Annotated in this window: 93 protein-coding genes and 1 riboswitch (1 of these 94 running past the window's edge); of the genes, 65 read left to right on the top strand and 28 right to left on the bottom strand. The window is 49.9% G+C overall.

The genetic code is table 11. The annotated features are described in order from the left end of the window. Positions 1–535: the end of a hypothetical protein gene (locus tag VLX68_00465; protein ID HUI90694.1), read on the top strand. The gene continues 2,255 nt to the left of window position 1, outside the view; the window shows 535 of its 2,790 coding nt (coding positions 2,256–2,790); its start codon lies off the left edge, out of view; the stop codon is at positions 533–535. A gap of 91 nt (positions 536–626) precedes the next feature. Here the strand turns inward: VLX68_00465 and VLX68_00460 are convergent, their stop codons facing one another. After that, positions 627–2,144, bottom strand: a complete 1,518-nt coding sequence (locus VLX68_00460; GenBank protein ID HUI90693.1) for a TraB/GumN family protein — start codon at positions 2,142–2,144, stop codon at positions 627–629. 87 nt (positions 2,145–2,231) lie between these two features. On the opposite strand from VLX68_00460, the gene VLX68_00455 reads away from it, so the two are divergent. Next, the gene (locus VLX68_00455) at positions 2,232–3,770 is read left to right on the top strand and encodes a serine hydrolase domain-containing protein (protein ID HUI90692.1); all 1,539 of its coding nucleotides are present in this window, start codon (positions 2,232–2,234) and stop codon (positions 3,768–3,770) included. 278 nt (positions 3,771–4,048) lie between these two features. Here VLX68_00455 and VLX68_00450 read toward each other — a convergent pair whose 3' ends face one another. The 3 genes from VLX68_00450 to VLX68_00440 all read right to left on the bottom strand — a co-directional run bounded on the left by VLX68_00450 (position 4,049) and on the right by VLX68_00440 (position 9,462). Then, entirely contained in the window at positions 4,049–4,513 is a 465-nt protein-coding gene (locus tag VLX68_00450) for a hypothetical protein (GenBank protein ID HUI90691.1), read from the bottom strand. 124 nt (positions 4,514–4,637) lie between these two features. After that, positions 4,638–7,163: a C39 family peptidase gene (locus VLX68_00445; GenBank protein ID HUI90690.1), complete on the bottom strand. Its 2,526-nt coding sequence runs from the start codon at positions 7,161–7,163 to the stop codon at positions 4,638–4,640. Then, positions 7,144–9,462, bottom strand: coding sequence for a hypothetical protein (locus tag VLX68_00440; protein HUI90689.1), 2,319 nt, complete (start codon positions 9,460–9,462; stop codon positions 7,144–7,146). The genes VLX68_00445 and VLX68_00440 overlap by 20 nt, the downstream gene beginning before the upstream one ends. 724 nt (positions 9,463–10,186) lie before the next feature. On the opposite strand from VLX68_00440, the gene VLX68_00435 reads away from it, so the two are divergent. Further along, positions 10,187–11,587: a hypothetical protein gene (locus VLX68_00435; protein ID HUI90688.1), complete on the top strand. Its 1,401-nt coding sequence runs from the start codon at positions 10,187–10,189 to the stop codon at positions 11,585–11,587. A 69-nt stretch (positions 11,588–11,656) separates the two neighbouring features. After that, on the top strand, positions 11,657–13,078 hold the full coding sequence (locus VLX68_00430) for a T9SS type A sorting domain-containing protein (protein HUI90687.1): 1,422 nt from the start codon (positions 11,657–11,659) through the stop codon (positions 13,076–13,078). A 355-nt stretch (positions 13,079–13,433) separates the two neighbouring features. Here the strand turns inward: VLX68_00430 and VLX68_00425 are convergent, their stop codons facing one another. Beyond that, the gene (locus tag VLX68_00425) at positions 13,434–13,952 is read right to left on the bottom strand and encodes a hypothetical protein (GenBank protein HUI90686.1); all 519 of its coding nucleotides are present in this window, start codon (positions 13,950–13,952) and stop codon (positions 13,434–13,436) included. Between the two features lie 304 nt (positions 13,953–14,256). On the opposite strand from VLX68_00425, the gene VLX68_00420 reads away from it, so the two are divergent. Then, on the top strand, positions 14,257–15,573 hold the full coding sequence (locus VLX68_00420; GenBank protein HUI90685.1) for a PhoH family protein: 1,317 nt from the start codon (positions 14,257–14,259) through the stop codon (positions 15,571–15,573). 74 nt (positions 15,574–15,647) lie between these two features. Here the strand turns inward: VLX68_00420 and VLX68_00415 are convergent, their stop codons facing one another. From VLX68_00415 to VLX68_00400, 4 genes are all read right to left on the bottom strand, one after another. Next, entirely contained in the window at positions 15,648–16,121 is a 474-nt protein-coding gene (locus VLX68_00415) for a hypothetical protein (GenBank protein HUI90684.1), read from the bottom strand. Between the two features lie 16 nt (positions 16,122–16,137). Continuing rightward, on the bottom strand, positions 16,138–17,598 hold the full coding sequence (locus VLX68_00410) for a pitrilysin family protein (GenBank protein ID HUI90683.1): 1,461 nt from the start codon (positions 17,596–17,598) through the stop codon (positions 16,138–16,140). A gap of 22 nt (positions 17,599–17,620) precedes the next feature. After that, positions 17,621–19,126: a pitrilysin family protein gene (locus VLX68_00405; GenBank protein HUI90682.1), complete on the bottom strand. Its 1,506-nt coding sequence runs from the start codon at positions 19,124–19,126 to the stop codon at positions 17,621–17,623. 77 nt (positions 19,127–19,203) lie between these two features. Then, positions 19,204–20,538 carry a chorismate synthase gene (locus tag VLX68_00400; GenBank protein ID HUI90681.1) on the bottom strand — a complete coding sequence of 445 codons (1,335 nt, stop codon included), beginning with the start codon at positions 20,536–20,538 and terminating at the stop codon, positions 19,204–19,206. A 212-nt stretch (positions 20,539–20,750) separates the two neighbouring features. Here VLX68_00400 and VLX68_00395 point away from each other — a divergent pair, with 212 nt between their 5' ends. The 10 genes from VLX68_00395 (at position 20,751) to VLX68_00350 (ending at position 32,036) form a co-directional block, all read left to right on the top strand. Beyond that, entirely contained in the window at positions 20,751–21,305 is a 555-nt protein-coding gene (locus VLX68_00395; protein HUI90680.1) for a sigma-70 family RNA polymerase sigma factor, read from the top strand. A 228-nt stretch (positions 21,306–21,533) separates the two neighbouring features. Beyond that, positions 21,534–22,307: a signal peptidase I gene (gene lepB / locus VLX68_00390; GenBank protein HUI90679.1), complete on the top strand. Its 774-nt coding sequence runs from the start codon at positions 21,534–21,536 to the stop codon at positions 22,305–22,307. A 254-nt stretch (positions 22,308–22,561) separates the two neighbouring features. Then, positions 22,562–24,169 (top strand): bifunctional phosphoribosylaminoimidazolecarboxamide formyltransferase/IMP cyclohydrolase, encoded by a 1,608-nt coding sequence (gene purH / locus VLX68_00385; GenBank protein HUI90678.1) that lies wholly within the window; start codon positions 22,562–22,564, stop codon positions 24,167–24,169. 49 nt (positions 24,170–24,218) lie between these two features. Then, a complete protein-coding gene (gene topA, locus VLX68_00380) occupies positions 24,219–26,480 on the top strand; it encodes a type I DNA topoisomerase (GenBank protein HUI90677.1) in 2,262 nt (753 codons plus the stop codon). A gap of 179 nt (positions 26,481–26,659) precedes the next feature. Beyond that, a complete protein-coding gene (gene trmFO / locus VLX68_00375; GenBank protein ID HUI90676.1) occupies positions 26,660–27,985 on the top strand; it encodes a methylenetetrahydrofolate--tRNA-(uracil(54)-C(5))-methyltransferase (FADH(2)-oxidizing) TrmFO in 1,326 nt (441 codons plus the stop codon). A gap of 109 nt (positions 27,986–28,094) precedes the next feature. Next, a complete protein-coding gene (locus tag VLX68_00370; protein ID HUI90675.1) occupies positions 28,095–28,823 on the top strand; it encodes a MotA/TolQ/ExbB proton channel family protein in 729 nt (242 codons plus the stop codon). 16 nt (positions 28,824–28,839) lie between these two features. After that, positions 28,840–29,256 (top strand): biopolymer transporter ExbD, encoded by a 417-nt coding sequence (locus VLX68_00365; protein HUI90674.1) that lies wholly within the window; start codon positions 28,840–28,842, stop codon positions 29,254–29,256. Continuing rightward, positions 29,256–29,924: an energy transducer TonB gene (locus VLX68_00360; protein HUI90673.1), complete on the top strand. Its 669-nt coding sequence runs from the start codon at positions 29,256–29,258 to the stop codon at positions 29,922–29,924. Before VLX68_00365 ends, VLX68_00360 begins: the two co-directional genes overlap by 1 nt. Positions 29,925–29,951: 27 nt before the next feature. Continuing rightward, positions 29,952–31,196, top strand: coding sequence for a hypothetical protein (locus VLX68_00355; GenBank protein ID HUI90672.1), 1,245 nt, complete (start codon positions 29,952–29,954; stop codon positions 31,194–31,196). A 93-nt stretch (positions 31,197–31,289) separates the two neighbouring features. Then, on the top strand, positions 31,290–32,036 hold the full coding sequence (locus VLX68_00350) for a tetratricopeptide repeat protein (GenBank protein ID HUI90671.1): 747 nt from the start codon (positions 31,290–31,292) through the stop codon (positions 32,034–32,036). A 65-nt stretch (positions 32,037–32,101) separates the two neighbouring features. Here the strand turns inward: VLX68_00350 and VLX68_00345 are convergent, their stop codons facing one another. Next, positions 32,102–34,471: a hypothetical protein gene (locus VLX68_00345; protein ID HUI90670.1), complete on the bottom strand. Its 2,370-nt coding sequence runs from the start codon at positions 34,469–34,471 to the stop codon at positions 32,102–32,104. A gap of 336 nt (positions 34,472–34,807) precedes the next feature. Between VLX68_00345 and VLX68_00340 the strand changes: the two genes are divergently transcribed. Together VLX68_00340 and VLX68_00335 are read left to right on the top strand one after the other, a co-directional pair. Next, complete coding sequence (locus VLX68_00340) at positions 34,808–35,821, top strand: hypothetical protein (GenBank protein HUI90669.1); 1,014 nt, start codon at positions 34,808–34,810, stop codon at positions 35,819–35,821. Between the two features lie 55 nt (positions 35,822–35,876). After that, positions 35,877–37,523, top strand: a complete 1,647-nt coding sequence (locus VLX68_00335; GenBank protein ID HUI90668.1) for a hypothetical protein — start codon at positions 35,877–35,879, stop codon at positions 37,521–37,523. Between the two features lie 7 nt (positions 37,524–37,530). Here VLX68_00335 and VLX68_00330 read toward each other — a convergent pair whose 3' ends face one another. Continuing rightward, the gene (locus VLX68_00330) at positions 37,531–37,932 is read right to left on the bottom strand and encodes a hypothetical protein (GenBank protein HUI90667.1); all 402 of its coding nucleotides are present in this window, start codon (positions 37,930–37,932) and stop codon (positions 37,531–37,533) included. 140 nt (positions 37,933–38,072) lie between these two features. On the opposite strand from VLX68_00330, the gene rsmA reads away from it, so the two are divergent. Genes rsmA through VLX68_00310 form a run of 4 tightly spaced genes read left to right on the top strand, consistent with a single transcriptional unit; the run spans position 38,073 to position 42,002 of the window. After that, the gene (rsmA, locus tag VLX68_00325; GenBank protein ID HUI90666.1) at positions 38,073–38,855 is read left to right on the top strand and encodes a 16S rRNA (adenine(1518)-N(6)/adenine(1519)-N(6))-dimethyltransferase RsmA; all 783 of its coding nucleotides are present in this window, start codon (positions 38,073–38,075) and stop codon (positions 38,853–38,855) included. Continuing rightward, a complete protein-coding gene (locus VLX68_00320) occupies positions 38,843–40,813 on the top strand; it encodes a hypothetical protein (GenBank protein ID HUI90665.1) in 1,971 nt (656 codons plus the stop codon). The genes rsmA and VLX68_00320 overlap by 13 nt, the downstream gene beginning before the upstream one ends. Before the next feature lie 2 nt (positions 40,814–40,815). Beyond that, positions 40,816–41,337, top strand: coding sequence for a hypothetical protein (locus VLX68_00315; protein ID HUI90664.1), 522 nt, complete (start codon positions 40,816–40,818; stop codon positions 41,335–41,337). A gap of 17 nt (positions 41,338–41,354) precedes the next feature. Further along, positions 41,355–42,002: a hypothetical protein gene (locus VLX68_00310; protein ID HUI90663.1), complete on the top strand. Its 648-nt coding sequence runs from the start codon at positions 41,355–41,357 to the stop codon at positions 42,000–42,002. A gap of 82 nt (positions 42,003–42,084) precedes the next feature. On the opposite strand, the gene amrS is transcribed toward VLX68_00310, so the two are convergent. The 5 genes from amrS to VLX68_00285 all read right to left on the bottom strand — a co-directional run bounded on the left by amrS (position 42,085) and on the right by VLX68_00285 (position 46,332). Further along, on the bottom strand, positions 42,085–43,107 hold the full coding sequence (gene amrS / locus VLX68_00305) for an AmmeMemoRadiSam system radical SAM enzyme (GenBank protein HUI90662.1): 1,023 nt from the start codon (positions 43,105–43,107) through the stop codon (positions 42,085–42,087). Positions 43,108–43,128: 21 nt separating this feature from the next. Then, complete coding sequence (locus tag VLX68_00300) at positions 43,129–43,809, bottom strand: hypothetical protein (GenBank protein ID HUI90661.1); 681 nt, start codon at positions 43,807–43,809, stop codon at positions 43,129–43,131. A 65-nt stretch (positions 43,810–43,874) separates the two neighbouring features. Continuing rightward, on the bottom strand, positions 43,875–44,561 hold the full coding sequence (gene nth / locus VLX68_00295; protein ID HUI90660.1) for an endonuclease III: 687 nt from the start codon (positions 44,559–44,561) through the stop codon (positions 43,875–43,877). A 20-nt stretch (positions 44,562–44,581) separates the two neighbouring features. After that, a complete protein-coding gene (locus VLX68_00290) occupies positions 44,582–45,511 on the bottom strand; it encodes a P-loop NTPase (protein ID HUI90659.1) in 930 nt (309 codons plus the stop codon). 116 nt (positions 45,512–45,627) lie between these two features. Then, the gene (locus VLX68_00285) at positions 45,628–46,332 is read right to left on the bottom strand and encodes a WbqC family protein (protein HUI90658.1); all 705 of its coding nucleotides are present in this window, start codon (positions 46,330–46,332) and stop codon (positions 45,628–45,630) included. Positions 46,333–46,441: 109 nt separating this feature from the next. Between VLX68_00285 and VLX68_00280 the strand changes: the two genes are divergently transcribed. Beyond that, positions 46,442–47,518 carry an acyltransferase family protein gene (locus tag VLX68_00280; protein HUI90657.1) on the top strand — a complete coding sequence of 359 codons (1,077 nt, stop codon included), beginning with the start codon at positions 46,442–46,444 and terminating at the stop codon, positions 47,516–47,518. A 29-nt stretch (positions 47,519–47,547) separates the two neighbouring features. On the opposite strand, the gene VLX68_00275 is transcribed toward VLX68_00280, so the two are convergent. From VLX68_00275 to VLX68_00255, 5 genes are all read right to left on the bottom strand, one after another. Further along, a complete protein-coding gene (locus VLX68_00275) occupies positions 47,548–48,363 on the bottom strand; it encodes a hypothetical protein (protein ID HUI90656.1) in 816 nt (271 codons plus the stop codon). Between the two features lie 228 nt (positions 48,364–48,591). Beyond that, positions 48,592–49,281 (bottom strand): tRNA (adenosine(37)-N6)-threonylcarbamoyltransferase complex dimerization subunit type 1 TsaB, encoded by a 690-nt coding sequence (gene tsaB, locus VLX68_00270; GenBank protein ID HUI90655.1) that lies wholly within the window; start codon positions 49,279–49,281, stop codon positions 48,592–48,594. Next, entirely contained in the window at positions 49,281–50,324 is a 1,044-nt protein-coding gene (locus tag VLX68_00265; GenBank protein ID HUI90654.1) for a D-alanine--D-alanine ligase, read from the bottom strand. Before VLX68_00265 ends, tsaB begins: the two co-directional genes overlap by 1 nt. Further along, positions 50,309–51,643 (bottom strand): glycine--tRNA ligase, encoded by a 1,335-nt coding sequence (locus tag VLX68_00260; protein ID HUI90653.1) that lies wholly within the window; start codon positions 51,641–51,643, stop codon positions 50,309–50,311. Before VLX68_00260 ends, VLX68_00265 begins: the two co-directional genes overlap by 16 nt. 36 nt (positions 51,644–51,679) lie before the next feature. After that, positions 51,680–52,651: a phosphoribosylaminoimidazolesuccinocarboxamide synthase gene (locus tag VLX68_00255; protein HUI90652.1), complete on the bottom strand. Its 972-nt coding sequence runs from the start codon at positions 52,649–52,651 to the stop codon at positions 51,680–51,682. A gap of 262 nt (positions 52,652–52,913) precedes the next feature. Between VLX68_00255 and VLX68_00250 the strand changes: the two genes are divergently transcribed. Continuing rightward, on the top strand, positions 52,914–57,242 hold the full coding sequence (locus tag VLX68_00250) for an acyl-CoA dehydratase activase (protein HUI90651.1): 4,329 nt from the start codon (positions 52,914–52,916) through the stop codon (positions 57,240–57,242). Between the two features lie 7 nt (positions 57,243–57,249). After that, the gene (locus VLX68_00245; GenBank protein HUI90650.1) at positions 57,250–58,710 is read left to right on the top strand and encodes a PAS domain-containing sensor histidine kinase; all 1,461 of its coding nucleotides are present in this window, start codon (positions 57,250–57,252) and stop codon (positions 58,708–58,710) included. Positions 58,711–58,733: 23 nt separating this feature from the next. Here VLX68_00245 and VLX68_00240 read toward each other — a convergent pair whose 3' ends face one another. The 3 genes from VLX68_00240 to VLX68_00230 all read right to left on the bottom strand — a co-directional run bounded on the left by VLX68_00240 (position 58,734) and on the right by VLX68_00230 (position 60,603). Next, positions 58,734–59,549 (bottom strand): HD domain-containing phosphohydrolase, encoded by an 816-nt coding sequence (locus VLX68_00240; GenBank protein ID HUI90649.1) that lies wholly within the window; start codon positions 59,547–59,549, stop codon positions 58,734–58,736. A gap of 43 nt (positions 59,550–59,592) precedes the next feature. Continuing rightward, positions 59,593–59,973, bottom strand: a complete 381-nt coding sequence (locus tag VLX68_00235; protein ID HUI90648.1) for a response regulator — start codon at positions 59,971–59,973, stop codon at positions 59,593–59,595. A 270-nt stretch (positions 59,974–60,243) separates the two neighbouring features. Beyond that, positions 60,244–60,603 carry an STAS domain-containing protein gene (locus VLX68_00230; protein HUI90647.1) on the bottom strand — a complete coding sequence of 120 codons (360 nt, stop codon included), beginning with the start codon at positions 60,601–60,603 and terminating at the stop codon, positions 60,244–60,246. Between the two features lie 208 nt (positions 60,604–60,811). Between VLX68_00230 and VLX68_00225 the strand changes: the two genes are divergently transcribed. The 5 genes from VLX68_00225 (at position 60,812) to VLX68_00205 (ending at position 65,898) form a co-directional block, all read left to right on the top strand. Beyond that, positions 60,812–61,912, top strand: a complete 1,101-nt coding sequence (locus VLX68_00225; GenBank protein HUI90646.1) for a response regulator — start codon at positions 60,812–60,814, stop codon at positions 61,910–61,912. 1 nt (position 61,913) lies between these two features. Next, positions 61,914–62,933, top strand: coding sequence for an SRPBCC family protein (locus VLX68_00220; protein HUI90645.1), 1,020 nt, complete (start codon positions 61,914–61,916; stop codon positions 62,931–62,933). A 322-nt stretch (positions 62,934–63,255) separates the two neighbouring features. Then, on the top strand, positions 63,256–64,119 hold the full coding sequence (locus VLX68_00215; protein HUI90644.1) for a hypothetical protein: 864 nt from the start codon (positions 63,256–63,258) through the stop codon (positions 64,117–64,119). Positions 64,120–64,224: 105 nt separating this feature from the next. Then, positions 64,225–64,482: an acyl carrier protein gene (locus tag VLX68_00210; GenBank protein HUI90643.1), complete on the top strand. Its 258-nt coding sequence runs from the start codon at positions 64,225–64,227 to the stop codon at positions 64,480–64,482. Between the two features lie 54 nt (positions 64,483–64,536). Further along, positions 64,537–65,898: an AMP-binding protein gene (locus VLX68_00205; GenBank protein HUI90642.1), complete on the top strand. Its 1,362-nt coding sequence runs from the start codon at positions 64,537–64,539 to the stop codon at positions 65,896–65,898. 7 nt (positions 65,899–65,905) lie between these two features. Here VLX68_00205 and VLX68_00200 read toward each other — a convergent pair whose 3' ends face one another. Next, the gene (locus VLX68_00200; protein ID HUI90641.1) at positions 65,906–67,207 is read right to left on the bottom strand and encodes a radical SAM protein; all 1,302 of its coding nucleotides are present in this window, start codon (positions 67,205–67,207) and stop codon (positions 65,906–65,908) included. A 62-nt stretch (positions 67,208–67,269) separates the two neighbouring features. On the opposite strand from VLX68_00200, the gene VLX68_00195 reads away from it, so the two are divergent. From VLX68_00195 to VLX68_00185, 3 genes are all read left to right on the top strand, one after another. Then, positions 67,270–69,042, top strand: coding sequence for a thiamine pyrophosphate-binding protein (locus tag VLX68_00195; protein HUI90640.1), 1,773 nt, complete (start codon positions 67,270–67,272; stop codon positions 69,040–69,042). Positions 69,043–69,239: 197 nt separating this feature from the next. Beyond that, positions 69,240–74,378: an AAA family ATPase gene (locus VLX68_00190; GenBank protein HUI90639.1), complete on the top strand. Its 5,139-nt coding sequence runs from the start codon at positions 69,240–69,242 to the stop codon at positions 74,376–74,378. A gap of 75 nt (positions 74,379–74,453) precedes the next feature. Continuing rightward, the gene (locus VLX68_00185) at positions 74,454–74,795 is read left to right on the top strand and encodes a DMT family protein (protein HUI90638.1); all 342 of its coding nucleotides are present in this window, start codon (positions 74,454–74,456) and stop codon (positions 74,793–74,795) included. A gap of 12 nt (positions 74,796–74,807) precedes the next feature. Here VLX68_00185 and VLX68_00180 read toward each other — a convergent pair whose 3' ends face one another. Continuing rightward, on the bottom strand, positions 74,808–76,367 hold the full coding sequence (locus tag VLX68_00180) for a radical SAM protein (protein HUI90637.1): 1,560 nt from the start codon (positions 76,365–76,367) through the stop codon (positions 74,808–74,810). 218 nt (positions 76,368–76,585) lie between these two features. Between VLX68_00180 and VLX68_00175 the strand changes: the two genes are divergently transcribed. Beyond that, on the top strand, positions 76,586–77,086 hold the full coding sequence (locus tag VLX68_00175) for a hypothetical protein (protein HUI90636.1): 501 nt from the start codon (positions 76,586–76,588) through the stop codon (positions 77,084–77,086). 10 nt (positions 77,087–77,096) lie between these two features. Here the strand turns inward: VLX68_00175 and VLX68_00170 are convergent, their stop codons facing one another. Further along, positions 77,097–79,121 (bottom strand): TonB-dependent receptor, encoded by a 2,025-nt coding sequence (locus VLX68_00170; protein HUI90635.1) that lies wholly within the window; start codon positions 79,119–79,121, stop codon positions 77,097–77,099. Positions 79,122–79,486: 365 nt separating this feature from the next. Between VLX68_00170 and gmk the strand changes: the two genes are divergently transcribed. The 5 genes from gmk to VLX68_00145 all read left to right on the top strand — a co-directional run bounded on the left by gmk (position 79,487) and on the right by VLX68_00145 (position 84,755). Continuing rightward, complete coding sequence (gene gmk, locus VLX68_00165) at positions 79,487–80,095, top strand: guanylate kinase (GenBank protein HUI90634.1); 609 nt, start codon at positions 79,487–79,489, stop codon at positions 80,093–80,095. A gap of 8 nt (positions 80,096–80,103) precedes the next feature. Further along, positions 80,104–82,281 (top strand): FHA domain-containing protein, encoded by a 2,178-nt coding sequence (locus tag VLX68_00160; protein ID HUI90633.1) that lies wholly within the window; start codon positions 80,104–80,106, stop codon positions 82,279–82,281. 18 nt (positions 82,282–82,299) lie between these two features. Further along, complete coding sequence (locus VLX68_00155) at positions 82,300–83,406, top strand: serine/threonine-protein kinase (protein ID HUI90632.1); 1,107 nt, start codon at positions 82,300–82,302, stop codon at positions 83,404–83,406. 16 nt (positions 83,407–83,422) lie between these two features. Then, on the top strand, positions 83,423–83,785 hold the full coding sequence (locus tag VLX68_00150; protein ID HUI90631.1) for a YraN family protein: 363 nt from the start codon (positions 83,423–83,425) through the stop codon (positions 83,783–83,785). Positions 83,786–84,479: 694 nt separating this feature from the next. Beyond that, the gene (locus VLX68_00145) at positions 84,480–84,755 is read left to right on the top strand and encodes a hypothetical protein (protein ID HUI90630.1); all 276 of its coding nucleotides are present in this window, start codon (positions 84,480–84,482) and stop codon (positions 84,753–84,755) included. Between the two features lie 854 nt (positions 84,756–85,609). On the opposite strand, the gene VLX68_00140 is transcribed toward VLX68_00145, so the two are convergent. Beyond that, entirely contained in the window at positions 85,610–85,738 is a 129-nt protein-coding gene (locus tag VLX68_00140; GenBank protein ID HUI90629.1) for a hypothetical protein, read from the bottom strand. Positions 85,739–85,856: 118 nt separating this feature from the next. Here VLX68_00140 and VLX68_00135 point away from each other — a divergent pair, with 118 nt between their 5' ends. The 27 genes from VLX68_00135 (at position 85,857) to VLX68_00005 (ending at position 115,332) form a co-directional block, all read left to right on the top strand. Then, the gene (locus tag VLX68_00135) at positions 85,857–86,024 is read left to right on the top strand and encodes a hypothetical protein (protein ID HUI90628.1); all 168 of its coding nucleotides are present in this window, start codon (positions 85,857–85,859) and stop codon (positions 86,022–86,024) included. Positions 86,025–86,306: 282 nt separating this feature from the next. Beyond that, positions 86,307–86,678, top strand: coding sequence for a response regulator (locus VLX68_00130; GenBank protein ID HUI90627.1), 372 nt, complete (start codon positions 86,307–86,309; stop codon positions 86,676–86,678). Positions 86,679–86,850: 172 nt separating this feature from the next. Further along, positions 86,851–88,998 carry a hypothetical protein gene (locus VLX68_00125; protein ID HUI90626.1) on the top strand — a complete coding sequence of 716 codons (2,148 nt, stop codon included), beginning with the start codon at positions 86,851–86,853 and terminating at the stop codon, positions 88,996–88,998. 377 nt (positions 88,999–89,375) lie between these two features. Continuing rightward, positions 89,376–89,951: a DUF4145 domain-containing protein gene (locus tag VLX68_00120; GenBank protein ID HUI90625.1), complete on the top strand. Its 576-nt coding sequence runs from the start codon at positions 89,376–89,378 to the stop codon at positions 89,949–89,951. A gap of 92 nt (positions 89,952–90,043) precedes the next feature. After that, positions 90,044–90,601, top strand: coding sequence for a TIR domain-containing protein (locus tag VLX68_00115; protein HUI90624.1), 558 nt, complete (start codon positions 90,044–90,046; stop codon positions 90,599–90,601). A gap of 27 nt (positions 90,602–90,628) precedes the next feature. Further along, positions 90,629–91,033: a TIR domain-containing protein gene (locus VLX68_00110; protein HUI90623.1), complete on the top strand. Its 405-nt coding sequence runs from the start codon at positions 90,629–90,631 to the stop codon at positions 91,031–91,033. Positions 91,034–91,036: 3 nt separating this feature from the next. Further along, on the top strand, positions 91,037–91,489 hold the full coding sequence (locus tag VLX68_00105; protein ID HUI90622.1) for a DUF4231 domain-containing protein: 453 nt from the start codon (positions 91,037–91,039) through the stop codon (positions 91,487–91,489). Between the two features lie 92 nt (positions 91,490–91,581). Then, positions 91,582–91,980: a TIR domain-containing protein gene (locus VLX68_00100; GenBank protein ID HUI90621.1), complete on the top strand. Its 399-nt coding sequence runs from the start codon at positions 91,582–91,584 to the stop codon at positions 91,978–91,980. A 9-nt stretch (positions 91,981–91,989) separates the two neighbouring features. Next, positions 91,990–93,225: a tetratricopeptide repeat-containing protein gene (locus tag VLX68_00095; GenBank protein ID HUI90620.1), complete on the top strand. Its 1,236-nt coding sequence runs from the start codon at positions 91,990–91,992 to the stop codon at positions 93,223–93,225. Positions 93,226–93,512: 287 nt separating this feature from the next. After that, the gene (locus VLX68_00090) at positions 93,513–94,556 is read left to right on the top strand and encodes an adenine-specific methyltransferase EcoRI family protein (GenBank protein HUI90619.1); all 1,044 of its coding nucleotides are present in this window, start codon (positions 93,513–93,515) and stop codon (positions 94,554–94,556) included. Continuing rightward, on the top strand, positions 94,553–95,635 hold the full coding sequence (locus tag VLX68_00085) for a DUF262 domain-containing protein (GenBank protein HUI90618.1): 1,083 nt from the start codon (positions 94,553–94,555) through the stop codon (positions 95,633–95,635). The genes VLX68_00090 and VLX68_00085 overlap by 4 nt, the downstream gene beginning before the upstream one ends. 35 nt (positions 95,636–95,670) lie before the next feature. Further along, complete coding sequence (locus VLX68_00080; protein ID HUI90617.1) at positions 95,671–96,732, top strand: DUF262 domain-containing protein; 1,062 nt, start codon at positions 95,671–95,673, stop codon at positions 96,730–96,732. Positions 96,733–96,737: 5 nt separating this feature from the next. Next, a complete protein-coding gene (locus VLX68_00075; protein HUI90616.1) occupies positions 96,738–97,346 on the top strand; it encodes a hypothetical protein in 609 nt (202 codons plus the stop codon). Positions 97,347–97,698: 352 nt separating this feature from the next. After that, positions 97,699–100,431, top strand: coding sequence for an AAA domain-containing protein (locus tag VLX68_00070; GenBank protein ID HUI90615.1), 2,733 nt, complete (start codon positions 97,699–97,701; stop codon positions 100,429–100,431). Between the two features lie 258 nt (positions 100,432–100,689). After that, positions 100,690–101,223, top strand: coding sequence for a hypothetical protein (locus VLX68_00065; GenBank protein ID HUI90614.1), 534 nt, complete (start codon positions 100,690–100,692; stop codon positions 101,221–101,223). Positions 101,224–101,644: 421 nt separating this feature from the next. Beyond that, the gene (locus VLX68_00060) at positions 101,645–102,412 is read left to right on the top strand and encodes a hypothetical protein (GenBank protein HUI90613.1); all 768 of its coding nucleotides are present in this window, start codon (positions 101,645–101,647) and stop codon (positions 102,410–102,412) included. A 712-nt stretch (positions 102,413–103,124) separates the two neighbouring features. Beyond that, positions 103,125–103,499, top strand: a complete 375-nt coding sequence (locus VLX68_00055) for a hypothetical protein (GenBank protein ID HUI90612.1) — start codon at positions 103,125–103,127, stop codon at positions 103,497–103,499. A 534-nt stretch (positions 103,500–104,033) separates the two neighbouring features. Continuing rightward, positions 104,034–105,017 (top strand): endonuclease/exonuclease/phosphatase family protein, encoded by a 984-nt coding sequence (locus VLX68_00050; GenBank protein HUI90611.1) that lies wholly within the window; start codon positions 104,034–104,036, stop codon positions 105,015–105,017. Between the two features lie 262 nt (positions 105,018–105,279). Continuing rightward, complete coding sequence (locus VLX68_00045; protein HUI90610.1) at positions 105,280–106,224, top strand: hypothetical protein; 945 nt, start codon at positions 105,280–105,282, stop codon at positions 106,222–106,224. Between the two features lie 5 nt (positions 106,225–106,229). After that, on the top strand, positions 106,230–106,703 hold the full coding sequence (locus VLX68_00040) for a type II toxin-antitoxin system VapC family toxin (protein HUI90609.1): 474 nt from the start codon (positions 106,230–106,232) through the stop codon (positions 106,701–106,703). A gap of 126 nt (positions 106,704–106,829) precedes the next feature. Then, positions 106,830–107,025, top strand: a riboswitch (cobalamin riboswitch). 47 nt (positions 107,026–107,072) lie between these two features. Then, the gene (locus VLX68_00035) at positions 107,073–109,163 is read left to right on the top strand and encodes a TonB-dependent receptor (protein HUI90608.1); all 2,091 of its coding nucleotides are present in this window, start codon (positions 107,073–107,075) and stop codon (positions 109,161–109,163) included. Positions 109,164–109,300: 137 nt separating this feature from the next. After that, positions 109,301–110,419, top strand: a complete 1,119-nt coding sequence (locus tag VLX68_00030) for a hypothetical protein (GenBank protein ID HUI90607.1) — start codon at positions 109,301–109,303, stop codon at positions 110,417–110,419. Between the two features lie 7 nt (positions 110,420–110,426). Further along, a complete protein-coding gene (locus tag VLX68_00025; GenBank protein ID HUI90606.1) occupies positions 110,427–111,320 on the top strand; it encodes a helical backbone metal receptor in 894 nt (297 codons plus the stop codon). A 12-nt stretch (positions 111,321–111,332) separates the two neighbouring features. Then, the gene (locus VLX68_00020) at positions 111,333–112,127 is read left to right on the top strand and encodes an ABC transporter ATP-binding protein (GenBank protein HUI90605.1); all 795 of its coding nucleotides are present in this window, start codon (positions 111,333–111,335) and stop codon (positions 112,125–112,127) included. Then, positions 112,124–113,122 carry an iron ABC transporter permease gene (locus VLX68_00015; protein HUI90604.1) on the top strand — a complete coding sequence of 333 codons (999 nt, stop codon included), beginning with the start codon at positions 112,124–112,126 and terminating at the stop codon, positions 113,120–113,122. Before VLX68_00020 ends, VLX68_00015 begins: the two co-directional genes overlap by 4 nt. A 33-nt stretch (positions 113,123–113,155) precedes the next feature. Beyond that, positions 113,156–114,304 (top strand): cysteine desulfurase family protein, encoded by a 1,149-nt coding sequence (locus VLX68_00010; GenBank protein HUI90603.1) that lies wholly within the window; start codon positions 113,156–113,158, stop codon positions 114,302–114,304. Positions 114,305–114,345: 41 nt separating this feature from the next. Continuing rightward, a complete protein-coding gene (locus VLX68_00005; protein HUI90602.1) occupies positions 114,346–115,332 on the top strand; it encodes a hypothetical protein in 987 nt (328 codons plus the stop codon). Positions 115,333–115,343: the final 11 nt, after the last annotated feature.

The following is a 115,343-nucleotide window of genomic DNA, read 5'->3' as shown; positions in this document are numbered from 1 at the left end:
GCCGGCAGCCGGCACCTACATTTCACACCAGGGCGAGGAAGAGCTGAACAAGCAATCGCTTGCCAAGCAGCAGGAAACGGCCAAGGCGGTGAGAGACTACCTGCAGTCCATGAGGGACAACCAGAAAAAGGCGCAGGACGAGGTGATGGAACTTTATAATCTCATGGACCAGAACCAGAACGCGGCTGCTCTGGCGAAATTCAAGGACAACAGAAAGTTCATTGCCCAATATGTTGATGTTCAGGTCTTTAACACCCTGGAGCAGAGCATTGCGCAGGCCGCCATGGATGCGCAGCCCAAACCGGGATCCGCGGCCGCTGCCGCACCGGCCACAAAGGCGCCGGTTTCGCGCGAAGAAGAAGACATCGAGCAGATCAACAGCTTCATGAGGGACAACAAAATCGAAGCAGCCTATGCGGAGTTCAAGCGCGTGGAAGGGGCGCTGAAGCATTACATGAAGGGCGACGATTTCAAGCAGCTCAGGGAAATGGTGGAAAACGCGTATAAGATCCGGAAAAAAGGTGGGGCGCAGTAGAAAAAATATCAGCTTGACTTTATTGACAAAGAGTACCTTGAGAGCAAATGTCCCGGGGGGTGATTGTCTGTAAGGTTATACCGTCTGTGCGCTACTCCTGCTCCACCTTATACCCCGCCTGTTGCAGCAAATCAACCACGCTTTTCTTTCCGATCAGATGTCCTGCCCCAACCACTACAAAGCATTTTTTGCCTTCCTTAAGATAGCCGGCGATTTTTGCCGCCATCGCCTTGTTTCTCGAAAAGAAAAAGTTCTCGAGGATATCTGAAAATTCCGCGCTGTTCCGGCCGACAAGGTCCTTAAAAAGCATGTCCTCCAGCGCGGCGATGTTGCCGCACGACCATGCCTTGATCATGCGGTTAATGTTTTTTTCCGATGAATCAAGGTCGGCGAGGGTATAACTGAGGAACGATTCGCCGTTGAGCGAGACGAGCAGTTTTTCCTGCTGCTCGAAGGTCTCGAGCTCCAGGACGCGTTTCGAGCCGGACTTGTCGAGAAAGTGCATGTCGATGCCGTTCTCCGGCGACAGCCCCAGCGATTTCATCTGGAGGTCGGTGAGGAAAAGCACGACAAACCACGGCTTGAACCGGGCGACCAGCGTGACGGGAATTCCTTTTTCGGCGCAATACGCTTCGAGTCTCTTTTCCAAAGCGGGGGAAAGGTGGTCCTTGAGCTGGGTGCCGTCGCGGTACACCGCCCCCTGCACGAGCCCTTTCGCCTTCTCCTGGAATTCCGGCGACGCTGCGTTCACCTCGACCGTAAGACAGCCGCTCGAATCGAACGCGCGCTCCACAACCGGGTTGAGCGGGTACATTTCCGGTTTTGCAAGGTGAATCGAGCCGAGCAGGTAGCATACCGATGAGGGACCGGTCACCTTCCACAAACACAAATGCGGCGGACCAGTGCACGGATCATCGGACAAATTTGAAGCGTCAAGTTCCTTCTTGTCACAGGCATAGGGGAGCGGCCTGCTTTCACGGGCGCTGTCTTTGGCGATCCATGCCCTGGTGCATCCTGCCGCGGTATCGTCCGCGCTGTCGCCTGCGGTGTCGAAGACGCAGATGGAGCGCGCCACGTCATCAAACGTTTGCCGGAAGTCATCGGTGAGCCCTGGCAGGGTCCAGAAGCTCAAACGGCATTTCAATCCGCCCAGATCGAAAACATATTCGATCATCTTGAAGGACATCCTGCCGTTTCTCACCAGGTAGCTCCAGATAATGAGTTCCCTGCCCGCGCCCCGGTAATAATCGGCGCGTAGCGGCGTGAGCTCGTTTTTGCCGGCCTCGACCAACAGCTTGAAATACGATTCCAGCGATGAATCACACGCTTCCGCAAGGCAGCGCACAAAGGCGCGCTGGCCCTCGCTCGAGCCGAGGAGCAGCGCTTCTGTGGAATTGGTCTGGAGCGTCTTGAACAGGGTTTTGAATTCCTTCGGAGCGGATTTGGGGTCGGTCCCCACGTTCCATTCAGGCGGCAGGGTGAGCATGAATCCGGCATTCTCGTTAATATAGAGGCGGTTTTCGGCATTGATGCGACCGGGCAGCTGCGCCTTGTAAAATGCGCAGGACACAAACAGGACCGCCGATACAAGGAACAGCAGGCGCCTCATGGACAATGCTCCGTTGTTAAATACGCTGTAAAGAAGCCGGTTCTTTTACTATTTTGTAATGGTGCGTGTAACGACAAAAGATAAATCATGGATGGTACCCTGATGCGGAAGCTTCTGCTGCCGGTCCTTGTCCTCTGCTGCCAGGCTTCCTTTGCCTCCCCGCTGCCGTTTTCGCTGGATTCCTGCGTCAAGGCGTGCATGGAGGAGTGGAAGGTCCCCGGTGTTGCAATAGCTATTGTCAAGGACGATTCAGTCGTGACGTGCCGTGGATACGGCGTGTGCCGGGAGGGGGAGAGCCGGCCGGTCAACGGGGTCACGGTGTTCGCCATCGGCTCGGCCACCAAGGCGTTCACGGCCGCAGTCATCGGGACCCTTGTCAAAGAGGGGAAACTTTCGTGGGACGACACGGTGTCGAAGCTGCTGCCCGCGTTCAAGCTTTATGACGAGTGCGCCACGCGCGGCGTCACGGTGCGCGACCTGCTGTGCCACCGCTGCGGCTTTGGACAATGGAACGGCGACCTATTATGGTACGGCTCGCAGTACGGCGACGACACCATCATCGCGAGGCTGCGGTTTCTCAGGCCCGCGTGGCCGCTGCGCAGTACCTTCGGATATTCAAATCTCATGTACCTGGTTGCGGGCAAGGTAGCTTCGACCGTCACGCAGACGCCGTGGAGCGTGCTGGTGAAAAAACGGTTTTTCGAACCGCTGGGCATGTCGCACGCGAAGACGTCGGTGCGGGAGCTTTCGGGGCTGTACAATGTCGCGGATCCGCACACCGTGTTCGATTCGCGGGTTTCCCCGATCACCTACCGGATGCTCGACAACATCGGCGCCGCCGGCGCCATCATCGCGTCCGCGGACGACCTCGCACGGTGGCTGCTGATGCAGCTCAACCACGGCCGTCGCAGCGGAGCAGTGGTCGTTGACTCAACCGTAATCCTGGAAACCAGAACGCCGCAGATGCTCATGCCGCGCACGGGACGGGACAAGGACCTTTTCGCAGGCACGAATTTCACGGCCTACGGACTCGGCTGGATGCTCGAGGATTATTACGGGCGGCTGCTCGTGTACCACGGCGGCGGGGTGGACGGCATGCTGTGCCGCATCGGCTTCGTCCCCGACGAGCGGCTCGGCATCGTCGTGCTTTCGAACCTTGACAACCACAAGCTCCATGATGCGCTCTTCTACGAAATCCTCGACGGTTATCTGAACATACCGTCGCGCGACTGGAGCTCGATCCTCCATGAGCAATGGAAAGCCGAGCAGCGCCCGGAACGATCGAAAGGCCACCCGATCACCATGATTGCGAAACCGGAACGCCTTTACGGGAGCTATTACAACGACCTGTACGGCGCGGCCGCGATTTTCAAGTCGGGACGCGAATGCATCATGCACCTGAAGGCGCACCTGGGCCTTCAGGGCCCGCTCATGTGCCTCAGGGCCGACACCATGGTGTGCACCTGGCGCGACCGGTATTTCGGCAAGAGCTATCCGGTTTTTGAGTTTGACAGCGGCGGAAATGCAAGGGCGTTTACTGTTAAGGTAAGGGAAGATTGTGTTGATCCGCTGGAATATAGGTTTGTGAGGACCTGGGACGTGCCGGCAAAATCCGGTTCTCGTTAAATAATTTTAAATTTATTGGGCGTTACCTCCGATTGCGTTGAAACGCAACCGGAGGTCGGCCTCCTTCCGGGCTCGGCTGTCCGCCTCGTTGCCGGGCCGCTCGATGGCCTTCGGCCAGGGTCGGCCGACAATGCGCTCTATCGCACCACTCCAGTCCGCCTAACGCGGCGGCGAAATTCCAGTTAGTCAACGAGCGTTTGTGGCGCCGATCGGACATTGAATCGGAACGTGCAAATGCATGAGTTGCCAATGGAAGGGACAATAAAAGTGGATTTTTGTTAACCTTTACTTGTTGTCTTCCAGAGCATTCTTACAAAAATCTCTTGCGGTATTTCTGAAATGACGGGTGGAAAAAAAAGGTATTCAAGAAAGGAAAGTTCGGTGGAATATCTGCGCCTTTTCACATAAGCATCGCCTGTTTGTACGCTGGAATCAGCAAAAATAAGAGGTAAAGACAAAGTTTTGTCGTGCCAAGTAATGAGAAGTTCGGTTGAGCCACTTGCTATTTTATGAAAAGTCAAAATACGATATCTGTAGAAACCTGTACGTTTTGCCCTATTATTGTCTGCAAGCATTGAGTCATTTAAAATTATGGCCTTCAATGGGCCTTTTAATGAAACCCGCACATCAAGGTTATAATGGCTTCCTCTATCTGCAACTAATTTTGTTCCTTGCGAAGATAATAAGGTCGCTTCATCGCCAAGGCTATAGCTACCCCAATATCTATTGCACTGGAAAAGCAAAGGCATTATTGACAAAAGGCATAATCTTGAATAGAAAAGGGAATTCATCTATGGTTGAAATGATTTCCAGGGAGAGAGCCTTCCCTTGCATGAAAAAAAATATGAAATAAAAAAAATAGGTAGGTTACTTTTTTCTGTATTGCAATAGCCTCTTCACCATCAAATCCCTCTTCTCCACCAGGTTCGCATAAACATACGGCTCGTCTTTTTTCGCCAGCTTTGCGATGTGCCTGTTGTAAACACCGACGAGCATTGAGGTCACCGCGGTATCGTAGGGCATGTCGCGCGTCCACGATTCCCAGGTTTTTACCAGGTTTTCTCCGATGGAGGCGGGGTCGGCAAGCTCGCACAAGCGGTCGCTCGCGATGAAAATGGCAGGGTAGCCGAGATCGTCAACGTTGTTTTCCTTGTTGGTATAATTGTAGCCACTGTAGTCGTATTCGGCGTCCTCCTCGAAATCAGTGCTGAATGATTCCTGCACCGCGAGCCGGTAATATTTCAACGACTCGGTTTTTTTACGGAGTTTTTCGCAGGCAAGGCCGTGGTACAGGCAGTAGGCGGGACTGTTGCTCCGTTCGAGGCTCTCGATTCCGGCGGCGATTTTTCCTTGTGCGAACTCGGCGATCGCGGCCGTTGAGCGCATCATGGCGCTCACGGTACCCTTGTTTTCTATTGCCGTGACGAGGCTCTCGGCATTGGCATACATGTTATGCGCGAGAAGGTAGCGGACGCCGTAGCGGAACGCCCAGTCGGGCATTGCCCAATTCTCTTCGTGGATATGCCCCCACAAGTGAACCCCCTCGTCGTAGTCGCGGCTGAAAAAATTATAAATGTTCGATGCGACGACGCTCGAATCGAACCAATGAGACAGGGAATCGCGCAGCCCGGGATAATCGATGTACAAGGTGGCGGCGGGGAGAAAAAACTCGCCTTTTTTTCCCGCAGCCGCACGTAGGTGCGCAATGGTATGGGGCGGCTGGAGCGTGTCGAAGAACTGCACCTGGTAATGGATGTATTCGCCGCTCGCCCGCCGGCATCGCTCCCGGATGTCAACCGGCAGTTTGGCGGACGCCTCCGGGGGATAGATGAGCACGAGCGTGGAAGCCTGGCGTTTCCAGGAGCGAACGAAATCGCGCTGGATGTAGTCGGTCCAGATTTCGTTGGTGGCCACGTCGTAGGTGACGAACGTCGAGAGCGCATCATCGTAGCCGAACAGCACCAGCGCGTGGGAAGGAACATACACGAGCACCGGGAACCCCGCGTCGATGCAGCGTTTGATGTCGTCGAGCGTCGCGAGGGGCAGAAAATCGTGCCGCATGCCGAGGTCGTAGGCGAACCATGCCTGATCGACCGGATAGGTGCCGGAGCTCAGGCCGGTGATGGCGGTGCCGATGCGCCGCGCGCTGATCTTTTTACCCCAATAGCGCATGACAAGCGCCATGGAATTGGGTACGCAGTACGTGCCGCGGTACAGCGTGCGCGTTTCCACCCCCGGGAGCACGACGCGTTTTTTCTGCGGGAATTCGTCGAGCCGCTTGACAAAGTAGCCGGCCTGCTTAACGAGCTCGGGGTCTTCGTGATACGTGGCGACGACGCGCCTGAACCCTTCCTGGGCGCGGTTGATGTCGCCGCTTTTACGGTACAGCAGCGCCACGCGGTACTGGAGCCATGACGCGGCCTGCTTGTCGGGTTTTTTAGTGAGCCCGCGCTCATAGCAGGCGAGGGCAAGCTTGACGGCCGCGTGTCGCTCAAAGGATATGCCCAAGGCAAGAAAAAGGTCGGCCGAAAACCCCCACGAAAGGCAGATGATGAGCGCGGTCAGCATGTGCAGGACAAACACCTGCGCCCACCGTGCGGCCTGGGCAAGGCCGCAGTGCGGCCCGGTCATGTACACCGTGACGATGATGGACAGCCAGGAACCTAGCAGCCATTGCAGAAGCGTGATGGTCCCCACGCCCGAAGCGCCGCTGTGTCCCTGCGTGGCGGCGGCCTGGAACGAGGGAACGGCGATGAACAGCTCAAGCCAGAACCAGAACGTCATGAACGAAAAAAGAAACGAGGCAAGGCCGATGAACATCTGGCGTATGGACATGGAGGGCTTTACCCGTATGTAAATGAACCCGCCGGCTGCGCCCGAGAGCATGGCGGAACCGATAAGAAAAAAGACCCAGGTCAGCATGTCTGAATTGTCAATGCCAATGGGCAAGTATTCGGCAAAAAGCCGGTCGGCGAGCAGCAAGTACATGGCCACGACGGCGGGCGCAACGGCGCCCACGATTACCAGGCCGCCGAGTGCGCCGATAAACTCCTTTTGCAGACCGGGCCTGGCAAAGGGATGCATTTTTACTCCGGCTGATGCTTCCTTAGACCAAGCGCGCACCAGGCCCAGAAGGGCAAGGCCGGTGCAGGCGTGCACGGCATACACCGTGATCGCGGCCCAATACCATTTCACGCTCCAGAAAAGGATGAAGCCGAGGAACACGGCCTCAAAAAGGAACGATGCCAGCGCGACGGAAATTGCTTTTTTCTTCAACGAGTATCTGATCAGAAAAAGCGATGCCGCCCCTCCTGCGCAGGCGGTGCCGGCAAGGAGTGAAAGCGGGATGAGCCATCCCCGGCTGAACAGCGTGTTATTTTCCTGTTTGCTCATCCGGTTCCTCAGCTGCGGGCGACTGCGCGGCCGCGGGAGATATGATTTCCGCCCAGGCAAGGTCTTTTTTGGCTTCCTCGGCCTTGCCGAGTTTGGTAAAAACGCGGGCATGCGCGATGAAATTCTGCGCGTCGTAACGCCGCATGTCGCAGCAGGTCTTGTACAGGCGTTCCGCTTCCTTGAATGATCCCTTGTGCTCGGCAACGGCGCCGAGGCAGAAGAGGTAATCGGGGTTTGCGATGACCGAATCGGCTCCTATGGAGACGATGACCTTGTCCGCCTTGTCAATGTCTCCGAGCCGCACCAGGAGCCTTGCGAGTGTAAGGCGCATTTGCACATTGTCGGGATCGAGGTTTACAAAGCTGCTGCACGCTTTCACCTGCAGGGCGCTGTCGCCCTCCCATGCGGCAGCTTCGTTGAGCCAGCTCCACCGCGCCGTATTCCCGGGGTTCAGCGCGAGTTCGCGCTGGACCCATGCGATCCCCGCACGGCGCTCGGGGCCGGAACTGAGGTGGATGGTTTCAAGATAGCGTCCGCTGATAGGGCCGGGAAGATATCCGCCGATGCGCGTTTTTTCAAAAAGCACACCGCACGAATCAAGATGCCGCTTCATCCTTGAAGAGGAAAAAGCATCGTTGTATCTCGCGAGCGGTGCGAAATATTTGTCGAGCCTGAGGTTTCCGAGGACGGCTGCGCGCTGATCTTTCCACTGCAAATAGCAAAGATATTCTCCGAAGCGGGCAAACGGTCCCGGGTCATAAGAGCGCGCGCGGCCGAACCATGACAGCGCCTTTTGGGGATTGTCTTTGTCGAGATAATCGAGCCCGATGAGGATTGAGCGGAAACCTTCGCTGATTGAATCGAGCCTTTCCGGCCTCATTCCGCAGCAGCGCGCGAGCGCATCGTGAAGAGAATCCGGATGGATGACCATGGCCACCGGTTCCGAATAACCGTTGACAAGCGAATCAAGCTGGCGCAGGTTCCTGTCGTTCCTGCATTCGAGCGCCACCCGGAGAAGGCGCTGGGAACGATTTGCTTTAAGCGAATCGGGAGCCATGATGTCGCCGGCGCTGGGCTCTTTCAAGCGCGACTGCCGGGAAAGCCGCGAGAATCCGTAGGTATAAAGCCGGGAGCGCCGCTCCTCGTAACCGAAACAGAGGGCAGGCACGGAAAACACCGGGTATAGCAAGGGAAATTTCTCGCGGATCACTGCTTTCACTGACATTGACGATACGGGAATATATGAAACCCGGTATCCCCATGATCGCGCAATATCGTCAAGCACTGCCGATGAAGGGCTTTTTGCAAGGGAGATGGAATTGTCTTTTTCGGAAAAGGGCTTGAGCCTCAGCTTTGTTTTCGATTCGCCCAGCGTCGAATGCTCCCAGTACTGGATGATGTTCATGAACGCCATCCAGGTTTCATCCAGGTATTCTTCGTAGCCGATGAGCGGAACGCTGATGACGAATGAATCAGCCGGCGCGCTGCCGGCAGTGCCGGCAAGAGCTTCTGCCGCAAGACAAACCTGTTTCGCGTCTTTACCCTTTGGATTTCCTTTTGCGATTATTTTTTGCCACATCTCCCTTGCCCGGTCCAAACGGCCGGCTTCATACCACAAATCCGCATTGCGCAGGGCAAGAGCGCACCAATGTGAATGCCCTGGATAAACGGAGAGGAATCGTCCAAGCGCCCGGTTTGCCTCCACCCGAACTTTTTTATCCGGATTTGACAAGTCCGAAACAATCCGTTTCTGAAGCTGTGGAGAAAACGACGGCTCTGCATAAAATGTCGGAAAGAGCCAGAAAAGGCTTATGAAAACAATCCCAAGCCGCTTAAAAAACTGGCTAAAAGATGCGATGCCGCAAAAGAAGAGCGCAAGAACCACGATAAGGCACCACAGTTCTATGGTATCGTACTCCAGCAGCCATCGCATGGGAGAAATATCGCCGCGGGGAATGATCTGTTCCAGGCTTATTCCGGCGGGGACAAAGTCGCCCGACACAAGGGCGTTGAAACCATATACTGCCAGAAAAATGACGCCAAAGGAACAGGCGCAGCCTGCGATTGCCGTTATAAGATCCAACGGCCGCAATTTCTTGCCCATGCCGGCCACGCCGAACACGGCAATGATGCCGAACGGTATTGCCAGAAGAACGCCATGAAACGCCCCCCAGAGAATTGAAATCCTGTCGAATCCTTTTTCGGCAAGAACTGCGGATTCGCTGAACATGGTGAACAGAGAAACCGTGAATCCGATGCAACAAACCATGAGCAGGGCAACCCATAGTGAAATGACCATGTGCCCGAAAAAATGGCGTGAAGCGAGGTGCTTGAAGAACGGAGCTGCAGGCCCTAATGTCCATCGCTGAAAGAGTGCGGCTGCCAAAGACCATGTAATATTCAGCAGAATGAGAAAAACAGCCAGATCACACCAAGGTAATGCAGCGTACCTGCAAAACAGATAAATAAGTGCTGACGCGGCAAGATTGAGAAGTACAGCAGCGGAAAAAGCCTTTGTCCGGGTGTTTTGCCATAGGGAATAAGCTACCAGTATCCATGGCACGTATGGACTTAAAAGAAAACCTAGTACGCAGAGCACATACCAGGGATATAATCGCGGCAGCGAAGGCTTTTGAAGCATGGATATAGTATATAATCTCCTGCCTGCAACCACAAACAATAATTAATTAGTTACAATCAACAGGTGTAAAAAAAGTAAATTAATTTGCGCAAATTACGGCTGTCTTCGCAGATTTCATAATATACCCTTTTTGATATTCCAAGGGCAATTCCGCTGCACATTCATTCTGCCTTTTGCGGTAGTTTAATTGTAATCTTATTGAGTATCTACTGTATAGTATCTCTCTCCTGCTATAACAGGAATTTCTGCCAGAAAACACTTTTTTCCAGAAGGCTTGTAATTGAGGCTGGAAGGGTGTATAATAAGGATAAAGCCAAATTATAAAATGCCGATCTATGGTTTGAATATGCGGGAAAAAGTATCCTTTAACAAGGAAAATGCTATGAAACCTTTTATTATTTCCGGTTTTATAGGTGCAATAAATATTACCCTGTTTCTTTTCGCTGCGCCGGGCTTTTCGGCGATTCTTCATGTGGGCCCCCAGCAGCGATACAAGTCGCTGCAATCTGCTGTGAATATTGCGGCTTTAGGCGACACTATTTTTGTTACCGATAGCATAGCCGAGTCAACCTATGTTGCCAATAAAAGCCTCAATATCTTTGGCGAGGGGGGCGCAACACAGGCAAAAATAAAGGGCGTTATCCTTGCAAAGAATTCCACCCTTGTGCTGAGAGATTTACAGGTGATAGGAAAACTGGATGCCACTCCTTATTGCTGGGATTCCATTCCTTTTTCAGATTCGTATTGTATTAATGTGGATACAAATAAAGCTGGCACGCCAATTTTAACCTTTTGTAGTCATATAGATATAATAAAAAGCGTTATTTATGGCGGAAGACATCGTTATTGCATTAATCCTGTATGTGGTGAGATTACATGGTACACATCCAGCGGTTACTCTTGTGTGAACCCTTTCATTTTTACTTCATATGGTTATGGCGGAGACGGGATTTATGCAAATTACAGTATATTGAAAATTGATTCATCCAATATAATAGAAGGTGCTGGCTTGAGGGATTCCTGTTATTTTGGACGCCCCCCAGGCAATCCCGCCACCGGCATCTTCCTCGAATCAAGCTCATTGGACACGCATTCCGTTGTCATTTCATCCATCACCGATATCAGCGCACATTCATGCATCGGAAATCCGTCCGGTTGCGCTGTCATTACCCCGCGTTTTTGCAGTATTACCTCGACGGCCTATTCTTATAAAGGTTACAACCAACCCTGTCCCGCACAATACATTCCCATCACTGTGACGCTGGGCGATTCCTTTAGGTATAAATTTCCCATCTGCAATCCCAGCGGCGTGGCGGACGTCTTTGTCGTTTCCGACACAGCAAACCCTTCCTGGGTCAATGTTATACGTCCCGACAGCGTGTTCGGTATGCCGGTTGAAGCCGGTGTGGATACGCTGGCCTTCAGGCTTGCAAAAGACACCGCTGCCTCGGACACGAGGTATCTTGTGGTTACCGTGCAACCGGTTGTGGGGATTTCAGCACGCGGCCTGGCCCTTGACAACCGCACCCCGATCTTTTTGACTCTTTCGAAAGCCGGTGTGCTTTTCAACGTGTATCTGGACAAATCTGACGGATATTTTGTGAAAATCATCGACAACTCAGGCCGGACCATTTGGGAGCACAGGGACATGTCCGCGTCTTCGGGCAGGCACCAGTTGCAATGGAACTGCGGCGCGGGAAAAGAGATTTCCAGCGGGAATTACTTTGCAGTGTTGTCAATAGGCAGGGAACAATATTACAAGAAGGTTTTGATAATGAAATGATTCGCTGGCTCATGTTTCCTGGACGTTGAACAAAGATCTTAAGAAACTTTTCACGAAAAGTGATTTACCATGGATTACAAATCTTTGAAAACCAAGGGTCATTTTCCCGATCTCCGTCTTGCAGAAGTCTTAGGCATTGCTCTTTGTTTTGTTTTTACCGCGTTTGCACAAACAAACTACTTTGAGCAGACCGGAGGGCCCAAAATCGGCGGGCTATACGTTAAGACAAACAGGATTGCCGTAAACAAGCAGGACCAGATATTCGCCGCAACGGACAGCGGCATGTTCAGGTCGGATGACAGCGGGGATAATTGGGTGAGGATAAACAACGGCATTACAGATTCGTTGAAGATTCTTTCACTGGCAATAAATTCAAAGGGGCATATTTTCATTAGTAGCGTTAAAGGAGGCATATTTTCCAATGTTAAAACAAATGTTTTCAGATCTACTGACAACGGAGAAAACTGGCAAAATATTACCAACAATATGAATGATACCGATCAGGTATTTAATATCGCGATAAATTCTTATGATACGGTGTTTGCGGGGAAATACAGGTCTGGGAATAACGGCGATACATGGAAAAAAATAACAGATTTTCAAGTAGGGGGTTTTTACTATGAAGGGATTACTCCACGATGGAATATAGCAACAGGACCAGCCAATGAAGTTATTATTGGGAGTTGGGCAGAAACATATCGTTCCATAGATGCAGGCGATACATGGCAAAAATTATCAATAGTTCCTAACAAGTGGAGGATTGGACCGATAATAATTACAAAACAGGATTACGTATTAGCTCTTGTCTGTGATACACAAAAAGTAACATGTTATACGGGTTACCCCTGCATTTATGATGGTTCTGGCATGAAAGACTACATTATCCGTTCGCAAGACAACGGAAGCACATGGAATAGTATTTTTTCTTTTGCAGACCCTAATGGGATGTTTTTTGGTACAAGTGCAGAGCCTTTAAGAGAAAGCCCTTCTAGAGATATTTATTTTATTAAAGGCAATGGTTGGGATTCGGTATTTATTAATTGGAACAAAATTAATAATTACAGAATGCCGACAGCGGTTTTTCCATTTGACCTTGCCTTTAATTCAAATAGTCGTGTCTTTATCGCGGCAGGGGAATTCTATTCTCTATCCGATTCAGGAGGAGTTTACAGAAGCGCCACTACCTCAAATGCCTCGAATTCTCCAATTCTCTTGCACTACGGCATTAATAAATCTTGCCTTCTTCAGGTAGTATCGCTCTCAAATAATCATGAATTAAGGATTGATTTTTCCTTGCCGACCGCTTCCTATACTACCTTGTGTCTCTATAATGCACAAGGTAAAAAAATCAATACCATTCTTTCCTCTTTCCTGCAAAAAGGCAGGCATTCCTTTTCTAAAAGTATAAGAGAAATACCCTCAGGCGTGTATTTCGTCCGGCTTAATGCTGTCGATAAGAGCATAAATCAACGGTTTACAATAATCCGGTAATTTCCCTCGTTAATCTTGTCCGTTTTTTCAAAGGAAATGTTGTATTTAATAGCGTGCCAAGATTTGTCTGATTTGATTTTAAGGTCATTATTCAATTTATTACATGGTAATTTTTTTTGTGCTCCAGTGTCTTCGAAGTAAGCATTTTTTTGTCTTAGTTTCCACACGGAAACGAAAAGAAGAAACTGGATCCCTGTTTGCAAATTCTTGACACCGTGCTAACAGCAAACATCATGTGGCGTACGTTGTAAACTTGCAAATAAAGGGATATGGAAAACCACAAAATGAAAGTGCCGCCTTCCATGGAAAGGCGGCACCTTGTTCGAACGGTTCTTTTAGCAGAAGTAAATACGGATCAGAAGGGTAAAGCGCTTGTTGAAGCGGCGTGTTCCGCCACAGGCGGCTTTTCCGTCTGGTTGGACATGCCGTTAACGCTGTGCACCGTTGCCCAAAGGGCTTTTCTGGCCTTCTGGGCATGGTCTTCCGATTTGTACCTGAGCCAGATTTCCTGGCTTTTTTCCTCTGCCGTGTCCATCGTCAGAACAAGCCCGTGCGTGTACGGGCCAACAGGCTTTTTAAACTGGATCACATTGCTGAAACAAACAATGTGTGAAGGGTCAATGAATTCCCCTCCATGTTTAAAGGCCTTTGGCTTGACCGTATCCAGCATCGCAGCCAACGCACCGCGGGATTTCCTGGCAAACTCCTCGTTTTTGTAGTAGGAGAAAACGGTGCCGAGGCCCGTGATCATTTTGAACGAATGCGTGGTGCCGTTTTGACGGCGGTTTTCCGGAACTTCGGAAACAGAACCTGCATACATGATGTTGGCAACCTGATATGCATTGTTACCGTTAGTGAAAATTGCTGAACCCATGACTAACTCCTTTTGTTTTGAATGTGGTTGAAAGAACAGTTTATCAGGTGTGAGCAGCGTAAAGCTTTTTTCCCGGGTATCTGCTCGCAATTACTTTAATTCAAACGTTATGCCAATCCTGAAAAAATATTTTGTTTGGTATTTTTCATAAAAAACACATTTCTGTTTGAATCAAACGAGAAGCGCCGGTTGCAATATCACGACTTGATCGTTCGGCGTTTGCAATAGAACGACTTTTTTTCTTATAAGAATCATTTATTTTAATAGTCGACGCCATTTTCACACATTTGATCGGATAAATTCCATGAAAAACTTTATTCTCGACACAACCATTCTTTTGTATGATGCTCAGGCGCTTTTCAAGTTCGAAGAAAACAACGTCATCATCCCGATCACGGTGATCGAGGACATTGACCATTTTAAAAAGGACCTCAGCGAGACCGGCCGCAACGCCCGCCAGACGTCGCGCTATCTTGACGCGCTCAGGAACAAAGGCTCACTTACCAAAGGAGTGAAACTCGATGGCGGGGGGACGTTGTTTGTGAAACTTTCCGTCGGTGACGCAGTAAGGAGGATCCCGCACGAGTTCCAGGAAAAACCGCGCGACAGCATGATCCTTGCCATCCTCTTCGATGTAAAGGAAAAGGCAGGCGCCATGCCCACGGTATTCGTGAGCAAGGACATCAACCTGCGCATCAAGGCCGACGCGCTGGGCGTGGTGGTAGAGGATTATGAATCAGACAAGGTTGATATTGAGGAGCTGTATTCCGGTTACATTGAAAAAAAGACGGACAAGGCGGCTGTTGACGCGTTCAAGGAAAAAGGCATTCTTGATATGGACGAGCCGTGGTTTCCCAACCAGTATGTGACGCTCGTTGACGGCACCGATCCATTGCATTTTGCCCTTGGCCGCTACGACAGCAAAGAAAAAAGGATGGTGCGCCTGATTTCCGAAGGCAGGGAAGGCATGTTCAGGATTAAGCCGCGGAACCGGGAGCAGCTTTTCACCATGGACGCGCTCCTCAACGACGCCATCCAGCTCGTGACCCTTGTGGGAAAGGCCGGTACGGGCAAAACGCTCCTTGCGGTTGCCGCGAGCTTGAACAAGACGGTCGACGAAAACCTTTTTTCGCGCATCCTGGTGTCGAGGCCGACGCTGCCCATGGGCAAGGACATCGGCTTTTTGCCGGGCACCGTGGAGGAAAAGCTCACGCCGTGGATGTATCCCATTGTTGACAATGTGGACTTGCTGCTGCGCTCCGAGGCCAAGGCGCGGCGGCATATCCGCGGATTCAAGGAACTCATGGACACAGGCATCCTCGTGATCGAGCCGCTCACCTATATCCGCGGCCGTTCGATCCACAACCAGTACCTTATCGTGGACGAGGCGCAGAACCTCACGCCGCACGAGATAAAAACCATCATCACGAGGGTGGGCGACGGCACCAAGATCGTGCTCACCGGCGATCCCTACCAGATCGACAACCCCTACATCGATTCGTCAAGCAACGGACTCACGTATGTGGTGGAAAAGTTCAAGACGCAGGAGATCGCGGCGCATATTACATTGACAAAAGGTGAACGGTCGGTGCTGTCGGAGCTAGCGGCGAATATTCTATAAAAAAGTTCTCGCAAAGAACGCCAGGATTGATATTTCTCTTGTGCAATCCAAAAACAATCGCAATAAAAGTAGAATCATCCCAACACTTTTTTACAAATTCTATCCACCGCTGCATCCAACCTCTTCTTGCTGCACCAGATTCCCCAGAACAACGACTCGCCCTCGATGACCGTCGCGTCTGAATCCTCGAGCAGCGCCCTGACTTTTTTATGCGCTCGGCTCCAGCCTGAAATGAGTTGGGGAAATCCTGAGGTGAGGAAGAACATCGCTTTTTTCCCTTTGAGGCCGGTGACTTGGTGCAGCAGCGAAATGATCACCGGCGAGGCATTCCATGCCCATACGGGACCGGCAAACATCACGAGGTCATAGCCTTCCAATTCGGGAACATTTTTTAATTCGACATGCCGCATTCCCGGGTTTACCTTTCCCACCGGCCGAAGCAGCTCCACGTCAACCTCATGGCCTTTTTCACGAAGCGCGTGAGTGACCGCAAGCGCAAGGCGCGCGGTGTTTCCCGATTGTGAATGAACGAAGATGCCGATTTTCATTGGAAATCCTCCTTGCTCATTTCATTTCCGGGAGCGAATCCGGATTATTCACCGCAACAATCGGCTTCTGCGAACGGAAAGAAAAGCCCGATATCGTGTCGTTTTTAAAAATCACCGCGGTATCGCCCACGACGGTATACGTGATTGCCGCAGGGTCAAGATACTTCTTTGCCGCCGCCGCGATATCCGCCTGGGTAAGCGCGTTTATTTTGTCGGGGTATGCGGTAAAATGATCGGGAGGCTGTTTAAGGTATTCATTGCCTGCGTAATTGTCAACGATGTCATCGGCCGTTCGGAACATCGAGGGCAACGCATCAATGAGCACTTTCTTTGCGTGTGAAAGTTCTTCGGCAGTGACGCCCGACGTCCGTATGCGGGTGACCTCATTGTATGAAAGCGCCATGGCCTTGGCCGCCGTCTCGTTTTTTGTGTGGAATTCTATGAAAAAGGTTGAGGGGTAGAAATAATTCGAGCCCGCGCTCGAGTAGACGACATAGGCGAGTCCCTCGTCCGAGCGCACCTTGCTGCCGAGGCGCGAGGTGAATCCTTCGCCGCCGAGAATGAGGTTGAGCACCTGCACCGCATAGTAATCGTCATGCGGCCGCTTGAACAGCGGAAGCCCCATGCGGATGTAACTCTGCGTGATGGCTTTGTTGACGATAACGGATTTCGCCGTCGGCTTGACGCTGATGTGCGGAAAAAGAGAATCCACGGCCGCGGCTCCGGCCTTCGGAAACAGCGCGCACAGTTTCTGTTCCATTGCTTTTTTGGAAAAATCCCCCGATACCGCGATGATCATATTTTCGGTTTTGAAGATGTTTTTGTGCAGGGCGACAATGTCCTTTTTGCTGATCCGCGCCACGCTTGCCGCGGTCGGAAGCCTGCTGTTCTGTCCGTCATTATACATTGCCTTTTCGTACGCGGCGTCCAGAATCGGGTCGGGATTGTCAAACCGGTGCGCAATGGATTCGAGGAAAAGGGATGTCTGTTTTTTTATTTTTTTGTCCTCAAACGACGGATGGAACAGGATCTGCGAAAGCATGAACAGGCAGGTGTCCGCGTATTCCGAAAGGCTTGCGCAGGAAAAATTCACCTGCGTTTCAGAGACGGAGACGGAAATCCTGAGCGCATACTGGTCGATGAGATAGTCGAGCGTGTCCGATTGGTAGGTTTGCGTCCCGCCGGTGCGCATGAGGGTCGCCATCAGCGATGAGATGCCTTCCTTGCCCGCCGGATCGCAAATGGACCCGTACCGCACATAACCCGAAAGCTTGAAATAGGGAAGCGAGTGTTCCTCGGCGATATATGCGACAAGCCCATTACTGAGCACTTGCCGGTACGGCGTACCGAGCGGCACTTTCCAGTCGAGCGCCGGGTAGACGATTTTCCTTGGAGAATCAGGGACCTGGGCAGACAGGTTTGACACCAGAAGAAATGTGGACACTGCGAAAATCAGGAGTTTAGTGAAATCTTCCATACTGTTTACGGTTTCTCTCTTTTTACTTTGTCGCTTTGTCTTTTTGTTTCTTTGCATCGTTGTCGCTTTTCTCCAACAGAAGCCCGATAGTGGCCTTGTCAAAATCAAAATATTTTTCAACGATCGCAGGCACATCTTCCGATTTTACCGCCGCGATTTTGTCGGGATAGGTAAGAAGGTCTTTCCATGAGCCCAACCGCTGGAACCATGCGAGCCGGTCGGACAGCCCTTCAAGACTTTTGAGGTTCCACACAAAATTCATCCGTATTGAGTTTTTAATTCTTTCCATCTCGCGGGGCGAGGGGGGCTTTTTGACCAAAGTGCCCACTTCCTCCCTGATAATGCGTTCAACTTTTAAAGGATCGACTCCTCTTTTAAGGGTCGCCGTGATCTCGAAGTATCCGTTGTCGAGCCTGAACGCATTGCTGGCCTCGGCATTGGTGCAGAGCTCCTCGCGGTTGACCAGCCGGTCGTAGAGGCGTCCGCTGCGGCCCGAGAAAATTGATTCCACTATGTCAAGTTTATAGAGATCGTCATTACTGTAGCCGGGGGTGTGAAACAGGATGTCGATCATCGGTTCAGCCTCGTCGCGCACGGTGAATCTCGTTTCGCCGATGGGCTGCGGTTCTCGGGTGACAACTTCCTGTTTGGGCACCGCGGCACGCGGAATGCCGCCGAAATATCTCCTGATATCGGAAACCGCCTTACCCGGGTCGATGTTTCCGACGAGCACGATCAAAGCGTTGTCGGGCGTATAGAACCGTTTGACGTGGTTGGCAAGATCCTGGATCGTGTAGTTCTGGATGTCCGATTTCCAGCCGATGGTGGGAAGCCGGTACGGGTGGGCCATATAGAACAAAGCATTGAGATATTCATCAAAACGGTTGGCCGGCTGGTTTTCATAGCGCATCCGCCGTTCCTCGAGCACCACCTCGCGCTCGCTGTAGAATTCCCTGAACACGGGGTTGGCCATGCGGTCGGATTCTATCCAGTAAAACAGTTCCACCTTGTTTTTGGGAAGCGTTACGATGTAGCCGGTCATGTCATCCGCGGTCCACGCGTTCAGATGCGTGCCGCCGGCGCCCATATATAATTCCCATATCTCATCTTTTTTGACGTATTCACGTTCTTTGTCCATGTACCCGACGATTTCCCTCCGCAAGCTCGTCCGCTCGGCCGAGGTATCGGGTATTCCCCGGTTCTTCAGGGCGTAGATGATTTTATCGACCGAATCTATTTTCGCAAGCCACACCGATTCCTTGGCAAAATTCTTTGTATTCAGCCGCCGCGTTCCCTTGAACATCATGTGCTCGTACATGTGGGACAGGCCCGACCTGCTGAACTGCTCGTACATGGACCCCACGAAATAATAGAGCCTGCACGAGACGACCGCGACGTTGGAATCGGGGACCACGATGATTTTAAGTCCGTTTTGGAGCGTGTCGTAGTGGACGGGCACTTTGATATCGAAAGCACCGGCGGAAAGCGTGATAAGCAGGATCGAATACATCGAGAAAAGATATTTCATTAAAAAACCCCGGTATGAATCAAAAAGGCATTCTTTGGTTGGTGGGACGTGTCAAATCAATCATTATTATTTCTTCTCTATTTATTGTCAATTATTTCCCGCAATTTCTGATAGCCGTAATGCATCAGCAAATTGTCAAGCAACACCATCGCCGTGTAATTTTCCGCCACCGGCCACACGCGGGCCACAATGGTCGGGTCGCGCCTGGTTATCGCGGCAAGCTCCTTGTTCTCGAGGGTATATTTGTCGATGGTGTGCTGCTGCTTTGCGATCGTGGGCGTTGGCTTGACCGCGAGCCGCACCACGAGCGGCGCGCCGTTGGCAAGGCCGCCCGTGACGCCGCCTGCCTGGTTGGTGTCGAAAACGACCTTCCCTTTTTCCGAGTGCATCTGGTCGTTGCTCTGGATGCCGGTCATGTCCTTTACGCCGAACCCCGCGCCGACCTCGACGCCCTTGACCGCGCCGATGCCGAGCATTTTCCCGAGCTCAGCGTCGAGCTTGCCGAACACCGGCTCGCCGAGCCCCACGGGCAGGCCGGTCGCCACGATTTCAACCACGCCGCCGCTTGAATCGCCATTTGCGGTGATTTTGCTGACGGCGTCGACCATGGCCTGCGCCGCATCGAGGTCGGGACAGTTGATGACCGGGTGTGCGTCGTAGGTTTTGCGCACCTCGCCCGGCTCGGCAACGCGCCCGCGCTCGCGTATCGCGTCGATTTCGTTTTCTATCTCGGCAAACACGGCGGCTTTTTCCAGAAAGCGCATGTCGGGCGTAATGCGCCGCTTGCGATACACCTCCTGGTAAAACGGGTCGAAATCGCGACGCATTTTCTTGTATGAGTTCGTGCGGCGATCGATGGTCGCGATGTCGAGATCGGGGCAGCGGACGCCGGCGGCTTCTTTGACATATGCGAATATCTTTATGCCGCATTTCGCCAGCACCTTTTTGGCGATGCTGCCCGCGGCAACAATGGTCGCGGTGTAACGGCCGGAAAAAATGCCGGCGCCCACCGCGTCGTCGTCCGGACCGTATTTGATGAAGGAGGCATACGACGCATGGCCCGGACGCGGCGTGCGGTTGGTGTCCTGATACTGCTTGACATGGACAAAATGCCGGTCGAGGTTGGGAATGAGCACGGTAACGGGCGTTCCGTTGGTATGGTTTTTGTTTCCCGCGTTCTCAATGGTGTCGGCGGGATTCACGCCTGTAAAGATGATGGGCAGATCAGGTTCCTTGCGCGGCGACGACAGCTCGTCCGCGCCGGGCTTGCGCAGAAGAAGGTCCGCGTAGATTTCCTCTTCGGAAAGGAGAAGTCCGGGCGGAACGCCTTGCACCACGGCGGTCAGCCCTTCCTGATACGAGCCGCCCGCAACGGTTGCCTGAAAGAAGCGTCCGAAATGACATCCCACCATACATCAACCATCCTTGAAGAAAAAATATCATCAATTGCCGTAATTGCAATAAAATACATGAAATAAGTGCGGCATCAAACCTGAAACGACGTGGAAAAAAAATAATTAATGGGCTTTTGCCGGATAAAAACACTATTTACGGGAACCATTTCCGGCATATTGCGTATTTTATGGTGTTAACGAACAGGTAAAAGAGGTCATTGGATTGCACCGTGGAAGATCTCGAAATTATCAAGCTTGTAAAAAACGGAGATGCCGGCTCCTTCTCTGTTTTAGTGGAGCGGTATCACCGGAATTTGCTCAATTTCATTTACCATACCGTGCATGAAAAAGGAATTGTTGAGGACATCGGGCAGGAAGTTTTTCTCAGCGTGTATCAGTCAATTGGAAATTTTGATGAAAAGCGGGGTGTGCCTTTTTCAGTGTGGCTGTTTACGATTGCGCGTAACCGGTGCATTTCTGAAATAAGGAAAATGAAAAAGCGAAAAGAAATATCTCTGCCTGAGGATGAAACAATAACGGGACATGAAGGAAATCCCGGCATCCTGCTGGAACAGAAGGAACGAAGAAAGTCGCTTGAAGCGGCGCTTGCCGTGTTGGATGAGCCGTTCAGGTCGACAATTTTGAGCAGTATTGAAGGAATGAGTATAGATGAAATATCCAGTAGAGGGAAACTGCCGCGAAATACGGTAAAAACAAGACTGTTCAGGGCCCGTGAGAAATTAAAAGCCATTTTAAATACGCATGGCGGAGGTGGTTTGCTATGAATAATTTCGTACCTTCTGACCGGTTTGTCGAAAGGACGATGGAAGCGGTCCTCGCTTATGAGGCGCGCAAGGCAAGGCGTTCCGTAATATCAATCAAAGGTCTTGCGGCGGCCTTTCTGCAGACGGGTGCGGTTCTCGCCGGCTGCGGAATCGCGATTATCAATTTTATCCGATTATATTACACCGTATTTGCTCCAGTGCTGTCACGATAATAAACGGAGGTGCTGCATGGATTCGGCTGCGCAGATCAAGGACAGGAAAAAAATTAGCGCGCTTGTAGCCGGGCTCATTCTGCCGGGCCTGGGGCAGATGTACAACGGAGAATTGACAAAAGGGCTCTGCTTTTTCGGCCTGTTCCTCATGACCGTAATCGCGGGACTCCGGATCGTGATGATGTTTCCCAATGCGTCTCTGATGCTCGGTATAGGCATGGTGGCGCTGCTCAGCCTGGCCATTTACATCGTTTTCAGCATTGAGGCGTGGCTTGCGGCATCACGCAGGGGAAAAGGGTTCATGGTGAAGTGGTTTAACCGGTGGTATTTCTACACCGCAATGTGGATGCTGTGCTCGGTTTTCATTTCCTCGGCAGCGTTTTCGTACGTGTCGGACGGCATCGTGCAATTCTGCAGGATCGTCACCGCATCAATGACGCCGGCGGTGGTTCCGGGGGATTATGTGATTGTGGACAAAACGTATTACAAGCATCATGCGCCGAAAAAAGGCGATGTCATTCTCTTCCGCTATCCTGACGACAGGAGCAAATTATTCATAAAAAGGATAGGCGGATTGCCCGGTGACACGCTCAAGCTCGAGGGAAATGTAATTATTGTTCCGCATGGACATGTATTCGCGCTTGGCGATAATGCCGGCCACTCCGATGATTCGCGTCATTATGGACCCATACCGCTCACCGAATTGCTTGGCAAGGCAAGGCAGGTTTATTTTTCGTTTTCGATTGAAAATGGAATTCGACCGGAGAGGATAGGCCTTGTCTTGCCATAGAAAAATATGCTGATGGATTAATAGGCTCTTATGGTGATACGCAATCCGGGAGCAATTCTTTCCCTCAATCTTGCCATGTCAAGATAATTTCTTTCCTTATAATATGGAAATTTTGAATCATTTTCCTTATTAAATTTGCCAGAATATAAATATGATGATTTTTTTGTTTTTCAAACAATTTTGCATTTTCCAGTAGAATCAACCATTTTCTATGGTCTTTCAATTAAAAACCGTTCATTTCCGGGAGCAGGTGTATGACGGACAAGCTAAAGATCGCCAGGGCCCTCATCAGTGTTTCGGATAAAACAGGGATCGTGGAGCTTGCCCGCACCCTTGCCCAAAACGGCGTGGAGATACTGTCAACCGGCGGGACCGCCCGGATCCTTTCCGAAAACAACGTGCCGGTGAAGACCGTTGATTCCCATACGGGTTTCCCGGAAATAATGGACGGCAGGGTGAAAACCCTGCACCCGAAGATCCATGGCGGCCTTCTGGCGGTGCGCGACAATCCCGGACACCTCGAACAGATGAAAAAGAACGGGATCGTGCCCATTGACCTTGTCGTGGTGAACCTGTATCCCTTCAAGGTGACCATTGAAAAACCCGGCGTCACCGTGGAGGAGGCGATCGAGAACATCGACATCGGCGGGCCGGCAATGATACGCAGCGCCGCGAAAAACCACGCGTATGTGACCGTGGTGGTCGATCCCGCGGACTACGCCGCGGTCGCCGGCGCGATACAGGGCGGCGGCGTTCCCCATGACCTGCGGAAGTTCCTTGCCGTAAAGGCCTTTGGCCATACCGCGGATTACGATTCCGCAATCGACGTTTACTTTTCGAGAAAATACCTTAATGAGGAAGTGCTGCGGCTTAATTTCAGGAACGGCACCGAACTGCGCTACGGCGAAAATCCGCACCAATCAGCAGTGTTTTATAAGTCAAGGGAATGCACCGAGCCGAGCATGGCAACCGCCGTCCAGCTTCACGGCAAGGAACTTTCGTATAACAACATCGTTGACGGTGACGCGGCTCTGGAGGCCGTAAAGGAACTTGCCGATGTTCCCGCGGCAGCAGTGATCAAACACACCAATCCGTGCGGTTATGCTACGGGAAAAACACTTGCGGAGGCGCTTTCGGCCGCATGGTCGGGTGATCCGATATCTGCGTACGGAAGCGTCATTGCGGTTTCTCAGCCCGTGGATCTGGCCGCGGCAAAGGTTCTTGCAGGACGATTCGTGGAAATACTTATAGCCCCTGATTTTTCTCCTGAAGCGCTTGTCTATTTAAAAGATAAAAGTTCACAGCTCCGCATTCTCAAGGTTGGGGAGCTCAATGATAAAAAAGAGGAGCGGTTTGTCTATAAACATGTCATCGGCGCAATGCTGAAGCAGGACCGCGACGTGGTGGAATGCGAGAAATGGGACACGGTGACCAAGGCGCAGTTCCCCGAAAGCAAGGCGCCGCTCGCCAAGTTCGCGTGGAAGGCATGCAAGCACACGAAGTCAAACGCCATCGTGCTGGCGCAGGAATACGGTCTTGGCGTATACCGCGTGGTGGGCATGGGCGCTGGCCAGCCCAACCGCGTCGATTCGCTGAGAAAGCTTTCAATCACCAAGGCAAGGGAGAATTTCGCCGCTGAGCAGAAGACAATCGCGGGCGATTTCACAAAGGAATTTTCTGAGCTGGTGCTCGCCTCAGACGCTTATTTTCCGTTTCCCGACAACATCGAAGAGGCAAACAAGGCCGGCATCCGTTATATTGTCGAGCCGGGCGGCTCCAAGCGGGACAATGAAGTGATTGAGGCGTGCAACAAGTTCGGGATCGCGATGGTGTTCACCGGAACCAGGCATTTCAGACATTGATAATTGAACATAGGCAGCAACATTTACAAATAAAGGAACACGTTAAAGTATGCCCAAGCATCTGGTTATTGTTGAGTCTCCTGCAAAATGCAAAACCATTTCCAAGTACCTCGGCAAGAATTATTCCGTTCGGGCGACCATGGGTCATATCATCGACCTGCCGGGAAAGGAATTCGGCGTTGATATAGCGAACGATTTCAAGCCCAAATACACCGTTGCCAAGGGAAAGAACCGCATCCTGAAAACCCTCAAGGACGACGCGGCGCACTCCGACGTCGTATATCTGGCGCCCGACCCGGACCGCGAAGGGGAGGCAATCGCCTGGCATGTCGCACAGTACATCGCAAAATCGAATGCGAACGTGAAGCGCGTGCTCTTCAACGAAATAACAAAGCCCGCCGTGCTTTCGGCCATTGAAAAGCCGGGTGAAATAGACATGAACAAGGTCAACGCGCAGCAGGCGCGCCGGATACTCGACCGCATCGTGGGATATCAGGTGTCGCCGATTCTGTGGCGAACGGTGTTCCGCGGCCTTTCGGCGGGGCGCGTGCAGTCGGTGGCGCTGCGCCTCATCTGTGAGCGTGAAGAAGAAATAAAAAAATTCGTAAAGGAAGAATTCTGGTCTTTACACGCGCAACTTGAACATTCAGGCACCGGGTTCTGGGCGAAGCTCGCCGCCGTCGACGGTGCAAAACCCGTTCTTCCCAACGAGGCTTCCGTAAAAACAATCATGGATCGGGTGCAGGACAAGCCGTTTGTGGTGAACGACGTGCAACGCGTTGAAAAAATGAGAAAGCCCTATGCGCCATTCATTACCAGCACGCTCCAGCAGGAGGCGGCGCGAAAACTCAACTATTCGGCAACAAAAACCATGATCATCGCGCAGCAATTGTATGAAGGTCTCGAACTGGGTTCGCTCGGCAGTATGGGGCTCATCACCTACATGCGCACCGATTCGACCCGCATTGCCCAGGAAGCCATTGTAAGTGCGCGTTCCCTTATCGGTTCGCAGTTCGGCGCCAAATACCTGCCCGAGGGCCCGCGCACCTATGCGAAAAACAAGAACGCCCAAGATGCGCACGAAGCCATCAGGCCATCGCAGGTGTCAATGGATTTTTCCCCTGATAAGATGAGGCAGTTTTTAAGCAAGGACCAGCACCGGCTGTACGACCTCGTTTGGAAGCGGTTTCTTGCGTCGCAGATGGAGAATGCTCTGTTTGATTCAACGAGGATCGATATCACGGCCGGCGGGTGCGTGTTCCGGGCGACAGGGTCGATACTGAAATTCGACGGTTTCCTCACGCTGTACGACGAAAGCGCCGAGGAAACGCAGGAAAACGGCGAGGACGTGAACGATAACCTTCCCGAGGTGAAGGCAAACGATACGATAGGCCTCCTGAAGCTCCTTGATAAACAGCATTTTACACAGCCGTCGCCGCGCTATTCCGAGGCAACGCTCGTGCGGGAACTCGAGGACAAGGGCATCGGCAGGCCGAGCACTTACGCGCAGATCATCGACACGCTCAAGCGCCGGAAGTACGTCAATGTCGAAAACAAGCGGTTCGCGCCCACCGAGGTGGGGTTCATGGTGAAGGACATTCTCGTCAAGCAATTTTCAAACGTGTTCGACGTCGGCTTCACCGCGACCATGGAGAATTCTCTTGACAAAATAGAGCTTGGCGAGGCCGAGTGGGTTTCGGTTCTCAAGGACTTCTACGGGCCGTTTTCCAAGCGGCTCGAGGGCGTCAAATCGAACATCCGCGACCTCAAGGCGGCCAACCAGACCGTGACCGGGCGCACCTGCCCCGAATGCAAGAAATTCCCGCTTGTCATTAAGTGGAGCAGGAACGGGCGTTTTCTCGCCTGCCAGGGATTTCCCGCGTGCCGTTACACCGAGCCGCTCGAGAAACCGGCGCCGGTCAAGTCCTCCGAACTATGCGACAAGTGCGGCTCTCCCATGGTGGTGCTCAACATCAACGGGAACCGGTTTCTCGGCTGCTCGCGCTATCCCGAGTGCAGAAACACCAAATCGATATCCACCGGCGTCACCTGCCCGCGCGAGGGATGCGGCGGCCAGATCATCGAGCGGAAAACGAAGCGGCAGCGTCTTTTCTTCGGGTGCAGCAACTATCCAAAATGCAATTTCGCCACCTGGGACAGGCCCGTTGCGCAGAAATGCCCGCAATGCGGTTTCGGCATTCTTGTTTATAAAGACACAAAGCGTAAAGGCGTTTATCACCGGTGTCCGAATTGCAGGGCGGAATTCCCCGTTCCCGGCGCAACGGGGGAACCCGCGCAGGTGGAAGGGTAAAAAAGAGTTGCCACAGAGACACAGAGGACACAGAGAAAACATGTAGTTTAAGTTGGGACTTGAAAGTTGAAGGCGTTTTGTGTTCTTGCTTTCAACTTTCAACCTTCAACTTCCAACTATATTTTAACTTTCTCTGTGCTCTCTGTGTATCTGTGGCTATTTTTTTAAGGAAGCTTTCAATGCCATCAATCGGCATTATCGGCGCCGGCCTTGCCGGATGCGAAGCGGCGCTTGTGCTCGTACGCCGCGGCATTGCCGTCACCCTTTACGAAATGCGTCCCGCTAAAACTACTGCGGCGCATGCCACCGCACTCCCTGCGGAACTGGTATGCTCAAACTCGTTTAAATCCCAAGAACTTCCCGCCGCGCTGGCGCTGCTCAAGGAAGAGCTCGCGCTGCTTGGCAGCCCGCTGCTTTCCAGCGCGAAAAAAACGTCACTACCTGCGGGGAAAGCCCTGGCCGTTGACAGAAAAGCGTTTTCCGAAGAAGTGATGAAAGAATTGAAAGCATCACCCGGCATTTCCTTGCAGACCGCCGAAGCCCGCGAGCCTCCCGCGGGTCACGATGCCGTTATACTGGCAACAGGTCCTCTTACTTCATTGCCGATGGCTGAATGGCTGCAAAAAACATTTCCGGCCGACTCATTATATTTTTACGACGCCATCGCGCCGATTGTCAGCAGGGAATCGATTGATTTTAAAAAAGCGTTTTTCGGCTCGCGCTGGCGGCTGGATCGGGACGATTACTGCAATTGCCCGTTTACACGGGAAGAATATGAACGGTTTCACGGGGCGCTGAAATCTGCACAAACCGTTTCTCCGCATGCGGGCGAGGAGGAGCGTTTTTTCGAAGCGTGCCTTCCCCTCGATATCATTGCACGTCGCGGCCCGCTTGCAATGGCCTATGGACCGCTCAAACCCGTGGGGTTTTCCGATCCGTCCACCGGAAAACGGCCGTTTGCGCTGTGCCAGTTGCGTCGCGAAGACGCGGCGGGAAGCAGTTTCAGCCTTGTCGCGTGCCAGACCAGGCTCACCCAGGCGGAACAGAAGCGGGTTTTCAGGATGATCCCCGGTCTCGAGAATGCCGAATTCCTGCGGTTCGGTTCATGTCACCGCAATACCTACCTCGATTCACCTTCGCTTCTGGCGCCCGACCTTTCCTTTAAATCAATGCCGTCGCTTTTTTGCGCCGGCCAATTGTGCGGCAATGAAGGGTATGTTGAAAGCATCGCGACCGGACATGCCGCCGCAAAATTCGTTCTGGGAAGGATCCGGGAGAACCATGTCAACAATCCTCCTGAAACAACCGCCCTCGGTTCGCTGTTGCATTATGTGACCGGTTCGAAATTAAAACCATTTTCTCCCTCAAGTTTTCACTTCGGCCTGCTGCCAGCGCTTTCCGATACTTCGCGCAAACTGCCAAAAAAAGAACGCCAAATGCAATTGTGCCATCGCGCGATCGACGATATGAAGACATGGATTCGAGCCGCAGACAAAGGAGACTAAATCGGCGATATCAGCAATTCTTGTCCTCTCAATATTTTTTAAAAATTATATTTTATGATGAGTACATCATGCCGGAAAACTCTTTCCGGCGCCCTTGAAAGGATACTGCATGAACATTCCCATTGTTGACATGATACTCAGGTCAGGCTGGGTGGCGCGCTCGATCCTGGTATTGCTCGGGATTTTTTCCATAGTCACCTGGGCCGTGATTTTCAACAGGTTCTATTACCTCGGACGGGTGTCAAAGCGAAGCAGGCTTTTTTTTAAAAAATATCTGGCTATGACGGCATTGACCGATGTCGAAAAAGCGGACGCACAGCTCCTCAAATCGCCCATGGGACAGCTCGGCGCAAAGGGCGCGGGCGAGTTCCGGCGCATCATCGACGATTCCAAATCGCACAGCGGGGTCAGCGACTGGTCTTTCTTTTTGCAGAACCAGTTTGCGATTGCGCTCGAACGCATCGACACGCTTTTTTCCGAAATCTCGAGGAAGCTTGACACGGGCCTCATCCTGCTGGCGATTTCCAGCAGCGTGTGCCCGTTTCTCGGGCTGCTCGGAACGGTGTGGGGGATCATGGACTCTTTTTACGAGATCGGAAACCAGGGCTCGGCGAGCCTGCCCGTGGTGGCGCCCGGCATCGCCGAGGCGCTTGTGGTCACGCTCGTGGGCCTCGGGGTCGCGATCCCTGCCGTGCTGTTCTACAACTACTTCGTCCACCAGGTTGACAGGGTGGAAAACGAGCTTTCCGAATACAAGAACCTCATGTTTTCCCATTTGAAAAGGGATATTCTAAGCGTGCTGTACCGCGACAAACATCCGGGAAAGCCGGCCGCCTGAAGGAAAGAGCGCCGCAATGAAATCGGGCAAAAGAAGAAAAGCGATAGCGGACCTCAACATCACGAACCTCGTCGATGTCGTTTTCACGCTGCTCATCATCTTCATGATCACCGCGCCCATGATGACCCAGGGCGTTCAGGTCGACCTCCCCAAGGCCGACGCCGAAAACGTGGAAGTCAACGACTTCATTCAAATTTCCATCAACAGCCGCAGCGAAATATTCATTGACCAGGAGCGCATCAACCTCGGCGACTTCAAGAAGCGCTTCAAGGAGGTGTTCGCCGGACGCGTGAAGACGCCGGTGTTCATCAACGCGGACAAGAAGGTGCCCTACGGCCTGGTGATCCGCGTCATCGCCGATGTGCAGAATGCCGGCGTGGTCAAGCTCGGGTTTCTCACGCTGCCGGCCAAAGAGGAAGCTGGTGGCTCCTGATGGTCGCGTCTGCGGCTGCCGTTTTGCCGCGCGTAAGCAGCAAGGCGGATGAAGATTCATTCGCGCCCGTGGTTGTCATCTCCGCGATTTTTCATGCCGTGATTTTGATCGGAATACCGCTGCTTGCCACGCTGTTTTACCACTCCGAAAAATATGAGCGTCCTAAAACATTCACCCTGGTGAGCATGCCCAAGACCGCGATCCAGCAGAAAATTGCGCAGGCGGTCAAAAAGCCAAAGACGGCCAATCCAATACCGGCGAAGAAAAAGTCGAAACAAGCGTCCAAGAAGGAAGAAAATACAAAGGAGAATACAGACCAGCTGGAGGAACTGCTCGACGCAATCCCCGCCAGCGTTTCGGAAATCACTGCAGGTCAGTCATTCAAATATGCGTGGTATATCAACAGCGTTATTTCGAAAGTCGAGGAAAATTGGAAACCTCCAAGCGGCATAACGCAAAAAAAAGACGCTGCAGTCACGGTGTTTTTCACCATTTTTCCCGGCGGAGATATTTCACCGGTTGTGGTGAAAGAGTCGTCGGGGATATCCACGCTCGACAACCTGGCGGTAAGGGCCGTCACGATGGCGGCGCCGTTCGGCAAGCTTCCGCCCGGCTGGTCCGGAAACAGGCTTGATCTCAAATATATTTTACACTGCGTCAAGCAATAACCCGCAAGACGATTGGAGGTATCAGCGATGATGCGCACCCTTGTTCTGATATCCTTTGCTGTCATCTTAGGCATAAACGCTCCGCTCGCCGAGCGCATCACCCTTGAATCCTATGCCTCCAACCTCGATTCCATCTCCATCGCCCTCCTTCCTTTAAAAAATTCAGGCGAAACCGCTGTCACAAAAAACGAACCGTGGAAGGTGCTCGCCGCCGACCTTGAATTTTCCGGACGGGTAAACGTGTTGCGCGTCCTCAAGGCAGATCCCGCCGAGCTTGCGAAGAGCAACGTGCCGCTGTACATCGACGGCGAATACGAGGTGTTCGGCAAATACGTGCGCGTGGAGTTCACGCTGCGCGATGCGAAAACCTCGGATGCCCTGCTGGAGAAAAAATACGAAGGCGAAATGGGCCAGACGGGCATGATGGCGCACCGCTTTGCCGACATGCTCGTTTCCACGCTGTTCGGCGACAAAGGCATTTTCGAAAGCAGGATGCTGTTTGTCAAGGACGAAGGCGCTAGGGAAAAGGACATCATGATCATGGACTGGGACGGCGAAAACATGCACCAGCTCATAGCGGCGGCAACGGTCAACATTTTCCCGGTGTTCGTCGATTCAACCATGTTTTTATGGACCTCGTTCATCCGCGGCCACCCGAGCATCTACAAGGCGACCTTCGGCGGGAAGGGCGGGGCGCTCATGAACAACCGTTTCGTCGAGTCCTCGCCGGCGTATTCTCCCATCACCGGAAAAGTGGTTTTCACCTCCTCCCGCGACGGCACCATGGAGATTTACACCTGCGACCTCGACGGGACTGACGTTAAACGGCTCACCAAAACCAAGGCGATCAACACCTCGCCGTGCTGGTCGCCCAACGGGTATCAGATCGCATTTACGTCCGACCGGGTGGGAGGGCCGCGGATTTTCATCATGGACGCGGACGGCTCCAGCGTGCACCAGCTCACGTTCGAGGGCGGATACCAGGACTCGCCTGCCTGGTCGCCGAAGGGGGACAGGATCGCCTACCAGTGTTTGACAAACGGCAAGTTCGAAATCTGGACCGCGAAAACCGACGGCTCGGGCGTCTTCCAAGTCACCAGCTGCCCCGGCGAAAACGAATACCCTGCCTGGGCGGCTGACGGAATGCACATTGTTTTTTCGAGCAAACGCGGACCTAAATCCGACTTGTACGCGGCAAAATCAGACGGCACGCGCCTGATCCGGCTCACCAGCACGGGAACCGCAAAGATGCCGGACTGGTCGAATTTTTAATCCCCGCGGCATTTTTGCATTTGCTTCATCGTTTCCGCAATCATAATTTTATATATCAGCGATGTGTCCACTATTCCACGTGGGAAGGACTTTATGGCGAAGACCTCCAAAATTATCATTATCTTGTCCGGCATGTTCCTTTCGCTTTTTTCCGGATGCTCCTCCATCACCCTGCTGCGCATCCAGGAGCTAAAGGAAGTAGAGGCGCGCGTTGATTCACTCAGGACCGAAATGGCGTCGCGCGACACCCTTCTCCAGAAGGAGCAGAAGAACCAGAACGAGCTGCTGCGGCTCATCCGTGCCGACATGCAGGTGCGCTTCGAGGAGCTCGGCCAGAAGGTCTCGTCGCTCGAGGGCAGCCTTTCGGAAAGCAAATACAAGCTTTCGATGATCGACAAGAAGACGCAGGAGATGCAGGAACAGTGGAAGGCAAAGGCAGCGGCCGATTCCGCCGACGCGACGCAGAAGAAGACGCAGGTTGACAAACTGTACCAGATTGCCTGCGGCGATTTCAATGCGGGACGCTTCGACCTAGCGGCCAACGGCTTTCTCGACCTCGTGAACCAGTACCCGGAATCACCGACCGCCGACGAAGCGGCATACTGGTATGCCGAATGTTTCTTCGGCAAGAAGGAGTACGAAAAGGCGGAGCAGCTCTACACCGACTACCTCAGGAAATACCGCGACGGGAAAAAGGTGTGCGCCTCGCTGTACAAGCTCGGCCTCGTTTTTGAGATAAAAAAGGCGCTGGAAAAAAGAAAGCTGGTCTGGCAGAAACTCATCTCCACCTGCCCTGATTCTCCCGAGGCAAAGGCAGCTAAGGAAAAGCTGGGCAAATAACTTTTAAAAAGAAGCGGCCCGCGGGGAAACCACCCGGCAGGCCGCTCACGCTTTAGTCGGATACTTTATTTCTTCTTTTCGGGACCATTCTCCATCTGCTGTTTGAGTTTCTGGATTTCCTGGTCGAGTTCCTTTTGCTTCTCCTCCATCTTCTGCTGCGTATCGGTCTTGTCGGTCTGGTGCGATATTTTCTGCACTATGGCGAGCGCGTAGTCGATGTCGTTCTTGATATCGGCGATGTTGCGCGAGAAGAAAGTGGATCGGTAGAACTCGTCGGCAAAGACCTCGAATTTGTCAAGTTTGTCCTTGTCCTCGGTCTGGACCTTGCGCAGACTGTCGGTCTGGTGCAGGACGGTGGAGGAGGGAAGCTCGAGCGAAAGCTTGTTCACGTCGAACGCGAGCACCTCGTAGGTCTTTCGGTTCACGCGGTATTTCACCTGCTCGGCTTCGAGCGTGTCGGCCGGCGGCGCCTTGAGCGCAGCCGCCTTCTGTGACGCCGCCGAAAGCACCGAGAGAGCGGCGTCGTAATTCTTCTGCATCAGGTGTGCGTATGCCTCGATGAGGCTGCCCTCGCACTGGAGCGACGGCTTGGCCGACAGCTTCTGGAGCGCCTGGCCGTTGGTGATACAGTCGTTCCACTGCCGGGCGCGGAGTGCGGTCCAGCACATTCCCAGGAGCGCATCCTCATAATAATAGCTCTGCTTAGGGACCATGCGCAATGCGGTGATCGCCTTGGAAAGCGCCAGTTGTTCGTAAAACATGTAGCCGAGAAACAGGTACGAACGATTGACGATTTCATGCTGTTCGTTGGTCTGCGCCTTTGCCTCGATGGCGTTGCCGAGCGCGTTGAGCGCGTCTTCCATGTTGTAAGTGAGGACATACGAAACCGCTGCCGAGTGCTGGGCAAACGGATACTCGGGGTGCGTTTCGGGGATGGCCGTGAAGAGCTGAATGCCGGGCTGATAGTTCTTGTCCCGCATGTCCTGTTCGGCCATGAGATAATACGCGTGATATTTAAGCGAGTCCGGGACCGCGTTAGAATTGAGCAATGAGAACTGCTCGCTCACGCCGGCGGTGTTGTTGTCGCGGTAAGCGATACGCATGAGCCCGAGGTCCGCATAGGGGATGATCGAGCTCTTGGGGTAGTCCTTTTTCGCGTCGCGGTAATTCTGCGCCGAGAGCTCCCTCATGTCAAGCTTCTCCAGACACGCACCGCGGTAGTACTGCACCCAGTCGTTTTTGAAGAAGTTGGGGAACTGGACCAGTATCTGGCTGAACAGGAAAAAGGCGTCCCAGTATTTGCCTTCGTAATACAGCTTGCAGGCCCTGTTGTACAGCTCGTTGGGAGCGAGGTCGAGCGCGCGCGCCATGCGCCGGGCGTACATTTCTTCTCGGTGCATTCCGACATCGCCGCGGATATACACCGAATGGGTTGACACCTGGTCCTCCTGGGTCATGCCGATGAACTGGTACAGGAACTGCAGGTCCCTTCCCTCGTTAAAGTGTGGAAAGTTGACGCCTATGGCGAACCCGTAATATTCGTTGGACTGCCGGATGTTTCCCATGAGGAAATAAACGTTGAGCATGCGCATGAGCCAGCCGCCCAAGCGGAAGTTGTAGTCGTATTCGATAACGTTTTTACTCGTCACCGTATCGGTACCGTTAATTAATTTCGGTGGTGAACCGTTAGCGAGGGCCTCGTAAAGATTTTTCGTGCTTATGTCAAGCCCTGCCTCGATCTGTTTCTCAAGAAAATACGCAAGCCATGAGAATTTGATATTGTTTGTATAACTCGCAACGCTCATGTTAGATGGCAAATGTAAATTATCGAGGATCGGTTCTAAAATGTTTTGGAACGAAATGCCGATGATATGCTCGCCGTACACCGGGTGCATCGCGAGCCGGTAGGTGAGCCCCACGTCGCCGCTCAGGTTATAAAGCCAGTCGGCCATGGTATGCGCGAAGTTCGTGTTCATCGAAAGTCCCAGGTTCACGCCGATGCTGAGCCCGCCCCAGATATTGTTGGCGTAGGTGGCCATGAGCAGATTGTTCCGGTTTGAGACCTTTCCCGAATCAACCACGACGCCGTTCACCTGGTCCCATCCGTTTGCCGAAATATCGCCCGCGCCTTCGGTGAAGTAGGAAACACCCCACGATTCGTACAATCCCACGGGAAAAGTAGCGCCGAGTTCCGTAAGCTGAGACCATCCGTCCAACACAAATCCCTGGCATGCGCGAAGGTCAATGTAATTTGCTTCGGTTATGAAAGCGGGATTGGTGGAGGGCGAATAACGAGAAAACAGGTCGCGCCAACGCTGCGTAATGAGGTATTCGCCGGGCAATCCGTCTGCAAACACGGAAAAAACACAAGAGATGGTGGAAAGAAGAAAAATTGCTGCTTTGATCCGATGTGACGACGAGTCTTTCATTCCCATAGGGGAGTTCCTTTTCATTTAAGTGTGGGGGTCAAAGGATGATTCCCGTATTTTATCGGTTTAATGGCACTTTGCCAGCTATTTCAACAACATGAAAATTTGATAGAAGTACCATCACGAAAATTAGTATGTAATAAATATAGTTCTGTAACTGCAAAAAAAAAATAATTATTAATGATTGCCATTTTTTTATCAATCATGCCATGATTTTACATCAGAAAACACCCCAAGCGATGATTCGGTTGTATATTTAAAAGGTAAATGCTTTTTCGCGCTTTTAAAAGTGTTTTTTGTTTTTTTTTCATAATTTGTCGGTTTAAAATTCTTGGATTTTGCATGAAGCGCTTTCCCATTGTTTTTTATCCGCTCTATATTTTTTATTTGAGCGCTTCTTGCCAGCAGGACTCATCGGCAAACTTCCTAGATTCCGCAAAATTCTACCTGGTTCACCAGCGCTACGACAAATCCGAATATTTTTCAAATCTTCTTCTTTCCATGGATCCTGACAACGCCGATGCGTCTTACCTCGTTGTCGCTTCGATACAAACCAGGATACTCGATTACGAATCCTATAACCTTGAGGTCGATTCTTTTTTTAAAAAAGCGTGCGCCGCGATCCAGACCTTGAATAAAGACCTGCCCGGCAAGACAGGGCGCGATTCACTGTCGTGCCTTTTTTATGTCGGCAACCTACAGGGCGGCATAAGCATCATCCAGGCAAAGGTCGGAAACTGGCCTTCGGCGGTCCGGTACGGAATGAACTCGCTGGGCGTTTTCAAACGGGTCATAAAAAGCGACCCGGATTTCTATCCTGCGTACCTGGGTCTAGGAATTTTTAATTATTACATCAGCCAGCACCTCAAATGGCTTCCTTTTTTCGGCGACCGGAGAAAAGAGGGGCTCGATCAGGTGTGGCTGTCAACGAAGGCCGCTTTCCCGTATTCCTACGTCGCAAAAAACTCGCTGTGCTGGATGCTGCTCGAAAGGAACCAGTACGACGTCGCCGACTCGGTAGCGTCCACGGTACTCGCAGAGCTGCCCTCAAACACCATTTTTCTCCGGCTCAAGGCGCGGATTGCCTTATGGAAACACCTGTGGCCCGACGCCATCGGCTGGGCCAAAAAACTGGTCGCGAGTTCTGAAAACCGGATTCCGGTAAACTGGTCCGATTTACTTTCAGGATACCAGATCATGGCATCGAGCTACGACAATCTCGGCGGCAGAAACGAGTGTCTCGCCGTATGCAAAAAAGCGCTTGCCCGCCCGGTGCCGGAACCGTATTCGCAGATTCCCTATGTTAAAAAACACCTTAAATTTATAGTGGAAATTCAAAAAAAGTATTCCAAATGATGCAACGCTCGGGGTATATGGAAAGTGAAGTCTTTTTGGACAAGCGGTGAGAAACATGCGCCTCATTGAATTATTTTCATCGTATATGAAAAAAGGCTTCGTCGCCGCGTTGGCCAGCGCCGCTTTTCTTTTTTGCTCGCAGGTGCACGCCGAAATATGTCCCGCATTGTCCGTTGATCCTGCCGTTGATGCCGTGATGTACCGTCTGGCGACCCGGTATGCCCTCCCGCTCCCCGCATCATTTTTCACTCAGCCGATGACGGTGTGCGATGTGCTTTCGTTTCTTTCAAAGGCAGACTCGCTTTCCGTCCGGCTTTCCGATGCCGAGAAGGCTGACATCCGCGAATTACGGAAGCGAATTTCCCCCGACAATGCGCTTTTGCATTGGAAAAACAAGAAACATGATGCGCAGGTCGGCGTGCGGCTCGTTCTTGCCGACACCAACGCCGGGAGCTTCGGCGCTAAAGACGCCGGCTATGTGCGCGGTACCGCCAGCCCGTCCCTGCAGGCGGGCCTTGGTCCGGTCTCCTTTTATTCGGGAATGGACGTGTGGACGGACTATCGTTCAGACACCATGTACCATCAATCCGATTATCAGCCCTACAATGGCCTGCCCTACAATCTGTATTCAAGGGCCGATTCCAGCCACGCGCGCTCGTCCGATTTGCTGCGCGGCGGTATCGTCTATATCGGTTCGCCGTTCCGCCTCGACGTGGCGGTTGATAAAATCAAGCAGGGACCCGCGCTGGCAAGCCCGCTCACGTTCTCCGGGGACGCCCCGCCCGAAACGTATCTGCGCGGCCAGCTCTCGTTCGGCTTCATGGAATATATTCAGGCCTTTGGGCAATTGAAAAGCGACAAGGACATGCCGAAGTATTTTTACACACACCGAATACAGGTGCCGTTGTTTAAAAACCGGTTTACCGCTGCGCTCACCGAGGTGGTCATCAACGGAAGCACCACCAACGAGCCGCATACCGCTCCGGATTCCGCCAATGCGCTCCGGTCGGAGTACTACGGTGTTACCCGGACCTGGGAAATTGCGTATATGATTCCGTTTGTACCTTATGCCTTTATGGAGCATTACCTCGGAGATCGGGACAACAAGGCTCTGTCCTTTGACTTCAACTTGTCGTGGCCCGACGATTTCCGCTGGTATTGCGAGATTTTTATTGATGATTTCACCACACCGTGGACCATTCTTTCGGACGACTGGGGGAATAAATGGGCGTTCGACGTCGGCGCCCAGTATTTCACGAGCCTGCTGTCGCACGATTTGACCGCTACCGCGGAATACTGCAGGGTCGAACCCTGGGTCTATACCCATTTCTTCGGCGGTGCCGCCCGCTACGACAACTTCAACGTCTGCCTCGGCGCTCCGCTGGGGCCGAATTCTGACCTTCTATTTCTATCATGTGAAAGCAGAGTCTCGCTTAAAAACTCCGCCGGTCTCACCTTTACCAATATGCGGACCAATTCGTCGGTCCGCGGGGGCAATATCCGTGACGTGTTCCAGGATCCTCCAAAGCCGGATGCCGATTCGCCGATCAAGCATTTTCTGGGAGCAGGCACCCAAACGATTTCCCGCATCGGCGCCTTTTGGAAGTTCGATCAGCTCGGCGTGTTCCGCGCAGCGGTCAAATACGATTATGATTTTTCGGGAAAATCGTTAATTCAGGTTTACGGTGGGCTGTATTTTTAAAACGGTACTATTTGTATGTTGTCAATTTGAGCGAATCGACGATCTTCCTGTTCGCCGGGCTGCCGATGCTCTTTAAGATCCAGCAATACTCTGCATAGCCGCCCGTGAGGCCGGCTCGCACGCAGATTTTGTCCTGGGCCTTGAGGAAATCCTCTTGATATCTCGCCTGGCGGGCGGCGTCGTTCACTGAAAAGGAGTCCTTATAAATAACGCTCAGGGAATCAAGGTAGGAATTGCACACGAGCCATTTTTTCATCTGCTCCATGGTCACCACCGAATCGGCGGGGGGCACGAATTCTACCTTTCGAAGCTCGGGCTGTGGCGTTGGTTTTTCGACGGTTTTTTTTGTCTGGCAGAAAGAAAGGCCGGCGACCAATGCCAGCAGGACGATGAACACCTTTTTTCTCACGCAACGCTCCTTTTTTTATGCGGACGGACATGGTAGAAATTACGTTTTCTGTTGAGCGTTGTCAATCTCATTTGCCTGGAAACGCCGTTTTTATACGGAACCGTATCCTGGAAAATGCAACCGGAGCTGCGTCCTGAAGCATGGGACCCAAAAAGCACCTGGGACAACATTTTCTTACCGCGGTATCATACGCGGAGCGAATCGCCAGAAGCGTTGGCGCCTCTCGGGGAGAAAATGTTCTTGAGATAGGCCCCGGCAAGGGCGCTCTGAGCGTTCACCTCAAAACCCTGTATCCTTTTTTTCACTGCGTGGAAGTCGACGCTGACCTGGTCGCCGGTCTCGCTGAAGAACTCGGGCCTGGAACATGGACGCTTCACCGTTGCGACGCGCTCGCGTTTGATTTTGCAGCGGCGGGATTTCCCCTGCACGTGGTGGGGAACCTTCCGTATTCCATCGGCGCGATGATCATAAAAAAGACGCTTTCTTACGGGGAAGACATCCTGTCGTTTACGTTTATGGTGCAGCGCGAAGTGGCGCAGAGGATCGCGGCAAAGCCCCATTCAAAACAGATGGGATTTCTGTCGGTATTCTGCCAGTTTTTCGGCGCGCCAGAAATTCTTTTTACCGTGCCGCCGGGCGCTTTTTTTCCAAAGCCCGCGGTTGATTCGGCGGTGGTCAGGCTCGTGGTGGAACGGAACCTGGAGCACAAGCTGCCACGAAAGTCATGGGAGGCATTCTTCAAGTTTGTTGACAGCGGCTTCAGGATGAGAAGAAAAATGCTCGCGAACGTCCTGGGACGAGACGGCGGCAGGGAGCATTTTACCGATATCCTGACACAAATGAACATGGGGCACGGCGCGCGCGCCGAAGACCTTTCTCCCTACCAATGGCTGGAATTGTACAAAAAAACATGCGGTATATAATTCGAATTCTTCTGATCGCCGCGACGTGGGCATGGCCGCTGTTCGGACAGGCCGTTGATTGGCCGCTTCTGCTCGCCGTTCCCCAGCCGCCTGCGGAAACCGATTCCAATGTCACCCAGTACGGCTCCGACCAGAGCCTGTATATCCGCACCTTCAAGGTGAGGGACTCGCTGAGCATGCTTTCCAATACCGCGAACAGCATGGTCAACCAGAACGTTGATTACGAATTGACAAATGATTCCTGGTTCGATACCAAAGACCAGGCCTACGATCTGTCGGGCGAATACGCGAGAAAGCTGCACTGGCAACGGCTTACCGTAGGACTCGAATGGACGCCGGTGCTTATCCTTGACAAACGCACGTCGAGTCAGGGGCTCCTCGGCTCGGTCGATGTGGGTCCCGTGCTTTCCATCGCGCCGTTCGGCGTGCCCGTAAAAATCCACGGCGGCGCAACCGGAAGGGCGTGGAGCGACAGCCTCGGCGCGCTCAGCGTGAATCAATTCGGCACTTTACTCAGGGACAAGGGATATTATGCCGGAGGTGAATTCGGCAATCCGGGGCTGCCGCTTCCGTACCTGCCCCTTATCGTGAACGCCAAGAGTTACGGCAGGGTGATGGGAACTTCTAAGTTGGCCACCGGCACCGGTTCGGCGCTGTTGTACCTGGGCATGCCCGGCGGCGACAGCGCGTTTGCTTATTACGCCGACTCCTTGACAGACGGAAGAGATGCGTTCCTGGGCCAGGCGCAGGGAAAGCCGCACCTCATCAACGACCCGGAAAAGAACGAACGCTCGTACCAGGTGATGGCCGGGATCCGGGGAAAAACGCGGTTCTATTTCCAGCCGGGTGTGGTGTATTCGTATTCCGAGCACACGCTGTCCTATGCCGGCGAGTGGGGGAGCCGGAAGAACTCCGACCATGCTGTGAATTTTCTGCTTGCCACAGACTCGCAGTTTTTTGTCTCGTACAAGGGAGGTTTTTCCATCGACTGGGAGCGCGAGGATAAATATTCCGGCCAATCGCCGCTTGCCAGCCTGACGGCCAGTCTTGATGATTACCGCGCTTACCGCTTCGGCCTGATTAATTCCGTGTCGAAATATTTAAAAAACGGCATGGGCGCCGAATACACGTCCGACATCTCGCGCTATTCCAAGGACTACCCGAATTTTCTGGTCGAAAACGGTGACACCATCAGGTCAGATCCGCCGCTTGACAACGACATCATCGTCAACCGGCAGAAATTCTCCTTGGTGCCGATACCGGCGTCATGGGGCAAGACGGTGCTTTTTCTGGAATATTCGAAAAACATTACCAGTTATATCCGGAAGGAAATGAGCGCCAACAACACGGTGGACTGGTTTTTGCGCGTCGGCGGCACGCTAGATTTCACGGTGTGCCAGCGATGCACCCTATCGGAAGCAATGAGCGCCGACGTCAAAAGAACCGACTACACGTTTCCGGAAACGAAAATTGGAAAGCCGCCGCCGTATTCGAGGCAATGGACCTCGCTCGCCTTGTTCGACGTTGCCGTGGTCCCGTGGCTGACGCTCAAGACGGAGTGGAAGGAGACCTATTGGGACTTCGGCACCTGGAACGGCAGGCAATACCTCGATTCCACGACGTTCAAAACGCCCGAAGAGGCGGCCGCGTACAAAGAATATTACGCCATCATGGACAAATCATGGGAGCATGGAGTCAAGCTGTCTGCGGCGGTAAAGCTGCTTGACGTCTGGTCCGGGAGCGCGGGCTGTTCGTACGAGTACATTGACGTACGTGAATTCAACACCCTGACGCGGGAATATGCCCTTACCTTCAACGCCGGCAGCCGGGTTTCGCCGTTTCTCACGCTTGCATACCGGCTCGACCGGCGGCTCGCGTTCAACGCCGCTTTCACGAGGGTCTTTGATATTCATGATAAATTTTGGGACATCCATATTTCTCTCAACGGAGTTTTCTAATCATGCGTAAAGTTACATTTGTCGTTGCAGTGCTTTCACTGGCGGTTGCCTCCTGCGGTATTTTTGATCCGAGGCCTGTGGAGTACCCGGCCAACGAGACGGTCGAGGATCCGTTCAATTTCGCGTCGCTTTTGTGGAACACCGACAAACAATTCAACAAACTGGATTACAACGATTTATTCACCGACGATTTCATCTATGTCGACATCAATGGGAACGAGTTTGACCGGAAAACGTTCACCGACCACCTGTATACCATTCAGCGCCAGTATGAAATCAGCATTACCTGGAGGAACGACTCATTGCACGACAAGACCATTCAGGACACCTTTTTCATCTACCGAAGCTACCATATCTCGGCGGTGGATACCGTCGCCATACCTCCAAAAACCTACACCATAAGCGACCAGGCAGAATTTAAATTGATATTCAATTCGACAATAAACAACTGGAACATCTGTTACTGGAAGGACAAATATCAGGGAATGTCAATCTTTCACCCTCTGTTTACTCCTGATTTTTAACGGATGGCGAGTGTTTCATGATTAACTTTCGGAATGCATTCTTCGTTATAATCGCCTCGGTTGTCACAGCCTTTCTGTGCACCTGCGGCACCCCCTTTTTTCCTCTCACGGGCGAGCCGGAGGGAGTCACCACGGGCAGAACAACGCCCGCCGGCACGGTGATGCAGTTGTTCCAGGCCTATGAAACGCGTCAGATCAATTTGTTCAGCGATCTTTTTTCGCCGACCAAGGATTTCAGATTCTACGTCCGCCAAGGGTTTCAGCCGGATTATTCCGGAAAACCGGTCAGAGACGTTGAAACGATCGACACGGCGTTTGAATATATCTGGAAAAGGGGAATAACGCAGGCGTATTACTGGACCTATGACGAGGAAATCCAGATCCACAACAACCTGTTTTCACAAGCGACCGAGATTTTTTATCAGGTTCAGCCTGAGCCCATCGACACGAACAACATCGTGTATCTCCAGGGACCAGACGGCACGGAATACGCGGAGGTGATCGTACGCGGCGGGGTCATGGAGATAGACCTGAAAACTGATTACGACCGCGTGATCAATGAATACATTGTCGATATTGACGTGCAGGTGTTTTACCTCGAAAGGGATCCCACTAATTCCTCGCTCTGGGTGATTGCGAAATGGTTTGACCTACCGCCCGGTTAGTATAATGCACTTTTGCTGATCTTGCAATTCAGGATTGATGTTATAACGAAAATCATGCATCCGGCGGCAAAGCAACCGTCAATCAGCCGGCAATAACAATGTTTGTCCGAAACCCGCATTTCGGGCATAAAGCGGTATTCGTGGAAGGATTCTTTTTTAACGGAGGGGAACAGAACGAAACAGAATAGCCTCTTCGTTGGACCAGCAAGTTTCCGCACGATGGACAATGGGTGTCTGATCCTTTATTCAAATCAACATTTCCAAGATAAACATAATCAAGTTTTTCCTTGGCGATTTGATAAGCCATAAGCAAAGATTCTTGAGGCGTAGGCGACGCGTACATCTTGTAACGGGGAAAATATCTTGAGAAATGTAACGGCGTGTCTTTCCCAAGGTTGGCCGCGACATAATCAACAAGTCCTTTAATGTCTTTTTCAGAATCATTTTCATCGGTGATGAGCAGATTGGTGATTTCAAGATGGCATTTCTTTTTAACAGCCTCGCATGTTTTCAACACTGGTTCCAGCCTGGCTTTGCATAATCTCCGGTAAAACGCAGGGTTCATCGATTTGATATCAATGTTCATCGCGTCAACAAGAGTAAGCAATTCATTGAGAGGACCTGCCTCCATGAATCCGTTGGTCACCATCACATTTTTAAGGCCTTTTTCCCGTACCATCGCGCCGACTTCCATGATGGTTTCGAACCAGATATAGGGTTCCGAATAGGTGTATGCGATGCCGATGGTCCCGCTGTCGATGATCATGCCGGCAAATTTCTTTGCGGGAATTTCTTTTGTGGGAAGGATCATCTGGGAAATTTCGCAGTTCTGGCAGAAGCAGCATTTGAAGGTACAGCCGTTCGGACCGCTTGAGAAAATTGAGGAACCGGGATAAAAGTGGTAGAGCGGTTTCTTTTCGACCGGATCTACGGCGGTGGAGACCGGGCGGCAGTAGGTGAGCGTGTACAGCACGCCGCCTTCGTTTTTCCGCATCATGCAGATGCCGGTTTTACCGTCTGTCAGCAGGCAATGGTGAGGGCAGAGTTCGCAGCGGATTTTTTTTCCAGCAGACGAAACAACCGTGAAGTAATCTGCTTTTTTCATGCAGGCGCAGCTGAACGCCGTTTACTCAGTTCCGGCAGGTGCAGAGGATTCGCCTTGCAGTCCAGGGCCCCCTTCCGGTTCCGTTGCCGCTTTTGCCTTTGCCTTGACCTTTTTAGCAGGTGCCGACGAGGCCGGCGGCTGGGGTTTTGCTTTTTCCCGCATGGTTTTTACTTCGTCGAGGAGTTTGGAAACCGATTGCTCAAGATCATTCAATTTGACGCTGGTATTTTCCTGATTGGAATAAACCTCTGCCACTTTGTTCTCCAGCGAAGGCATTGTATACCGTACGATGATGCCAGTGATCACCGCGGTCACGATCGACACGATGATGATGAGTATGAGTGTCGGAAATTCAGGAAGAATTCTAACTTTTTTTCTTGGAACAGGATGGTCATATTCGGTTTCGGCATCAACGGCGTACGATTCGGCGTGCGCATGCTTAACTGTTTCAACGGGCTGCTGGTCCTTTGGCGCGGCAGGTTTCGAAGGTGCTTCAATATTTTTCGGCGCCTTGCCGACGGTGGCCAGATCAAATTCCTCCTCCGATGAGGCGGCCCGGACAGGTTTTTCCTGCCGAGGCGGCTGGGGCGGCTGCACTTTCTGCTGCTGAGGGGGAGAAGGTGCTTTTTGCACCAGCGCTTCAAGGTCTATTTCATCGTCAGGATCAGAGGGAGAAAACCCTTTTTTCGGAAAATCGGCCATTGTTGCCTCCTTTTCAGGGAATATGCCTGCCTGTTGTTATCTACCAAAATATAAAAACTGCGGGGCTATGAAAAGCTTTTCAAAGAAAATTTTGTTACAACGCCAACCCTGTTGCAGTATCGGGCGACGGGGCAGATATCGCATCGAGGGTTAACGGGATAACACAAATGCTGGCCAAAGGAGACGAGATACGAATTGAACATCATCCACAATTCCACCGGCAGCACCTCGCGCAGTTTCATTTCGGTTTCAAACGGCGTTTTAGTTTTCACATAGCCGAGCCTGTTGCAAATCCGGTGAACGTGAACGTCAACGCAAACCGCGGGCTTGTGGAAGGCGACGGCAACGACCAGGTTTGCCGTTTTCCGTCCGACACCGGGAAGCTTTATCAGCTCGTCCACCGAATCCGGAATTGCCCCTGAAAACAATGTTTTTATTGCACCAGGCAATTCTTTAAGATGTTTGGCCTTTGTCCTGTAGAACCCGACAGGGAAAATGAGCTTTTCAATATCGTGCTTGGAAATTTTTACAAAGTCAGAGAGTTTCTTGACCTTGGCAAACAGGCGTCGCGACGCCTGCGTGGTCGTTTCGTCTTTTGTTCTCGCGCTCAATATGGTGGTGACCAGGACCTTGAACGGATCGTCGGTTTGCATCTCAATGAGGTCGACCACTGGAACACGGTACTTTGCGAATTCCCTTTTAAGGATCGAATACACCGCCCTAATGTTTACGTTTTTTTTTGCATTGTGCATGGAGGGGGATGATGCGCCGATTATTGAGGGGATTCTGGCGGTTTGAGCGTGATGATTTTCGACGCAATGGCCGACATTTTTTTTGAATAATCGCTTCTAGGGCTCTTTGCCACGAACGGAACGCGGCCGGCGATCGTTTCGCTCATCGACGGTTCATAGGGAAGCGAGCCCAACACTCCCATGTGAAATGCCAGTTCCCGTTTGACGCGGCGCGCGAATTTGGTCCCTTCGGCTTTCTGATCGACATTTTTAACTGAATTGGTGACAATGAACATGCTTGAAACACCTTCAAGAAAGAGCTGGCGGTAGGCGCTTACTTTTCCCGGCGCTTTTTCCTCGAGTTTGGCGAGCAGTTCATTAAGGCGCAGGCTGTTCTGTGTGCTGTGCGAAACCGTTTCCTGGATAAACGCGGTTATCTCTTTATCGTGATAAAACCTGCGTACCAGGCCGCGCACGAGAAGGTTCTTGATAAAAGAGAAGGTGCTGTCGAGGGTCGCGGCGGCAGGCTCTATAAGAATAATGCCTGCCGGCGCCAGGGAGAAAAAGTCGGTTGCCCGCTGATGCGGCGCCGCAGCGATGTCGAAAATGATCACGTCCGCCTTTAGCTTCTGAATGGCATGGAAAAGACGCTGGCGCTCGCTGTAGTTGGGAGACGCAAGGGAAAGCACGCCGCTGGCGGATCCGAGCAGCATGAGGTTGGGATAGGGTGTATCGGCCAGAACCGTGGAAAGATCGGTCTGATGGTTGTTGAGAAAGTCATCGAGCGTTTTTTGCGGCGTTGTCACTCCGAGAAGGGTGTGGAGGTTGGTGGCGCCGGTGTCCGCGTCAATCACCACGACGTTTTTTCCCGCTGCGGCCATGGACACGCCGAGATTGGCGACAAAGGTGGTCTTGCCGATCCCGGCCTTGCCGCTGCCGACTGCAATAACGTTTTTGTCTCCCCAATACATAAAGTGCCCTCATTTCATTTTAAAAAATGAAGGATGAAAAATAGTATTTGTTCCTTTTTCGTAGTAGCGATAATTGTATAGATGGCATATTCTAAAAAAATAATCAGAAATGTCTTCTACGAAGTGCTGGGACTTTTTGGCATTAAAATGTCCATGCTTTTGGGGCCGCAATTAAATAGCAGGTCGATCGCCGACAGGCCCGGAATAAAATCATCCGGTGTCTTTGCCCAGTGCTGAGCATAAACGGGATAGTTGAAGCGCTGGAATACCACCTTGATCCCGGCCTTTTCGAAAAGCTCCATGTTCAAATAATCTCCGCTGCCGTCGTCCGCGATGTAGGAGGTGGCCTTGAAATGTTTGCAAATGGCAACAAGCTTCTCGGTTGATTCGCCCTTGAATTTATAGTCAGAGGTCAGGGCGTATTCGGTTTTGATTCCCAGAATGCCGGCGAGGAGTTTTACCGAATCAATGTCAATGCGGTCTATTTTGCTGCAGGGGGCGCAGAAGAACTCGGCAAACAGCGGCGCGTATTTAGAGTAAAACGCCGCTTTTCCATAGCAGGCCTCAATGGAATGAAAATGGTTTCTTTGCCAATTCTGGCTGAAATCGACTTCAACTTCGTTGATTTTCTGCGGGAATTTGTAAGTGGTGGGAACCGAGAGCCATTGCGCTCCCGACGCGTTTCTGATGCGGTTGCGATGCTGCCATTCATTTTTCTCGAATTGTGCGTCATTGAGAAACACGAAAAAGTCGGCGCTTGCCATTTTATGGAAGTATGCCGGCCCCGGCATGTAATGCGGTTGATGGATTGCCAGCTTCATGTAAGTAGTATATAAAACGGGAAGAGAAAAAGAAAGTACTCAGTCGAAGCATCACTATTTACGGGATTTCAAACTGGATGGCTTGCACGCAGAATCATATTTTATCAGCATGGCAAACGGATTGAAATCCCCGTATTCAACAAGGCTGTTCTATCCTGACGCCATTCGCGCCGTCTCTATAATCGCGATTGTTTTTCTCCATGTTTCTTCTCCGGTGGCGCAGGATTTTTACTCGTACCGGCTCAGCTGGTGGTGGATCGCTAATGCCGTGTATTCGTTTTCGAGGCCGAGCATCGCATTGTTTGTCATGATAAGCGGGCTGCTTCTTCTAGCTCATAATAAAGAAGAAAGCGCCGTTAGTTTTTTTCGAAAACGCTTCCTGAGAATAGTTGTCCCGTTTCTAGCGTGGGGTACTGTTTATTTTTTTTGGAAGACGCATGCGGTCACGTCTTTTTCAACGATTTTACAACTTGCGAAGGAATTTATTACCGGGCCGGTATATTATCATTTGTGGTTCATCTATACGATCATGGGAATTTACCTTGCCGTGCCGGTCTTTCGCGTATATGTTAAATATGCCTCAAGAGCCAACCAGGCATATCTTCTCACCTTATGGTTCATTGGAACCGCTGTTTATCCTTTAATCCGTCATTACGCCGGTTTTTCAATTGGAATTCCGATAATGGTCGCCGGCGGTTTTCTGGGCGTGTTTCTGCTGGGAAATTTTCTGCGAGATTTTTCGATAAAAAAAAGCGCAGTGAAATATTTGATTCTTGTGATGTTTGCTTGTCTGGCATTTACCGCTATCGCCACCTATTATCTTTCGGCTAACAGCAATGCGGGTTATAATGGAACTTTTGAGGATTTTTTAAGCCCCAACGTCATAGCGGCAGCGGTCTGCCTGTTTCTGGTTTTCAGGAACACTTTATCGGGAGGATTCAGGGGGATATTTTCATTTGCAAATAATTTTGTCACCATGACAAGTTCGGCGAGCTTCAGTATTTATCTGATGCATATTCTGGTACTGGAGATACTGAAAAGCCATCTCCGGTGGTTTTCGCTTGAGGCATGCACGGTTCATCCCGCCATCGGAATTCCGTTAACGGCTGGAGTGACTTTTACTGTTTGTCTATTTGCGGTGGTTGCCCTGAGGAAAATTCCCCTGATGAAATATGTCCTTCCATAAAACAGGCGCTAACATGCATCGAATTCGCGTTATTTCTTCTCCTTCGGCTTTACCCCTATCAAAACCTCAAGCTTTATTTCAACCATATTGGAAAAAAACGAAAGCTTGTCGTCCGGATGTTCAGCAGCCGGATTTATGTCTTTATTATTAACCAACCGGCCGCCTTGTCTGAAATATCCGGAGTATCGCCCTATATATGAAATTGCAACTTCGAAGCCGGAAGCGCGGGAAAGCGCCTTTTGCGAGCAAATGCCCAATCTCCAGGCAGCGCCCAAGCCTCTTGCATACAGGTTTGTTATCCTGCTATTTGCCGCAGCCATCACGGAATCGCCGACATCACCGGAAGGCTTGAGGGAATACTCCCGTGAGATGTAGATAATAGGCAGGGCGTAAACGCCGAAGAGAAACGATGTCCGGTCGGCGCCTTCAATTTTGAAATATTTTTCGTTAAGCGCTCGCCGGTATATCACCCCAACCGAAACCGACATGGCAGTCATGGACTGGCTGTAGTCTATTTTGCCCTTGGTGGTGTCGCGGATCAATTCGGCCTGCAATGTTTTTCCGATATAGGAAAACGATCCTTCGAATCCCAACGAACTCCTGGTGTAAACGAACGGCGTATACGAGAACGAAATGGGAAACATGACGTTATAGGAATTTACCGGTTCCTTGATGGTAAAACCAAGGGTGTCGGGATTTATAGGAAGGATATTTTGCACGGAATCAGGCAAGTTTTTCTGCCATTCCGACAGAATATCATATGACCCGATGTCCCAGTCAACGCCGAAATTAAAATACTGCGTCTTCAGGAACAGCGAGGTTGTGTCTTCTTCTTTTTTTGTCATCGCACCTGGCAATGGTAAATGCTTCGTTGTGTCAACTGCGTTTGCCTTTACGATTGTGGCCGAATCCTTTTTTACGATTGCCGATGTGTCGGCTGCGGCAGTCTTTTTTATTTGTAAAGTATCTTGGCCATACGATAATTCGATGGCTAAAAAAATCGTCATGCACACGATTGAAATAATGCTGTAGCAGCATCGGGATATGAATTTAGAAGTCAATAACGTCATGAACTATTCTTTTTCCTTTTTAAACGGTACGGAACTCAGGTATTCCGGCACAATATCGCCCGCTTTTCTCCAAGCGCCGGCGTCCTTAATCTTTCTTGCCGCAAGCATGGCACTGGACAGCCCCCGCTGCAAGGGATGATCCTCCACAGAAAATGCATCCGGCCTGTCTTTGAGGAAATTAAAAACAACGCTTTTCGCATAACCGAGCGCGTCGGTGAGAACAATGTCGCTGTCCTTAACCGCGGACCTGAATTCCTGGGCGGTAACAAGCGCGTCAGGAGTGAGGCGAGCGGTTGCGCCGCCGGCTTTATGGAAACGCGCCCAGAACACCTGGCCGTTTCGCGCGTCAGATGCGGATACAATGTCTCTTCCGTCAACATGCCATGACCCGGCAACGCTTTCAAGCGACGAAACCTGCAGTACGGACGTTTCGCGGCCCAAAAAAAAGCCCTTGAGGAATGCAATTCCTATACGCAGCCCGGTGAATGAGCCGGGGCCCACGGCGATTCCCGCATAGGTGATGTCTGCAGCGGATATGTTGTTTGCTTTGAGGAGAAAATCCACGCACTGCGCGATGTGCTCTGCGTGCGAATTGCGTAGATAGCGTGATATCGCCATGACCGGTTCAGTGCCGCGGGCGAGGCCTACGCCGAGCTCGATTGACGAAGTATCAATGCCGAGCACGTAATTCATCAGGGGGTAATCGGGTTCTTTAAAGCGACGTTGATCAGAATGTCGATAAGCTGCTTGTAGGTGCCGCCCGCGGCTTTAAAGGACTTGGGGAGCAGTGAATTCGCGGTAAGGCCGGGCAATGAGTTCAGCTCAAGCACGAAGAGAGTCCCGTCATTGCCGAGAATCATGTCGGTGCGCGATATGCCGCGGCAGCCGAGCAGCCTGTGGCATTTAAGCGACAGCTCTTGGATTTGTTCAAGAAGCTTTTTACTGCGCGGGGCCGGCACGATTTCCTCGGAACCTCCGTCTTCATATTTTGCCTTGAAACTGAAATAGTTTCCTTTTACGGGCCGGATTTCTATGGGAGGAAGGGCCTTGATTGTGCCGTCGGACATTTCGAGAACCGGACAGCTGAACTCTGGGCCGCCGATTCCTTTTTCGACAAGTATTTCCGGAGAATACTGCCGGTATTCCTCAAGCTTTGTGCCGAGTCCTGCGCCGCAGTCGACGCGCGTCATGAGCCTGCTGGAACCGGATTGCGGGCATTTGACGAACATCGGATAGCCGAATTTTTCGGCGAGATAATTCCATGTGATTTCAGGGTGATCTTTACCTGCAACACAGAAGGGAGGAGTCTTAATGCCATTTTGCTCAAAAATGAACTTCGTCGCGATTTTGTTCATTGCAACGGCGCTGGCAAAAACGCCTGAGCCGGTATAGGGAATAAGCAGGGTGTCAAGATATCCCTGCAGCAGGCCGTCTTCGCCGAACGAGCCGTGAACCGCGAGAAAAGCGACATCGCAGCGTTTCCAAACCGCTTCGGATGCATACGGCTTGAACGGCCCCTTGAAATTTCTGCTCTTGCCCGGCTCGGCAAATTCCTCAATGGCCGGAACGCGTTTTTTTATGTCGCAATAGTAAAACTCCTGGTCAATGGATATCACCACTGCCCGCGCGGAATATTTCCTGCGGTTGATGTTCAGGAGCACTTCTCTGCCCGAGAGCAGCGAAATCTCGTGTTCCGCCGACGGTCCTCCCATGACAACGTTTACGCGGATAGGCATAGATTGGCTTCCTTGATTTTATTGGTGATGAATTCCACCGCCTGCGCGGCCGCGATGCGGTTTTGCTGGCGCGAATCGCGCTCGCGCACGGTAACGGTGTCGTCCTGCATGGTCTGGCCGTCCACCGTGAGGCAATAGGGCGTGCCCGCCTCGTCCTGGCGCGCATAGCGACGGCCGATGGCCGCGTTGAGGTCAAAGGACGCGCGCACGGAATTGTCGAGAAGGTCTTTGTAGATTTTTTCCGCCTTTTCCGGCATTCCTTCTTTTTTCACCAGCGGCAGCACTGCCGCCTTGATAGGCGCGAGTGCCGGGTGGAAGCGCATGATCACGCGCTGCGAATCCTCTTTGTCAACATCATACGCGTCGATCAGGAACGCCAGCGTGGCTCGGTCGGCGCCGGCCGCTGGCTCTATCACATAGGGAAAAATGTGCTGTTTCGATTCCTCGTCGAAATAGGAGAGGTCCTTCCCGCTGAATTCCGAATGGCGCTTGAGGTCAAAATCGGTGCGGTTGGCGATGCCTTCAAGTTCGCTCCAGCCGAACGGGAAAAGGTATTCCACGTCGCAGCATGCCTTTGCGTAATGGGCGAGCTCGTCCTGGCTGTGGTCGCGCAGGCGAAGATTTTCTGTCTTGACGCCGAGCTTGTGGTACCATGAGAGCCGCGTGTTACGCCAGTAATCGTACCATTCATGATCGGTACCCGGCATGCAGAAGAACTCCATTTCCATCTGCTCGAACTCACGCGTGCGGTAGGTGAAATTACCGGGCGTGATCTCATTCCTGAACGATTTTCCGATCTGCGCGATCCCGAACGGAGGCTTGAGCCGCGAGGCCTGCTGGACATTGACAAAGTTTACAAAGATTCCCTGCGCGGTTTCGGGCCGCATGAAAACAACAGCGGAGCTGTCTTCGACGGGCCCCATGAACGTTTTGAACATCAGGTTGAACTTGCGTACCTCGGTGAGCTCGCCGCCGCATTTTGGGCATTTTTTAAGATCGGTAAGGTGATCTGCGCGAAAACGTTCCTTGCAGGATTTGCAGTCCACCAGCGGGTCGGTGAAACCGGCAAGATGGCCCGACGCTTCCCACACCTTGGGATGCATGAGAATAGCGGCGTCCAGCCCGACAATGTCCCGGCGATTGGTGACCATTGCCTTCCACCAGGCTTCTTTCACATTACGCTTGAGCTCAACGCCGAGCGGGCCATAGTCCCAGCAACTGGTGAGGCCCCCGTAAATTTCGCTTGATTGAAAAACAAACCCCCTTCTTTTTGAAAGGGAAACAATGATGGACATTAAATCCGGAGGCTTTGATGTCATTAATTAATTCCTTTAGATGACAGCGGTAACTCGTTATTATTTAATTAAATACTTTTTAAGGTTATTCGTCATTCTTTCCTTGATAGGTTTTGAAGTATCAACAACGAAATTAGTTCCTGTAATCATTTCAAACAGCCTGATATATCGGCTTGAAAGCTCAGTAACGAGTTCGTCCGGTGCCTTGGGCAGAACCGTATCGTTGTATGGGTCGCAATGTTCCTTAAACCACAATCGAAGGAATTCCTTGTCGATATTTTCGGGTTCTAATTTTTGGGCAATCCGATCCGCATAGGTTGCCTTGAGCCAATATCTTGACGAATCGGGCGTATGGATTTCGTCAATCAGGAGGATTTCGCCCTTCTTGTCAATGCCGAGTTCATATTTCGTGTCAACGAGAATGAGCCCGTTTTTTCCGGCAATTTCGGTGCCGCGCTTGAAAAGTCCGAAAACAATTTTTTCAAGATTTTTCCAAACATCTTCCTTGATCAATCCCCGATGAACAATTTCCGCGGCGGAAATTGACTCGTCATGCAGTTCGGATTTCGTCGTCGGCGTCAGAATGGGCTTGTCGAATTTCTGATTTTTCACCATGCCTTCGGGAAGAACATTTCCGCAGATGTTGCGGATGCCTTTTGAATACTGCGTCCATGCCGCCGTATCAGTGGAGCCTGTGAGGTAGCCCCGCACCACGAATTCAACGGGAAAAACGCTGCATTTTTTCGCAACGGTCGCATTTGGATCGGGAACGTCGAGCACCGCGTTTGCGACAATATCATTTGTCGTGTTGAACCAGAAAGAACTCACCTGGTTAAGAACCTGTCCTTTGAATGGAATGGTTGCCAGAATGCGGTCGAATGCGCTCTGCCGGTCCGTGGTAACGAGGAGTAATTTGTCCCCAAGATCATAAATGTCGCGAACCTTGCCTTTTTTTCTGTTCGGAAATTTCAAAAATGATGTGTCGTCGAGGCAGTTATTGAGGTTTTTTCCGATGAAATCTTTTGAAATCATGTCCGGTTCCTCTCAGATCCCAAAAAAAAAGCAGAAAATAATGATCCAAAATAGTTTATGTCGGGTTCTGCGGGAAAGGAAACAGGGATTCGCGCAGTCTTCACGCAATGGAATGGTTGTTTTACCATTATTACATTCTCATTCCATGGCATTTTGTTTGTGCCGCTTTCAAAATATATCTTCTATTCAGGTTACCTGTGCCGTGCCTTTCGCAGCCGTTTTTCGAAAACAGGTTTGTAGGATTCATCGTGGAGATCGCAACATGAAATCCCTTGGCATCTGCTTTGGCGCCACGACCGTCCAGTATGCGGTTGTCAAGGGCGACGCTGAGTTTAAAATCATTGAGCAATCCGGCAGGATTGCCCATGAGGGAAATCCCGGTCAGATTTTGCAAAACCTGCTTTCCGGTCTGAATTTATTTGAAATAGACGCTGTTGCGGTCACGGGCCGCAGCTTCCGCAACAATGTGGCGCTTACCGGCGTTTCAGAGCCTGAGGCGCTGGAGACCGCACTTTTTGAAGACTTTAAAAATAAGGAATTTCCCAACCTCGTGGTCTCGCTTGGCGGTGAAACAACGCTTGTTTATAAAATCGGCGAGCGGGGAGGGATCGTATCGCTCCATTCAGGCAACAAGTGTGCTTCGGGAACAGGGGAGTTTTTCTTGCAGCAGATCAGGCGTATGGGGCTGTCCCTTGACAATGCGGTCGAGCTGGCGGGGCAGGGCATGCCGCACAAAATCGCGGGCCGCTGCAGCGTTTTCTGCAAGAGTGACTGCACGCACGCACTTAACAAAGGCGAACCAATCGCGAACATCGCCGCAGGCCTTTGCTCCATGGTCGCGGACAAAATTGCGGATCTTATCAAGGACATGGAGTGTGACAGGGTCATGCTGGTCGGCGGCGGGGCGCTTAACACCGCCGTCGTCTCGATATTGTCCAAGCGTTTTTCCTCGCTGCAGGTGCCGGAAACTGCGGCTTTTTACGAAGCCTATGGAGCTGCGCTGTGGGCCATGATAAACCGATGCAGAAAGGTACCTGGTGACATCCGCAAGCTGGTGCTTGGAGCCAGGGCGTCCTTTGGCCATCATACCCCATTGTCAAAGGGCCATCATCTGGTTACGTTTGAGAAAGACAGCCGCGCAGGATTTGATCCGGAAGCTGAATACATCATCGGCCTCGACGTAGGCTCCACCACCACAAAGGCCGTGCTCATGCGGCGGGACAAAAAAATTACAGCCTCCGTATATCTTCGCACCAACGGCAACCCGGTTGAGGCTTCGCGGAAATGCTATGCGGCAATCCGCGAGCGCATCGGCAGGAAAAAAGCCCGCATCGTCGCGCTCGGCGTGACAGGGTCAGGACGCCAAATCGCGGGACTGCATGCGCTCACCGACAATGTCATCAACGAAATCATCGCGCACGCGACGGCTGCAGCGCATTTTGACAAGGACGTGGACACCATTTTCGAAATAGGCGGCCAAGACGCAAAATACACCTTTCTCACCGGCGGCGTGCCCTCTGACTACGCGATGAACGAAGCATGCAGCGCGGGCACAGGCTCTTTTCTCGAAGAATCGGCGCTCGAATCATTGAACGTTAAAATGGAGGACATCGGCGATCGCGCGCTTGCCGCCGGTAACCCGCCCAATTTCACCGACCAATGCGCGGCATTCATTTCCAGCGACATCAAGCTGGCCGGACAGGACGGCATTGACAAAAACAATATCCTTGCCGGACTTGTCTATTCGATCTGCCTCAATTACCTCAACCGCGTCAAAGGTTCCAGGCCGGTGGGAAAGAAAATCTTCATGCAGGGCGGCGTCTGTTATAACAGGGCCGTGCCTGTGGCCATGGCGTCGCTGTTAAAAATGCCCATCATCGTACCGCCGGAGCCCGGCCTCATGGGCGCTCTCGGCGTGGCCCTCGAGGTTAACAATCGTCTTTCACTCGGGTTTTCAGCGCCGCAGGCGTTCGATCTTGAAGATCTCGCCAATCGCGAAGCGGTAAAAGAAGGGACTTTCACCTGTGCAGGCGGAAGGGAAAAATGCGACCGGAAATGCGAGATTGCGAAGATCCGCATCAATGGAACCGTGCATTCGTTCGGCGGCATTTGCAACAAATATTACAACCTGAGGATAAAGAAAAAGGTCGAAACGGGAAGCCTTGATTTTGTCGCCATCCGCGAAAAATTATTGTTTGAAACCTATGGCGCGCCTGCCGGTGCCTTTAACAACGGCCGCACCGTTGGTCTGTGCAGGTCGTTTCTCACCCATACGCTGTATCCTCTTTACTCGCATTTCTTCTCGGAGATGGGATTTACCGTCGTTCTTTCCGATGAGATTGACCCGAAGGGCATTTCGCGCATCGAGTCCGGTTTTTGCCTGCCGGGGGAAATAGCGCATGGAAGTTTTTACAATCTTCTGCAGAAAAATCTCGACTATATTTTCCTGCCGCACATTACACAGCTGCATGTCAGGAACGTCCCCACCTACAGCAGGCTCTGCATTTTTGTCCAAGGTGAATCCTATTATCTGAAGACAACATTTCGCAAGGAGCTGGAAGCTTCACCGACGATCATCCTTTCTCCGGTTATCGCGATGAAAAAAGGATACCGGCAGGCGCAAAAAACGCTTGCGGCAATGGCAGTGGAGATGGGAATTGCCGAACCGGTCGCACGCGAGGCGTATGCAAAGGCCTGCGGCGTGCAGCTTGCGTTTGACAAGAAATTGCTCGAGGCGGGAAGGGAAGCGCTCAGCTGGCTCGATTCGCATCCGGAAACTTTCGGCGTCGTCCTGTTCGGCAGGCCCTACAATTCGTTCACCAACGACGCGAACATGGGTATTCCGCATAAAATCGCCTCCCGCGGACATCTCTTGATTCCCCACGACATGCTTCCGTCCGACGAATACGAGGTGGACAGCCAGATGTTCTGGGCCATGGGCCAGAAGATAATGAAATCGGCGCAGATGGTGAAGGAGCATGCCCGACTGTTCGGATTTTACATCACCAACTTCTCCTGCGGACCCGATTCATTCCTTCTCACCTATTTCCGCAACCTCATGGGGCGAAAGCCGTCGCTCACCCTGGAGCTCGACCAGCACACGGCGGACGCGGGCATCGACACGCGCGTGGAGGCGGCGCTTGACATCATGAAAAGTTATTGCAGGACGGCAACCGGCGGGCGCCGGAGGGGCGATACCGTTCTTCTGCCCACGTGGGTCGACTTCCAGGGCAAGGTGCCGGTCGTGCATGCGTCTGACGGCCGCGTTCGCTCCATTTACCATTCCGATGTCGAAGTTGTTTTGCCGTCGATGGGACGCTACGCCACCGAGGGAGTTGCCGCGGTGATGCGGAGCATCGGCATTGCGGCAAAGGCACTCCCTATATCGGACAAGGAGGTGCTGCTCGAAGGAAGAAAAAACACGTCGTGCAAGGAATGCCTGCCGTACATCGTGACCACCGGCTCGTTCATGCATTATTGCAAAACACAAAGGCCTTCGGATAAAATATCGCTGTTTTTCATGGCATCCGGAGGCGGACCGTGCAGGCTCGGCCAGTATTGCACCGCCATGGATCAGTTGTTCCACACCAACGGCGTAAAGAATGCCGCGGCATTTCCCATGACAAACGAGAACGGCTACGCGGGACTCGGCGGGCGGGCACTGCTCTCCGCATCGCAGGCGATCATGGCTGCGGACGTGTTCTGCGAGATACGGAGCTTTCTCGCTGTTGCGGCGCGTGACCGGGATTTCGCGCAGAAAATCCTTGAAGAATGCTGGCAGGAGCTCGTCCGCTATTTTGAGGGCAAGCTTTCGATTCGATTTTCCATCCTGCTCTCCTTGATAAGCCGGAAGCTCAAACAAATTCCTCTGGCGATGAACATGGGGGATGTCCCCGTCGTTTCGCTCATCGGCGAAATTTTCGTGCGCCAGGACGAATTTTCCCGGAAAAACCTCATCGATTATCTCGAAAGGCGCGGGTTCATGGTAAAGGTTGCGCCGGTCTCCGAGTATCTTGCCTACAGCAACTACATCGTGAACCAGGGGTTCGGCGAAAAAGAATTTCCGCTTAAAGAGCTGATGAAGCTGCGGGTCATCACCGGAGTCCAGGAATGGTGGGAGAGAAGAATCAAAACCGTTCTCGCAAAAAGCGGTTGCTATAAATTCGAAATGATTGAGGTGGACAAGACCATGGCATCCGCAGGCCATTTGATGAATGAACACTTCAGGGGAGAATGCATCCTTACGGTGGGCCTCGGTTTGCGGGAGATACTGCATGATTCCTGCGGCGTCGTTTCAATCGGCCCCTTTGGCTGCATGCCGTCGCGCGTTGCAGAGGCGGTGCTCAAGAAGGAGATGAACGTCAAAGGCAAACTGCGGATGAACACGACTTTTCGCGGTAAGGCCTTGCTCGAAGATTTATCGGAATTTCCCTTTCTGGCCGTTGAAACCGACGGCAGCCCTTTTCCCCAGCTTATCGAAGCGAACCTTGAGGCGTTTGTCGTACAGGCACGAAGGGTGTACGATAAAATGAAAAGCCATCACCAGGGATCAAGGGAAAAAATGGCAATCAAATCATTTATAAAAGCCTGATAAAGTTATGACGTCTGTATTCGAGAAATTCCTGCGGAACCGTCTGAAGATGAGCGCCGAGAAGTTCCTGTGGCTTCATGGGATCATTTTTCTGTCGTTCCTTGCATACGGAGCAATTTTTATTCTGATGTACCGTTTTTTCGGCCCCGGAGTGGCATCATTTTCTTTTTTACCCATCATTATCATCGCATGGTCGTGGGGAGGGGTTGCCAACGGATTGATAGCAGGCGCGGCCACAATCCTTTTCACAACGTTGCTGTTCGTTATCGCTGACGACCACAGCTGGGATACCTTATTCAGGCACCACGGAATTCCGGGCAGCATCGCTTCGTTGACCATAGGAGCAATCGTCGGCTACCTTCGCGACTTGCGGGAAAAGGTCAATGCGCAGCTTGAAGAAAAGAAAAAGGTAGAGGTGAGTTTCCACGCGATGTTCGATGTTACCAGCGAAGGTGTCACTCTCGTGAGCATTACTAACGGTAAAATCGTCGCCGCAAATCCATCGATCTGTAAAATGTTCGGTTATACAGAGCAGGAATTCGTCGGCATGGATCCTCTGACCATTGCAGCGCCCGAAACCCATGAACATTTGAAAAAAGCAGTGACCTCCCTTGCCGCGGACGGCTCAATCCCGGACAGGGAAGGGATCGGCATTTCCAAAAGCGGCACACGGCTCGATTTGTTCCTTTCTTCGCGCAAGATTTCCTGGAATGGCGAGGACGTCATTTACACCACTTACCGCGACATCACGCCGCAGAAAAAGTTTCAGGAACAGCTCAAGAAAAAAAACATCGACATTCTCAATTTCACCAATGATGTGACGCACGACCTTCGGAAACCGCTCACCGCGCTCAAGGTGATCGTTTCGATGCTGGACAAGGGCATGTTCGGCGAGCTTTCCGCCGACGGGAAGGAATCGGTCGCGGCCGGAATGAAAACAATTTCCTACATGCAGGAATTGCTGGATAATCTTTTAGAATGCGCACGGCTCGAAACGGGAATCCAGCCCCTGCACAGGGAAATATTTCCCCTTAACGAGCTGTTCGCGCAAATACGCAAACGGTTTGAATATCAGATAAAGGAGAAAAACGTTTCATTTTCACTTGGCGAATGCGATTTCTTGATTTCTGCGGACAGAAACCAGATTTCCAGGGTGCTCATGAACCTTGTTGCTAATTCGGTGGCCTACATCGGCAAGGGGCCTAATTGCTTCATTTCGATACGATGCGAAAAGAAGGCCGATGAGGTGGTAGTGGCGGTCTCCGACAACGGCATCGGCATTCCCGTCGATTCGCAGGCCGCGCTTTTTTCAAAATTCAAGCGCGGCAGCAACGTGGGGGATGTCACCGGCACCGGGCTTGGGTTGACAATTGCTAAAAGCATTGTCGAGGCGCACGGCGGCAGGATCTGGTTTGATTCAACCGTGGAAATCGGAACGGTTTTTTACTTTACCGTCAAGGCGGGTTAGCGGAGGCTGCGATAAACACACTATCAAACCGCTGCCGTGTTAACTTCTGCATTGATTTTCATGACCTCGCTCGAATGCTGCAGAAATACCTCCGCAAGCTCCGGGTCAAAATGCTTTCCTTTTTCCCTCTTGATGATGTTAAAGGCGTGAGAGACGGGCAAAGGGTCTTTGTATGAGCGCCGTGACGTGATTGCGTCAAAGGTGTCCGCCAGCGCGACAATCCTGCCTTCGAGCGGAATGGCATCACGCTCGAGGCCGTAGGGATATCCGCTTCCGTCCCATTTTTCATGGTGTGAAAGTGCGATCTTGCACGCGGTCCTGAGGATTTGTGATTTTGCGTTGTCCAGGATTTCCGCGCCAATGATGGTATGCCGCTTCATGACGGAAAATTCTTCGTTTGACAGTTTGCCCGGCGAGGTGATGATGTGATCGGGAATACCGATTTTGCCCACGTCGTGCATGGGCGCCGCATACAAGACGGTGAGTACCTCGCGCTCGTCAAGCCCGTATTTTTCCGCGATGAGCGCACTGTAACGGCTCATGCGTATAATATGCTGCCCCGTGAATCGGTCTTTGTATTCGACGGCAAGAACAAGCCTCTGCACCGTGTCGTAATAAGCCTCCTGGAGCTCATTATTCACCGATTTGAGAAGGGTAACACTCCTGCGGAGGTCGGCAGCATATTTTTTAAGCTGATTGTTCGCGTCGCGCAATTCATTCTTCTGCGCTTTGGTTTCCCGATACAGGCGCGCGAAATCGCGGGCGTATTTGATGGATTGCGACGAGGCGAGCGCGAGCTCGTTTTCCATGAACCTGGTTTTTTTAGATTTCAACAGCATTCATCAATCCTTGGAAGACGGGGCGACGGCAGGGCCGTAAAAGTCAAACAGTTTCACGGCGGAGGGCAATATCTTCAACCCACTGCAGCAAATCGAGGGGGCTGAACGGCTTGATAAAGTAACATGCTGCGCCCGCTTTTGTCGCTTCTTTCTGCGCCCACTTCTCGCTTGTACCGGTTAATATTATTACTGTGCATTCTTTGGTGAGCGGATTCGCTTTTATTGCTTTTGTCGCTTCGATGCCGTTTACCTTTCCCGGAAGCATCACGTCCATAATGATGAAATCGGGTTTTTCCACCGTGGCTACGGCGATGGCGCGCATGGCATCGGCAGCTTCGAAAACTTTGTATTCGGCCGTGTCAAGGGTGGCGATTACAAGCTCCCTGATGTCTTTACTGTCATCAACAATAAGGATTTTTTTCATTTAAGGAAGATAATTTTAAAGATATCTATTTAACTTTGCATGATTTAAGGTCAATAAAATCAAGAAGATTGATTATATAATTAAGTTAATTTGATGTCAATGGAAAGAAAAACAATTTCAGTGTGATGGATTAAGGATGCTATTATTTATTATCCAATCCCTGAAATTATGCATTCGAAATTAGTGATGATTTTTATTGAAGAACGGAAAGAACTTCACAATTTCTTATAATGTCATTTCACATGATCATCTTGTCGCAGGATGAGTAAGTCAAATAGAAGAAGATGGGGCAGAAACAGTGTCGGATACCAAATCATTTTCATCTGCGAATATTTTTATCACCTTATCAAAGTCGATAACCGACAAAATATCCAGGATGTCCCTGTTAGCTTCGACGATGGCAAGCCGTCCGCCAGCGTCTTTAATCAATTCGGAGCAGGCGATGAGAACAGAAATAGACTTAGTATACAGGTAGGATGATGGTGTAAACGCAATCGCAATCAGACGCGCGCCCTGGGCCAGACGCTGCTCTATAACAGATTTCAACCCGGTGAGATCGCTGTTGAGGCCCACATCCTCTTTTAGGCGTATGACAAGGTAGCCGTTCTTTTTATAGACTTCAAGTTTCATTGGCAGCTTTCTATCCGACTTGACCATTGCCTGAACTTTTTCAAAATAGATTTCGCAACTGTTTTCAACAAAGATTTTATCCGGTATTTTATAAAACCGGCAGGAAGTTTATATCCGGACAGGAATCATGTTATTTGAAGGAACCTATAAAATTATTAATTATATTTATTTTTATTTCAGCGGATAATCCATAGCAATGGGTCTTGTCATGGCATCTGAAAAGATTCCCCGCGCACACATCCTTCTCGTCGATGACGAAATGCCGATATGCATAGGCGTGTCCGGCCTTTTGGAGACCATGGGATTCACTGCGCAATACGCCCTTAGCGGGGAAGAAGGCATCCAATATCTTGATTCCCACCCTGAAACCGACATCGTTCTGCTCGATATAAACCTCGGCCCCGGCAAGAATGGCATCGAACTGCTGCCCGATATACGGGAGCGTCACAAATATGTCCAAGTAATGATGTTCACGTCGCACGATTCACTCAGCACGGGCCTGGAGTGCATGAAAAAGGGCGCCGCGGATTACTTGACAAAACCTTTCAACGAAAAGGAATTTCTTAAAAAAGTCCCTGATGTCATAGCCAAGAAAAATATTGCAAAGCTCAATGCACTCTATTTCGGGATTCTTATCCATGATCTGAAAAGTCCCTTGCAATGCATCATGGGTGCGTGGGAACTCGCGAAACGGTATCTTCCCGAATCGCTTAATCAAAACCAACAGAGAATCGTCACCACGTGCGATTCGGGCGTCTTGCAAATGAAAACAATGATAGAGAACATATTGAGCGTGGCCAAGTTCGAGGCGGGCTCGATTTCTCTATCCCGGGAAAAGTTTTGCGTCAACAACGAAGTTGAGGCGACGCTTGCGCCGCTGCGCCAGCAAATTCTATCTTCTAATAGAGCTTTTTCAATAGAACCCAGGGAGAACCCCCCTCTTTTCCTGGTTGCAGATCGGGATCTGTACTCGCGAATCCTTTTTAACATTGTCTCCAACGCCGTTTTTTACACACCCGCTGAGGGCAGAATCGCCGTGTCCTATCAGGAATGTGCGGACGGCGCTGTGCAGACAAGCGTGAGCAATTCAGGCTCGTACATTGAAGAGGACCAGAGAAACATGATATTCGATAAGTTTTCCAGCGTTCAATTGGTAAAACAGTCTGCCGGCGTCAGGAATTTCGGCCTGGGACTTACCTTCTGCAAAATGGCGGTTGAGGCCATGGGTGGAAAAATCCGCGTGGAATCGGACAAGAGCGTGCCGCAGACGACGTTTATTTACACAATAAAAAACATCGGGGACAATTGAGATGGGTTACGAACGCGTTTCGACAGAGGCGATCCTGAAAGGCAAAGTGAGAAAGGAATTTGCGTGGACCATCATTTCCGATTATTCACGGTACGAGAACATCATGGAAAACGTCGACCGCGTTAATATCATTGAAAAATCCGCCACCGAGGGAAAATCCGAATGGTTCGTGACCGTAGAGGAGGCACCCCTCAAATGGGTGGAACGCGACTATTACGACGTTGACAATTACGAACTCCGGTTCGAGTCCATTGACGGCGATTTTGAGAACATCAACGGCAAATGGAAGGTCGAGGATTTTCAGAACGAGGGGATAAAAATCTACTTCTCCATCGATTACAACCTCGGCATTCCCGTCATCGAGGAGGTGCTCGGGCATATCCTCAAGGAAAAAATGAAGACCAACATCGATTCCATGATCCATGCGATAAAGGAGGAATTGACAAGAACGCAGGCCGACGACAGGAAATTCCGGCGTTTCAACGTTGGCAGATACAACAACATCAACCTCAACGGGAAAGACATCCGCGCCTATGTGGTGAACATTTCACAGATGGGCATGATGTTTTACTACGACGGCGAGTTCGACGCCGCCAACGTGACGGTCAAGATAGGGAACATGGTCATCGAAGCGGAGTCGCTGTTCAACGATCTCAAGCACAAAAACTCGCGGATCATTTTTAAAAAAGCCGTCAGTGTGCAGCAAATCGAGGAAATGGTGAAACTGCTCACCACGACCTCGACGAGAACCTGGGAACGCCAGTTGGTCGAGAAACATGTTTCGATCGTGTCAGGTGGCCGTGCGTTGCCGATCTTTCTCATCAACATTTCTCCCAAAGGCATGCTCTTTAAATACGACGATCATTTTGAGTGGCATGACGAACCGTTCGATCTGGCCGGCATAAAACTGACTGCGCGGGAAATGCACCATGATATCGCATCAAGAACCGTGCGCATCCAATTCACCAACGCGCTCGGCGAAACCGAATATGCGGCTCTGTTAAAAAGAATCAAAGAGTAGGGCTTTGGTCTGCAGCAATAGCGACATGCTCCGTGAAAAGGATTCAGCCGTGGACCCGCATTACAAGGGCTCAGTTGCCTTCATAGGCCATCCAGCCGACATGGATCTTTACCGTGCCTACATACGCCATCTCAAGCCCAATAAGACCTACAGCGACAAACTTCTGATCAAACTTTTCGAATGGGCGCCCTCATACAAGGTGACCGAATGGCGCGGCCTGACTTTCGACGGCAAAGACTTTTTCGACGCGCATCTCATCATGGTCCCGTTTTTGCCCGACATGAAAGACATTCGTCTCCGAAAAGTGGTTGAAAAGATCGACATGGCCCTTTCCATCGCTTCACAAAGCGGATGCAGTGTGGCCGCTTTGGGCGCTTTCACCTCGATTGTGCTGCAGGGGCAGGAAAAGGATTTCGCCCAAAAACACGAGATAAAGCTCACTTCCGGCAATTCCCTTACCGCCGCGGTCATTGTGCGCTCCGTGGAGAAGGCAGCCGCTGAATTCGGCGTCGATTTAGGTAAGATAACCCTGGGTATTGTTGGTGCATCCGGTGATATCGGCAGCGGATGTGTTTCTTATTTTGGCAACAGAGTGAAGAAGATGATCCTTACCGCGCGCAGTACGGGATCATTAGAGACCCTGCTGCAAAGCCGGAAAGACCTGATGACTTGCGAGGTTGAAATATCAACCGATAACAACAAGGCGGTGCAATGGTCCGATATAGTCATTTTTGTGACAAGCGCCTATGTCCCAATATATGTACAGGACGATTTCAGGCCGGGCACCATTATCTGCGACGCTTCAGCCCCGCAAAATGTGAAGGTGACTGAGCCGTTGCGGAAAGATGTTTTTATTTATCACGGCGGAATTGTATCTCTGCCGTTCAATCTGGACCCCGGGTTCGACATCGGGCTTGCCGCCCCGGATACGTTTTACGGGTGCCAGGTGGAGGGCATATTGATTGCACTTGATGATTCGCTGCCATGCTCCTGGGGCAGGGGAAACATCACTTCGGAAAAAATAAATTTATTTCTCAAAAAGCTGGATGCATTTCAGAATTTAGGCATTTCTTTTTCTGCCGGAAAGCATGTTTATACGGATGAGGATTTAAACCGATACAAGAAATGTTTGATGGAACTCAATAAAGAACAAAGACCTTGCAATATTCCCGCAACCGTTGCATAATAGAAAGAAATCCAAAACCTTTGATGCAAAAGTTTCAGGCCGGTGAATCAACAATAATAAAAACAAGCATAGTGCAAATCAACTTTATTCCGGGGGGAAGAGGAGATGACCGAAGCTTTAAAAAAAAGAATCTACAATGCCATCCGGAGCGCGGTAAATGTCGATCCCGCCACCATTGATCCTGAAAAAAACCTGCGGGAGCAGGTGAATCTCGACTCCATGCAATTTGTGGCGGTGTTGGCAAGACTCGAAACGGAATTCAACATCGAGCTTCCGATTTCCGCAATGGAGGCAAAAACGTTCAACGATTTTCTTGCAGTGCTGGATGGCGAAATCGAAAAGGCCGGGGCCGTTTCAAAATAACGCCCGCCTGAGTCAAACTAACATTGGTGCGCTCTTGAACCGGAACACTTGCTGATGCCGCTTCTCACCGACAGACTCAATTTCGGCAACATCTATTTCAGGGACAAAACCTACACGCCCGACACGGTAAGTCGAAGCATTGACGCCGTGTCCGACCGACTTAATAAGCGTTCCGTTTCAAACTCTCCTTTTGTCTATCTTTTCGCCCCTAACCACATCAAGATGGTTTATGCGCTGTTCGGCATCATCAAGTCCGGGCGCATCTGCGTGCTGGTGGACCCTGCCATAGGCAGACTGGAGCTTGTCGAAATGATGGCCGATACCGTCCCGGGCGCCCTCATTCGCATTGATAAAACGACCGACGCGTTTGATTTTGAAAAAGAATTCGAATTCAGGGACTGCAGGTTGGAGGAAAAACGACTGGAAGGGCTGGAAGACGTGTGCCTGATGCTGTATACGAACGCATCCGACGGGTTCGCAAAGGCGGCGATGCTGACAAATGAGAGCTTGTTTGCCAATGCAAAGGCAGGTATGTTGGCTAATAAAGTCACAACTGGTGCAATATCTTGCGCATTGATATCTTATTGCCATTTATTTGCTTTGCAAACAGGCATTTTTATCCCAAGTCTCTCAAAAACTTCCATATTTATAGTTGAGCTAGAAGAATTCCTGAAAATAAAAATAATTGCCGATCAGATAAATAAGCTGAGCGTGTCGCACATTTACAGCATTCCCGCCATTTTTTATCCTCTGGGGAAATTTTATAAAACTAAAGGCTTCCCAACTACATTAAGAAGTTGTGTCTGTGGCGGCGTGCCGCTTTCCGATAAAATATTCAATCTATTTAAAAGCAACTTCAATATTGAAATACAAATAGGCTATGGTCTTACGGAAGCATCGCCAATCTGTACATTTCATTATCCTGGAGACAAAGTAAAGCAAGGTTCGGTAGGACGCGCTTTGCCTTGTTGCGAAGTGAGGATTTTTGATCTGAGGGACCAAGTCCTGCCCATCGGACAAGTCGGAGAGATATGTATTAAAGGTATGAATGTAATGAAAGGATATTATAATAATCCGAAAGCTACGCATTTGATTTTAAAAAATGGATGGCTCCATTCAGGAGACATAGGTAAAATGGATGAGGAAGGGTATCTCTATTTCATTGAGTGCAAAAAACGAATGTATAATTTGGGCGGAAATAAAGTATATCCTGCCGAATTGGAACGACTACTGAAGATACCTGGGAATGTTATCAAGGCAACCGTTGAGTGTGAACCAGATGAATTGCTATATAATATTCTACGTGTAAATGTTGAACTTAATAATAAGAATGAGAATGATAAAAAAAAGTATCAAACTTGGTGTGAGGAATATATTTCCAAATATAAGCTACCGCAGAAAATTAAATTCGTATAAATAATTTTTATAAAATATTGATTTGTTTTTTAAAAATATTTTTAAAATAAGTTGCTCTTTTTTCAAAGGCTTCTCTCGTATTTATCATTTTATACGCATCAAACAATCCTGATTGTAATTCCGAGGCGCTCATTTTTTTAGGAATAAAATTCACATCCCAAAGGGTATATTTTTCCCAAGGAGTAGTTAATAATCTGTTTTCTTTTAATAATCTCTCCCTTAATCTTGTACCTGGATAGGGGGTAAGGATGCTGAAATTCCCATAATAAAGATTGTTTTCTAAGACAAATTCGGCGGTTTTTTTAAAAATAGTAATATCATCATGGTCGAAGCCGAAAATAAAAGAACCCATTACACCAATGCCGGTTTCCTGAATTCTTCGTGTATATGTCGAATAATTAGATAATCTGTCATATTTCCAGGAGTTATTATTAATTGCTTTTAAGTTTTTTGCTGATATACTTTCAAGCCCCAATAAAAGAAATTTGCAATTACTTTTTCGAACCATTCTTAACATTTCGTTATCCTGGGCAATGGAAATGTCAGATTGGCCTAACCATCTAATGCCAGATTGTTTGAAATAATCTAGCAATAGGGTAAGGTAGTTTTTATTTACGGCAATATTGTCATCAGCAATACCAATCAGAATATCCCCCAGTTCTTTTCGGATCAATTCTATTTCTTGCTTTAACTGACTTATATCTTTAAATCTGTATTTTGCACCAAAAATCTTTGATGCAGCGCAAAAATCACAATCGTGCGGACATCCGCGTGTGGTTTGAAGCCAGACAATCGAATAGAAATGTTTTTTTAACAGATCATATCTTGGTAATGGTGAATCTTTAAGGTTTACTGCCTTATCTGCCCTATAAAAGGGTAATAATGTATTTCTTCCCAAATCCGTTAACAATATCGGCCAAGTGTTTTCAGATTCACCGATTACAACACTATCACAATGTTCTTTAGCTTCTTCCGGCAAAATCGTAGCATGAATTCCTCCAATAGTGACTGGTATATTTCTTTTCCTAAATTCATCCGCAATCTGGTATGCCCTGGTTGCTTGCTGGGTCATTGCAGTGATTCCGACAAGATCATATTTATCGGAAAAATTTATTGGTTCAATATTTTCGTCGATAAGTTTCACATCATATTCAGGTGGCGTCAATGCGGCAACTATCAATAAACCTGTCCCTAGGCCGGACCAATTTTGACGGTATGTTATTGTATAAGGTGAGTCGTCCCAGAATTTTCTAAATTCTGGGTCATTGCTGCTGAAATTTCCTTTGGGAGATATAAGTCCAATTCGCATAGTGGATTTTCCCTGGGAATAATTATATTAAAAGTAAATAAAAAACATGATGGAGAGCATGCATGAAAATAACTGTCGCGCAAGCCATTGTTAAGTGTTTAGAAGAAGAAGGCGTGGAGTGTGCTTTTGGAATAACCGGTTCACATTATCTTGCGTTCTTCAATGCTTTAAGAGGCTCAAGAATAGAATTCATTTCTGTCAAGCATGAAGGCGCGGCGAGTCTTATGGCGTTAAACTACGCAAAGTTTGCGCAAAAGCCTGCCTTAATTCTTGGTACAGCGGGTCCCGGCGCAATGAATCTGCTTGCCGGAATAGCCGAGATGCACAAGGCAAATATCCCATGCTTTGTGCTTACCCCGATAGTCCCGACATACTTATGGGGCCGAAATTCTTTCCAGGAAGATTCCGGAATTGGAAACACCTATTCAATTTCCAGCATAATGAAAGAGGTTACTAAAAAGACGATTACCGCCATAGATCCCGAGAACATACCTTTCCACATACGTGACTTATGCAGGTGTTCTTCATACGGGCGAAAAGGCCCGGTTCATCTACTGGTTCCAACGGACCATTTTGAGAAACAGATAGACTTCTCTTCTATTTCTATGAAAGAATACCGTTGCACAGAAAGTGTGAGGGCGGAAACAAAACAAATTTTCAAGATAGTCGAGGAGCTCAAGAACTCTACGAAACCACTTCTTCTTATAGGTCAAAGATGCTGGTGCCCGGACGTATCCGACAAGGTTCAAGAGCTTTTTGAAACATTTGGCATTCCGGTTATTGTTACCGCGAGCGCCAAAGGCCTTGTTGACGAGTTTTCTCCCTTTTTCGGCGGGGTATTGGATTTGTACGGTCACAGAAGCGCAGAGGTGCTGGTCAAGGAAAGCGACACAATAGTCGCGATAGGAGAGGATTTCGGCGAGTTTGCCACGTTAAAATTCGATCCGGATTTATTTTCCGGGAAAAAATTGATTCAAGTCGATATCGACGGCTACGACATCGCACGCAACTACCCCGTCTTTCTCGCGACAACCGGCGACCTGGGGGAAATTCTCTCAAGAATCACCGTCGAAATGGGAAAGGTTGTTACAAAGAAATATTTTGGCGAAGATGTGAAAGAAAAGATTGCTCTGGATAATAAGGCAAGTATAGCCGAAATGAATGATTCCGCGACACCATTGCGGCCCCAACGAGTCTTCAAAGAGATCTCCGAAATTTTGCCGTTGAACTCAATGGTGTTTTGCGATATTGGGGCGAATGGCTATTTCTCATTACGAAACCTGAAGACCCGTAAGAATGCATATTCCATAACCATGAGCAATTATACCCTGGGACAAGCCATTGCTGGATGCCTTGGCGGAAAAAAGGCATTTCCTTCAAAAATGGTGTTCTCGATTTCCGGCGATGGGGCATTCCTGATGCATGGCATGGAAATCGCAACCGCCCGGCAATATGCGTTACCGGTTATTTGGGTCATTTTTGTAGAGAATCGTTATAATGTTGTGGAGTGGGCGCAAAAGCTAATTTATGGCGACCTTGGTTATTGTACATCGTTTTTCATGCCAGATCTTAGGCTATTTTCCGAATCATTTGGCATACACTATTTCAAGGCGATAGATGTTGCTTCTATCCGTTCCTCGTTTAAAGAAGCAATAACATATTATGAAAATGAAAAATCATCCTCCATAATTGAAATTAACTATGATAAAGAGGAGATGCTGCCTCTTAAACCGCGAACTGTAAAATTCATTCAGGACATTAAGAACCTGGAAGATTTCAAGCCTACATCGGCGCTTATGAAGGCGTTAAAAAAAGTATTTCAGGAGAAGGTCTGATCTGGGGCGACAAATAGAGGCTGTCTTTCCGTAAGATAAGTCCGTCCGTGATATTTTTCTGTTTCGTCCAAACTGAGCCTGATCCCCATCCTTTTTCTTCTTGACAGAAAAGCCTTTTCAATAATAGAATTTAACTTACCTATTCTGATCGGTTCTTGTGTAGTTTTCCCTTCAATTAATTTATCCTTTAAGCGAGTATGGAAGCCCTTCAGCAAAAATTCGACACCATCAATCTTGTTTCCTCCAGCCATGACAGCGACGTGTTTCTGGTGAAAAAAAAGGAAACAGGGGAGCGTTTCCTGCTTAAATCGCTAAAGGAGCAAAAAGGCGTCTCGGGTGAGGCCATTCAAAGGAAAATACGTTTCAGAAAAGAAGTGGACACGGTTTCTTCGCTCGACCACCCGAACATTGCCAAGCCGGTACTCACATTTGCCGACGAAATCAGCTATTCGATCCTGTATCCCTACCGCCGCGGAACCACCCTTGCAAAAATCTTCGAAGCCAAGGGTGCAATTGCTCCCGATGAAGCCTTGTTGTACGTCCAACATGTCCTGGACGCGCTTGAATATGTGCATGCGCGGGGCATTATCCATTGCGACCTGAACCCTAACAACATTTACATCAATGAAGAGCGGGGCCTGGAACTCCTTGATTTCGGTCTTTCCATGTTCGAAGAAGAGGCGCGAAAGGTGCCGGAAAACAGGATAGTGGGCACCATGCCGTATCTTTCGCCCGAGCAAATGGGGTTTACGGATTTCAAAATTGATCCCAGGTCAGACCTTTTCTGCGTCGGAATTATGCTCTACAGGATGATCTCGGGGAGTCTGCCGTTTCCCGATTACAAAGATTCTCTTGAAGAACTTCTTAAATTTACCCTTAAGACCGAAGTCAAACCCGTCAAAAATATTCCCGGCTATCTTAACACTATTCTTCTGAAATCCTTAAAACCCTCTCCGGATGACCGTTATCAGACCGCAAGCGGGTTCAAACACGATATAGAACAGGCAATTCTCAGCATTAAGGAAGAAGGAAAAACCACCTTTGTCCCCGGCGAAAGAGACGCCATAATAGCTGCCGGCCGCTCAAAAATATTTGTCGGCCGCGATGCCGAAATCGAGGCTCTTAACCGGGGGCTGGAACAATTGGAGTCGGGAAATGGTTCCTCATTCCTGATTTTCGGAAAGTCGGGCGTGGGCAAGACCGAGATAGTCGGCCGGTTCAGTGTAAAGGTAAATGAAGAAAGAACAATGTTTCTTTCCTCGAAATGCAACAAGTTCAGCTCGACCCAGCCTTATTCCGTTGTCCGCCATCTCATTCTTCAACTGCTTTCGAAAATCGCGCTATGCAGTCCCAATGAAAAAAACCTGTTCAAGGAAACGCTGCAGAAATATCTTACCGACTATTCGGGCGTTATATGCTCGATAATCCCGGAGCTTCACGGACATTTTGAAAAAGTGGGGGAGATAGACAAGGTAGAAAAGGAAAAAGAAGCGGAGCGCATCATCCATGTCCTTTCATTGCTTTTCGCCGCGATCGGCCTTTTTAAGCAATCAATCGTATTCGTTGATGATTTCCAATGGATAGACCAGATTTCATTTCAAGTGCTTAAAAAATTTCTCGGCATGCAGCCCTCATGCATGCTCGTGATTTCGTTCAGGACGGAAAAATCTGACACCGACGTTTTCGCATACGGCGCGGACCTCAGGAAAATCGGGATAAGAAAGCTGCTTCACGTCAGGCCGTTTTCCCGTGCGGACATCAAAGAGCTTGTTTCGTCCCGAATAGGCGATATTCAGGACGCGGGCGGCCTTATTGATGTGCTGTGCGCTAAAACGGACGGCAATCCATTCACGGTTTCAGAAGCAGTGCAGTATCTGGTGAATGCTTCCATTCTCAAACCTTCTTCTTCGGGATGGGTTTACAGCAAACCGGACATTAAATCGCTGCCGGAAAAATTCGACCCCGTCTCTCTCGTGCTTTCCAGATTGGAAATATTGAATGAGAACGAAAAACGGTATCTCATGCTTGCGTCGCTTATTCAGGGAAAAATCGAAACAGACATTGTAGAAAAAATCGGTGGTTTTGAAATAAAGGAAGTGAGCCGTATTCTCCGCAAGCTCGAAAATCTGGGATTTATAATAAGGAAATCCGAAAATCACTTTTACTTCAGGCATGATAAAGTCCAGGAATCCATAGTTCTGCGCCTGCCAAAGAATGATGCTTTTACGCTTAATGAAAAAATAGCGGTTGTTTATGAAGAAAAATTAGCCTTGAATAAGGAATTAATATTCAACGCGGCGGAATATTATCTGAAGAGCAAAAACCTGGCAAAAGCCATAAAGGTCTGCTACGAAGCTGCTCGATACGCATCTGAAAAAATCACGTTCGACATTGCCACGCGTTATTTCATGAACACTTCCATCATGGCGTCGCAATGTCCGGCTCTTGGCCTGCCTGTTCCCGTGGACTTGATCAAAGTACAGATGGAGTTCGGAAACGTGCTCATGATGACCGGAAGGAACCAGCAGGCGCTGAATACGTTTTTGAAATTGCTGGAAAAACCCGAGGCGCTTGAGAAGTACCAACAACTGGAAATAAAATATAGAGTTGGGTCGATTTATCATAACATGGGGGAGTTTGATAGCTCTATAAAATTTTTCACTGATACTTTAAAACAGATGAATGCTAAGTTGCCACAAAGTAAGGCTCTGGCCAGCATTTTACTTTTATTGCAAGCAATAATACAATTTATTTATTCAATTGGTTTAAAGCATTTAATTCCCAAAAACATTACCGAAAATATTAGGCTTACCTTGACAATATCTAATAAATTATCTTACTCGTTATTTTTTAAAGACATGGTTCTGGCAATGTATATACATCTTAAAGCAATGAACCTTGCAGACAGATTGCCGGATTGTTACGAAAAAGCAGAAACCTACATTTTTCATATTGTTGGCGCCTATGTTTCACTAATGAAGAACAGATCATTAATTTATTTTGATAAATCAATTAAAATACTTGGAAAGATAAATCGCAAAGACCTGTTTGCTACTGCAGAATGTTTTTGTGGAATCATTTATGCGTATTGGGGCAAATGGAAAAACGCCATAAAAATGCTGTACAGTTCCATTGAAAAATACCGTTCCGCTGGAGATTTCTGGGGTCAAATTGTCCCAATAGAAAATATGGGCTGGATTCAAGAAAAAAAAGGAATGTTAAAAGAAAGTATTGAGTTATTTGAAAAGGAAATTGAACTATGTCAAGAATGTGGTGATTTGAGAGGTTTCTTGAATGCTAGGAGTACTAAAGTATTTCTCTATGAGTTACAAAATGTCAAGAATGAAGATGATATTTTAAATATTGAAAATGAAAGAACTAAAATTCACGATTCTCTTGTTCAGACAATCATTAGTGGATATCTTTTAAAAACAGGAATCTTGCGAAATCAACTAAGAGAATCTTACAAAATCAGCACCAATATTGCCACAACCATTAAAGAAAAAAATCTTAACCAGGAATATGTAGCCTTCGCTTTTTCTACCCATTGCGAAATACTTACTATCGAATTGCGAAACAGGCTAAACAACGAATTAGCCAAGCAACTGGATCTTTCAGAAAAAAAACTCCTTAAAGAACTCATTATCAATTGCAGAAAAGCCTTTTTCCAGGGTATTGTTTATCCGCCACACATGGGCGCCGCCCTCCGCTGCCTTGCCTGGTACAGCGCCTTTAAAGGCCGCCGCCGCATTGCCAATTATCTTTTTAAGAAGGCCATCAAGAGACACCACGTTCTCGACATGCGGTACGAGGAAGCCAAGTCGCTGCGCGATTATGGCTTGTTTCTTGAGGATTGCAACCTGCCCGGTCAGGCCCGTGACCAGTTCAACGCCGCTTATAAGCTTTTTCATCAATGCGGCGCGGTACTGGAGACCGACCGGCTTAAAGACAAAGCGGACATCGTTATTTTTGAACATAGGCCTCACGCGGCTCCCCAGGAAATCCAATTATCCGAATCGGCCTCGGAAATAAGCCAGGTACGGCTTGATACACTTTATGAGGTAAGCGCATCAATAAGGAAGATTGATGACATTGATGTCCTGCTCAAGCAGGTTCTGTCCGCGATGATCAAGGCGACGGGCGCGCAGTACGGATGCGTGTTTTTAGACGGGAACAGCGAGAATGATTTCACCGGTAAATCGCTTGCCATGAATTTTGACGGCACGATGATAAAACCTTCAGACATCCGTTTTATGGATAAAGTAGTTGAGGAAACAAAAAAGCAGAAAGCAATCGTCCTTGTTAAAAATGCTCCAAAAGAAGATCTTGATAAAGGCGATACCGACAGGGTCCGTTCGGTCCTTTGCGTGCCGTTGTGCCATGGCGACAAATACCAAGGCTGCGTTTACCTCGGCAACGACATGGTAAGCGGCCTTTTCTCGGAAAGCGCGAAAAAAACGGCGCAGATCCTGTCCGCGCAGGCCGACATCCTCCTTCAAAACGCTTATCTCATGGAGGAATTCAAACGCCTCAACAGGAACCTGGAAAAGAAGGTGAAGGAACAGACAAACGACATTCAGGAAAAAAACAAGCAGCTCGCGGAAAATAACGTAAAACTGGTGGACGCCGAGCGCATGCGAGGGCTTTTTGCGGGCACGATCGTGCACGATATTAAGAATTTTGCGGCCGGAATCGAGGGTAACTCCACGTTGCTTGCCAAACAATATCCGGAAGATCCAAAAGTGCTTAAAACGGCGCGGATCGTGGGCGATTGCTGCTCGAGCATTGTCAGCCTTGCATCAAACCTGCTTGATATCGGAAAGATGGAAGAGGGCAAGCTCCGCATCAAAAAGGAAATCCTTACCAAGGACGTTTTGTTTGATATCGCGGATTTACTGCGTCAGAACGTCATGTTTGAAGAAAAGAATATTTCCGTGGATTTAGTGGACAACACAAAGGGTTCGTTTACCATAGAGGCGGACTATTACCTTGTGGAACGGATAATGCAGAACCTTTTCAGCAATGCGGCAAAGTACGTTCCGCGGGCCGGCACTGTTGTGCTGACTCTTGAAATCCGGAATGATGAGAATGTTCTGTGCTTCTTCAATTCAGGGAATCCAATACCCGACGAAGAAAAGATTACCATATTTGATAAATACTCGCGCCTCGAAAGCAAAGGTTCCCAATATTCCAAAGGGCTTGGCCTTTTCTTCTGCAAAATGGTGATGAATGCCCATCAGGGCCGTATCTGGCTTGATACTGATGAAAAAGGTAATTATTTCAAACTTGCCTTTAAGAACAAAGTTCTGCCGGTTCCCGTTTCCATCCTCGCATAGATTTTATCCAGCAACTTTCTTTTTTCTTCCGGTTCAATTATTTTAAATGCCTTTTTCCAAAGGAGAATTTTTACTATGCCTGTAGTTCTTAAAACAACGGCCCTGTTGATTCTTTCAAACGTGTTTATGACGTTTGCATGGTACGCGCATCTCCGGAACCTGTTAGACAGGAAATGGTACATCGCGGCCATTATAAGCTGGACCATCGCTTTTTTTGAATATATGATACAGGTGCCTGCAAACAGGATCGGATATTCAGCGCTTAACTTGGGCCAGCTGAAGATTCTTCAAGAGGTGATAACGCTCTCGGTATTCGTGCCGTTTGCAGTTCTTTATATGCGTCAGCCTGTTAAGCTCAATTTCCTTTGGGCCGGTTTGTGTTTGTTGGGGGCGGTGTATTTCATTTTCAAGGCGTGACAAGGTCAAGAACTACTCTTTTAAAAACAGGCTCACCATTTCTTTATCATATTCCGGCACCTCAGCTATTTTTATTTCTTTTTTTTCTTTCATTAAAGTAAATAATTTTTTCTCCTTTTCAATTTTTCCAATTAATTGAAAATCCAATTTCGTTTTGCTTGAAGATTTGAGAAGATTTACGTATCTGCTTATTCTAAAAGCTGTTACGAGCTCAGTAGTTGACAAAGTATCGCTCCACGGATATGCTGAAGAACCATTGCTGATACATGGGACAAGATTATCGAATAAAGTCATTTCGCTAAAATCCGGGAGATTTGGAATACCATAAAACATTGATATTCCAACTGTTGTCGGAAGATTTCTTAAATAAGAGAGTACTTTCACCACATCTTGTTTGCTATCACCTTTCAAGCCGCAAATGAAATAAGAAAGGACAGGAATTCCAAGGTCATTTACATGATTGAGTATTGATTTAAAATGTGAGAGGGATGAACCTCTGTTTTGGTATTTTAAAATCTCATATTTCAGTGAAACCAGGGTAAAGTTGAAACCCGACATTCCAGCCTTGATCAATCTTTCGGCTAAGTCATGAGAAAGTAAGTTATAATCAATGCCATTTTCAGCCAGGAACCGGATTCCGGGGTATTTTCCGCGAATTACCTGCATTATATTTAAAAAATATTCAGGCGCCAAAAGAAGGTTATCATCCTCAAAATTGAAGAAAATGGCCTTTTTTTGAGTTTTTTCATCGATCAAAAACGTATCAATGTTCTGGAAGACCTTATCTAAAGGAATTGTCCGAAAAATTTTGCCATGCGTTAAAAAGTTTGAGCAGAACCTGCATCCTTTTGGACAACCCCTGCTAAAACTGGTAGAAAAATAGACCCTGTTCGGGGTTTCAAAAACTTTAGCAATAACAGGCTGTATTTCTTTTGACGCTGCGAATGACTTGACATGATTTTCAATGATAAAGGTGTTTTTCTTCCAGAACAAATTCGGGACCAGTTCAAAATCATGATCGGTGCTGAGAAGCGAATTGATAAATGTGGCTAAGCTTACTTCTGCTTCTCCTGTCATAACAAAGTCTATGTGTTTATTCCTGATAAAGAAATGGGGATATGCGCTGACGCCGGCACCTCCGGCAACAACGAGAATATTCGGTTGTAATTTCTTGATATCTGTTGCCAAATCAATGAGTTCTTTAGCGTAGGAATAGGCAAAACAACTGAGAAAACAAATGGATGGTTTTAAAGAAAAAATAATGGTTGCACATTCTTCCGGGGAAGGTCCAAATCGCTGATATTTTGTGAAATATGACAATTTTCCGGTTTCATTTGGTATGATATTTTTTTTTAAATAAGACAGTTCTGAAGGCATATCAATGACTTTGGTCTTTTCTTCCATGATTGGGAAATTAAAAAAATCCACCTTGATTCCTTTTTCCAAAAGAATGTTACAGACTATTTTAGCGCCAAGGGATGAAAATCTGTGCGGGGTAAAATAGAAATCACAAATAGGTGGTATTGCCACGACCGCGGTGATATTTTCAGGGTGGAGAAGAGAAAAAGCCATTGTAATGCGACTTACCTTTTTACAGGCTTTACAAATAGGATTTAATCATAAGTATTTTTGAAACAATGTGCATTGTAAAAGCCTTTGACTGAATTGTCAGATAAACAATTTATGAAATAATTGTCTATTTAGGGTATATTTACTAAGCATATGAGGCGTTTGCAGCCACACGCATTAACATGATCGAATGATTGTTTAAGCGCATGGAGAGCAATCATATGGAAAAAATAATTTTTGTTTTTATCGCGGCTGTTCTTCTTCTGCAATGCGGCAATGACAAAGTGAATAACCCTATTCCAAAAAATGACTCGCAAGTGATCGGCACTTGGTCATTTTCCATGCCCTATAACCTCGACACGACGTTTTACATCGTCATGCATTTCGACAGCAGCCTCATGTACGGCATTAACGTGAACATAAATCATACCGATACCATGCACCGGGAAACGGGCACATGGCGGGTCGTCACCGACAGCGCGACAAACGCGGACACGGTCTGGATGAACAGGAAGAACTGTCACCAGATCAACCTCACCACCAATACGTTGGATTCCATAGATTGCGGCATTGACACGGCGGGAATTCGCGTGAACATTTCACCATCCGCGTCCAACCAAATACAGTGGATAATTCCTCTCGGGGATTTTGTAAAATACATGCCGCCCGGCATCATTCCGCAGGGCTTTCCGCTCCCGCCGGGAACGTTCATAAAGGAATAAAACCGTTAGACTAAAATTTGATTCCCGCGCGCACGGAAATGAACCTTTTCGGTGAAAAGGTGCCGACTGTTTCTTCTATGGTCGCGCCGAAAATGTTCATGCCGTCAATTCCGATCCAGACAAAGTCATTGTAAGATATTTTCAATGCCGCATCGGTGCGAAAATAGGAGGCAAGTGAATCAACGGGCGGAATGAAATCCGAAGGAGTCGGCGGAAGGTATTTAATGGTAGTCGAGTCCACCTGCCAAGCGACATAATATCGTGTACCAACATAGTTTTCCAAAATTGAGCCGCTCAGGGTGACAGGCCCGAAAGCTTTTTTGAAATATATGCCCGTGTTGAAATTATGGTCGGGAATGTATTCCAGCCTGCTTTTCAATTCCTCATCTTCCGACTTAGTGTACGTGTAATTGAAGAATAATGTGCCCCAATTCGCCAGATGCACTTCAAGGGCATTTTCAAGACCGGCGGACCAGGCCTTTTGTATGTTTCTATGACTGAGTTTCGTCTCATTCATCAAGATATCTTGATAATATTCGTTGATGATTTTCTGGGTGATCAATTGGTCCATCGAATTGTAAAATGGTGAAATCCGCAGGGTCAGCAATTTGCCGATGTCCATTTCCGGTCCGCCGTCAACGGACCAGATATATTCGGGCTTAAGGTCCGGGTTCGAAACAATGGTGGCGCTTGAACTTACCGGCATGTCGGGCATGTACAGTTCGCCGAGAGACGGTGCGCGAAATGCCCTTCCTGCCGAGATTCTGAGGCGCAGCAGGTTAATCGGCGTGTAAACAAATCCTACCCGGGGACAAGGAACAAATCCGAAAATGGAATTATAATCAACCCTTAATCCCGCGATTGCGATGAGCTGTTTCCAAAGTTTCTGTTCATCCTGCACATATAACCCGCCATTAAGCATCGCTTTATTTGCGCCGAATGCATTGAGCAGCAGTTCGCCTGTTTTTGTGGATACCCTCGGTCCGAAATCAATGGAGTTGTCGAGCAGGTCAAAACCGGCGGTAAGGGTGTTATCATTGCCGAACTTGAACGAAGATTGCGCCTCGACCTGCCAATCATTTGATGATGAAGTCCAGACCGTGCCGACGGTATCATGTTTTAAAGTGTCAAAAAGGCCGGTGCTGGTATCTTTTACTGTAACGATACCTCTTATGGTATCAACTCCCCAGTCGTAGAATTTTCCCGTCAGGTGCCGGAAATAGCCGCCGACTTTGAGGTCTATCGCAGGGGTAAGGTTGATTTTGAGGCTGGGTCCGATCAAATATTTCTGCCCTTGCGTGGTGATGGGCGCGGGCGGATGTCCGTATTCGGATTCGCCGAATCCAAGATTACTGTCAAAGTACCGGGCATTCAAGGTCAGCGTTGCATTGCCGGAGAAAGCATAATTGAATTTGCCGAAGAATCTTTTTTCGTAGTATCCGTAATTGTCGGCATTGCTCATTCTGCTTAAATTGCCGTAATGATGAAATATTGAATCGCTGAGATAGTAATTAACGATGCCGCGTGTCGCGGCATCGGCCAGGAAAGAAAACCGGCCAATGCCGCCGTTAAGGTTGCCGCCGAGGTCATAATAATTTAAATACCCGGCGCCGTCTACTCCGCCGTGAATGCCCTGACCGGGATTTTTTGTGATGATGTTGACCACGCCGCCGAACGCGTTTGCACCGTACAGATTTGAATAAGGCCCGCGCACGATTTCCACCCGGTCAATGGCGTCCATGGGGACTTCGTTCATTATCAGAAACGGTGTTCCAGCAGCGTTTGTCGGTATGCCATCGATGAGGATGAGTGTTCTGGATGCCGCGGTAGCGCCCGGAACTCCCCGCATGCAGATGTCGGTGGGCACTCCTTCACCGATGCCCACCGGCCGCTTCACAATGATGCCCGGCTCGTACGGCAGCAAATCCCCAACGTTTTTGGCAGGGGAAGATTCTATCTGTTCCCGCGTGATCACCGTGACATTTGCGGGGTTGTCCTTTATCGACCTTCGAGTGCGGGTGCCGGTGACCACCATTTTGTCCACGCTAACGGTGCTATCCCAAAGGGTGATTTTCTTTTTTACAGGCAGCGTATCCTGGGGACCTGTTGAGGCGGAATCCTTCTGTGCATATAATGAAAAACAGCCTGATAAAAAAAGTACCAAAACCAATGGCTGAAGAAAAGAAGGGAAGAAGGGCATGTTTTTCATCGGATGGGAATAAAATAGTATCCGATAAAATTCAGTGATTAAAAAACACCGAATCCAAGAAAGAAAAACCTCATGCTGTTTGTCCTGGTTTTATATTAAAGGCGGTAACGCACCGGGATCCTCTGATATTTTTTATTTAATTTTATGAGTTTCATATTTCGCGGTCCATTAAAAAGAATTATTATCATTTTATGATGACTAGCTTTGGAAAGTCCAACATTTCCAAAAAAAGTGGAAAAATCTTCGTCTTTTCCGCAGCATCTGGCGCGGGGAAGACCACTCTTATCAATTATCTTAGAGAAACAATTCCCAACTTGGTGTATTCAATTTCCGCGACGACACGGGCCCCGCGAAATGGCGAGAAAAACGGGGTCCATTATTTTTTCCTCAGCGAGGCCGAATTCAAACAGGGGATTTCAAAAGGAGAATTTGCCGAATGGGCCGTTGTGCACGGCCACTATTACGGCACCCCGAGAAAATTTATCGATGAGACCGTTTTGTCCGGGAAGAATATCGTCATGGATATTGATGTGGTCGGAAAAAAGAAGTTTGACGTTCTTTATCCCCATGCCGTCGGCATTTTCATTATTCCGCCCTCCATGAAGGTCCTGCGGCAACGGCTCGTGGACCGTAAAACCGATTCCGAGAAAACGATAACCGTCAGGATCGAAAACGCCATCAAAGAAATTGAATTCGCGAAAAAAGAAGGGAAATACGAATATATCGTCATCAACGACGACATCGAAAAAACGAAATCCGAAATCACGGAAATTGTCAAAAAAGAAATATCCTCCCTGTAAACAGCCCCATGGCCGAAACACTTGCAACCCCTTCGTATGTCTACCCGAAAACCACGGGCAGAATCACCCTCGGCAGGGACCCATCCTGCAACGTGCCGTTAAAAGGCATCGGGTCATCGCGGGTCCATGCGGTAATCACCATTGCCGGCGGCCACGTGACCATCGAGGACTGCGGCAGCACCTTCGGAACTCGCGTTGACGGAAAGCCCGTTGCGAAGGCGGCGCTTGCCGACGGTTCCATGATTGCCGCAGGCGTTTGCAAATTCAAGGTACAGATCGACGCCCAAAACATTGCGCTGGTGCCGGTAAAGGACCTTGAACGGGCCCGGGACACACCGCATCAGAAGGAAACATCGGCTGCAGTCACCATCGGCCGCGATCCCGCCAACGCGATATGCCTTTCTCATCCGCTCGTGTCGCGCTTTCACGCCACCTTCACTGCCGACGGCCGAGGGCGTTTTGTCATTGAAGACCACGGCAGCACCAACGGCACCTTTGTCAACGGCGGCCCGGTGCACACCGGCCATCTTGACGAAGGCGATATTGTCCAGATCGGCCCGTACCGGTTCTTCCTTGACAACGGGACACTGCAGCAGGCGCAGGATTTCAACCGTATCACCATGGAGGCATTCAACCTTTCGGTCTCGCGGCGTAACCACACGCTCATCAGCAACATCTCGCTGTCCATTGAACCGGGCGAATTCGTTGCCATCCTCGGGCCGTCCGGCGCGGGAAAATCAACGCTGGCGTATGCGCTCACGGGCCAGATCCCGCTTTCCGGCGGAAGCATTTTCTATAACGGCCTGCCCATGAAGAAATTTTGCTCTGCGTTTAATTCGGCGATCGGGTTCGTGTCGCAGGAAAACCTGCTCAGGCCGGAACTCACGGTGCTTGAGACATTTACGGAACAGAGCACGCTCCGGCTTCCGCGCGACAGCGTGCCCGCCGAGCACCGGGAGCGCATCCGCGAGGTGATGGACATGCTCGATCTGTCCGGCCTTAAAAACCGCAGGATAGCCGACCTGTCGGGCGGGGAGGCGAAGCGCGTGCATTTCGGCATCGAGCTGCTTTCTTCGCCCACGGTGATTTTTCTTGACGAGCCGCTTGCGGGCCTCGATCCCGGCCTTACGCACAAATTCATGGAATTGTTCCGCGCCATCTGCAACAAGGGACACACCATTCTTCTCACCACGCACACGCTCGAGCAGATAGAACTTTGCAACAGGCTGTTTTTCGTGTCGAAAGGAAAGCTTGTTTTTTCGGGATCGCCCAATGAAATGCGTGAAAGATTCGGAACGCTTGCCCTTTCAAACGTATACGAAAAGGCAAGAAGCCTGCAGCTTGATACCATGGCGGCCCCGACTGCGGGAACGAGAAGCGATATAACATACAAAATGTCGGGCGCCGGCTACGCGGCCGCCCGGTTGTACAAACCGAAAACAGTTTCATTCGTAAGGCAGATATTCCTTCTTGTGTCGCGCTACCAAAAGGTCTTGTTGAGGGACACGAGAACGCTCGGACTGATGTTTATGCAGGCACCGCTCATCGCCGTCCTGCTTGCCTTGGTGTTCAAGCACGACAGCAATTTTTTGCCGCTGTCGTTTTATTTTTGCATTTCCATTTCCGTCATCTGGATCGGCGGCATGAATTCGGTGCGGGAAATTGCCCGCGAGTGGCCGCTTATCGAGAGGGAATTCAGGATAGGGTTGTCAAAAGCGGCCTATGGCATTTCCAAAATGATCGTATTCTGCGTCATGGGCGCCGCGCAGGCAATGGTTTTCGGGGCATGCCTGCATTTCCTATTTGCCAACTTCAGTTTCAACCTGAGCACCGGCACCCTGCTGTGCACGGCGTGTGCCGCGGGATCGCTGCTCGGGCTGAGCATCAGCGTTTTTTCGCGCAACGTCAACATGGCGATCAGTTTTCTCCCGATCATATTCATACCCCAGATTTTCTTCTCCGGCATCCTTATGCCGTTCGACGAAATGCCCGGTGCCGGCACCGCGCTTTCGCACCTCACCGTGGCGAGACCGGTGTTTTCCCTGTTCAAAAAAATGAGCTTCTTCGACCAGTCACTATGGCGACTCGACGACTGGCTGGGCCTGTTCCTTCTCTGCGCCGGATTAATTATTTTACTTTTCACGGGGATACGTTTCCACAGGATCGTGCGCGGAAGCGGCTTTTAACCAAGCGGAGTACCCATCATGCTCAAGGAAACCAACGAAAAAGATGCGTCCTACCTTCCGGACTATATCGGACATTACAAGGTGCTGCAGATCGTCGGGATGGGCGGGATGGGCGTCATTTACAAGGCGATGCAGGAGCCCCTGAACAGGATCGTGGCGCTCAAGGTGCTTCCGCCGCAGCTTTCCATCAACGAGGAGCTCTCCAAACGCTTTGAGGTGGAGGCCAAGGCCATTTCGCTGCTGCAGCACCAGAACATTGTGAGCATCTATGAATACGGCGAAGACAAGGGATACCGGTTTTTCGCCATGCAGTTCGTTGACGGTGAAAATCTATCGAGCAGGATTCAAGGTAAAAAAGTCATGTCCGCCTCCGAAATCATCGACATTTCAAAACAAATTTGCAGGGGCCTGCGCTATGCGCACAGCCAGAACGTGATCCACCGCGACATCAAGCCGCAGAACATTCTCATCGACAAAGAGAATGTCGCGCGGCTTTCTGATTTCGGCATTGCTAAAATATTCTCTTCAAGCAACATCACCATGACCGGCGTTACGGTCGGCACTCCCGAATATATGTCTCCCGAGCAGGCCTCGGGCGAGGAGGTTGACTCGAAGACCGACATCTATTCCATGGGAATCGTGATGTATGAGATGCTCACCAAGCGGCCGCCGTTTCTCGCCAATAATGCGGTCGCCACCGCCTACAAGCACGTGCATGAGATCCCGGTGACGCCGTCCGTTAAACGACGCGATACTCCAAAACGCCTCGAGCTCATTGTGCTCAAGGCGCTCAAAAAAGACAAAAATGAACGGTATTCGTCGGTTGAGGAAATGCTCGAGCACCTGGATTCGGTCGATATCAACGAGATCGTTGACAAGACAACGATTTCGTTTTCCCTTCAAAAGGATTTGCGCAACGAGGGTGATGCCGACGATAAATACGTTGACAAACGGATCACCGATCGCAGGTCAGGCGACCGCAGATATGTACGCCGGACCCAGGGGACATTTTTTCTTTTTGACAAGGGATACTGGCTCGACCTCATAGAAACCCAGTGGCTGTCACTCTGCCTGATCGCCATCCTTGCCGCCATCCTTTTCTTCCATCTGGCCGGCCATAAATGAACTCCGCTGCATCGCTATGAACGGTGAACAGGATAATACCCGCCGCAAAGGGCGGCTCGGGGAAAACGAGGCCGCCGAATTCCTTATTTCCAACGGCTACCGCATCATCTCCAGAAATTGCCAGACAAAACGCGGCGAAATTGACTGCATCGCCGAAGACCCGTCCGGTACCCTGGTGTTTGTGGAAGTAAAGGCGGCGTCCACCGACACTTTCGGCCATCCCGCGTTCTGGGTAAACCGCGCCAAGCAAAGGAAGATCGCAACACTCGCCCGGCTGTATCTCGCCGAACACGACATCACCGGGCGGCCGTGCAGGTTTGATGTGATAACCATTTACAAAGGCAAAATCGATCACATCAAAAACGCCTTTACCGCGTGAAAAAAAGATCATTCGGGCCGCTCGTGAACTCACCCGGCAGGACAAGGGTCGTACTTGTTAAAAGATGCCGGGCTCAAACAGCACGAGCGGCCAATCCTTGGGCCCTCAGGCCGTCGCTGATGGCGATTAAAAAAGGCAAAAACGGCATAGGTACCTCTGCCCGGCGCCAGGCAGGACTGGAGGCCGCGTAGGAACGCGGTGCTGCCCGGACCCCGCCGCGTCTCGCGGCCTCGGGCCGAGGCAGCCCGAGGCCGAAGGCCGAGACCGGAAGGAGGGCCGCCGCCTTCGGCGGGGCGCCCAGATTTTGACTTATTTTCGAGCGGCCAATCCTCCGGCCTCAGGGACGGCGCTGATGGCGTTGGAAACCAAACAAACTAAATCAAATTTGTGTAGGCGAAAATTTACATGTGGGGAAGAGGACCTATGCCCAGCGTTAGGTGGACCGAAGGGCGCGCCAGAGCGCGTTGCCGGCCGACCCCGGCCAAAGGCCATCTGGGCGGTCCGGCAACGAGGCGAACAGCCGAGCCCGGAGGAAGACCGACCCGGCCGAAGGCCGGGGAACGCCCAGGCTTATTATCACAAATGATAAGCCGGCCAAAATAAATGCGATTTACCACTTTACTATTGGCTGAATGACTTATGTTAAATGGTACCCCCCAGACAGCCGAGTCCTTTAACCTACCCGGAGGACGAAATGTCTTATAACGATCCCTCACAAACAAGGACCTTCAAGATAGTCGAAAAGTGCGATTTTGCCGATGAGGACATGAAGTGGATCGGCGCACTAGCGCACGTTTCCGTGGTCACCATGCATAAAAATTTCATAAGGGTAAGGACAGAATTTGAGGATGCGGTGCCTGCAATCGTGGACTCCATCAACAAACGGTATTGCACCAGCGCAAAGCCTAAACTAAACCCCTTGTTCTGCGTGTATACCCAGCCTCCTGTAAAACATCATAAAAAGTATTAGGTCTCCGTCGCGGTAGTGTTGCTGCGCACAGGATATCATGTCTTTTGCCCTGTGCCAGCGAGCACCCTTGGAACCCCGCGCCGCGCCTGCAGCGCCGCCTTGTCCCTCGGCCTCCAGCCGCTTGTCAACAGAAGCCGGGAGCGTCGGCCCCCGGCACCCCAGGCATGGACCCCGCGCCCGCGCCTGCATGCGGTTAGCGCCGTCCGGTCCCATAGCCGTCGGGTTTGCTTGACAACGGGGCCGGGGGCGTCGGCCCCCGGCACCCCCGACCAAGGGGTGCTTTGTCACTTGCGTTCCCCAGGGCAAAGTAGTTGGTGCTGCGCACCAGATATTATGTCTTTTGCCCTGTGCCAGCAAGCACCCCTTGGAACCCCATGCCGCGCCCGCAGCACCGCCTTGTGTCACTTCGTTCCCCAGGGAGAGGTAGTTGGCGCTTCGCGCCAGATATTGTGTCGTTTGCCCTGTCCCTCGGCCTCCGGGCCGCTCGTGAACTCACCCGGCAGGACAAGGGTCGTACTTGTTAAAAGATGCCGGGCTCAAACAGCACGAGCGGCCAATCCTTGGGCCCTCAGGCCGTCGCTGATGGCGGGGGGAGAATATCAAACGATGAGCTGTTGAGTTGTACTGTCCGTTTAGACCTCACCCCAACCCCTCTCCGCCAGGAGAGGGGCCATTTTTTGATAAGGGATTTACAAATGCGGAATATTACCTTTTGCCGCGCGCCAGGCCGGACTGCAGGCCGTCGCTGATAGCGGAAGAAAAACAAAGATAAATCAAATCGAATTCGGCGCAAGCCATTATTGACAAGTGGGTAGAGTTCTTATGCCCGGCGTTAGGCAGGACTGTAGGCCGCGCTAAAGCGCGGTGCTGCCCGGCGCCCCGCGAAGCGGCCTCGCGCCGTGGCAGCCCGAGCCGAAGGCGAGACCGGAAGGAGGGCCGACCCCGCGAAGCGGGGGAACGCCCAATCTTTCTACTTTATGCATGAGTTGCCCCACCAGAATTTTATTTCCCCGGCCTCAGGGGCGGCGTTGATGGCGAGGAGCAAGACCAAAACAAAATCGAATTTGCGCAAGCAGTTGTTTACAAGTAGGCAACGTTCTTATGCCCAGCGTTAGGGGCGACCGGAGGCCGCGCTGGGGCGCGGTGCTGCCCGGCGCCCCGCGAAGCGGCCTAGCGCCGTGGCAGCCCGAGGCCAAGGCCGACGACCCTTGGAAGCACCCGAAGGGGTGGACCGGAGGGAGAACCGACCCGAGCCGAAGGCGAGGGTAACGCCCTGACTTATTCTAATTAATTGGCTGCTTGACAACAGAAACCGTGAAGACTGTAATTAAATATTGGCGTTATTAGATTGAATTAACCGAGGTTAGGGGAGGGCGAAATCGATTTCGTTGACACTGGCCACACTTCCGGGTATACTCCATTTATAACGAACGCGTGAAGCAATCCGATCCCGTTGCACGGCCCTTTTCGTTTCTTTGCGACGTGCGCGCGCTTTGATGCGGCCCGGCGCAAGCCCCTATGACGGATCTTTGCTTGGAAAGCCAAAGAAAAATGAAGAACGAACTCGAAGTGGTGATCGTGGACGACGAACCCACGGTGGTGGACATCCTGAGCAACTTCGTCCTCATTGCCGCACCCAATGCGCGGATACACGGCTTTTCATACCCGCTCGCGGCGCGCAGCTACATCCTGGCCAACCGCGTGGACCTGCTCATCACCGACCACGTCATGCCGAATCTCGACGGGATACTCCTGGCCGGGGCAACGCCGAAACACGTGAGAAAAGTGGTGGTGTCGGGATACGTGTCGAAAATATCCGGGGAAGAACTGAAGGACCTGAACGCGGTGGTGATCGCGAAACCCGCCTCGATGAAGGTGATAGTGGGGATAGTGAGCGAGGAAATGGGGAAGGTGGGGATATGAGGGTTTGGAATAAAATCGGACGATGTTATGAACCTGCATGATGAGATGAGCGTGCAGGTTTTGTTTTTCCAATACCGGGACAGTTTGACGTTTGGCTTTTACATTGTATGACCTGCGGAAAATTTACCGGTTTAGTATATTGTACGAAGTAGGGTGCAACTAAGGAACCCAAATGAAAAATGACATGATAAGGTTTGCCGTTTGGGCGGTCTTTCTGATTGTGTCTTTCCATTCGGGAAACGCCCAGTGGGCGCAAGGCCAAGGGCCGTGGATGAAGGGTATTTCCGCGCTTTGTGCGAACAGCGGCAATATTTTCACCGGGACTTCGGGTAGCGGTATTTTCCGTTCCGCAAACAACGGTGCAAGCTGGACTTCGGTCGACTCCGGCCTTGCGGACCTAACCATCCTGACTCTTGCCGTGAACGGCGGCAATATTCTTGCCGGCACTCAGTCCACTGGCGTTTTCGTTTCGGCAAATAACGGGGCAACCTGGGCTGCGATAAATTCAGGTCTTCCCTCGAATACCGGTGTTTACTCTCTTGCAGTGGTCGGCATCAATGTTTTTGCCGCCAGCGGCGGCAACGGTATTTTTCGTTCCACCGATAACGGTGGTTCCTGGACGGCGGTCGATTCAGGCCTGCCTCCCGGAAGTGCGGTCTATTCTCTTATAGTAAGCGGCGGCAATATTTTTGCCGGGGCCCGCTGGACAATGACCTATGCCGGCTATCGCAGTGGAGGTATCTTTTTGTCCACCGACAACGGTGCACGATGGATAGCGGTCGACACCAGCCTTGGGAGCGCATATGCCGTGTCTTTTGCAGTGAGCGGAGATACTATCTTTGCCGGAACTAATGGCGGCGGGATTATTCTTTCCACCAATAGCGGCGCAAGCTGGGCGCCTGCAAACAACGGTCTTTCGAATATGTACGTCATGTCTCTTGCGGTGAACGGCGGTACCATTTATGCCGGGACGTCCGGCGGCGTCTTTCTGTCCGCCAATGGCGGCACGAGCTGGACCGCGGTCAATTCGGGGCTTGCGGATACTTCCGTCAAATGTCTTGTTGTTGACGGCAACAACATCTACGCAGGGACCGGTTGCGGCGGCGTTTTCTTGTCCGCCGACAACGGTTCAAGTTGGACTTTCGTCAACTCCGGGCTCCCCGTAAACAACAGCTTCAATGCTGTGGCCGTGAGCGACACCAATATTTTTGCCGCAGGCTTTCTTGGCATTTTTCTATCCACCAATAACGGCAAGAGTTGGACATCCGTGAGAGGCGGTTTCACAAATACCACTTTTACCTCTCTTGCCGCAAGCGGCGGCAATGTGTTTGCCGGGTCTTGTGGCGGATGGCATGGGGGCATTTTCCTTTCCATCAATAATGGCGCAACATGGACTTTGGTCGATTCCGGCCTCACGGATTCTTTGGTCAACTGTCTCGCCATAAGCGGCACTGATATTTTTGCCGGGACTGATGGCGGCGGCATTTTCCGGTCTGCAGATAACGGTACGACCTGGACTGCGGTCAATTCAGGACTTCCCCGGATTGCCTATATCAGTTCTCTTGCCGTAAGCGACGGCAATATTTTTGCCGGGAGTGATTTTTGTGTCTACAGAACAACCAATAAGGGTGCAAGCTGGACTGCGCTCGATTCCGGATTCCCGGCGAATACCTCTGTTACGGCCCTTGCCGCGAGCAACGGCAACATTTTTGCCGGACTCTGGGGCATGTGGGGCGGCGGCGTCTTCCTTTCGACGAACAATGGAGCAACCTGGACCGCGGCAGATAGGGGCCTTCCAAATGGTTTTGTTAATTCCCTTGCCGTAAACGGAAACAATGTTTTTGCCGCATCCGACCTCGGCGGCGTTTTCCTCTCATCTGATAACGGCGCAAGCTGGGATGCAATCGACGCAGGCCTCCCGCCGAATACCGTAGTCAAGTCCCTTGCAGTAGGGAAAAACGATATCTTCGCCGCGACCAGATCCAACGGCGTATGGCACAGGCCGCTTTCGGAAACAGTGGGCCTAATTATTCCGAAATCGCTGCAGGCAATGTTTCAACAGGAAGCTTTCAAGATATTACCTCCAACTCATTTTAACCGCAGCATAATCATCCAATGCTCTCTATCTCATTCAGAAAAAGTATCCTTCACCATGTATAACACCTCCGGACACGAACTGGCGTCTCTTTGCAACAGACATTTGGAACCAGGACCGCACCGGCTGTCATTCGATATCCCGAATGTTGCGGCAGGCTGCTATATCATGAGAATGAAGACAGCAGCCAATAGCTTTTCAACATTTTTTCAGATTTTGCGCTAGCTTCTTTTATACGAAAAGCCCCGCGAAGAAAAAGGCGGCGCAAACGTTATCTGGGTTTGTCCCGGAAATTGCGGAACAGGAAATGAAGGCGCGCAATATGACCGTGCGGGGAAAGCCGGTGCCGCTGAAAGTGCTGGGGAAGATTATTGCGGAGGAGATGGGGAGATGTGGGGGGTGAATTATCTATTATTGAAGTTCTTCATAGACTCCTTGATATGAAATAAAATAAATATGCATTCAATAAATACGCTGACCTATTGCTAACAAAGTAAACGTTTACCCATGACCATATTGATCAACATAAACATGCAGAACAAGACTGTGATCATAAAAGAGCGGCCAAAGGACTGGCCGTGTACAGTTTGGAGAGGAGACTTATGGATTGGAAACAGTTCATCGCCCAGATAATCAGTGCAACAGCCTGGCCGCTGGTGACTGGTATTGCATTACTAATATTCAAAAATGAGTTGGCAAAAATATTGGGCAGAATTGCTCGCGTTAAATATAAAGATGTTGAGTTAGACTTTGAGAAATTTAGCCAGCAAGCGAAAGAACTTCATAGGGAAGTTGAAAGTGAAAGGCTGGAGATAAGAGGGCCCATTTTTACTTCGCTTGAAGAGCAAATTCTCGATGCGGTCGACAGGGCACCCTCTGCTGCTATCCTTTTGGCCTGGTCTGCATTGGAGACAGCGATGGCCGACGCTGTATCTCGCCTGGCCATCTCGCCTGAACCACCTTCATATCGCGCTCCTACTCACAATATTGAACAGTTGGCTAAATTTGCATCACTTTCTGATAGAGATACAGGTCTGCTCCAAGGGATGAGAAGACTGCGAAACAGGGTAGCCCACGACAAGGATGCAATGTTATCAACAACTCAGGACCAAGCGCTTAGCTATGCAGACACGGCATTGGATATGATTAAGCGTCTTGAGCAGGTTAAGGCACGTTAAAAAAGCATTGCTTTAATTATAGGACAAAAGATGGGAAATAATAGTGCAGAACCAATATATTGACATACTGTATGACGAAGGGGGATAACATTATGGCATTTTACAAAAGGAGCTATCTCCAGAGGATCGCGTCTCAAAGTTTTACTATTTTGAACGAAATTAAGGATGAAGCACTTGCTTCCGTGAAAACAGCCTCGACAAAGCTGACAACCTTCGACATCTTCATTTCCCATAGTTATCAAGACAAAAAGACAATCTTCGGCATCTACAAGGAGTTAACGTCTCTTGGGTACTCGATATACGTCGACTGGATTGTCGATAAGGAACTTGATAGAGACAATGTCACTAAGGAAACGGCGCAATTATTGAGAACTCGCATGAAGCAATCAAAATCAATGTTCTATGCGATATCAAATAATTCAAAGACGTCAAAATGGATGCCTTGGGAACTGGGCTATTTCGATGGCCACAACGGAAAAGTTGCTGTTTTCCCAGTGTTAGAGGATAATGAACTCACTTTTAACCCCCCAGCATACTTGCGGCTTTATCCATTAGTTGACAAAGCACAAGCTAAAGGCACCGGGCAAGAATTCTTATGGATTAATTACGACAAAGAAGAAAGTCGAAAATATGAAACTTGGCGGAATTAGTACTCATATTTTCAGAAAGGCATTCTTATGCCAATTCTAGTTACCTATCGACTTTTCATCGCCCATGCATGGAACTATGATGATGAATATTATCGTTTGATTGAATATCTTGATGCTGCTGCCAATTTTAGATATTCCAATTACAGCGTGCCCGAACATGACCCGTTAGCGACAAACAACCAGTTGCGAGAGAATTTAAGAGAACAAATTCGACCAGCACAGGTCATTCTCATCCTCTCTGGGATTTATGTAAGTCATAGCACCTGGATACAATTCGAAATTGATTTTTGCAACGAGCTTGAGAAACCAATTATTGCAGTAAAACCTTGGGGTGCAATAAATCTTCCGCAAATTGTTCAACAAACCGCAACGGAAATTGTTGGATGGAATACACAAAGCATTATCGACGCAATACGTAGAAACGCGAGGTGAACGATGAATGCAGCAGATTTTTCAAGCTATATTAAAAACCGATATGAGGAACAGATAAAATGGTATAGTGTTCATTCGTCTACGAACAAACGATTTTACAATGTCTTTCAATGGGGCGTTATTGTTCTCTCTGCTTGTATTCCTGTATTGATCGGATTCCTACCAGAAGAAATCAAATGGATTTCGATAATCTTATCGATCATACTCGGTATTGGTACAACAGCATTGAAAACATTCAAATTTCAAGAAATTTGGGTAAACTATAGAACAATATCTGAAACACTAAAGAAAGAGAAGCATTTTTATGATGCGGGGCTAGACGCATACAAAGGCGCACAGGACAAGGAGGCAACTTTTGTCGACCGCGTGGAATCCTTAATTTCGAGAGAAAATAGCCTGTGGGTTACAACACATTTGCAGAAAAAAGACGATAAGCACAGGAAGAAAGAAACCTAATTGCTTAAAGAGTTGAATCCTAAGCAAGATGTTATGTTGCTTTCTGCGATTATAAATTACAGTTTATTTCAAATTCAAAGGAGGGACTAGTCATGGCCAAGAAACAAGTATTTGTCAGTTACGACTATGAGAATGACAGGCAGTACAAGAATTTGCTGTTGGCGTGGGACGCAAACAGCCTTTTTGATTTCTATATCGGTGATGCATCTGCGGACGTATCAATTGATAGTACTAATGCAACCGCAATTAAGCGGGCTATTTCCGCGAAAATCAACTCCGTCAACTATTTCCTTTGTATTGTTGGAAAAAACACCTACAGAAGCAGATGGGTTCGGTGGGAAATCGAAAAGGCAAGCGAACTTGGGAAGAAGATTATCGCGGTAAAGATTGATCGGGAGAACCAGTCACCAAACGAACTCCTCAACATTGGAGCCTCATGGGCTCTTAGCTTCACATTTGATTCGATAAAGAACGCAATAGATAATGCATAGGTAAATAACATGAATAAAACATGCTTCGTGGTTATTGGATTCGGTACGAAAACAGACTATTCCACCGGCAAGGTATTCGATTTAGATAAAACATATGCGAATGTTATCAAGCCGGTATGCAAGGCCCTGAAGATAGACTGTTATCGGGCCAAGGACATCGTACATTCTGGAGTGATTGACATACCCATGTATGAGTGGCTCTATAAAGCGGACATTGTAATTGCAGACATTACCACACTAAATCCGAACGCCCTTTACGAATTAGGTGTTAGGCATGCACTTAGACCTTTCAGTACAATCGTTATATCTGAGCAAGACCTTAAATATCCATTTGATGTAAATCACACAATTATTGAACCGTACGAACATTTAGGCAAAGACATTGGTGTATCAGAGGCAAGCCGATTCAAGCAAGAATTGAAGAAGAAGATCAAAACGGTCCTTGGAAAGAAGACACCTGACAGCCCAGTCTACACATATTTGAAGAACTTGAAACCGCCCAAATTCGAAACTGATGACATTGATAAATTACGACATGCTCTCAAGAATTATCCATCAATTTCGGATCTTTTGGCCGATGCCGAGACAGCGAAAAACAACAACGACCTGAGTTTGTCTGAAAAACTGCTAGATGCAAGCCTGAAACTTGATACTAACAACTCGTTTATTCGCCAGAGACTCGCTCTCGTAACTTACAAATTAAAACGACCCAGTCCGCTTCGCGCACTGAAGAAGGCGATAGATATTCTTCGGCCATTGCGACCCGATGAAACCAATGATCCTGAGACTCTTGGCCTCTCGGGAGCTATTTTTAAAAGGTTATTTGAAGTTACGGGCAGAGTAGCCCATTTGGAAAGAGCTATATGGTACTATGAGAGAGGTTTCTATATTGCCCAGGATTATTATAATGGTGTCAACGCCGCTTTTTTGTATGACATGAAGGCAAATTTGGCTAAAGACAAGCGATCAAAAATATTAAATCATTCCTGTGCCACAATAATAAGGCAAAAGACTGTTCAAATTTGCGAGGACGTGATTAAGAGAAAAGGGTTTTATGAGCGATCGGATAGAAATTGGATTTATCAATCATTGGCTCAATCATATCTTGGACTGAGAAATCAAAGTGCTTTTGCAGCCTTTGATGTAAAGGCTAGAAAATATTCCATGGGCCCCTTTGATATTCAAACGTACGATGAACAAAACGCCAAGGTTAAACAGATATTGTCTCATCTTCCTGTATTTTGATTCCGCACAGGTGGCCCCGTGTTATCAAGAATCACATTCTTGTGCCACTGCTGTCACGTCGACACACTTTGATAAACCCAGTGCAGCGCTCTGCTCAGTGTCTTCCGTCGGGTGGCGAGACTATACGCGGGCACGGCGGGCATTGCGTGGAACGTTGGTGTCAATGTTTGCGTTGAATGAAATTATAGGTTTGCGCCGAAGACATGAAAGGCAAATACCATTTTAAGCATATGAGCTGCGCCCAAATATTGTCGCCCTCTATGGCGGCAGAAGAAAAGTGAAACAATATGCAAAAAAAAGCATCAAATTTGAATTTAATAAAAGCTAGTGCCGCCAAGAAAGATGAATTTTATACGCAACTCTCCGACATCGAGAAGGAACTGCGGCATTACACGAAGCATTTCAAGAAAAAGACCGTCCTGTGCAACTGCGACGATCCGAAGGTCAGCAATTTCTTTCACTACTTCTCGCACAACTTCGAGAAACTTGGGCTGAAAAGACTAGTGACCACCTGTTACAAGAACTGCGACGCAGATTTATTCAGCCACCACACGGCGGAGAGTGGAATCTACCTCGAATACGATGGCGACAAAGACAACAACCGAGTCCCTGACCCAGACGAAATCGGCATTCACAAGTTAAAAGGCGACGGTGATTTTCGCAGCGAGGAATGCGTCAAATTGCTCAAGCAAGCGGATATTGTCGTCACCAATCCTCCGTTTTCGTTGTTTCGGGAGTACATTGGACAGTTGGTGAAGTACCAGAAGAAGTTTCTAATAATCGGCAACATCAACGCCATTTCCTACAAGGACGTCTTTAAGTTGATCAAGGAGAACCGCATCTGGCTGGGCGCCAGTATACACAGCGGCGACAGAGAGTTTGGCGTACCGGATCATTACCCGCTTACCGCCGCCGGATTTAGAGTGGACTCTGCGGGTAGGAAGTTTATAAGGGTAAAGGGCGTGCGGTGGCTGACGAACATGGACTACGATGAGCGTCATGAAGAGATGGTTCTCTTCAACCAATATAACCCCGCCAAATACCCGAGTTACGACAACTATGATGCAATTGAGGTCAGCAAGACCGCAGATATTCCCATCGACTACGACGGCGCGATGGGGGTGCCCGTCACCTTTCTGGACAAATACAACCCTGACCAATTCGAGATTCTCGGCATAACGGACCGAGACAACAATTCCGGTTTGAAAATCAAGACTTACACCCTTGAGGACGTGAATAACCCGGGCGACCTGAACCGGCGCGGCGTAATTCGGACCGGTTCCACATACAGACCGACTTACGCGCGCCTTCTCATCAGGAGAAAATCATGAAGATCGAACTCAAAGAAATCACGGTAAAGAACTTAACCGACGGCTTTGCTGACAATGCCGAGCAGGGCGTGATCGCTTACGGCGGGAAGCTCGACATTCGCCCGCCGTATCAAAGGGAATTCATATACAATGACAGGCAGCGGGATGCAGTGATCGATAGTGTTCGAAAGAACTTTCCCTTGAATGTAATGTACTGGGCGGTGCGCAGTGACGGCGATTATGAAGTTATCGATGGACAACAGCGCACGCTTTCGGTTTGTCAGTACGTCAACGGTGATTTCTCCATAGGAGGGCTGGCGTTCCACAATCTTAAAGACGACCAACAAGAGCAGATTCTCGACTACAAGTTGATGATTTATTTCTGTTCAGGGACTGACAGCGAAAAGTTGGACTGGTTCAGAACTATCAACATCGCTGGCGAGGAACACACTGATCAGGAATTGCGCAACGCGGTGTACGCCGGGCCTTGGACGGCCGATGCCAAGCGGTATTTCAGCAAGACGGGTTGCGCTGCCTATGGGTTGGCGAGCGATTATCTGCGGGGCAGCCCGATCCGGCAGGAATATCTGGAAACGGCGATCGCATGGCGCTCGGATGGCGGGATCGAAGATTACATGTCGAAGCACCAGCACGACAAGAACGCAACGCCCTTATGGCAATACTTCCAGAAAGTTATCGGTTGGGTCAAAGCGACGTTCCCGGAGTATCGGCGAGAGATGAAAGGGGTTGATTGGGGAGTTCTATACAATCAGTTCAAAGATAGAGAATACGATACTGACAAACTAGAGAAGCAGATTTCTAAGCTGATGATGGATGACGATGTGGAGCGGAAATCGGGAATCTACCCGTATGTGCTTGATAGCGATGAAAGGCACCTTAACATCCGGGCCTTCTCGGACAACATGAAGCGGGAAGCGTATGAGAGGCAAAAGGGTTTCTGCGTGAAGTGCAAGAAGAAGTTTGCATTTGAAGAAATGGAAGGCGATCATATCAAACCCTGGCACGAAGGCGGTAAGACAGACGCGAAGAACTGTCAGATGCTATGCAAAGATGATAATAGAAGAAAATCTGGTAAATAAAGCCGCGTCGTGCGTCTCAAGAAAGGACTTCAAACATGAAAACATGGGACATGAAAAAAACGCAATATAAAGTTAGTGACTTTTTAAGCTGGCAAAAACAAAAGACATTGGATCTTAGCCCATCCTTTCAGCGTAGACCCGTCTGGAAACCTGGCGCAAAATCATATCTTATCGATACCATAATCCGCGGATTACCAATTCCAATTATTTTTATTCGTGAAAAAAGATCTAGTCTTGAATCCTTTGAACCAAAACGTGAAATCGTTGACGGTCAGCAACGACTAAGAACTCTTATCACATTCATTTCTCCTTCTTTCCTTCCTAGTTATAAAAAGGAAACTGATTTTTTTATTCTAAAAAAAACCCACAATAAGGATTTAGGTGATAAAACATACAATGACTTGCCAAACGACATCAAGCAAAGAATTCTTGATTATGAATTCAGTGTTCACGTTCTACCTGCTGAAGTTGACGATAGAGAAGTATTAGAAATATTTGCCCGTATGAATGCGACAGGTGTTAAGCTAAATGACCAAGAGCTTAGAAATGCAGAGTTTTATGGTGAATTTAAGACAACATGTTACGATCTTGCCACTGAACAGTTGAATAGATGGCGAGATTGGAACATTTTTTCAGAATACAATATTTCAAGAATGGAAGAAGTCGAATTAACAAGTGAACTATTAATGCTAATCGTAGATGGCATTAGAGGCAAATCGCCATCTTCGATTACGACGTTTTATAAAAACCATGACGATCTCTTTTCAAATAAAAACATTGTCGCATCTCGATTCCGCCATATTTTTAATGAACTTGATGGCAAACTTGGCTCATCAATGAAGAATATGGCTTTTAGAAAAAGATCGCTTTTTTATCCATTATTTGCCTTTGCCTATGATATTTGCTTCAACCTTTCCTCAAAGCTAGAAAGCAAACAGGGTTCATCATTGAGTTCTTCGTTTGTCGCAAACATTAAGAAGGCTGATTATGAATTGTCGAATAGTAAGGCCCCGGAGAAAGTGCTTCAGGCTATTTCGCGTCGCACCACGCACCATGAATCTCGCAAAAATATTCTTGAATACCTTCAAAGCCTTTAAATGGTATGCTACACCAAATTCAAAATGTCTTTGTTAGTAGAGTTAAAACACTCGAAACAACAAGATGCAAAATAGAATTTCTGTTTTCAAAAAAGGACATTGTATTACGAGATGTTAATCAATGTTACCATGGTCTTTTTTTATCACTTGTGGTTGCATTTGAAAGCTATCTAGAAGATGCTTTCTTTCATATCATTTCGTCAAAATCAAGAAAAGTTAAAAAACTATTTAAACCTGTAGCTTCTTTTTCAACAAACAATATCGCGAGGAAAATTGTCCATGCAGACAAGAAGTATCTTGATTGGCTTCCTTATGATAAATTAAAAGATAGGTTTGATATTTATTTAGAATGTAATTGTATTTTTGACAAGCTGGATCAACACGAAACAACTGCGCTTAAGCAAATATCAATTATTAGAAACAGCCTTTCACATTGCAGCGCTTATTCAAAGAAACAATTTATAGATAAGGTAATTGGAAATAATAGGGTTCTTCCGATTGAAAAAACGCCTACTGGGTATTTACGATCAATTTATAGATCGTCCCCTCGGGAAACAAGATATCAACTTTATTCAAATTATTTAGTTTCAATATCCAACAAATTAATTTCTTAATAGTAAAGGCGAAGATATAGATTTTAACAAAAGCGCCGTCGCTCATTCTCCGCTCCGGCGCTGAAAACCAAAGAAGGGCGCGGCAAATCAAAGACAAAAGAGAAGATCGGCGCAAACAAGACATTACACTATGGTACCAGCGCAAACACAGCCACCAACAGCCCCTTTGATGCTTCGGGCAAGTGAGCTTGCCCTTGGCCTTCGGCAAATTGCCACCGTCTGAATCCAGCGTGTCATGTCGCAAAGCTCCGTCACGCTGGCTAACGCTGGCAACTTCACAAAGGGGCACACGTTGGCCCTATCCTTCCCTCTGCGAATAATTGTGCCTATTCATCCTTAAGGAGCTCCTTCTTTGTCTGAAAGACTCAATATCGACCCGCAAAAGAGGAGAATTCTTCTCTGTAAAAGCGGTACTGGTGTATGGGAAGACAAAACAAAGCAAATATCGGCATTGTATAAGGCCTTTTCGCATGGCAGATTTACGGGTTATACCATATACTTCAGAGGGGGCAAGCAAAAGTATTTTTACGCGCAAAATCGCGTTCATGTCCTCGACTTCCTGAGAACGGTCCCGCTTGAAAATATTGAGGTCCTTGTTGATAACAAGCTTGTAGATGCGGTCCGGGTCGACGAATTTGAGAAAGGATACTATCGCGTATATACCGGAGATAAAGACTTCCTGACCGATCAGGTCCGGTTCGAAAGCAATAGATACAGAAAAATCTTTCAATACTATGCCGAGCTCGCGGAAAAGGGATTGGAAATAGCGGAAGAAACATCTCCGCTGCATTATCTTTCGAAAAACTTCAAGAGAATTTCCTTCAGCGAGAAATCGTGTCTTTTTGACTATCTCAATGGACGTTGCCGAAAGACCGGGGTACAGCGCTCCATCATACTCCCGTTCAGCTTCAATCAAAGCCAAAGAGCGGCAATCGAAAATGCATTGGGCAATAACATATCCGTCATCGAAGGCCCACCGGGAACCGGAAAAACACAGACGATATTGAACCTGATCGCCAATATCCTGGCAAAGGGATGTACGTGCGCCGTTGTATCGAACAACAATACCGCGATCCAGAATGTGTATGACAAACTCAACGAGGAAAAGCGCGCGTTCTTCGTTGCGTTGCTGGGCAGCAAAGAACGCGTTGACGCTTTTTTCTCGTCGGCGGGCGGGAGTGAACTGACGGCCTTCCTTGACGGCGATTTCGAACCCCTCCCGGAAAGCATCGGCGCGAGAATCGACGAACTCGGAAAAATTTTAAAACAAGTGCATGAAGCCGAGAACGAGGTGGCCAAAAAGAGGGTTGAGCTGGTCGAGCTCGAAAAAGAATTGGAACATCTCAGGGCAGGCGGGCCGGAAGGTTATCAAATAAAACCCGGTCTTGCGTCAAAAGAATATCTGAAGCTGAAAATCAAACTCGAATCGGGCAAGCCGCTCGGCATATTTGCACGTTACCTGCTATGGAGAAAATTCAAGACCCGGGTCAGCAGGGAGGCCAATGGGGAACTTCTGGATGCAGCTGAAAGATTGTTTTACCTTGCTAAAAGGCGGGAGATCAGGAGCCAGATTGAGGAAAACAATAAATATATTCGCAAGAACAAAGGTGCCGGGCGCAAGGAAGAACTTCAAAACCTGTCCCTCCAGGTTTTTAACGGTTTGCTGTATCAGCGATACAAGAACGAAGATACGGCGTCATTCACTCCTGAAAACTATAAAAAGGATTTCGCCCACTTTGTAAGGCGCTATCCCGTCATTTTAAGTACGTCGCATTCGTTGCTTAACAATGTCGGGCAAAGACTTCTGCTCGACTATCTGATCATCGATGAAGCGTCCCAGGGCGACCTGCTGAGCAGTATTCTGGCCATCAGTTGCGCACGAAACCTTGTGGTCGTCGGCGACTCAAAACAACTCCAGGAAATCGAAGACGAAAGTCTGGTCCCGCATTCGAGGGAGTTGTCGAAAAAATTCGACATAGACTTCTGCTTCCGGTATGAATCCAATTCCATACTCAGGTCCGTGAAAACCGCGGTTCCCCATGTACCGACGACCTTGCTCAAAGAACATTATCGCTGTGCTCCCGACATCATAGGTTTCTGCAATAAAATGTTCTACGAAAATGAATTGATTGTCATGACGAAAAACAACGGTATACATCTGAACATCGTCAAAACCGTTCCAGGAAATCATGCAAGAAGAAACCCCAATGGAAGTGGCCAGTACAATGAGCGGGAGATTGATGAAATAGGCGTCTTGTTGCAGGGCGCCCCATTAAAAGACACGGGTGTGATAACGCCGTTCAGATGTCAGGCGGATTTGATCCGTGAAAAATTCAAGGAGACCGGAATCGAAGCCGACACCGTCCATAAATTTCAGGGCCGGCAGAAGAAAGAAGTAATTTTGTCGTTTGTTGTCAACTCATTGGACAAAAGTGATATTACCACTGAGAATCGATTGTATGATTTCCTGACGAACAAAGAACTTTTGAATGTGGCGATATCGAGGGGAATTAAAAAGGTCGCAATTGTAGTGTCTGACAAGGTTTATCATTCATCAAACAACACCATAAAAGACCTTATCGATTACATCGAGTATCTGTATGGCCATTCGGTAACGAGGGAATCGAAAATCACCTCGATATTCGATAAGCTCTATGTTGAACACAGGGATGAATTGATTGCGCAATATCGGAAAAAAAGCAGGGAACACTTTACCGAACTCCTGATGAACCAACTCATATCGGCCATGCTTGAGAACTATCCACACATTTCTTTTGCAATGCATGCGAGAGTCGGGAAACTCATCACCGATTTAACGGGACTGGATCAAAAGGAAAAACAGTACATAACCCATCCGTGGACGCATGTGGACTTTTTGTTTTATAACAGCACAAGCAGGAAACCGTTATTTGCACTTGAAGTGGACGGGATAAGGCATCACGAGCAAAATATCGAACAATCAGCGCGGGACACGATTAAAAACAAAGCATTCGCACTGTGCGGAATTCCGCTCTATAGATTCAAAACGAACGAATCCGGTGAGGACCATAGACTCAAATCCATCCTGAACCAGTATGTACGCTAGCATGCTGGCTATTGATCCTGACCAGGAAACAAAGGACCTCAAATAAATTCAATATAAACGCCGCTCCCGGATGATCATTCTCGTTTCCAAAGTCAGCGAGGCAACTTTTGTTGCCCTCACAAATCTCTCCAAACCGCCGCTCGCAATTCCTATTTTATTAAACCCGGCTGCGACGTTATAATTTCCCAATCTTTGGAGCCCTCATGACCGTTCAGACCCACCGACCTTGACCCCGTGTAGTATCACATGAGCAAATGTGTGGTTGCTTCGCTGTGCTTGTTGTTATTGGTGAGTTGCGCCCGCTTCCGGCGTGAAATTGCCATACCCAGGACTCGCATACAGGAAATGGTCGGCAAACAGTTTCCCTGTGAGAGAAATATTCTTGGCAAGGGGTTCACCCTGGATTCGCCGATCGTCTATTTTTCGGGCAAGAATATAGGCTTGAAATGCAGGTACTGCGAAAGTGTGTCGGCTGCCCATCCGAATCCTCTCTTACCCAATTGGCGCAACGGTATTGCCGGAGTCGTCGATCTCAACGGCCTGCTTGCGTGCAAACAGGGCGAGTTCTTCCTGTCAAGAGTCAGAATCGTCAATATGGTCATAGAGGAGAAGGCTTCTTCGAAGAAGAAGGGGAAGCTCAGTGGTCAGCGGTTGGTCGTATCCGGCAGTTATGTGGGGTGTGTTCCCGTATACCGGCTGGATTCTGCGTCCTTCAAGCAAAGACTGGCAAGATGTTTCTTGAGAGATACGAGGATTGAGGGCGATAGTCTTATTATCACACTTGGATTATGACGAATTATCCTTTACCGTGCATTCTGTCGCTGCGGCTTGGGCGGCCACAAAATCGAAAACGCCTCAATCGACTGGACCATCAGGAAAAGCGTCAAGGCAAAACCGAATGTGATCATCAAAACAATCTTTCCTTTCTCCTAAAAAAATCCTTTGCATCCCTCCCTTCCACTTAACATATTAATATCAACATCCACCTCAACAACATGTCCTCTTTGGACATTTGTCAATAAGGCCCGAATTCCTTTCCTCCGTCTCGTTTCCTCAAACTCGTGTCGTTTCTCCGTTTCTTTTCTTTCATTCATCAAATTTCTTAAAACGGGTATGATGCAGGCGCTGTTTTCCGCTTTGTAAGCGGAATGCCGGCCCGTATGGCATGGTTACCCGTAAACCACATCAAACCATTTTTTCGAAGGGAGTCTCTATGTCGGACCAGCAGGATTTCGAAGCGTTGCTGCCCAAGCTCAAGGCGATGGACAAAAAGGCCCTGCGCAAGCAGGACATGCCCATGGAGCAGGCCGTAAACGAGGGGGCCATCATGGCGACCGCGGCTTCACAGGATGCGGATGCGCTTAAGGCCGTGGGCCTGGACGGCTCGGTGATAACCGAGCTTGGCGCGTCGGTCAATGCCTTGCGTTATGCGCAGGGCCAGTATGTTGCCGCGATAGGCGAGCTCAAGGACGCGTCGAAGCAGTGGGCCACGGAAGAGCCGCAGGCGTATGCACTGCGCGACGATTTGCTTTCCGCCATGTCGTTCGGCTTGCGCAAGGTGCCGGATGCGGTGAAGGCGGTGAGGCGCATCCGCGAGGGGTCGGGCGGTGCGGACATGATACAGGACCTGAGCGCGCTTGCCCAGCTTGGAAAGAAGTATCCCGGCGAGCTCAAGATCATCAACTTTGATGCAGGGCTTCTGGACCAGGCCACGGAGAAGGCTGGAAATCTTGGTCAATTGTATGCGAAGGCATTTGTCGAGAAGGGAACTGCCGACGCAAAGGACCTTCGCGACCGCGCGTTCTCGTACATGCGTGCCGTGATGTCCGAGGTGCTGGACGCCGCCGAATATGCGTTTCGCAAGGACAAGACAAAGCTCGATTACTATTACAGCACATACAGGAGCCGCCAGTCTTCGTCTTCTGCTAAACCCGAGCCTGCGCCCGCGGCCGCCGCCCAAACTGCGGCAACTGCCAAGTAAACATCGGCCGGGCAATTGTCCCGGCCGGTTATTCACTTGAGGAAGATTTTGCGTCGCGTGTTTAATGAAGTAGTCTCTCTTAGTAACGCAGCTGGAGTCAACCAAACGTCATGGATTTCTCTTCCACCGCCATCAGCGACGCCCCCGAGGCCGAAGGATTGGCCGCTCGTGCTGTCCGAGCCCGGCATCTTTTTACAATTAAGACATATATCCTGCCGGGTGAGTTCATGAGCGGCCCGGAGGCCGAGGGACAAGGCGGCGCTGCGGGCGCGGCACGGGGATCCAAGGGGCGCTTGCTGCAGAGCGCCCCTTGGTCGGGGTTCGGGGCAGAAGGCCCCGACCCCGTTGGTGAGAAGGCCCAGCATGAGGTTAATAAGGTAACCGGATTAAGTCCTAGGGTGCCGGAATAAGTGGTTAAGGTGGCCAAATCAAGTCCTAAGGTGCCCGAATTGGTGGTTCAGGCGATCAAAAATGTGCCTCAGGCGACCGAAAAGTGTGGTCAGGTGACCAAAAAGGCAAGTCAGGTGAGCGAAAAGGTGGGTAAGGTGGGCGAAAAATGGGGTCAGGTGCTTGGATAGAATAATAATTCGGTTATCCAAAGGCACTTTGGGGCTGCCTTACTTGGTTTTTCGTGTTACCGATATGTTCGCTGAGGCATGAAACCATAAAAAATCCCCATCACAACACTCACAAACGGAAAGGACAAGGTATTATGGGTCGCGAAGTATCCGTTACACAGCCGTACGTAGACAAGCTGGTCAAGCTTATTCCAACCGAAATCCTGGGCGCCTACACCGTGATCGCGGGGGTTGTTCCCGCAGACCAGGTAAAGGTCGTTCTCACCGCCTCGGCGGCCGCCCTTCTCATGCTGGTGCCGCTGTACTTGTGGAAGATTTCGGGTGTCAAGAACGTCGCCCAGCTTGTTGTATCGGCATTCTCGTTTGTAATCTGGACCTATACGCTGGGCGGTCCGTTCGAAGCGTGGGGAATCTATCAGGGGTATATCGGGTCGATTCTCCTGGTGCTGTTCACGCTGATTGTGCCGATTGTGGTGCGGCCGGCGGATGTGGATACAGTGCAGGGGTGAGAAGTCTGCACCGCGTTGCAAGAGACGCCGCGCCTGCAGTGGCGTTGAAAAAACAAAGCCAAGCCAAATGAAATTTGCGTAGGCGGTTATTTACAAGTGGGGAATGTTCCTTTGCCCCGCGTTAGGCAGGACTGGAGGCCGCGCTGGAGCGCGGTGCTGCCTGACCACGGCACTAAGTGCCCTCGTGGCAGGCAGCCCGAGGGCGAAGCCCGACGACCCTTGGAAGCACCCGAAGGGGTGGACCGGAGCGAGGGCCGCCGCCGTACTCGGCGGGGCGCCCAAACCTTTTATCTTCATGCGAAGCGGGGCAACGCCCAGCTCTTATTTATTTTATTACAGTATAGTGGGGGGAACGCCCAAACTTACCCTCAATCAAAATCGGACTTGATGTTCCTTTCTTTGCACAACGCTTTTTCTATATTTCTATCAACAGGAATCAAGGCTTCAACATGGTTTACAAGTGCATTTTCCTAAGGGTTTCTTTCATTTTCCTCATGCAAATTTTGACCGCCAATTCACGGAAAGGACTTCTCCATGCATCACGGCAACGTTTCTCCCCAGATCGCCCAGGGCCTTATCAAACTAAAACAACGTATCGATGCCGCAAAGATACCTCCGTCAACACTTGACGAAACTATTAACGTGGCAATCTGGAACATACGGGAATTCGGCAAAGTTCATCGTACTGATGCCGCCATACACTACATTGCCGAAATATTGGGCCAGTTCGACCTTGTTGCATTAGTGGAACTGCGGAGCGATCTCACGGACCTGGGCCGTGTTCTGCCCATTCTGGGACCAAGTTGGGACGTGGTGTATTCCGATTGGATGGATGATTCCGGAGGAAACTCGGAACGGATTGCTTTTCTTTTCGACGAAAGGGCGGTGACGTTTAACGGGCTTGCCGCCGAAATCGACGCTCCAAGATCAAAGAAAGGGGACGAATACCTTGCCGGACATTCGTTCTGGCGCGCGCCGTACATGTGTTCCTTCAGATCGGGCAATTTCGATTTTATCGCCATCGCGGAGCACGCGCGCTGGGGAAAAGACCTGGCCGGCAGGCAGGCGGAACTGCAAATGCTTGCCGACTGGATCGACGCCAGGTTCAAGGACAAAAACGTGGAGGACAAAGACCTGATTGTCCTGGGTGATTTCAACACGCCTTCACTGGACGATGATCTTCTCAAGGCACTTACCAGCCGCGGGCTTCTCGTACCCGAAGCCCTCAGGAATCTCACCGTGGGCGACCGGACAATAGGCGGCTCCAACCTTTCGAATAACGCCAGATACGATCAAATACTGCACATGCCCTCCGTAGCAGACCGTTTCAGCAACCTCGGCGGCACGCTCGACTTTTACCTGAACAAATCGAAGATAGCCGATTTGTTTCCCGACGGTAATTATACCAAGGAAAAATTCAGTTTCCAGCTCAGCGATCATTTCCCCGTGTGGGTACAGATTAAGACGAACATAGATGGGGAGCGGCTTGACCAGATCGTGCAGGACGGGAAGAAGTAATCAAGGCGTATAAAATGTGGAATTCGGCGAGGTTTTCAGCACATCGTGCATCGTGCACGGGTGTCTTACGTGACCAGGAATGAAAACCGTGTGTCACTGTCGTCCTCGACAGTAGTCTCTACCGACAGTGCGCCTGCGCTGAGCGAAGTCGAAGTGATAGCCATGGAGAAGCATGCTCGGCTCCGCGGAAACTTGGTTTTATTTGCCCATGATTCTGCGCGAATGTTATATAATTTGGTATAATACCAAACGGGGGTGACACATGAAAACACTAAAATATAAACTCAAGCTCGAAGGGTTGGATTCTCCCTCGGGGACGATTTCCACTCGCGAACTATCTACTTTTCTGGAGCAATTCACCTCATGCGCCGAACGTGGATTGCGCCTGGCGATCGAGGGGCAAAGTTCCAAAACCGGCCCTGCTCCAAAATGGCTTGCAAAGGCGACCGATTTTGTCTTCACAGGGCTTCAAAAGGGATCTACGGTACTCAATATCGAAGCACCCTATTTGAAGGATGCGATCCCTGATCAGGCGGTTCAGCAAGACATATGGGGCAATCCGCCTAAGCCTGGGGATACCGCGATTTCTTTTATTTCCCGTTCGGTCCGCGACACATCTACGGAGAACCTCGAAAGCGATTACTACGACTCCGGGGTCCTCATGAGTTTCTTGGCTATGAAGCCGTTTCTTACAGAGCATGCGAAGAGCATTAAGATTCATTGCGAAGAAAACAAAAATGAGGATTTCTCAATTGACATGCCAACAATTGAAAAGGTGGAGAAACTCAAAATCAAGATTCCCGATCCTCAGGCGTTCATGTTGACCGGAATACTTGAAGAAGTCGCCTACAGCCGCAAACGGTTCCGTCTCGACATGGCGGATGGCCAGGTTATTCAAGGACAAATAGACCAGGAGTTCCTTGACGTCGAAGACTTGCGGCGCCTCTGGGGCAAAAAAGTAACCATAAAAGGTATCGTCAGCTACAAGCCATCCGGCAAGGTTAGACTGCTTGAGGCGCAAATGCTCAAGCTCATGGAAGAAGGTGAGGAAGTCTTCGAGACTGCGCCGGTTGTCCAAACGGAGTTTGAATTTACGCGCGGACTAACGGCAGAGGCCGTGCGCCGCAACTGGCTCGACGACATCCGGGGAAAATGGCCTGGCGATGAATCCATCGATGACCTTGTAAGGGAACTCGAAGACCGGTAATCACCATGGCCAAATACCTTCTTGACACGAATGTTTTGGTTCATTACGTGCGCGGATCAACACTTGCTCTGCTTGTCGATAACCAATATGGTCCGTCGGTGCCTCCGAATTACACGGTTGTTTCGATCGTATCGATAGGGGAAATGTACTCTCTTGCCGTGTGTCGAAAATGGGGTGAACAGAGAAAAGATATCTTGAAGAAACTTCTAAGATCTATCCCTGCCGTTGATATCAATAATTCATCAATTTTGGCTCAGTTCGCGGAGATTGATGCGTATCGACTGGGTAAACATCCTGAAAAGCAGCTTCCTCCCGGACAATCCGCCAGAGCCATTGGCGACAACGATCTTTGGATTGCCTCCACCGCGTCAGTCCTCAAAGCGACATTGTTGACTACTGACAAGGATTTTCTGATTTTCGATAAAGTCTTCCTCGATGTCATCTATCTTGATCCTGAGAAATACAAAGAAAAACAGTAGAGACAGCAGGCATCAGGCAAAACCCCGGCTCACCTCACCGGCCCCGAGGCCGGAATTATTTGCTGATGATATAGCGGCAGGTAATCTCATGCCCCGGTATTTTTTTTCTTGTCCTCATTTTGATTTTTTAATTAAATTAATACTCGTTCTTTCTCATTTTCAGGTGCCAAGGGAATCCCGTTAAAATCGGGAGCGGACCCGCCACTGTAACCCCGCCTTGCGCGTGCGTGAGGCAGTCTCAAACCAGTGCCACTGTTTCCAAACGGAAACGGGAAGGCGATACGGGGGAGCCAGGAGACCTACCTGAAGATGACGTTTTCTCTTAATCCGAGCGATCCCCGAGGTAAGGGATCAAAGGAATCTCGACCGGTGCACAAGTTTACGCTGCTGATCTGTCCGTGCGTTTTCGCATTTGTCCATGCCGCCGCCTCCGGCATCGACCCCTCCCGCGGCCAGCCCGATTCGATGCGGGCGCAAACGGTCGCCGCACCGGTCCAATGGCGGGACAGCGCGGTGTTTGCCGCGCCCGGCACATCACCCGTTCATCGACCGCTTCCGAAACCGGATTCCGAAACGGCAATTGACAGAATGGTGGTAACCGGGGCCAGGGTCAGGGAATTCACCCCTTCGCGCGTGATCATGGAGTCCAAAAATTTCTCCGGCAGATACGCCGACCTTCAGTCCGCGCTCGAAACGGTTTCCGGCGTGACGGTCGGCAACAGGGGAGGGTTCGGCCACTACGCCGACGCATCCATCCGCGGCGGTTCGCCGAGCCAAGTGCAGGTGTACCTCGACGGCGTGCCCCTCAACGGCGCAACCGGCGAATCGGTCGACATTTCCAAAATTCCGCTGCCGTCGCTCGAGACGGTCACCGTTTACAAGGCCGCGCCGCCCCTTGAATTTTTCGGCGACAACGCGGGCGGCGTCATAGAGCTCAGCTCCGGCGCGAAGAAAGACGCCGCGAGCGTTTTATTGGAGGCGGGTTCGTTCGGGTATCGCATTGGAAGCGCTGTCCTGGTGAAGACTCTGGGGCGCATGACCCACCGGCTATCGGTGAACTGCGGATGGGCCGACAACAATTACCCCTATACGGACAGCTCCGTGACGCACGGCCAGACCATCGCGGCCGACGATTCGCAAAAAACGATGGACAATAATTTCTTTTCCACTTTTTCGTCGGCATATTCAAACGTCTTCAGGATTGACGACCGCAACACGCTCACGTCGCATGTTTCGGCGCGCGTTACGAACGAGGGCCTCTTCTACCTTCCGCAGGCGGGGCTCAACGACGGAACGGTGAAAGATAACCTGGTTTCGCTTGTGGAGTCGTACGCGGCGACCGTCAATCCCAAATTGATGATCATGGTGACTGCCAAGGCAAAGACCGATGAACAGAAGTTTCAAAGAAGCAGGCCTTATTATCTGACCACCCCGATTTCAACCGATGTGTCCCAGCCGTTCGGGTCACTTGACGGCGTGGTAAAATGGACGGTGGGAAACCGCGTGAACGCCACTGGTCTGCTCAGCGGAAGCTACGACGGATTCGATTACACAAACCTGCTTGCGCCCGCAAGCCAGGTACAATCGCGTTTCATCCGGCTTGTCGGCAAGGCCGGCGCGGAAGCTGACGTCCATTTCCTGGACAACCTTTCCGCACGCATCGGCGGCATATACCGGTACCAGATCGATTCAACTAACGACAGCATCTCTTCGTACGGCCCGGTCGCCGGCGGCGGGATTTCGAAAAAGGGGTTTCCGAACGGTTTTTCCGAAGTCAATTACCATCCCTGTTCCTGGCTCTCCATTCTCGGCGGCGCCCAGTATTCCAGCCGCAGCCCCGGGTTCTCGGAATTGTATTCTCAAAGCGCGACCGTAAGAGGTAACCCCGCGCTACTTCCGGAAACCAGGCTCGAATACGACGTCGGTCTTTCCGTTCTTCGTCCGCGGCTTGCGCTGTCGGCTTCGGTCTTCTGGGACGACACCAGGAACAAGATCGTGTACATCGGGCATAACCTTGTTTTTTCGCCCATGAACGCGTCTGAAGTCCAGGGCTGGGGCATCGAAAGCGATGCCGCCGTAACGGCTTTGCCCTGGGTCACGATTTCAAATTCGGTTACCTATATGGAAAACATCGTGCGTTCGGACCTCTATTCCGCGTGGAACGGAACGGACGAACCCCTGCAGCCGAGGTTCAAGGACTGCCTCACCATCAAATTAACATACAAGAATTGGTATGCCAGCCATTCGGCCCGTTTTGTTTCGCGATATTTCACGAACTTCGGCAACACGGACAGCGTGGTTCAGGATGTTCCGCAGTTGAACGCGGCCATCGGATGCACGGTGGGAGACCATTTCGATGTTTCGTATAGAATTGAAAACTATCTCAACGTTCGCGACTACGATTTCCAAAGGCCTTTGCCCGGACTCACCCAATATGCGGTTTTAAAATGTGCGTTTTAATTGGAGATGAAACTGGACGATGACCGTTGTGTCACCTTTCTTGAATATGAAAAGTGCCGGAAGGACCCGAACAACTCGAAACTATTGGTTGGTAAATGTCGGCGTATACACAAACAAATAAAGAAGGAGTGCGTAGTATGAACAAGATTTTCTTTTCAGCGTGCGGTATTTTTCTGGTCCTATCCGGATGCGGCAAAGTAAATGCTCCGAACATCCCGCAGGCCGCCGCTTCGGAGACCGTTGCCGCGGTGACCATCGATTACACCTTTTCGTCGGGCAACATGGGCTCGTACAGCATTTCGGATTCAATCGCATACAAAAACCTTTTGTCCATATGGTTGGACAACGACATCAGGAGCTCCGACGGGGCGATTTACGTCCTCGAAAGGTACGGCAAGGACAACCTGATGCGGATCAACGGCCCGGTCATCGCCGAATCCACGGTCGTTTATGAAAAGAACGTCGGAGCATCTGTTGACATCCAAGACATCGCGGTGATCAGTTCCTCCAGGGCCTATGTCACGCAACTTTACAGCGCGCAAATTGCCGTCGTGGATCCGCAAACGGGCGTCAAGACGGGCGCGTCAATAGACCTCTCTGCTTTCGACACCTACGCGCATACCGACAGCGCGGACGCGTATCCGTACATGAGCAGGGAATTGTATTACAACGGCAAGGTGTATATTGCCTGCCAGCGGCTCAAGGCTCCGGCCGGCGGGTATATCCAGGCGGCCGACACGAGCAAGATCGTCGTGGTGGACGCCGCGACCGACAGTGTCGTGAAATCCATCAACCTTGTTTATAAAAATCCACAAGAGCTGTCGATTTGCAACGGGAAGTTGTATGTGGGCGGTGCGGGCATCTGGACAGTCAACGACGCCGGGATAGAAGTCATCGACCTCGCGACTGGTTCGAACCTCGGCTCGGTCGCTTCGGAATCCGACTTCGGAGGCGATATATCCTCAATCATCGTGATAAGCGACGCAAAAGGATATGCGGTGATTTCGACGCCCACGTTCACCACTGAATTGCATTCCTTCAATCCGCAGGCTAAAACCGTCGGCGCAAAAATTGCGGGTGTTGATGCGCCATGCAGCGGGCACATGGTCTTTGACGGAAATGATTTGTATATAGGCGACCGGAGCGCATCGAACCCGGGCATCGTGATTATCGACCCTGCGAGCGACACAAAGGTCGGAACGACAAAAAACGTCGGACTGCCGCCCAATTCACTGGCATATCTGAATATGAATTGAGCAGCGGATGATCGACATGCGTCCCGTCAGTTTAGCCTTGCTATCGCTGATACTTGCATTTGCAGGATGTACCGGGAAAAATCCGGGCATCCGGCAGTCAAGAGGCGAATATCACCGCATTATATCCTTTGCGCCCAGTATAACCGAAACGCTTTTCGCGCTCGGCGCGGGGGACAGGGTTGTTGGCGTCACCCGGTACTGCAATTATCCTCCGCAGGTGAAAAACCTGCCGAAAATCGGGGATTACCTTAATCCGAATTATGAAATGATACTCAGGCTTAAACCCGACCTTGTGCTGCTGCTGAAACAGCATTCATCCCTGTCGGAATTCCTTGCCGTAAACCGCATAAGCGGCAAGGTCATTGAAAATGAAAACGTCAAGGAGATCCTGCAGTCCTTTACGGTGATAGGGGAGATCTGCGGAAAAACGAAACAAGCTGATTCCATCAAGGCGTCAATAATGGCGGAGCTCTCCGGCGTTTGTGCGCCGGAGCACCGCCCGAAAATTCTTTTCTGCATCGGAAGGGACAATCCCGGTTCAGGCAGGATTTCCAAGGTGTATCTTGCAGGACCTAAAAGTTTCTACAACGAATTGATGCATGATGCGGGCGGGGAGAACGTGTATCGCGATTCCTTGTTTTCCTACCCGACATTTTCTTCGGAAGGCGTCATAAGGCTCGCGCCGGATATAATTATCGATGTGATGGCGTCCGTATCAGGCACATCGCGGGAAAAGGCAACAAATGACTGGAAAGAACTGGCAGTGGTGCCCGCAGTGGTAAACGGCCTCGTGTTTTGCCCCGCGGGCGATTACCTGAGCATTCCCGGTCCTCGATTAGGACTTGTTTTCAATGATATCAGAAAAGCGGTTCAGAAATTCCAGCAGCAACACCGGAAATAAAACGGCATGACCATGGCTCCCATGATACAAATAAAAGACCTGAGTTTTTCCTACCGGGACAAATCCGTGCTTAAAGACATATCCATGTCGATTTACGGCGGAGAAACCTGGTCGATCATAGGAAAAAACGGCGCGGGAAAATCAACGCTGGTAAAATGCATGGCGGGTTTACTGCCGGTAACGCAGGAATGCGTCTTTATCAATGGAAAGGATATTACCCGGCTCAAGCCGCGGGACGTGGCGAAGGAGATCGCTTATGTGCCGCAGGCCGCGACGCCGGGATTTGCCCCTTACACTGTTTTTGATTTTGTCATGCTCGGCCGTTTCCCGTATCAGGGACTGATGGCCATTCCGCGCCAGGACGACCGACGGATCGTTCGCGATGCTCTTCGCCTCGCCGACATGGAACATCTGGAATCGAGGCAGCTTTTCTCGCTGTCGGGAGGCGAACTGCAAAGGGCATTTCTTGCCGGCGCGGTTGCGCAGCAAAGTAAAATCCTTTTACTTGACGAACCGTCATCATTTCTTGATCCGCTCCATCAGGAGCTCATGCACCAGTCCCTGAAAAGAATTCACGATGAATACGGCACGGTCATCATCACCATAACCCATGACGCAAATAGCGCCATCTCGCAATACGACAACATTGCGGCCCTCAATGAGGGGCGCTTATTTTTTGCCGGCACCACCAGCGATTTTAAAATAAGGTGTCCATCCATTCTCGAAGAAATTTTTTCCATACGTTTTGAAAGGGCGCAATGTGTTTCTTCACAGCGAAGCATCATTGTGCCGGGAGAAATGGCATGATATCAAAATCAAGCCTTGTCCAATTATTTCTCCTTTTTATCGCGACTGTTTTTGTGCTTTTGACCGCTCCCTTCGTGGGCATGGACTTTATTGCGCCCGGCAACTTGTTCAAGGATGACCTGCAGACCGCGATTTTCTTTTCACTGCGCGTGCCGCGCGTGCTTGCGGCGTTTCTTGCGGGTTCGGGACTTGCCTTATGCGGCTTGGTGTTCCAGGCAATGTTCCGTAATCCTCTTGCAGACCCGTTCACGCTCGGCATAGCGAGCGGTTCCTCGTGCGGGGCGGCGGCCATAATTCTTGCAGGCATCAGCGGCACGGTTTTCGGGATACCCCTTATTACATTCGGTGCGTTTGCAGGCGCTGCGATTTCAATGGCATGCGTCTATTTGCTTTCATCAGTGCGTCGCACCTCTTCGGGTGTCACCATGCTTCTCGCCGGCATCGCCATCAGTTTTCTTTTTTCCAGCATTCTCATGTTCATGCAATACATTAGCTCTTTGCGCGATTCGTTTCATATCGTGCGCTGGCTCATGGGCGGCATCGAAATCACGGGGTACAATCAAATTTATTCAATGCTTCCCTTTCTTGCGGGCGGCATTTTCATTCTGATTTTCAAGCTTCCTGAACTTGACCACCTGCTCGTCGGTGAGGATTTGGCCAAAAGCAGGGGAGTGAGGGTCTCGCGTACAAAAAACCTGCTTCTGCTCGCGGCCACCCTTATTGTCGGCAGCATTGTATCGGTGTGCGGACCCATCGGGTTTGTCGGCCTCATGACGCCGCACATCTGCAGAATGATTTTTAAAACACGGCATACGATCCTCGGCCCCGCAACATTTTTGAGCGGAGGGATATTTCTTGTTCTCTGCGACGCGGCTGCGCGCGTGGTGATCGCTCCGGCGGAAATGCCGGTGGGTGTGATAACCGCATTGCTTGGCGGTCCGTTTTTTCTTTGGCTGCTTTTTATTAAAAAGGCCGGAGGAACCGCGCCGGAGTGAAAGATACAGAAATGGAAATAGTATATTGAAACCATGGAAAAAACACTTATTTATCTCGACCACAACGCCACGACGCCGGTGCTTCCTGAAGTCCGGGATGTCATGAATGAGGCGATGAAAGATTTTTGGGGTAATCCATCGTCGCTCCATTCGGTCGGCCAAAAAGCTTTTGCCAAACTCGAAAATGCCCGCGCGCGTTTTGCGGAACTTATCGGTGCTTCTCCCAAAGAAGTTTTTTTTACCTCGGGAGGCACCGAGGCGGACAATCTGGCCGTTTTAGGATTTATGGAAAGGTTCCCCGGCCGGGAATTAGTTATTTCATCCGTGGAGCACCCTGCGGTTTTTGATGCCGCCAATTATTTGGCCGGTAAAGGCTATGAAGTCAAACAAGTCTCCGTTGACGAGCATGGCATCATCAAAATGAACGACTTGGAAGAATCCCTAAATGAAAAAACCGCGCTGGTATCAATAATTTTTGCCCACAACGAGATAGGAACCATACAGCCGATTCAAGAAATCGGTGAAATACTGGCAAAAAAGAAAATTGCTTTTCACAGCGACGCCGTACAGGCTTTTGGAAAAATACCCCTTGATGTCAGTAAAGGGCGGCTGTCGTTACTGTCGGTTTCTTCGCATAAGATATACGGTCCCAAAGGCTGCGGGGCGCTCTATATCAGGAGCGGACTGAAAATCGCCCCGAGAACGCACGGCGGAAACCAGGAACGGCACATCAGGACCGGCACCGAAAACCTTCCGGCGATACTCGGATTTGTCAAGGCCGCGGAAATCGCCTGCGGCGCCATGGAAAATGAAGCAAAACGCCTGTATGATCTGACGGAAATAATGTATAAGGAGATTTGCGCAAGGATAGAAAATGTCATCAGAAACGGCCATCCGCAAAACAGGATTCCCGGCACGTTGAACCTTTGTTTTCCTGGTGCCGAGACTGAATCGCTCCTTGCATCGCTGGACCAAGATGGCATTTGCGTATCGGGGGGCGCAGCCTGCTCTTCCGGATCAATCGGTCCATCCCGGACACTGCTCGCCCTCGGAAGAAGAAAGGCCGAAGCGGTCAGCGCGATCAGGTTTTCGCTTGGCAGAGAGAATACAAAACAGAACATTCTCACCGCAGTTGACGCTTTAGTAAAAGCGGTGAAAAGAATACGAGCGGTAAATAAGTAATCCACGCCTTAAAATTTAAAAACAAGCAGATTTATCCGCACATGGAATCAACCCGATCCGCGGACACCCCCAAAAAATTACTGCCCATATTCAGGCAATATGGTCTTGAAGCAATGGTCAATGCGTATAAAAACAACATGCGATTTGCAGGATTCCGTATCAAGCAAGCCTTGTGGTACGTTTTAACCGGTTTCAGGTTTTATCGTTTTATCAATGAAATTGTCATTGGTTTAAAAAACATGTCAAGTATCTCCATGTCGCAGTCTGCATGGGACACCTTGGCCCGCGTTGGTTTTTCGCTGGAAGCGGAATGGTGCTTCGACAAAAATCAACTCAAGGGATATCCGGTATTGTTTTACGCGAATCACCCGGGATACATAGAGCCCTTTTTATGTCTTGCTGAGTTAAAAGATTTCGACCCTGCGGTTGTTGCCACCGGATGGCTTCAAAATATCAGTGAACCCGTTTCGAAGCGGATCATCGGCATTTGGGACTCAAAAGAAGCAACCGCTGAATATGTCAAGAAATTCAAGGGCGTGCGGAGGATCTTGGAAACTGTGTGGGCGAATATATTGACCTATCAGGTGGTAAAGCACCTGCAAGGCGACGTATCGATCCGAAAATGCTCAGCATCCAGAATATCGGCGATCAGGGAAATCATTATTACACTGGCAGCATGCAAACCGCTTTTCCTTTTTCCTTCGGGCGGCGAGGCGCAGAAATTCTGGGTAGGCGAGGACACCAGTTCCTTTGAAAAGCTTCTTGGAATCATTCTGGAGCGGCGGAACCGGAATTCCGGCCTTGGACAAATACGATTTGTACCAATGGTTCGCCGGGGATCGCTCAGGGCACTTTTTAAAAGCGAGCTTTGGGCGCCGTGGCATCCGATAACCTTTTTTCCACGATTACTGCCGAGGAAACCATTCAAATTCATCATGAAGGAATTTTTTTCACTGGGCGATCTCGTCAAATCGCACAACAATGCCACAGAAATAACAAAGTTTCTCATGAAAAGATTACTTTTTTAAAATTATCCATA

The organism is Chitinivibrionales bacterium (assembly GCA_035516255.1).
Classification (GTDB): Bacteria; Fibrobacterota; Chitinivibrionia; order Chitinivibrionales; family FEN-1185; genus FEN-1185.
This window is presented reverse-complemented; position numbering and strand designations above follow the sequence as displayed.

Bases quoted from the DNA above. Each gene is read 5' to 3' on its own strand.
- VLX68_00460 (HUI90693.1), bottom strand. From the start codon at position 2,144: ATGAGGCGCCTGCTGTTCCTTGTATCGGCGGTCCTGTTTGTGTCCTGC.
- VLX68_00455 (HUI90692.1), top strand. From the start codon at position 2,232: ATGGATGGTACCCTGATGCGGAAGCTTCTGCTGCCGGTCCTTGTCCTC.
- VLX68_00445 (HUI90690.1), bottom strand. From the start codon at position 7,163: ATGAGCAAACAGGAAAATAACACGCTGTTCAGCCGGGGATGGCTCATC.
- VLX68_00440 (HUI90689.1), bottom strand. From the start codon at position 9,462: ATGGTCATTTCACTATGGGTTGCCCTGCTCATGGTTTGTTGCATCGGA.
- VLX68_00435 (HUI90688.1), top strand. From the start codon at position 10,187: ATGAAACCTTTTATTATTTCCGGTTTTATAGGTGCAATAAATATTACC.
- VLX68_00430 (HUI90687.1), top strand. From the start codon at position 11,657: ATGGATTACAAATCTTTGAAAACCAAGGGTCATTTTCCCGATCTCCGT.
- VLX68_00425 (HUI90686.1), bottom strand. From the start codon at position 13,952: ATGGGTTCAGCAATTTTCACTAACGGTAACAATGCATATCAGGTTGCC.
- VLX68_00420 (HUI90685.1), top strand. From the start codon at position 14,257: ATGAAAAACTTTATTCTCGACACAACCATTCTTTTGTATGATGCTCAG.
- VLX68_00415 (HUI90684.1), bottom strand. From the start codon at position 16,121: ATGAAAATCGGCATCTTCGTTCATTCACAATCGGGAAACACCGCGCGC.
- VLX68_00410 (HUI90683.1), bottom strand. From the start codon at position 17,598: ATGGAAGATTTCACTAAACTCCTGATTTTCGCAGTGTCCACATTTCTT.
- VLX68_00405 (HUI90682.1), bottom strand. From the start codon at position 19,126: ATGAAATATCTTTTCTCGATGTATTCGATCCTGCTTATCACGCTTTCC.
- VLX68_00400 (HUI90681.1), bottom strand. From the start codon at position 20,538: ATGGTGGGATGTCATTTCGGACGCTTCTTTCAGGCAACCGTTGCGGGC.
- lepB (HUI90679.1), top strand. From the start codon at position 21,534: ATGGATTCGGCTGCGCAGATCAAGGACAGGAAAAAAATTAGCGCGCTT.
- purH (HUI90678.1), top strand. From the start codon at position 22,562: ATGACGGACAAGCTAAAGATCGCCAGGGCCCTCATCAGTGTTTCGGAT.
- topA (HUI90677.1), top strand. From the start codon at position 24,219: ATGCCCAAGCATCTGGTTATTGTTGAGTCTCCTGCAAAATGCAAAACC.
- trmFO (HUI90676.1), top strand. From the start codon at position 26,660: ATGCCATCAATCGGCATTATCGGCGCCGGCCTTGCCGGATGCGAAGCG.
- VLX68_00370 (HUI90675.1), top strand. From the start codon at position 28,095: ATGAACATTCCCATTGTTGACATGATACTCAGGTCAGGCTGGGTGGCG.
- VLX68_00365 (HUI90674.1), top strand. From the start codon at position 28,840: ATGAAATCGGGCAAAAGAAGAAAAGCGATAGCGGACCTCAACATCACG.
- VLX68_00360 (HUI90673.1), top strand. From the start codon at position 29,256: ATGGTCGCGTCTGCGGCTGCCGTTTTGCCGCGCGTAAGCAGCAAGGCG.
- VLX68_00355 (HUI90672.1), top strand. From the start codon at position 29,952: ATGATGCGCACCCTTGTTCTGATATCCTTTGCTGTCATCTTAGGCATA.
- VLX68_00350 (HUI90671.1), top strand. From the start codon at position 31,290: ATGGCGAAGACCTCCAAAATTATCATTATCTTGTCCGGCATGTTCCTT.
- VLX68_00345 (HUI90670.1), bottom strand. From the start codon at position 34,471: ATGGGAATGAAAGACTCGTCGTCACATCGGATCAAAGCAGCAATTTTT.
- VLX68_00340 (HUI90669.1), top strand. From the start codon at position 34,808: ATGAAGCGCTTTCCCATTGTTTTTTATCCGCTCTATATTTTTTATTTG.
- VLX68_00335 (HUI90668.1), top strand. From the start codon at position 35,877: ATGCGCCTCATTGAATTATTTTCATCGTATATGAAAAAAGGCTTCGTC.
- rsmA (HUI90666.1), top strand. From the start codon at position 38,073: ATGGGACCCAAAAAGCACCTGGGACAACATTTTCTTACCGCGGTATCA.
- VLX68_00320 (HUI90665.1), top strand. From the start codon at position 38,843: ATGCGGTATATAATTCGAATTCTTCTGATCGCCGCGACGTGGGCATGG.
- VLX68_00315 (HUI90664.1), top strand. From the start codon at position 40,816: ATGCGTAAAGTTACATTTGTCGTTGCAGTGCTTTCACTGGCGGTTGCC.
- VLX68_00310 (HUI90663.1), top strand. From the start codon at position 41,355: ATGATTAACTTTCGGAATGCATTCTTCGTTATAATCGCCTCGGTTGTC.
- amrS (HUI90662.1), bottom strand. From the start codon at position 43,107: ATGAAAAAAGCAGATTACTTCACGGTTGTTTCGTCTGCTGGAAAAAAA.
- VLX68_00300 (HUI90661.1), bottom strand. From the start codon at position 43,809: ATGGCCGATTTTCCGAAAAAAGGGTTTTCTCCCTCTGATCCTGACGAT.
- nth (HUI90660.1), bottom strand. From the start codon at position 44,561: ATGCACAATGCAAAAAAAAACGTAAACATTAGGGCGGTGTATTCGATC.
- VLX68_00290 (HUI90659.1), bottom strand. From the start codon at position 45,511: ATGTATTGGGGAGACAAAAACGTTATTGCAGTCGGCAGCGGCAAGGCC.
- VLX68_00285 (HUI90658.1), bottom strand. From the start codon at position 46,332: ATGAAGCTGGCAATCCATCAACCGCATTACATGCCGGGGCCGGCATAC.
- VLX68_00280 (HUI90657.1), top strand. From the start codon at position 46,442: ATGGCAAACGGATTGAAATCCCCGTATTCAACAAGGCTGTTCTATCCT.
- VLX68_00275 (HUI90656.1), bottom strand. From the start codon at position 48,363: ATGACAAAAAAAGAAGAAGACACAACCTCGCTGTTCCTGAAGACGCAG.
- tsaB (HUI90655.1), bottom strand. From the start codon at position 49,281: ATGAATTACGTGCTCGGCATTGATACTTCGTCAATCGAGCTCGGCGTA.
- VLX68_00265 (HUI90654.1), bottom strand. From the start codon at position 50,324: ATGCCTATCCGCGTAAACGTTGTCATGGGAGGACCGTCGGCGGAACAC.
- VLX68_00260 (HUI90653.1), bottom strand. From the start codon at position 51,643: ATGACATCAAAGCCTCCGGATTTAATGTCCATCATTGTTTCCCTTTCA.
- VLX68_00255 (HUI90652.1), bottom strand. From the start codon at position 52,651: ATGATTTCAAAAGATTTCATCGGAAAAAACCTCAATAACTGCCTCGAC.
- VLX68_00250 (HUI90651.1), top strand. From the start codon at position 52,914: ATGAAATCCCTTGGCATCTGCTTTGGCGCCACGACCGTCCAGTATGCG.
- VLX68_00245 (HUI90650.1), top strand. From the start codon at position 57,250: ATGACGTCTGTATTCGAGAAATTCCTGCGGAACCGTCTGAAGATGAGC.
- VLX68_00240 (HUI90649.1), bottom strand. From the start codon at position 59,549: ATGCTGTTGAAATCTAAAAAAACCAGGTTCATGGAAAACGAGCTCGCG.
- VLX68_00235 (HUI90648.1), bottom strand. From the start codon at position 59,973: ATGAAAAAAATCCTTATTGTTGATGACAGTAAAGACATCAGGGAGCTT.
- VLX68_00230 (HUI90647.1), bottom strand. From the start codon at position 60,603: ATGAAACTTGAAGTCTATAAAAAGAACGGCTACCTTGTCATACGCCTA.
- VLX68_00225 (HUI90646.1), top strand. From the start codon at position 60,812: ATGGCATCTGAAAAGATTCCCCGCGCACACATCCTTCTCGTCGATGAC.
- VLX68_00220 (HUI90645.1), top strand. From the start codon at position 61,914: ATGGGTTACGAACGCGTTTCGACAGAGGCGATCCTGAAAGGCAAAGTG.
- VLX68_00215 (HUI90644.1), top strand. From the start codon at position 63,256: ATGGCCCTTTCCATCGCTTCACAAAGCGGATGCAGTGTGGCCGCTTTG.
- VLX68_00210 (HUI90643.1), top strand. From the start codon at position 64,225: ATGACCGAAGCTTTAAAAAAAAGAATCTACAATGCCATCCGGAGCGCG.
- VLX68_00205 (HUI90642.1), top strand. From the start codon at position 64,537: ATGCCGCTTCTCACCGACAGACTCAATTTCGGCAACATCTATTTCAGG.
- VLX68_00200 (HUI90641.1), bottom strand. From the start codon at position 67,207: ATGCGAATTGGACTTATATCTCCCAAAGGAAATTTCAGCAGCAATGAC.
- VLX68_00195 (HUI90640.1), top strand. From the start codon at position 67,270: ATGAAAATAACTGTCGCGCAAGCCATTGTTAAGTGTTTAGAAGAAGAA.
- VLX68_00190 (HUI90639.1), top strand. From the start codon at position 69,240: ATGGAAGCCCTTCAGCAAAAATTCGACACCATCAATCTTGTTTCCTCC.
- VLX68_00185 (HUI90638.1), top strand. From the start codon at position 74,454: ATGCCTGTAGTTCTTAAAACAACGGCCCTGTTGATTCTTTCAAACGTG.
- VLX68_00180 (HUI90637.1), bottom strand. From the start codon at position 76,367: ATGGCTTTTTCTCTTCTCCACCCTGAAAATATCACCGCGGTCGTGGCA.
- VLX68_00175 (HUI90636.1), top strand. From the start codon at position 76,586: ATGGAAAAAATAATTTTTGTTTTTATCGCGGCTGTTCTTCTTCTGCAA.
- VLX68_00170 (HUI90635.1), bottom strand. From the start codon at position 79,121: ATGGTGGTCACCGGCACCCGCACTCGAAGGTCGATAAAGGACAACCCC.
- gmk (HUI90634.1), top strand. From the start codon at position 79,487: ATGATGACTAGCTTTGGAAAGTCCAACATTTCCAAAAAAAGTGGAAAA.
- VLX68_00160 (HUI90633.1), top strand. From the start codon at position 80,104: ATGGCCGAAACACTTGCAACCCCTTCGTATGTCTACCCGAAAACCACG.
- VLX68_00155 (HUI90632.1), top strand. From the start codon at position 82,300: ATGCTCAAGGAAACCAACGAAAAAGATGCGTCCTACCTTCCGGACTAT.
- VLX68_00150 (HUI90631.1), top strand. From the start codon at position 83,423: ATGAACGGTGAACAGGATAATACCCGCCGCAAAGGGCGGCTCGGGGAA.
- VLX68_00145 (HUI90630.1), top strand. From the start codon at position 84,480: ATGTCTTATAACGATCCCTCACAAACAAGGACCTTCAAGATAGTCGAA.
- VLX68_00140 (HUI90629.1), bottom strand. From the start codon at position 85,738: ATGCATAAAGTAGAAAGATTGGGCGTTCCCCCGCTTCGCGGGGTCGGC.
- VLX68_00135 (HUI90628.1), top strand. From the start codon at position 85,857: ATGCCCAGCGTTAGGGGCGACCGGAGGCCGCGCTGGGGCGCGGTGCTG.
- VLX68_00130 (HUI90627.1), top strand. From the start codon at position 86,307: ATGAAGAACGAACTCGAAGTGGTGATCGTGGACGACGAACCCACGGTG.
- VLX68_00125 (HUI90626.1), top strand. From the start codon at position 86,851: ATGAAAAATGACATGATAAGGTTTGCCGTTTGGGCGGTCTTTCTGATT.
- VLX68_00120 (HUI90625.1), top strand. From the start codon at position 89,376: ATGGATTGGAAACAGTTCATCGCCCAGATAATCAGTGCAACAGCCTGG.
- VLX68_00115 (HUI90624.1), top strand. From the start codon at position 90,044: ATGGCATTTTACAAAAGGAGCTATCTCCAGAGGATCGCGTCTCAAAGT.
- VLX68_00110 (HUI90623.1), top strand. From the start codon at position 90,629: ATGCCAATTCTAGTTACCTATCGACTTTTCATCGCCCATGCATGGAAC.
- VLX68_00105 (HUI90622.1), top strand. From the start codon at position 91,037: ATGAATGCAGCAGATTTTTCAAGCTATATTAAAAACCGATATGAGGAA.
- VLX68_00100 (HUI90621.1), top strand. From the start codon at position 91,582: ATGGCCAAGAAACAAGTATTTGTCAGTTACGACTATGAGAATGACAGG.
- VLX68_00095 (HUI90620.1), top strand. From the start codon at position 91,990: ATGAATAAAACATGCTTCGTGGTTATTGGATTCGGTACGAAAACAGAC.
- VLX68_00090 (HUI90619.1), top strand. From the start codon at position 93,513: ATGCAAAAAAAAGCATCAAATTTGAATTTAATAAAAGCTAGTGCCGCC.
- VLX68_00085 (HUI90618.1), top strand. From the start codon at position 94,553: ATGAAGATCGAACTCAAAGAAATCACGGTAAAGAACTTAACCGACGGC.
- VLX68_00080 (HUI90617.1), top strand. From the start codon at position 95,671: ATGAAAACATGGGACATGAAAAAAACGCAATATAAAGTTAGTGACTTT.
- VLX68_00075 (HUI90616.1), top strand. From the start codon at position 96,738: ATGCTACACCAAATTCAAAATGTCTTTGTTAGTAGAGTTAAAACACTC.
- VLX68_00060 (HUI90613.1), top strand. From the start codon at position 101,645: ATGTCGGACCAGCAGGATTTCGAAGCGTTGCTGCCCAAGCTCAAGGCG.
- VLX68_00055 (HUI90612.1), top strand. From the start codon at position 103,125: ATGGGTCGCGAAGTATCCGTTACACAGCCGTACGTAGACAAGCTGGTC.
- VLX68_00050 (HUI90611.1), top strand. From the start codon at position 104,034: ATGCATCACGGCAACGTTTCTCCCCAGATCGCCCAGGGCCTTATCAAA.
- VLX68_00045 (HUI90610.1), top strand. From the start codon at position 105,280: ATGAAAACACTAAAATATAAACTCAAGCTCGAAGGGTTGGATTCTCCC.
- VLX68_00040 (HUI90609.1), top strand. From the start codon at position 106,230: ATGGCCAAATACCTTCTTGACACGAATGTTTTGGTTCATTACGTGCGC.
- VLX68_00030 (HUI90607.1), top strand. From the start codon at position 109,301: ATGAACAAGATTTTCTTTTCAGCGTGCGGTATTTTTCTGGTCCTATCC.
- VLX68_00025 (HUI90606.1), top strand. From the start codon at position 110,427: ATGATCGACATGCGTCCCGTCAGTTTAGCCTTGCTATCGCTGATACTT.
- VLX68_00020 (HUI90605.1), top strand. From the start codon at position 111,333: ATGGCTCCCATGATACAAATAAAAGACCTGAGTTTTTCCTACCGGGAC.
- VLX68_00015 (HUI90604.1), top strand. From the start codon at position 112,124: ATGATATCAAAATCAAGCCTTGTCCAATTATTTCTCCTTTTTATCGCG.
- VLX68_00010 (HUI90603.1), top strand. From the start codon at position 113,156: ATGGAAAAAACACTTATTTATCTCGACCACAACGCCACGACGCCGGTG.
- VLX68_00005 (HUI90602.1), top strand. From the start codon at position 114,346: ATGGAATCAACCCGATCCGCGGACACCCCCAAAAAATTACTGCCCATA.